The 115343-nt window shown below is 66.1% G+C and carries 88 protein-coding genes, 1 tRNA gene, 1 pseudogene and 1 riboswitch (1 of these 91 running past the window's edge); of the genes and pseudogenes, 53 read left to right on the top strand and 37 right to left on the bottom strand.

What is annotated here, in order from left to right; translation table 11 throughout:
* On the bottom strand, positions 1 to 1327 hold the 5' portion of the coding sequence (locus tag FAZ69_RS19010; protein WP_136896636.1) for a molybdopterin-dependent oxidoreductase. The gene continues 1631 nt to the left of window position 1, outside the view; only the first 1327 of its 2958 coding nucleotides appear in the window; its start codon is at positions 1325 to 1327; the stop codon falls past the left edge of the window.
* Between the two features lie 381 nt (positions 1328 to 1708).
* Here FAZ69_RS19010 and FAZ69_RS19005 point away from each other — a divergent pair, with 381 nt between their 5' ends.
* A complete protein-coding gene (locus FAZ69_RS19005; protein ID WP_136896635.1) occupies positions 1709 to 2251 on the top strand; it encodes a MarR family winged helix-turn-helix transcriptional regulator in 543 nt (180 codons plus the stop codon).
* Positions 2252 to 2357: 106 nt separating this feature from the next.
* Here FAZ69_RS19005 and FAZ69_RS19000 read toward each other — a convergent pair whose 3' ends face one another.
* The 5 genes from FAZ69_RS19000 to FAZ69_RS18980 all read right to left on the bottom strand — a co-directional run bounded on the left by FAZ69_RS19000 (position 2358) and on the right by FAZ69_RS18980 (position 8992).
* Positions 2358 to 3422 (bottom strand): porin, encoded by a 1065-nt coding sequence (locus tag FAZ69_RS19000; RefSeq protein WP_136896634.1) that lies wholly within the window; start codon positions 3420 to 3422, stop codon positions 2358 to 2360.
* Between the two features lie 111 nt (positions 3423 to 3533).
* On the bottom strand, positions 3534 to 4646 hold the full coding sequence (locus FAZ69_RS18995) for an ABC transporter permease (protein WP_240702329.1): 1113 nt from the start codon (positions 4644 to 4646) through the stop codon (positions 3534 to 3536).
* The gene (locus tag FAZ69_RS18990; protein WP_136896633.1) at positions 4562 to 7039 is read right to left on the bottom strand and encodes an ATP-binding cassette domain-containing protein; all 2478 of its coding nucleotides are present in this window, start codon (positions 7037 to 7039) and stop codon (positions 4562 to 4564) included. Before FAZ69_RS18990 ends, FAZ69_RS18995 begins: the two co-directional genes overlap by 85 nt.
* 16 nt (positions 7040 to 7055) lie before the next feature.
* Entirely contained in the window at positions 7056 to 8150 is a 1095-nt protein-coding gene (locus FAZ69_RS18985; protein ID WP_136896632.1) for a substrate-binding domain-containing protein, read from the bottom strand.
* A 302-nt stretch (positions 8151 to 8452) separates the two neighbouring features.
* Entirely contained in the window at positions 8453 to 8992 is a 540-nt protein-coding gene (locus FAZ69_RS18980; RefSeq protein ID WP_136896631.1) for a MarR family winged helix-turn-helix transcriptional regulator, read from the bottom strand.
* A gap of 165 nt (positions 8993 to 9157) precedes the next feature.
* On the opposite strand from FAZ69_RS18980, the gene FAZ69_RS18975 reads away from it, so the two are divergent.
* From FAZ69_RS18975 to FAZ69_RS18960, 4 genes are all read left to right on the top strand, one after another.
* Positions 9158 to 10105, top strand: coding sequence for a 3-keto-5-aminohexanoate cleavage protein (locus FAZ69_RS18975; RefSeq protein ID WP_136896630.1), 948 nt, complete (start codon positions 9158 to 9160; stop codon positions 10103 to 10105).
* A 119-nt stretch (positions 10106 to 10224) separates the two neighbouring features.
* Positions 10225 to 11283 (top strand): homogentisate 1,2-dioxygenase, encoded by a 1059-nt coding sequence (locus FAZ69_RS18970; RefSeq protein WP_136896629.1) that lies wholly within the window; start codon positions 10225 to 10227, stop codon positions 11281 to 11283.
* A 1-nt stretch (position 11284) separates the two neighbouring features.
* Complete coding sequence (locus tag FAZ69_RS18965; RefSeq protein ID WP_136896628.1) at positions 11285 to 11794, top strand: nuclear transport factor 2 family protein; 510 nt, start codon at positions 11285 to 11287, stop codon at positions 11792 to 11794.
* Between the two features lie 82 nt (positions 11795 to 11876).
* A complete protein-coding gene (locus FAZ69_RS18960) occupies positions 11877 to 12986 on the top strand; it encodes a Gfo/Idh/MocA family protein (RefSeq protein WP_136896627.1) in 1110 nt (369 codons plus the stop codon).
* Positions 12987 to 13019: 33 nt separating this feature from the next.
* Here the strand turns inward: FAZ69_RS18960 and FAZ69_RS18955 are convergent, their stop codons facing one another.
* Positions 13020 to 13937, bottom strand: coding sequence for a LysR substrate-binding domain-containing protein (locus FAZ69_RS18955; RefSeq protein ID WP_136896626.1), 918 nt, complete (start codon positions 13935 to 13937; stop codon positions 13020 to 13022).
* A 119-nt stretch (positions 13938 to 14056) separates the two neighbouring features.
* On the opposite strand from FAZ69_RS18955, the gene FAZ69_RS18950 reads away from it, so the two are divergent.
* From FAZ69_RS18950 to FAZ69_RS18915, 8 genes are all read left to right on the top strand, one after another.
* Positions 14057 to 14755, top strand: coding sequence for a pirin family protein (locus FAZ69_RS18950; protein ID WP_136896625.1), 699 nt, complete (start codon positions 14057 to 14059; stop codon positions 14753 to 14755).
* A gap of 48 nt (positions 14756 to 14803) precedes the next feature.
* The gene (locus FAZ69_RS18945) at positions 14804 to 15226 is read left to right on the top strand and encodes a DoxX family protein (protein ID WP_136896624.1); all 423 of its coding nucleotides are present in this window, start codon (positions 14804 to 14806) and stop codon (positions 15224 to 15226) included.
* Positions 15227 to 15347: 121 nt separating this feature from the next.
* Complete coding sequence (locus tag FAZ69_RS18940; protein ID WP_136896623.1) at positions 15348 to 16322, top strand: alpha/beta hydrolase; 975 nt, start codon at positions 15348 to 15350, stop codon at positions 16320 to 16322.
* A gap of 80 nt (positions 16323 to 16402) precedes the next feature.
* Positions 16403 to 17413: an ABC transporter ATP-binding protein gene (locus tag FAZ69_RS18935; RefSeq protein ID WP_136896622.1), complete on the top strand. Its 1011-nt coding sequence runs from the start codon at positions 16403 to 16405 to the stop codon at positions 17411 to 17413.
* The gene (locus tag FAZ69_RS18930) at positions 17410 to 18171 is read left to right on the top strand and encodes an ABC transporter permease (protein ID WP_136896621.1); all 762 of its coding nucleotides are present in this window, start codon (positions 17410 to 17412) and stop codon (positions 18169 to 18171) included. Before FAZ69_RS18935 ends, FAZ69_RS18930 begins: the two co-directional genes overlap by 4 nt.
* Before the next feature lie 140 nt (positions 18172 to 18311).
* Positions 18312 to 19910 carry a sensor histidine kinase gene (locus FAZ69_RS18925; protein ID WP_136896620.1) on the top strand — a complete coding sequence of 533 codons (1599 nt, stop codon included), beginning with the start codon at positions 18312 to 18314 and terminating at the stop codon, positions 19908 to 19910.
* Between the two features lie 178 nt (positions 19911 to 20088).
* Positions 20089 to 20547, top strand: a complete 459-nt coding sequence (locus tag FAZ69_RS18920; RefSeq protein WP_136896619.1) for a response regulator — start codon at positions 20089 to 20091, stop codon at positions 20545 to 20547.
* A complete protein-coding gene (locus tag FAZ69_RS18915) occupies positions 20544 to 22193 on the top strand; it encodes an ATP-binding response regulator (protein ID WP_136896618.1) in 1650 nt (549 codons plus the stop codon). Before FAZ69_RS18920 ends, FAZ69_RS18915 begins: the two co-directional genes overlap by 4 nt.
* A 43-nt stretch (positions 22194 to 22236) precedes the next feature.
* Here FAZ69_RS18915 and FAZ69_RS18910 read toward each other — a convergent pair whose 3' ends face one another.
* Positions 22237 to 22818: a DJ-1/PfpI family protein gene (locus FAZ69_RS18910; RefSeq protein ID WP_136896617.1), complete on the bottom strand. Its 582-nt coding sequence runs from the start codon at positions 22816 to 22818 to the stop codon at positions 22237 to 22239.
* A gap of 150 nt (positions 22819 to 22968) precedes the next feature.
* On the opposite strand from FAZ69_RS18910, the gene FAZ69_RS18905 reads away from it, so the two are divergent.
* The 4 genes from FAZ69_RS18905 (at position 22969) to FAZ69_RS18890 (ending at position 27542) form a co-directional block, all read left to right on the top strand.
* Positions 22969 to 23463, top strand: coding sequence for a BCAL1086 family glycoprotein (locus FAZ69_RS18905; RefSeq protein WP_136896616.1), 495 nt, complete (start codon positions 22969 to 22971; stop codon positions 23461 to 23463).
* 67 nt (positions 23464 to 23530) lie between these two features.
* Positions 23531 to 23992 carry an Rrf2 family transcriptional regulator gene (locus FAZ69_RS18900; RefSeq protein WP_136896615.1) on the top strand — a complete coding sequence of 154 codons (462 nt, stop codon included), beginning with the start codon at positions 23531 to 23533 and terminating at the stop codon, positions 23990 to 23992.
* Positions 23993 to 24154: 162 nt separating this feature from the next.
* Positions 24155 to 24802, top strand: coding sequence for an NAD(P)-dependent oxidoreductase (locus FAZ69_RS18895; RefSeq protein ID WP_136896614.1), 648 nt, complete (start codon positions 24155 to 24157; stop codon positions 24800 to 24802).
* A 130-nt stretch (positions 24803 to 24932) separates the two neighbouring features.
* Positions 24933 to 27542 carry a mechanosensitive ion channel family protein gene (locus FAZ69_RS18890; RefSeq protein WP_136896613.1) on the top strand — a complete coding sequence of 870 codons (2610 nt, stop codon included), beginning with the start codon at positions 24933 to 24935 and terminating at the stop codon, positions 27540 to 27542.
* 16 nt (positions 27543 to 27558) lie between these two features.
* On the opposite strand, the gene FAZ69_RS18885 is transcribed toward FAZ69_RS18890, so the two are convergent.
* The gene (locus FAZ69_RS18885; protein WP_136896612.1) at positions 27559 to 28248 is read right to left on the bottom strand and encodes a cysteine dioxygenase family protein; all 690 of its coding nucleotides are present in this window, start codon (positions 28246 to 28248) and stop codon (positions 27559 to 27561) included.
* Between the two features lie 131 nt (positions 28249 to 28379).
* On the opposite strand from FAZ69_RS18885, the gene FAZ69_RS18880 reads away from it, so the two are divergent.
* The gene (locus FAZ69_RS18880; protein WP_136896611.1) at positions 28380 to 28859 is read left to right on the top strand and encodes an Lrp/AsnC family transcriptional regulator; all 480 of its coding nucleotides are present in this window, start codon (positions 28380 to 28382) and stop codon (positions 28857 to 28859) included.
* A gap of 158 nt (positions 28860 to 29017) precedes the next feature.
* Positions 29018 to 29221 carry a hypothetical protein gene (locus FAZ69_RS18875; RefSeq protein ID WP_136896610.1) on the top strand — a complete coding sequence of 68 codons (204 nt, stop codon included), beginning with the start codon at positions 29018 to 29020 and terminating at the stop codon, positions 29219 to 29221.
* 84 nt (positions 29222 to 29305) lie between these two features.
* Here FAZ69_RS18875 and FAZ69_RS18870 read toward each other — a convergent pair whose 3' ends face one another.
* Positions 29306 to 31783 (bottom strand): FUSC family protein, encoded by a 2478-nt coding sequence (locus FAZ69_RS18870; protein WP_136896609.1) that lies wholly within the window; start codon positions 31781 to 31783, stop codon positions 29306 to 29308.
* A 226-nt stretch (positions 31784 to 32009) separates the two neighbouring features.
* On the opposite strand from FAZ69_RS18870, the gene recC reads away from it, so the two are divergent.
* From recC to arfB, 4 genes are read left to right on the top strand one after another with little or no spacing between them, the layout of a single operon-like run.
* Positions 32010 to 35462 carry an exodeoxyribonuclease V subunit gamma gene (recC, locus tag FAZ69_RS18865; protein WP_136896862.1) on the top strand — a complete coding sequence of 1151 codons (3453 nt, stop codon included), beginning with the start codon at positions 32010 to 32012 and terminating at the stop codon, positions 35460 to 35462.
* On the top strand, positions 35459 to 39253 hold the full coding sequence (gene recB, locus FAZ69_RS18860; RefSeq protein ID WP_136896608.1) for an exodeoxyribonuclease V subunit beta: 3795 nt from the start codon (positions 35459 to 35461) through the stop codon (positions 39251 to 39253). Before recC ends, recB begins: the two co-directional genes overlap by 4 nt.
* A complete protein-coding gene (locus FAZ69_RS18855; protein WP_136896607.1) occupies positions 39250 to 41442 on the top strand; it encodes an AAA family ATPase in 2193 nt (730 codons plus the stop codon). The genes recB and FAZ69_RS18855 overlap by 4 nt, the downstream gene beginning before the upstream one ends.
* Positions 41439 to 41873, top strand: a complete 435-nt coding sequence (gene arfB / locus FAZ69_RS18850; protein WP_136896606.1) for an alternative ribosome rescue aminoacyl-tRNA hydrolase ArfB — start codon at positions 41439 to 41441, stop codon at positions 41871 to 41873. The genes FAZ69_RS18855 and arfB overlap by 4 nt, the downstream gene beginning before the upstream one ends.
* Before the next feature lie 142 nt (positions 41874 to 42015).
* Here arfB and FAZ69_RS18840 read toward each other — a convergent pair whose 3' ends face one another.
* From FAZ69_RS18840 to thiC, 5 genes are all read right to left on the bottom strand, one after another.
* Positions 42016 to 43296 (bottom strand): sensor domain-containing phosphodiesterase, encoded by a 1281-nt coding sequence (locus FAZ69_RS18840; protein ID WP_136896604.1) that lies wholly within the window; start codon positions 43294 to 43296, stop codon positions 42016 to 42018.
* Between the two features lie 371 nt (positions 43297 to 43667).
* Positions 43668 to 44597 (bottom strand): DMT family transporter, encoded by a 930-nt coding sequence (locus tag FAZ69_RS18835; RefSeq protein ID WP_136896603.1) that lies wholly within the window; start codon positions 44595 to 44597, stop codon positions 43668 to 43670.
* 146 nt (positions 44598 to 44743) lie between these two features.
* The gene (locus tag FAZ69_RS18830; RefSeq protein WP_136896602.1) at positions 44744 to 46342 is read right to left on the bottom strand and encodes an L-lactate permease; all 1599 of its coding nucleotides are present in this window, start codon (positions 46340 to 46342) and stop codon (positions 44744 to 44746) included.
* 130 nt (positions 46343 to 46472) lie between these two features.
* Positions 46473 to 46934, bottom strand: coding sequence for a hypothetical protein (locus FAZ69_RS18825; protein ID WP_136896601.1), 462 nt, complete (start codon positions 46932 to 46934; stop codon positions 46473 to 46475).
* Between the two features lie 229 nt (positions 46935 to 47163).
* Positions 47164 to 49095, bottom strand: a complete 1932-nt coding sequence (gene thiC / locus FAZ69_RS18820; protein ID WP_136896600.1) for a phosphomethylpyrimidine synthase ThiC — start codon at positions 49093 to 49095, stop codon at positions 47164 to 47166.
* Between the two features lie 70 nt (positions 49096 to 49165).
* Positions 49166 to 49293, bottom strand: a riboswitch (TPP riboswitch).
* Between the two features lie 159 nt (positions 49294 to 49452).
* Here thiC and FAZ69_RS18815 point away from each other — a divergent pair.
* The 7 genes from FAZ69_RS18815 to FAZ69_RS18785 all read left to right on the top strand — a co-directional run bounded on the left by FAZ69_RS18815 (position 49453) and on the right by FAZ69_RS18785 (position 57736).
* The gene (locus FAZ69_RS18815; RefSeq protein WP_136896599.1) at positions 49453 to 49947 is read left to right on the top strand and encodes a hypothetical protein; all 495 of its coding nucleotides are present in this window, start codon (positions 49453 to 49455) and stop codon (positions 49945 to 49947) included.
* A gap of 105 nt (positions 49948 to 50052) precedes the next feature.
* Positions 50053 to 50889 (top strand): DUF1223 domain-containing protein, encoded by an 837-nt coding sequence (locus FAZ69_RS18810; protein WP_136896598.1) that lies wholly within the window; start codon positions 50053 to 50055, stop codon positions 50887 to 50889.
* Positions 50890 to 51223: 334 nt separating this feature from the next.
* Entirely contained in the window at positions 51224 to 51922 is a 699-nt protein-coding gene (locus FAZ69_RS18805) for a response regulator transcription factor (protein ID WP_136896597.1), read from the top strand.
* A gap of 56 nt (positions 51923 to 51978) precedes the next feature.
* Positions 51979 to 53358 carry a FecR family protein gene (locus FAZ69_RS18800; RefSeq protein WP_136896596.1) on the top strand — a complete coding sequence of 460 codons (1380 nt, stop codon included), beginning with the start codon at positions 51979 to 51981 and terminating at the stop codon, positions 53356 to 53358.
* A gap of 18 nt (positions 53359 to 53376) precedes the next feature.
* A complete protein-coding gene (locus FAZ69_RS18795; protein WP_136896595.1) occupies positions 53377 to 55905 on the top strand; it encodes a CHASE2 domain-containing protein in 2529 nt (842 codons plus the stop codon).
* Positions 55906 to 55909: 4 nt separating this feature from the next.
* The gene (locus FAZ69_RS18790; RefSeq protein ID WP_136896594.1) at positions 55910 to 56524 is read left to right on the top strand and encodes a DUF4136 domain-containing protein; all 615 of its coding nucleotides are present in this window, start codon (positions 55910 to 55912) and stop codon (positions 56522 to 56524) included.
* Between the two features lie 300 nt (positions 56525 to 56824).
* Positions 56825 to 57736 carry an EamA family transporter gene (locus FAZ69_RS18785; protein WP_136896593.1) on the top strand — a complete coding sequence of 304 codons (912 nt, stop codon included), beginning with the start codon at positions 56825 to 56827 and terminating at the stop codon, positions 57734 to 57736.
* A 54-nt stretch (positions 57737 to 57790) separates the two neighbouring features.
* Here the strand turns inward: FAZ69_RS18785 and FAZ69_RS18780 are convergent, their stop codons facing one another.
* The 10 genes from FAZ69_RS18780 to FAZ69_RS18735 form a co-directional block, all read right to left on the bottom strand.
* Positions 57791 to 58999, bottom strand: coding sequence for an MFS transporter (locus FAZ69_RS18780; protein WP_169708693.1), 1209 nt, complete (start codon positions 58997 to 58999; stop codon positions 57791 to 57793).
* Positions 59000 to 59188: 189 nt separating this feature from the next.
* On the bottom strand, positions 59189 to 60016 hold the full coding sequence (locus FAZ69_RS18775) for a phosphodiesterase (protein WP_136896591.1): 828 nt from the start codon (positions 60014 to 60016) through the stop codon (positions 59189 to 59191).
* A 43-nt stretch (positions 60017 to 60059) separates the two neighbouring features.
* On the bottom strand, positions 60060 to 61103 hold the full coding sequence (locus tag FAZ69_RS18770) for an ABC transporter ATP-binding protein (protein ID WP_136896590.1): 1044 nt from the start codon (positions 61101 to 61103) through the stop codon (positions 60060 to 60062).
* Between the two features lie 32 nt (positions 61104 to 61135).
* Entirely contained in the window at positions 61136 to 62038 is a 903-nt protein-coding gene (locus FAZ69_RS18765; RefSeq protein WP_136896589.1) for an ABC transporter permease, read from the bottom strand.
* Between the two features lie 10 nt (positions 62039 to 62048).
* The gene (locus FAZ69_RS18760) at positions 62049 to 62873 is read right to left on the bottom strand and encodes an ABC transporter permease (RefSeq protein WP_136896588.1); all 825 of its coding nucleotides are present in this window, start codon (positions 62871 to 62873) and stop codon (positions 62049 to 62051) included.
* Positions 62874 to 62964: 91 nt separating this feature from the next.
* The gene (locus FAZ69_RS18755; RefSeq protein WP_136896587.1) at positions 62965 to 64041 is read right to left on the bottom strand and encodes an ABC transporter substrate-binding protein; all 1077 of its coding nucleotides are present in this window, start codon (positions 64039 to 64041) and stop codon (positions 62965 to 62967) included.
* Positions 64042 to 64129: 88 nt separating this feature from the next.
* Positions 64130 to 65152, bottom strand: a complete 1023-nt coding sequence (locus FAZ69_RS18750; protein ID WP_136896586.1) for a substrate-binding domain-containing protein — start codon at positions 65150 to 65152, stop codon at positions 64130 to 64132.
* A 139-nt stretch (positions 65153 to 65291) separates the two neighbouring features.
* Positions 65292 to 65723, bottom strand: a complete 432-nt coding sequence (locus FAZ69_RS18745) for a nuclear transport factor 2 family protein (RefSeq protein ID WP_136896585.1) — start codon at positions 65721 to 65723, stop codon at positions 65292 to 65294.
* A gap of 641 nt (positions 65724 to 66364) precedes the next feature.
* Positions 66365 to 67894, bottom strand: coding sequence for a glycosyltransferase family 39 protein (locus tag FAZ69_RS18740; protein ID WP_136896584.1), 1530 nt, complete (start codon positions 67892 to 67894; stop codon positions 66365 to 66367).
* A gap of 117 nt (positions 67895 to 68011) precedes the next feature.
* Positions 68012 to 69028, bottom strand: a complete 1017-nt coding sequence (locus tag FAZ69_RS18735) for a glycosyltransferase family 2 protein (RefSeq protein ID WP_136896583.1) — start codon at positions 69026 to 69028, stop codon at positions 68012 to 68014.
* A gap of 314 nt (positions 69029 to 69342) precedes the next feature.
* Here FAZ69_RS18735 and FAZ69_RS18730 point away from each other — a divergent pair, with 314 nt between their 5' ends.
* The 6 genes from FAZ69_RS18730 to FAZ69_RS18705 all read left to right on the top strand — a co-directional run bounded on the left by FAZ69_RS18730 (position 69343) and on the right by FAZ69_RS18705 (position 73555).
* On the top strand, positions 69343 to 69669 hold the full coding sequence (locus FAZ69_RS18730) for a DUF4148 domain-containing protein (protein WP_136896582.1): 327 nt from the start codon (positions 69343 to 69345) through the stop codon (positions 69667 to 69669).
* A gap of 426 nt (positions 69670 to 70095) precedes the next feature.
* The gene (locus FAZ69_RS18725) at positions 70096 to 70425 is read left to right on the top strand and encodes a DUF4148 domain-containing protein (RefSeq protein WP_136896581.1); all 330 of its coding nucleotides are present in this window, start codon (positions 70096 to 70098) and stop codon (positions 70423 to 70425) included.
* Between the two features lie 392 nt (positions 70426 to 70817).
* Positions 70818 to 71837, top strand: a complete 1020-nt coding sequence (locus FAZ69_RS18720; protein ID WP_240702328.1) for an alpha/beta hydrolase family protein — start codon at positions 70818 to 70820, stop codon at positions 71835 to 71837.
* 87 nt (positions 71838 to 71924) lie between these two features.
* Complete coding sequence (locus FAZ69_RS18715) at positions 71925 to 72539, top strand: glutathione S-transferase family protein (RefSeq protein WP_136896580.1); 615 nt, start codon at positions 71925 to 71927, stop codon at positions 72537 to 72539.
* 96 nt (positions 72540 to 72635) lie between these two features.
* Positions 72636 to 72947: a hypothetical protein gene (locus tag FAZ69_RS18710; protein WP_439654779.1), complete on the top strand. Its 312-nt coding sequence runs from the start codon at positions 72636 to 72638 to the stop codon at positions 72945 to 72947.
* Between the two features lie 143 nt (positions 72948 to 73090).
* Entirely contained in the window at positions 73091 to 73555 is a 465-nt protein-coding gene (locus FAZ69_RS18705; RefSeq protein WP_136896859.1) for a metallophosphoesterase family protein, read from the top strand.
* 55 nt (positions 73556 to 73610) lie between these two features.
* Here FAZ69_RS18705 and proP read toward each other — a convergent pair whose 3' ends face one another.
* The 3 genes from proP to argA all read right to left on the bottom strand — a co-directional run bounded on the left by proP (position 73611) and on the right by argA (position 77404).
* Positions 73611 to 75071: a glycine betaine/L-proline transporter ProP gene (proP, locus tag FAZ69_RS18700; protein WP_136896579.1), complete on the bottom strand. Its 1461-nt coding sequence runs from the start codon at positions 75069 to 75071 to the stop codon at positions 73611 to 73613.
* Between the two features lie 616 nt (positions 75072 to 75687).
* Complete coding sequence (locus FAZ69_RS18695; protein WP_136896578.1) at positions 75688 to 75963, bottom strand: oxidative damage protection protein; 276 nt, start codon at positions 75961 to 75963, stop codon at positions 75688 to 75690.
* Between the two features lie 61 nt (positions 75964 to 76024).
* Positions 76025 to 77404: an amino-acid N-acetyltransferase gene (gene argA / locus FAZ69_RS18690; protein ID WP_136896577.1), complete on the bottom strand. Its 1380-nt coding sequence runs from the start codon at positions 77402 to 77404 to the stop codon at positions 76025 to 76027.
* Between the two features lie 22 nt (positions 77405 to 77426).
* On the opposite strand from argA, the gene hrpA reads away from it, so the two are divergent.
* From hrpA to FAZ69_RS18665, 5 genes are all read left to right on the top strand, one after another.
* Entirely contained in the window at positions 77427 to 81644 is a 4218-nt protein-coding gene (gene hrpA / locus FAZ69_RS18685; RefSeq protein WP_136896576.1) for an ATP-dependent RNA helicase HrpA, read from the top strand.
* A gap of 150 nt (positions 81645 to 81794) precedes the next feature.
* On the top strand, positions 81795 to 82817 hold the full coding sequence (locus FAZ69_RS18680) for a YVTN family beta-propeller repeat protein (RefSeq protein WP_136896575.1): 1023 nt from the start codon (positions 81795 to 81797) through the stop codon (positions 82815 to 82817).
* A gap of 60 nt (positions 82818 to 82877) precedes the next feature.
* Positions 82878 to 83861: a sterol desaturase family protein gene (locus tag FAZ69_RS18675; protein WP_136896574.1), complete on the top strand. Its 984-nt coding sequence runs from the start codon at positions 82878 to 82880 to the stop codon at positions 83859 to 83861.
* 148 nt (positions 83862 to 84009) lie between these two features.
* On the top strand, positions 84010 to 84834 hold the full coding sequence (locus FAZ69_RS18670; RefSeq protein WP_136896573.1) for an EI24 domain-containing protein: 825 nt from the start codon (positions 84010 to 84012) through the stop codon (positions 84832 to 84834).
* Positions 84835 to 84867: 33 nt separating this feature from the next.
* The gene (locus tag FAZ69_RS18665; protein WP_136896572.1) at positions 84868 to 85695 is read left to right on the top strand and encodes a competence/damage-inducible protein A; all 828 of its coding nucleotides are present in this window, start codon (positions 84868 to 84870) and stop codon (positions 85693 to 85695) included.
* 212 nt (positions 85696 to 85907) lie between these two features.
* Here the strand turns inward: FAZ69_RS18665 and FAZ69_RS18660 are convergent, their stop codons facing one another.
* Positions 85908 to 86372 (bottom strand): rhodanese-like domain-containing protein, encoded by a 465-nt coding sequence (locus tag FAZ69_RS18660; RefSeq protein WP_136896571.1) that lies wholly within the window; start codon positions 86370 to 86372, stop codon positions 85908 to 85910.
* Between the two features lie 131 nt (positions 86373 to 86503).
* Here FAZ69_RS18660 and FAZ69_RS18655 point away from each other — a divergent pair, with 131 nt between their 5' ends.
* The 4 genes from FAZ69_RS18655 to ntrC all read left to right on the top strand — a co-directional run bounded on the left by FAZ69_RS18655 (position 86504) and on the right by ntrC (position 91137).
* A complete protein-coding gene (locus tag FAZ69_RS18655) occupies positions 86504 to 86713 on the top strand; it encodes a hypothetical protein (protein ID WP_136896570.1) in 210 nt (69 codons plus the stop codon).
* 72 nt (positions 86714 to 86785) lie between these two features.
* Complete coding sequence (gene glnA / locus FAZ69_RS18650) at positions 86786 to 88201, top strand: type I glutamate--ammonia ligase (RefSeq protein ID WP_136896569.1); 1416 nt, start codon at positions 86786 to 86788, stop codon at positions 88199 to 88201.
* 216 nt (positions 88202 to 88417) lie between these two features.
* Complete coding sequence (gene glnL / locus FAZ69_RS18645) at positions 88418 to 89560, top strand: nitrogen regulation protein NR(II) (RefSeq protein WP_136896568.1); 1143 nt, start codon at positions 88418 to 88420, stop codon at positions 89558 to 89560.
* A gap of 32 nt (positions 89561 to 89592) precedes the next feature.
* Positions 89593 to 91137: a nitrogen regulation protein NR(I) gene (gene ntrC / locus FAZ69_RS18640; RefSeq protein ID WP_136896567.1), complete on the top strand. Its 1545-nt coding sequence runs from the start codon at positions 89593 to 89595 to the stop codon at positions 91135 to 91137.
* 43 nt (positions 91138 to 91180) lie between these two features.
* On the opposite strand, the gene xth is transcribed toward ntrC, so the two are convergent.
* The gene (gene xth / locus FAZ69_RS18635; protein ID WP_136896566.1) at positions 91181 to 91957 is read right to left on the bottom strand and encodes an exodeoxyribonuclease III; all 777 of its coding nucleotides are present in this window, start codon (positions 91955 to 91957) and stop codon (positions 91181 to 91183) included.
* A 366-nt stretch (positions 91958 to 92323) separates the two neighbouring features.
* Here xth and FAZ69_RS18630 point away from each other — a divergent pair, with 366 nt between their 5' ends.
* Together FAZ69_RS18630 and FAZ69_RS18625 are read left to right on the top strand one after the other, a co-directional pair.
* Complete coding sequence (locus FAZ69_RS18630; protein ID WP_136896565.1) at positions 92324 to 93976, top strand: OFA family MFS transporter; 1653 nt, start codon at positions 92324 to 92326, stop codon at positions 93974 to 93976.
* A 154-nt stretch (positions 93977 to 94130) separates the two neighbouring features.
* A tRNA-Met gene (locus FAZ69_RS18625) sits at positions 94131 to 94207 on the top strand.
* A gap of 88 nt (positions 94208 to 94295) precedes the next feature.
* On the opposite strand, the gene FAZ69_RS34000 is transcribed toward FAZ69_RS18625, so the two are convergent.
* Positions 94296 to 94892, bottom strand: coding sequence for an aspartate/glutamate racemase family protein (locus tag FAZ69_RS34000; RefSeq protein ID WP_240702326.1), 597 nt, complete (start codon positions 94890 to 94892; stop codon positions 94296 to 94298).
* Here FAZ69_RS34000 and dinB point away from each other — a divergent pair.
* Both dinB and FAZ69_RS18610 read left to right on the top strand, forming a co-directional pair.
* A complete protein-coding gene (dinB, locus tag FAZ69_RS18615; RefSeq protein ID WP_439654778.1) occupies positions 94875 to 95957 on the top strand; it encodes a DNA polymerase IV in 1083 nt (360 codons plus the stop codon). The two genes, FAZ69_RS34000 and dinB, sit on opposite strands and share 18 nt — an antisense overlap.
* Before the next feature lie 220 nt (positions 95958 to 96177).
* Positions 96178 to 97491: an amidohydrolase family protein gene (locus FAZ69_RS18610; RefSeq protein WP_136896564.1), complete on the top strand. Its 1314-nt coding sequence runs from the start codon at positions 96178 to 96180 to the stop codon at positions 97489 to 97491.
* Between the two features lie 139 nt (positions 97492 to 97630).
* Here FAZ69_RS18610 and FAZ69_RS18605 read toward each other — a convergent pair whose 3' ends face one another.
* From FAZ69_RS18605 to fixL, 4 genes are all read right to left on the bottom strand, one after another.
* The gene (locus FAZ69_RS18605; protein WP_136896563.1) at positions 97631 to 99736 is read right to left on the bottom strand and encodes a M3 family metallopeptidase; all 2106 of its coding nucleotides are present in this window, start codon (positions 99734 to 99736) and stop codon (positions 97631 to 97633) included.
* Between the two features lie 168 nt (positions 99737 to 99904).
* A complete protein-coding gene (folD, locus tag FAZ69_RS18600; protein WP_136896562.1) occupies positions 99905 to 100765 on the bottom strand; it encodes a bifunctional methylenetetrahydrofolate dehydrogenase/methenyltetrahydrofolate cyclohydrolase FolD in 861 nt (286 codons plus the stop codon).
* Between the two features lie 123 nt (positions 100766 to 100888).
* Positions 100889 to 101533 carry an oxygen response regulator transcription factor FixJ gene (gene fixJ / locus FAZ69_RS18595; RefSeq protein WP_136896561.1) on the bottom strand — a complete coding sequence of 215 codons (645 nt, stop codon included), beginning with the start codon at positions 101531 to 101533 and terminating at the stop codon, positions 100889 to 100891.
* Positions 101530 to 104043, bottom strand: a complete 2514-nt coding sequence (gene fixL, locus FAZ69_RS18590; RefSeq protein WP_136896560.1) for an oxygen sensor histidine kinase FixL — start codon at positions 104041 to 104043, stop codon at positions 101530 to 101532. Before fixL ends, fixJ begins: the two co-directional genes overlap by 4 nt.
* Positions 104044 to 104316: 273 nt before the next feature.
* Between fixL and aceE the strand changes: the two genes are divergently transcribed.
* The 3 genes from aceE to lpdA all read left to right on the top strand — a co-directional run bounded on the left by aceE (position 104317) and on the right by lpdA (position 110838).
* The gene (gene aceE / locus FAZ69_RS18585) at positions 104317 to 107022 is read left to right on the top strand and encodes a pyruvate dehydrogenase (acetyl-transferring), homodimeric type (protein WP_136896559.1); all 2706 of its coding nucleotides are present in this window, start codon (positions 104317 to 104319) and stop codon (positions 107020 to 107022) included.
* An 81-nt stretch (positions 107023 to 107103) separates the two neighbouring features.
* Positions 107104 to 108774, top strand: coding sequence for a dihydrolipoyllysine-residue acetyltransferase (aceF, locus tag FAZ69_RS18580; protein WP_136896558.1), 1671 nt, complete (start codon positions 107104 to 107106; stop codon positions 108772 to 108774).
* A 303-nt stretch (positions 108775 to 109077) separates the two neighbouring features.
* Positions 109078 to 110838 carry a dihydrolipoyl dehydrogenase gene (gene lpdA, locus FAZ69_RS18575; RefSeq protein ID WP_136896557.1) on the top strand — a complete coding sequence of 587 codons (1761 nt, stop codon included), beginning with the start codon at positions 109078 to 109080 and terminating at the stop codon, positions 110836 to 110838.
* Positions 110839 to 111144: 306 nt separating this feature from the next.
* Here the strand turns inward: lpdA and FAZ69_RS18570 are convergent, their stop codons facing one another.
* Positions 111145 to 111720: a phasin family protein gene (locus FAZ69_RS18570; RefSeq protein WP_136896556.1), complete on the bottom strand. Its 576-nt coding sequence runs from the start codon at positions 111718 to 111720 to the stop codon at positions 111145 to 111147.
* A gap of 751 nt (positions 111721 to 112471) precedes the next feature.
* Here FAZ69_RS18570 and pbpG point away from each other — a divergent pair.
* Complete coding sequence (gene pbpG / locus FAZ69_RS18565; RefSeq protein WP_136896555.1) at positions 112472 to 113653, top strand: D-alanyl-D-alanine endopeptidase; 1182 nt, start codon at positions 112472 to 112474, stop codon at positions 113651 to 113653.
* A gap of 324 nt (positions 113654 to 113977) precedes the next feature.
* Here pbpG and FAZ69_RS18560 read toward each other — a convergent pair.
* A pseudogene (locus FAZ69_RS18560) lies at positions 113978 to 114803 on the bottom strand (IS110 family RNA-guided transposase).
* Between the last annotated feature and the right edge of the window lie 540 nt (positions 114804 to 115343).

The following is a 115343-nucleotide window of genomic DNA, read 5'->3' as shown; positions in this document are numbered from 1 at the left end:
ACTCGGGCGTCTTGGGCACGCCGTCCTCTTCCCCAAGCACGTAGGCGCGCCATTCGTCGAAGCCCGTCGTCCGCGACGCCACGTACGCCTTGTCGTACGTTTCGTTCACCATCCATTCGTGCATGATGGCGATCGCAAAGGCGGAGTCGGTGCCGGGGCGGATGGGAAGCCACTTTCCGCCGAGAAACTGGGCGGATTGCGTCAGGTACGGGTCGATGTGGACGAACTCGATGCCGAGCTGCTTCGCCCACAAGCGGCGCTCCGTGCCTTCGAAGCCGGCATAGACGCCGTTGGTCGACTCGGGGTCGCTCGACCAGAACACGATCACCTCGGCGTGCTCGAGGCAATCCACGGTCGTGCCGTAAAAGCTCGGCGTGCCGAGGCGAAGACTGTTGCCGTAGTGGTGCATGGCGCCCCAGTACCAGCCTTCCCAACTGATCGGGCTCATTTCGATGCGCGTGTAGCCGATCAGGTTGCCGAAGCGCTGCATGGCGCTCAGGTAGTAGTTGATGTTCCCCCACTGATGGTGCGCACCCGTGGCCATCGCGATCGCGCCGGGGCCATGCTCCTGCTTCATGCGGCGAATCTCGCCCGCGACGATGTCGAGCGCCTCGTCCCAGCTGATCCGTTCATAGCCGGAGATCCCGCGGTTCTGGATATTGCGCTCGCCCTGCGGGTCGAAATCGACGCGCTTCATCGGGTAGAGGATGCGTTTTTCCGAATACACCAGCGACTTGAGCGAGAGTGCATGCGGACTGACCGTCCCGCGGCGGGCCGGCGAAAATCGGCGGCCGCGCGCGGTGATGGTCCAGCTCGGCCCGTCTTCGTCGACCAGGTCGATGGGCGTGGTCCGGATGATTTTGCCGTCCTTGACGAACACGAAGACGGGGCCGCCGTTGGTGAGAGTGACGTAGCGGGTCGTCCCGTCCTTCATCGGGGTGCCCTTGCGCCACGAGGCGGTCTTCATCGTATTGACGAGCTGGCCGAACCAGACGAGCGCCTGGTCGCTGCCGCCCTGTGTGATCTTGAAGTTCTTGAGCGCATCGATCAGGAATGCGTGATCGGTGGTCGGCGCGAGCATGCGGCGCGCGGTTGCCGCGTCCATGAACACGAGTTCCGCGTCCGGCGCGGCGCACGGCCCCCAGCTCCCGGACACGGTGCCGTCCTTGAAATGAAGCTGCCGCGCGAGGCTGTTGTCCCGCAGCCGCAGTTGGATGACCCATCGCCCCGAGCCGAGGTGCTGGCGCACGCTCGGAAACTTGCGCGCCGCGATACGCAGGACGGCCGGCATGAGCCACAGTATCAATACGAGAAGTTGTCTCTGCATGAGCGTTTTAATCCCTGAGCTTCCGGCCCGGCGGGTCCTGGCTGCGCCACGAGCTATTGGCGATCCTGTTCATGTTTTAGACCCTGCCTGCGTCTCCGTGTTACCGAAACGAGCCGCGCTGCATGCCTGGCTGTTCCCGCTTGCGCCTCGATGGGCCGATTTTGCGGGGCAGCACGACGAAGCGGCCGCTCGTGTTGTATGATCTTTCTCGCGACGGATCATCTGCATAACGATGATACCGAATAAGATCGATCTATATCGAATGATGTGTCGTGGTGCTGAAAAAGTCAAGGACTCCTCTGGCGAGGTGGTTTCTTGAGCGTCGATTCTTCGTGGCCCGGATCCCTGTCCGGGGCCGCTCATACAATGAGGAATGAGTGAATGCCTAAGTCGAACTCCACTGCAGCCAAGGCAACGAAGGAGGCTCGCGAGCTGCCTGGCGAGTCAGCCGAGAAGCCGATGTCCGAGCTATTCGATGACCGCGGCAGGACCGTTCCGTGGATGGCGCGAACGGTGTACAGGCTCTATGACGCCCAGGCGCAGAAAATTCTCGACAGGGAAGACCTCGCCATCGCGTACTGGTATTACCTTCGCGTTCTGGCCGAGCGCGGCGAGTTGAATCAGCTCGAATTGAGCAAGCGCGTGGGGATTGCTTCGACCACCGCGGTTCCGGCGCTCGACAACCTGGAAAAGCGCGGGCTGGTGCAACGCGTTCGAGATCCAAACGACAGACGAAAGTACTTTGTCCAGCTCAAGGACGAGGGCAAGCGTCTGGTCGACGACATGTTGCCCGAGATCACGAACATGATTTCGACCTCGCTCGACGGGATCACCCAGAGGGACATGCGTGTTTTCTGGAAGGTCATGCACCAGATCGAAAAGAACCTGGGCCAGATGTCCCAGGACGATACGGTCGTGGACTGACTGCGTCGAGCCGTACGAGACGGACACGACGCGCAGGATCGGCGGCAAGACGCATCGAAGCGCCGCAAGCGCGGCGCTTCGATGGCGTGTTCCAGCACGAGCGCGTTCAGAAGTAGTGCATGACGCCGAAATAGCCGCCTTGCTGATTGTGGCCGGGCAGCGGCGGAGAATCGCCTGTTTCGACCGGGAAGGCCGCATTGGGGCCGTTGAACATTGCCCCGATCGTCAGGTACACGAAAGTCCGCTTCGACAGGTTGTAGGTGGTGCCGAGGACGCCCAGGTTTCCGGTGCCGCCGCCATGATTGACGCTGCCGTGGAACCACGCGGCCTGGAAGGCGAGGGCAGGGGTGGCCTGATAGGAAGCGCCGACCCACTCCTGCTGGCTGCGTGTCGCCCCGTTGGGGTTGAAGGATGTGGCGACCGTCTCGGCTCCCGAGGCCAGCAGCTGATAGCCGCCATAGAGCTTGACCCCGCCCAGTTGGTAGGTTCCTCCGATCATGTATTCGCGCGACGCGGCGTAGAGGTCCGAGAACTTTCCGTTGGCGTCGCGGATTTCCTCATAGACGCCGTATGCGCTGAAGCTTGCAAGCGTATAGGCGAAGCTCGCGCTGAACTGGCGTCCCGCCTGGAAGTTTCCAGCCTGGTTGCCGAAGCCGTCCTGCACGCGGAACGAGAAGCCGGCCCACTTTGGCGAGTTATACGTGATCACGTTGGAGCGAGGGCCCCACGCGCGTCCGTATGCAAAGTTGCCGACGCCCGTCGCCTGCTCTCCGAAGGGGTCGATGTACCAGCCGGTCTCGTCGGTCAGGCTCATGGCGCGGCCGAACCAGATGCTTCCGTAGCTGTCGTGCGACAGGCCCACATAGGCGTCGCGCGTCCATATCGTATTGGGCGGAGTCTGGCCTGTTCCGGACGTAAACAGGCTTTCGAGTTTGAAGACAGCGTGCAGACCGGCGCCGAGATCTTCGTTGCCTTGCAGGCCGAACCAGCTGTATCCATACTGGTTGCTGCCGAATCGAAGATTGTGTGCCGAGTTGCCGTTCGACGTCGCGACGTTGCTGACGTAATCAATGCCGGCCGCGATGCGTCCATACAGTGTCACGCTGCTCTGGGCGTACGCGTTGCACGTGCCTAAAGCCATCGCTGCCGTGGCTAAGATCAGCTTTTTCATTTGGGATCCTTACGGAATAGAAGTCTCCAGGAACTGCTTTCATGCCTCTGACGGGCTATGTCAATCGAACTGCCAGGTCAAGCCGAACTGCTTTTGCAAACAACGTTTTCCCTACTGCTTGAATCTGCGAAAGGTCCGCAGGGCGGCCGGCAGATGGCGAATCAGCGTCGCAAGCAGAATGGCGCATGCCTGCACGAGCAGCTGGACCGAGTCGCCCGCGCCAAGCGCCAGGACGAGCTGGCCGAGTTGCGCCATGAACAACGCCGCGACGGCGCTGGCGATGACGCTGCCCTTGCCGCCGGTGAACGGCGTCCCGCCGACGACGACCGCCGCGATGGCGGGAAGCAGGTAGTCATTGCCGGACGTCTGCGACGCGCTGCCGATGAATCCGGCCAGCAGCATGCCGGCCGCCGAAAAGCACACAGCGGACGCGACATAAGCGCCGATCCTGTACCACAGCACGCGCACTCCAGCGGCTTCGGCCGCACGCGGATTCACGCCGACGGCGACGAACTTGCGCCCCACCGCGGTCTTTCGCGTGATGATCCATGCCGTCACGACGAAGGCAAAAGCAATCAGGACGTTGGCGGGCAAGCCGATCAATTGCGCATGGGAAATGGTCTGCATGACGGCCGGGACATTGGCGGGGACGCTCCCCGTCAACGAGCGGACACTGCCGATGAGAAGTGCGTTGACAGCCAGCGTTGCGACCAGCGGCGTAATGGCGAGCCGCGACACGAGCGTCCCGTTGACGATGCCGACCACGGCGCAGACGCCCAGCGTGAAAACGACCGCGACGGTCAGCGAGCCGAATGCAAATCCGGTTCTGGCCATCAGTACGCCCGCCAGCGAGACCATGCCGATTGCCGACATATCCAGTCCTCGCTGCTGGATGACGAGGGTCTGGCCCGTCGCCACGATGGCGAGGATGCCCGCGAACGGAAGCATGGCCAGAATGGAGCCCCGGGTCATGGTTCCCGGCGCGACGGCCAGGCTGACGAGGAAGAGAAGCGCCAGCCCGATCCAGATCCACCCGAATTCGCCGAGCGCGGGAAGTCTGGCGCGCTTCGGCTTCGAGGATGATGACGATGACGAGGAGGTTTCCGGTACCACGGCCGCTTGATTGCTCATGACTTTTCTCATTTCGCCACCGCCATTTCCCTGCTCTTCGAATAGAGGGCGACGGACACAAGGATCATTCCGCCCAGCAAATACGACTGCCACGAATCTCCGATGTCCAGAAACGAGGTGACGACGTTCACCTGAATGATCAGCAGCGCGCCGAGCAGCGAGCCGATGAAGGAGCCGCGTCCGCCGAACAGGCTCGCTCCGCCGATGACGACGGCGGCGATGCTCGCGAGCGTGTAGTTGATGCCGGCATTCGGGTCGCCCGAGCCGACCTGCGCCATCATCGGCACGGCGGCAACGGCCGCGAGGAGCGAACAGCCGAGATACGCCGCCAGCAAGGTCAGCTGGGTGCGAATGCCAGCCATGCGGGCGGCCTCGAGCCGCGAGCCGACGCCGCGGAACACGACGCCCATCCGTGTCTTGAACAGAGCGAACTCGAGCGCGACGGCCAGAACGGCGGCCACGATCGCAATCACCGGCACGAATCCGATCTGCGCGCCGATCGTGTCGATGAGCGCGTCCGCGATGATGCCGCCGGGAACCGGACGCAGGATCAGGGAAACCGCCTGCAAAGCCATGTAGGTGGCCAGCGTCGCGACCATGGGGTGGAGCCGGAAGGGGCAGACCAGCACCCAGTTCACCAGCCCGACCGCCACCGCAACCAGGCAAGCGATCGCCCATCCCGTCAGTTGATGGCTCAAGGCGGACCCGCCGTTCAGAAAGAACGACTGGATGACGACCATCAATCCCATCAGGGGACCCACGGACAGATCGATGCCGCCGACGAGCATCAGCGCCTGCTGCCCATAGGAGACGATGGCCAGCGTCGCCACGAGCGCCAGCATTCCGCTCACATTGCGTGCGGACAGATAGGCTTCGTTCACGTGCGCCGCGTACAGGCCGAGCGCGCAAACCGCCAGTGCGAGCATCACGAGGGGCGCCCAGTCTCCGGATGCCCACTTCCAGAAAGCCGGGATGCCTGCCATGCCCCTCGTCCGCTCGGTGGTCGCCGTGAGCACCGCGGAGGTGATGTTGTTCTCGCTGACGTCGCGCTCACGCAGTTCCTTGACGATGTGCCCGCGCGAGAAAATCAGCACGCGGTCGCACAAGCCGGCCACTTCGAGCGCATCGGACGAGACGACGATGACAGCGGTGCCGGCTGCGGCGGCCTGGCGGAGCACTTTGTAGATTTCCATCCGGGCGCCGATATCCACGCCCTGCGTCGGCTCGTCGACGAGCAGGACTTCGGGGCGGCTGGCGAGGACGCTCGCAAGCACGAGCTTTTGCTGATTGCCTCCCGAAAGAGAACGGATCGGCGTCTCGACCGAAGGTGTCTTGACCGCGAAACCCGTCACCGCCTCCCGGGCTCGCCGCGCCTCGCCGCTTTGGCTGATCCAGCCTTTGACGGAGTCGAGCGCAAGACTGCGGATCGAGAAGTTTTCGCGCACGGAGAGCTCGCCGAAGATGCCTTCCCTGTGGCGGTCGCCTGGAAGCAGGCGGATGCCTGAGGCCGCGGCCGCGCGGGAATCATGAAGGTTCGCTGGTCTGCCGTTCACGCTGACCGCGCCGCGGCTTCGAATCAGGCCGGCAAGGGCCGACATGAATTCCCGCTGCCCGTTGCCGTCTATCCCGGCCAAGCCCACGATCTCGCCCTTCCTGACCCGGACCGACACGTCGTTGAAGCCTGCGCCGCCGAGCGAGACGACCTCGAGAACCGTGCCGGCGGAGCAGTTTCCGGCCTTGGCGGGGAACTCCCGGTCGAGCGCTCCGCCGACGATGAGCTCCACGATTTGCTGCTCGCTCAGTCCTTCGGCGCCGTAGGTGCCCTGTCCTTGTCCGTCGCGAAGCACTGTGATGCGGTTGGCGATCTTCTGCACTTCGCGAATGCGGTGCGAGATATAGACGACGGCGCAACCCGATGCGGTGACACCGCGGATGCGTTCGAAAAGACGCTCGACGTCTTCCGCGAGCAGGTGTTCGGTGGGCTCGTCGAGAACCAGGACCTTCGGCTTGGCCGAGAGCGCTTTCACGATCTCGACGATGAAGCGCTGTTCCGGAGTCAGGCTGGAGACGCGCTCGTTCGCGTCGATCGCGGCGTTCCCGCTCCATTGGCGCAGCCGCTCTTGCGCCCATTCGCTCGTGCTCATCAAGGACGGGCGCTGCTCGGCCGGCACGCCGAGATAAAGATTTTCGGCGACGGTCAGCTCCGGCATGAGCGCGGGCTCCTGCCGGACGATCGCCAGCCCCAGGCGGCGCGCTTCTTCGGTATCGCCCTTGGTTTCCGAGCCATCGATGACGACGCGTCCGCTTTCGGGGACGAGCGCGCCCGACGCCACGGCCATGAGGGTGGATTTCCCGGCGCCGTTCTCGCCGACCAGACCGTGGACTTCGCCTGCGAGCACCGAGAACGTCACGTTATCGAGCGCCCGCACGCCGGGAAAGGTCTTCGTGACCCCGTCGATCTGCAGCAGGAAATGCGGTTCGTTCATGACTCTTCCCGAGCTATCAATGTTCAAACACGGCCTTCAGCTTCTGAGGCGGGAGTGCGGACGAGAGGTCGGCATCGGGCGGCGCCGCGGGGTCGCACTGCGGGTCGAGCCCCTTGGCGCTGTCCGCATAGGGGTAGGGAAGGACGGCAGGAGACTCCTTGTCGGCGGTGCCCTGGTAGGCGGCTACGCCTTGCCGTACCGCGAAGCGCACGTAAGTCGTCGTGCCGTCGAGCGTGTAGTAGGGAAACGGCGTCCCCGACTTCTTCGCCGCCAGGTAATGACAGTTCAGCTGGTTGTCGCTGGCAATGGTGGCGATGGCCGGCACCGGAAGGTGCGCCTGCTCGAATGCCTTCACCGCGGCGAGCGCGGTTTCGCCGTAGTCCGTGACGATCGCGTCGATCTTCGAGTAGTGGGCGATCAGGCCCACGGTAGCCTTTTGCGCGTCGACGGGGTTCCAGTTCGTCACGACGAACTGCTCGTTCAACAGCTTCAAGTCAGGGTACTTCTTGAGACCGCCTCTTAAGCCGTCCATGAAGTTTTGCGACCCGGCAGCGCCGGCCGATCCGCCCATGAACACGACGTTGCCCTTCTTGAGCGCGGTGCCGAGCCAGTCGGCCCACAGCACGCCGACCTGCTTGGTATCGCCGACGACGTTGACGACATAGTCGCGCCCGGGCACGCCGGCAATTTGCGCGGAGTAGGGAATGACCGATACGCCGGCTTTCATGGCGGCGCGCATGGCGGGGAGCTGCACGGCGCCGAAGTCCGGAACCATGATGAGCACGTTGACGCCTTGCGCGACCATGCTGTTGATGTCGGAGTTCGCCTTCTGCGGGTCGCCGTTGGCGTTGCTGTAGAGGACGCGCGTGAGGTTCTTGCAGCGGCTGAGCTCGTCCTTGACCTCCGCGAGGCCCGTTTTGCGCCATGTGTTGCCGCCGTATCCGTCGGCTACGCCGACGATCATCGGCTTCGTGCCGCAAAGCGGCGCGATGTCGCCTTGATGGTTCGTGATGGAATCTTCCGCTGCGTGTGCGGCGGTGCAAATCAGGCCTGCCGAAAACAGCAGGCCTACGCTTCTGAGAGCGCTCGGAACGGGTTTCCTGAAGAACATGACGATCCTCGACGTGGGTGATGGAGGCGAATTCGAAACGGCCCGGAACGTGGCGCTAACCGGCGCGCTTCATGATCCTTTTCACGATGATTCGCTATAAGATCGATTTATATCGAATGATGTGATTCGGAGTGAGTGAAGTCAAGCATTCCTAGGGAATCTCCCTAGCGAGGGCGAGCGCGAACGCGGCGAGTGAGGCCGAACACGTTTCGCGCGTGAGGGTGGGGGGCGCGGGTGCTTCGCGCATGCCCCGGGCTGAGAATCGGGGCATGACGGGGTGGCGGGGTTAGGGCAAAGGCTGCTCAGTCGACGATATCGCCATTCGCCATCGCCGTGAGGTTTTGCTCGATCCGATGCAAGACCTTCCAGAAGATGCGCAGCTCTTCCTTGTCGACCCCGTCGAACGATGCGTCGATCATCTTGACGACCTCCGGCAGCAATTGATCGACCAGGCGCCTGCCGTCGCCGGTCAGGCTCACGTAGTACTTTCGCCGATCCTTAGGATCGCGGGTTCGCTTCAGCAGGCCGCGCCTTTCCATGCTGTCCAGGGCGGGCACGGCGGTGGTCGAGGCGATCCCGATGCGCTTGCTGAGCTCCAGCTGATTCAGCTCGCCGCTCTTTGCCAGCACGCGAAGGTAGTACCAATGCGCGATCGAAATCCGCTCTTTGCCAAGCACCTTCTGCGCCTCCAGGTCGTAGAGGCGATGCAGCGTTCGGGTCATCCACGGAACGGTCCTGCTCCGGTCATCGAAGACCGGCTGCGTCTCCATCCCCCCTGAGCATCGGGCCGGCTCAAGGGGATCCCGGACCACGTCGATTGCAGTCGAGCCGGACTTGGTCATTTGCTCGTTCCTCGGTAAATGCTAGGGAATTCCCTAGTGCCCTTGACTTTGTTGATTCCAAGGCTAATCATTCGATATAAATCGATCTCTTGTGGAATAATCGTAGCACAGACGATGTGATCAGGGGCGATGGGAACGTTAACCACTACCGACGTCGAGGTTCAGATGATTGAAAAACTGCCACTCTGGGAAGCCGCCAAACGCGAAATGGAGGAGTACCAGTTCATTGCGGGGGCCGAGTTGCAGCCCAAGTGGAACGTGCCGGAGAAGATCGCAATCAACGCCGCGGTCTCCGGGCGCTTCGAAGACACGACGTCGTTCCAGGCGTACGTGGATGAAGCGACCAGGGTGATCGAAGCCGGCGCCTGCGGCGTTCACATCGACTTCTCGTTCATGACCGACGCACAGGGGCGCCGCATGGATCGCGACATCGTGCCGGTCGAAGCCTACAAGCAGGTTATCGAGCCGCTGCGCGCCCGCTTCGGCAGCGACTTCGTGCCGAATGTGAACGTGCTGCACGGCACGACGTTCGACATGTGCATGGACCCGGCGCGCGCGGGGATGTGCGAGGTGGCGCCGTGCGCGCCGGGCCATCCGGAGGCCTTTGCGGTGCCGGCCGTCGCAACGCTCGAAGAGGTCGGCGTCAAGCCCGAGCTGGCGGTCCACAGCTCCGGCGAAATCGAGCTTGCCAAGCGCAAGCTGATCGATACCGGGATTCTCAAGAAGCCGTACAACTGGATCATCCTCTACGGGCTGCCGTTCAACGTCGGGCGTACCCTGGTTTCCGGCACCTGGGTCAGTGACGCCCAGGACATGGCTCAACATATGTTCCTGATGGTGGATCAGATCCGCAAGATCGACCCGACCTCCGTGATCAGCGTGTGCGCGGCGGGCCGCGCGAGCCTCTACATGACGACACTCGCCACGATGATGGGCCTGCACATTCGCGTCGGGACCGAGGACACGCCGTGGAAGTACCCGAACAGCGACGAGCGCCTCCAGAGCAACCTCGAGATGTTCAACATGGCGAAAGACATCGCGGCGCTGCTCGGACGCAAGCCGGCAACGGCGAACGAGTACCGGGCCCTGGTGGGCAAGCCGACCCGTTCGTGATGCGCAATCCGGCGGCGCCGCTCCAGGCGCCGTTGCCTAGACTGGATGTGCGGCCGCCGAAGAAAAGCGATGGCGAGAGCCGGATGGCGGCAGCGTTCGAGAGCGAAGGAGGGTGACAAATGAGTGATAAGCCGCAGGACGCGGGGCCTCCCGTGCAGCTGTGGACTCGGGACGGGTTCCAGGGGGCGATGTCGGTCGTGACCCGGCCGACCTACGCGCCGGACTATCTTTCCGTGCAAGGCCCGCATGCACCGAGACGAGCGGTCCTCGAGCGATTGACGCCCGACGACCAGGACGACGCCGAAGCGCTCCCGACAACGGTGGCGACATCCAGGCTCGGCGTCAGGCTGCTCGTATCCGGCCGGCGCAAGCCGATGCCGTACGTGGTCCGTAACGTCGAAGCGGACGAAATCCATTTCATCCAGTCAGGCACGGTCAGGTTCGAAACAGACGTCGGCTGCCTCACCGCCGAGGAAGGCGACTTCGTTTGCATCCCGCGGGCCGTGGCGTATCGATACGCGCCGGCGAACGGCGCCATGCGCAGCGTCATCGTCGAGAGTCCTTCGGCCTTGAAGCTCTCGCCCCCCGCGCCGACGGGAATGCTCAACGTCGCGCGCGACCTGAAGCATGCCGAGATCGATCCCGGCATCGCGGCCGGCGGCCCGACGAAGCTGGTGCTGAAGACCTTCGACGACGAGAACACGGTCTTCAGGATGCCGCACGATCCGCTTGCGCTCGGCGTGCGGCTGTCGGGGGCCGCTCCAGTGTGGAAGCTGAGCCTCGCCAGCATTCAGGTTCACGCCTATCTGCCCGAGGGCGGCCCGCCCAGCCAGTTCCTGTCCTCGAGCACGGGCGACGTCCTGATGTTCAACCTGAGCGCGCGTCCCGGGGGACGGCCGCCGGTGCACATCAATGCCGATTTCGACGAGGTGGTCTGCTACGTGCGGGGCCCCGGCGTCTGGGGCGGGTGCTCGGAACCGGGGACGCTGACCTGCGTGCCGAAGGGCGTCATTCACCACGGGCCTTCGGAGAACGTCGTAGAGGGCTATCAGGCGTGGCTGCTCGAAACGCGCGCGACGCTTCGTTGGACACCCAAGGCAATCGCCGCCTCGGAGCTGATGGAAACGGGCCAATACGGACCGCATCCGAGCGCGGGCAAATCAAACCAGGAGACATGACTTGGAACCGAAACTTCAACAGCTTCTGGACGAAGCGGACATTCGCCGCGTCCATATCCGCTACTGCCGGGGCGTCGACCGGATGGACTGGGATCTGATCCGCTCGTGCTACCACCCGGACGCGATCGACCGGCACGGCGCTTATGAGGGCGGCGTGGAGGGTTTTATCGATTGGGCCGCGGGGTTGTTGCCGAGCTTCGAGTGCACGCAGCACTTCACCGGCAATCAGTACGTCAAGGTCGATGGCGACGTGGCCTATGCGGAGCATTACGCGCAGGCCATCCACCGGACGAAGCCGGCGGGCGATACGCCGGCCATGGACTGGATCGCGTTCGTCCGCTACGTCGACCGGATGGAGCGCCGCAATGGCGAATGGCGCATTGCCGACCGGATGGTGGTGCTCGATTCGCAGCGCTCCGATCCGGTGCCTGCCGATTCGGCGCCGCTCGCGAATTTCCACGTCGGACGGCGCGACAAGGACGATATGTCCTACAAGTACGGGCTCGTGTGAAGCGGGCGCCTTCGCCGATGCGGCGCCCGCGGGGCGTCGCTCGTGCGAGCGACTCAAGTGACTTAACGGTTTCGAGGAAGCAATGAAAAGACGCATTCGAGTGGGTATCGTCGGCCTGAGCACAGAGCGCGGCTGGGGCACGACAGCTCACATTCCCGCCTTGCGCGCCCTTGACGATGTGTTCGAGATCGCCGGCGTCGCCAACACGAGTCTCGCCAGCGCCCAGGCCGCCGCAGCCGCCTTCGACATTCCCCGCGCGTTCGAGAACGTGGCGGCGCTCGTCGCCTCCCCGGATATCGACGTCGTGGCCGTGGCGGTCAAGGTTGCGCACCATCGTGAAGTCGTCGCGGCGGCGTTGGAGGCGGGCAAGCGTGTCTACTGCGAATGGCCGTTGGGAAATGGCCTGGCGGAGGCGGTCGAGCTTGCCCGGCTTGCCCGCGAGCGCAAGGCGCCGGCGGTCGTGGGAACCCAGGCTATCGCTTCGCCCGAGGTCGAGTTCGTGCGCAAGCTCGTTGCCGACGGATTCGTGGGCGACGTGCTGTCGTCGACCTATCTCGGCAACGGCTTCACCTGGGGCGACGAAGTCACGCGCGGCGACGCCTACGCCATGGACTCGCGCAACGGCGCGACCATGCTGTCGATCATCGGCGGACACGCCATCGCAGCCGTGCAAAGCGTGCTTGGCCTTATCGACGAGGTGGGCGCGGTGCTGTCGCAGCGCCGGCAGACCGTGCGCATCGCCGGGACGGACGACACCATCCCGATGCAAACGCACGATCACGTGATGGTCAACGCCGTCCTGCAGTCCGGGGCGCCGTTGTCGCTGCAGCTGCGCGGCGGCTATCCGCGCGGCACGCGGCTCTTGTGGGAGATCAACGGCACGGAGGGCGACCTGCGCATCACGGCGAGGAACGACCACGTGCCCGTGATCAACATCTCGCCGTTGCGCGTCGAGGGCGGCCGGAAGGGGGAGGAGGGCTATCGCGAGCTCGAGATCCCGCAGTCGTACTACTTCGGTCTCGAGGACGCGGTCGCGGCACGGAACGTCGCCGGCATCTATCGGTGGATGGCGGACGATGTGCTTCATGGAACCGCCGCGGCCCCCGATTTCGACTATGCGGTGGCCATTCATCGGGTTGTCGACGCCATCGAGCAGTCGGATCGGACCGGCAAGCGAGTGCGCATCGGCTGACCGGCGTGCGCGGCCGCCTTGCCGGTGGCCGCGCTAGCGCTGCCGGTTCAGGTCTTCGAATCCCGTCACGAGCGCATCGAGCAAGTGGCGCACGGCCGGCACCATGCCGCGGCGCGTGGGGAAGATCGCATGCACGAGGCCCGGCGTGGAAGCCAGGCCCGGCAGCAGGTGCAGCAGCCGGCCGGCCCGGATATCGGCCTCGACGAGCTCTCTGGGCAGCATCGCCACGCCGGCGCCGGAGATCGCCGCGACCCGCAGGCTCGCCAGGTCGTCGGTCGCGAGGCGGGGCTGATGCGCCCATGGCGTCGCGCGCCCTTCGGCGTCGACCAGGTTCCATGCAAACCGCTCACTGCTGCTCGCCATGGAGAGGGTCGGCCATTCCTTCATGGATTCGATCGAGGCCGGTGCCGGATGGCGCGCCGCCAATGCGGGGCTGGCAACCAGAATATGGATCGACAAGCCCAACTGGCGGACGGCGAGGTCGGTGTTTTCCAACGGCGGACGCCTGACGCGGATGGCGAAGTCCAGGCCTTCCTCGACCACGTCCACGCGGCGGTTGGTTGCGTCCAGCAGGACCTGGACGTCGGGGTTGTCCTCCACGTAGCGCGCGATGATCGCGGAGACGCCGGACTCCAGCAAGGCCACGGGGCAGCTGATGCGGATGGTGCCCTGCGGTTTGGAGCGCGTGCGGTCCACGATGTCTTTGGCGGCCTTGGCTTCCGCCACCAGCGCCAGGCAATGCTGGTGGAACTGCCGCCCGGTTTCGGTCAACGACAGGCTCCGGCTGGTGCGATTGAGCAAGCGGACGCCCAGTTCTTCTTCCAGGGCGCGAATGCGCCGGCTGAGTTTCGACGTCTGGATGCCGAGGCCGCGCGCGGCCGCCGTGTAGCTTCCCTGCTCGACCACCTCTGCGAAGAGCCGGAGATCGTTGAGGTCGGTGATTCCGTTCATGGACAGGCTCCGTCTCCACTTATTGTTCTATTTAAAGCAACGATACGTTCCGATTCTGGATATATGCATTGGTTCGTTGCGAATATAGCATTCTTCTCAAGCAGGAAACGGAGACGGACATGCTCACACACAGGCGTTGGGAATCATTGGACAGGGCGGATCACGGCTGGCTGCGCGCGAAATACCATTTCGCGGTCAGCGCCGGCGGCAATCCCGCGCACGCCGCCCTGGGCCCCCTGATCGTCTGGAACGACGACGAGATCGCCGTCGGCGGCGGGTTCCCCATGCACGGGCACCGCGACATGGAGATCGTCACCTATGTGCGCCAGGGGCTGGTCAGGCATCGGGACACTTTGGGATCCGAAGGAACGATCCACGCGGGCGACGTTCAGGTCATGAGCGCCGGCACAGGCATACGCCACACTGAGTTCAACGGCGGCGAGGTGCCGCTCAAGCTGTATCAGATCTGGTTGCTGCCTCGTGAAGCCGGTGGCGAACCCGCATGGGGCACCAAGCCGTTTCCTCGAAGCGACCGGTCGGGACGATTCGTCATCCTGGCCAGCGGATTCGACGGCGACGAAGGTGCGCTTCCCATTCGGGCCGATGCGCGCGTGCTCGGCGCCATGGCGAAGGCAGGCGAAAGCCTTCGATACGAGCTGAGTCCGGCGCGCCGTGCCTATCTCGTCGTGGCTTCCGGACGCATCGAAGTGAATGGCGAGCCCGTTGGTCCGCTGGACGGCGTGGCGCTCACGAATGTGCGGGCGGCCGAGATAACCGCCCTTGAAGATTCCGAGCTGGTGATGGTGGACGCCGGCTGATTCCCTTTATCGCACTCCACCAATGCATTTTCATTTCAGGAGATCGTAATGGACCGTTTCAAATTTCTTCCGCTGTTGGGCCGCATCTTGATCGGTGCGCCGTTTGTCATGAGCGGGCTGGGCAAGCTCGGCGCGTACGCGGCGACGGTTGGCTATATCGCGTCGGTGGGCCTGCCCGTGCCGCCGCTCGCGTTCGCGGTCGCCGTGCTGACCGAGCTGGGCGGCGGTCTGCTGCTGCTGTCCGGCTACCGGGCTCGCACCGTGTCGCTGGCGATGGCGGTGTTCTGTATCGCCACCGCCGTGTTCTTTCACCACAACTTCGCGGATCAGAATCAGATGATCCATTTCCTGAAGAACGTGATGATGGCGGGCGGCCTGCTGCAGATCGCCTACTTCGGCGCCGGCGCGTTCAGCCTGGACGCCCGCTCCGGTCGAGCGGCCTCGCCTGTGGCGGCCCTGAGCGCAAGCTGAGAAAGAAGGCGGGTCCGTCGAGAGACGGCCGCCTGCCAGACCTGCCGGCTAGTTGAGCGCGTTGCCGTGTTCGCGCAATTTCTTGCCGCGGCACTGCTGCGGATAGGGAAAGGAAACCGAAATGTCGAAGACTGAAGCTGCATTGAGCGATTTCGTCGTCACTCATTCTCTTGACCCGGACGATGGGGCGATCGTCGCTGCCATGCGAACCATGGCGAGTTCCCGGAAAGGCGCATTGAGGGGCATCGAGGCGCGCGAGCCGTTCGACGCCATGATGGAAAGCGTGTTGCCGCGCGGCGACGTGACCTTCGAACCCGACACGGTTGGCGGTATCCCCGGGCTTTGGGTCGATCCGGCGCATCGCCGTTCCGACGCGGCGATTCTCCATCTGCACGCCGGATGGTTCGTCCTGGGAACGGCCAAGGCATTCCGTCACCTTGTCGGGCATATCGCCGCGAGGGCGGGCGTGAGCGCATTCATCCCGGACTATCGGCTGGCTCCCGAGCATCCTTTCCCTGCGGCCGCCGACGATGTGCTGGCGTGCTACCGGGGGCTCGTGGAAAGAGGGATGCGCCGCATCGCCGTCACGGGGGACTCTGCCGGAGGCAATCTCGCGTTGGGGCTCGCCTCGCGCGTCGCGGGCGGCGCCGTTTCCGCCAAGGCGGCGCTGGTCGGCGTGGCGGCGCTGTCGCCGGTTGCCGATTTGACGCTCTCGGGCAAGACGTACGAGACGCGCGCGGATGCCGATCCGTATTTCACCCGAGCGCAGGTGGTGGAACTGGTGAGTGCCTATTTGCGGAGCGCCGACCCGCAACATCCGCTGGCTTCGCCGCTCAACGGACTGCTTTCCGGGTTGCCGCCTGTTCGCATTCACGTTGGGGACGACGAAGTATTGCTCGACGATTCGCGCCGATATGTCGAGCGTGCCGTCGCCGCCGGGGTCGATGCCCGGCTCGACGTATGGATGGGGATGCCGCATGGATTCGCCGGCGGTATCGGAAGGCTGAAGGCGTCGTCGCAAGCGCTGGACGCCATCGGCATGTTTCTCGCCGAGACGCTGAATTCCGCCGCTTCAGGCGATGCCAGGCAGACGTGACGTTCTCTGCCCGGACGCTTTTTCTGTCGCGATGACAGCGGTTTCAGCAGCATTTTCCGGCTTCTGCTATCTTCGCGTCCATGCAAAATATCCTCTCCATCTCCAATCTCTCCAAGACCTACGCGTCGGGCTTCCAGGCCTTGAAACGCGTGAACCTGGAGATCCGCCGCGGCGAAATCTTCGCGCTGCTCGGCCCGAACGGGGCGGGCAAGACCACGTTGATCGGCACGGTCTGCGGGATCGTCAACGCGACCGAAGGGCGCGTGGTCGTCGCCGGCCACGACATCGTCAAGGATTACCGCGCGGCCCGCTCGATGATCGGCCTCGTGCCCCAGGAGCTCACCACGAACGCGTTCGAGTCGGTCTGGGCGACGGTGTCGTTCAGCCGCGGCCTGTTCGGCAAGCCCGCCAATCCGGCGCACATCGAGAAGGTGCTGAGGGCGCTCTCGCTGTGGGAAAAGAAGGACGCCACGATCATGATGCTTTCGGGCGGCATGAAGCGCCGCGTGCTGATCGCGAAGGCGCTCGCGCACGAACCCGAGATCCTGTTTCTCGACGAGCCGACCGCGGGCGTCGACGTCGAGCTGCGGCGCGACATGTGGGAGCTCGTGCGCACGCTCAAGGAAGACGGCGTGACGATCATTCTCACGACGCACTACATCGAAGAGGCCGAGGAGATGGCCGACCGCATCGGCGTGATCAGCAAGGGCGAGATCATCCTGGTCGAGGAAAAGGCGGAATTGCTCAAGAAGCTCGGCAAGAAGCAGCTGACGCTGCAGCTCGAGCGCGCGCTCGAGCGCGTGCCCGAGGCGCTGGCCGGTTACCGGCTGGATTTGTCGAAGGACGGCTGCGAGCTGACTTATACCTACGACGACCGCCACGGCGAGCGCGCGGGCATCCTCGGGCTTCTGAAGGATCTCGACGAGGCGCAGATCCGCTTCAAGGATCTGCAGACGAGCCAGAGCTCGCTCGAAGACATTTTCGTCGACCTCGTGCGGGAGAGGCGCGACGACTCCCACGCTCACTTGAGTTCGCCGCCCCCCGAGGGGGCGTCAGCCCCCCTTGGGGCGGCCCGTCGGGAGGCATCATGAATTTCTACGCAATCCGCGCGATCTACAACTTCGAGATGGCGCGCACGTGGCGCACGCTGATGCAGAGCATCATCTCGCCCGTGATTTCGACCTCGCTCTATTTCATCGTGTTCGGCGCGGCGATCGGCTCACGCATCGACCACATCGACGGCGTCAGCTACGGCGCCTTCATCGTGCCCGGGCTCGTGATGCTGTCGCTGCTCACGCAGAGCGTGTCGAACGCGTCGTTCGGCATCTATTTCCCGAAGTTCACGGGCACGATCTACGAGCTGCTCTCGGCGCCGGTGTCGTACCTGGAGCTCGTGCTCGCCTTTGTCGGCGCGGCGGCTACCAAGTCGATCATGCTCGGCCTGATCATCATGGCGACCGCCGCGCTGTTCGTGCCGCTGCACATCGACCACCCGCTGTGGATGCTGCTCTTCCTGCTGCTGACGGCGCTCACCTTCAGCCTGTTCGGCTTCATCATCGGCGTCTGGGCCGACGGCTTCGAAAAGCTGCAGGTCATTCCGCTCCTGATCATCACGCCGCTCACGTTCCTCGGCGGCAGCTTCTACTCGATCCACGTCCTGCCCCCGTTCTGGCAGACGGTCGCGCTCTTCAACCCGGTCGTCTATCTGATCAGCGGCTTCCGCTGGAGCTTTTACGGCATCTCCGACGTGCACGTCGGCGTGAGCCTTGCGATGACGGTCGTGTTCCTCGGCCTCTTCACGGCGATCGTCGCGTGGATCTTCAAGACGGGGTACCGGCTCAAGAACTAGCTGTTTCTTACATTCTGTTTTCATCTGACTGCGATCAGATGAGATCTCGCCGCGATCCTTTGTCATTCGCATGAAACGCCGACATAATGTTCCGTCGCCCGCGCACCGCTGGGCGGCATTCAGAACGATTTCACGCGCGAATGAGACTGACGACCAAAGGCCTGTTGCTGATCGCGATCCCCACCGTATTCGAATTGGCGCTTCTGGCCGGGCTCGTCAAGGCGCAGGGGGAGGCCGAGCAGGCCGAGGCGTGGGCCTTGCACAGCAAGGACGTGCTGCGCCAGACGAGCGCGATCCTCGAGCCGGTGCTGGTGGAGTCGGTGCGCGTGCGCGGAGCGATCATCGAAGGCGACCGCGATTATTCGACCCCGCTTTCGCTCTGGCTCGACCTCGACCGCAATATCGACCATCTGGTCGAGCTGGTCGCCGATAACCCGCTGCAGGTCGAGCGCGCCGGGCAGATCCGTCAGACCGTGCAGGAATACCGCCAGTGGTCGGACCGCGCGCAGGACCTGCTCGCCACCGGGCGCCGCGCCGACGTGCTCGCGCGCTTTCGCGACCAGGCGACGACCGACGTCGTCGATCGTTTCCGCAGCCAGGTCGCTGCGTTCCAGACCGCCGAATTGCGCGTCGACACGCAGCGCTCGGCGGACGCCGAGACGGCTCGCGCGCAGCAGCAGATGCTGACGGTGGCGGCGGTGGTCGGCTCGCTCGCGGTCACCGCCTGCGCCGTGTTCGTGTTCGCGAGCGGCGTGCGCGGCCGGCTCGCGCTCTTGTCGGACAACGCGCGGCGGCTCGCCGACAACGAGCCGCTCGGCCCGGTCTCCGCTGGCGAAGACGAAATCACGCGGCTCGACGAGATGCTGCACGAGACGAGCCGGCGCCTGCTCGAATCGGAGCGCCTGCAGGCGCGCTTCCAGAACGATCTCGCGCGGCGCGCCGACGAGCTCGCGCGCACCAACGCGACGCTCCACCAGCAGACGCAGGAAAACGAGATGTTCATCTACAGCGTGTCGCACGACCTGCGCGCGCCGCTCGTGAACCTGCAAGGCTTTTCGAAGGAGCTCACGCACGCCTGCGACGACTTGCGCCAGGCCGTCCGGGCTTCGGCGCTTTCCGCGCGGGAACGCGCGCGCGTCGAGCGGCTCATCGACGAAGACGTCGGCGAGGCGCTGCGCTTTTTGCAAAGCGCGGTGCTGCGCGCCGCGCACATCATCGATTCGCTGTTGCGGCTCTCGCGCGTGGGGCGCGTGGAGTACCGGCGCCAGGAGGTCTATGTCGGCGTGCTCGTGCAGCACGTCGTCGAGGCGATGCAGGCGTCGATCAAGAGCGCGGGCGCCGACGTTGTCGTGCAGGACCTGCCGGCGGTCTGGGGCGACCCGACCGCGCTCGAGCAGGTGTTCGCCAACCTGATCGGCAACGCGGTCAACTACCTGAACCCCGAGCGGCCGGGCCGCATCGAGATCGGCACGATGCCGGCGCCGCCCGGCGTGCACTCGCTGCGCATTTTCTACGTGAAGGACAATGGCCTCGGCATCCCGGCCAACGCCTTGCCGCGCCTGTTCAACGCGTTCCAGCGCCTGCACGGCAACGTCGCCGCGGGCGAGGGGATCGGCCTTGCGCTCGTGCGGCGCATGGTCGAGCGGCATGGCGGGCGCGTCTGGGCGGAGTCGACCGAAGGCGCCGGCACCACGTTTTACGTTTCGCTACCCGAGGCGGCCACGCCGGTCGCCGCATGAGGAATATGAATTACTACCCCCACGCTCACACTTGTTCGCTGTCGACCGGAGTTAGCGCTTTAGCGGTTACTTCGGTCCCATGCAAAGCTCCCCCCGGGGGGGCTGTTGCCTCCCTCGGGGCGGCATGGGACCCGAGTAGAGCGCTGAAGCGCCAACTCGGGTCGACACGGGAGGCAACATGACACAGCACGAGACCGCGGGCCAATCGGTCAGCATCATCCTGATCGAAGACGACGACGGCCACGCCACGCTGATCCAGCGCAACCTGCGCCGCGCGGGGTTGACCAACGGCTTCATCCGGCTCGCCGACGGCCAGGAGGCCATCGACTACTTCTTCGGCAGCGACGCGCGCTTCGAGCACGACGCCTTGAGCGCGCCCGTGATCCTGCTCGACCTGAAGATGCCGCGCATCGACGGGCTCGAAGTGCTGCGGCGCCTGAAGACCGATCCGCGCACGGCGTCGCTGCCCGTCATCATGCTGACGACCACCGACGATCCGCGCGAAATCGAGCGCTGCTACGAGCTTGGCTGCAACGTATACGTGACGAAGCCGGTCGAGAGCGAGGCGTTCATCGAGGCGGTGCGCCGCCTCGGCTTCTTCCTGCAAGTGGTCAAGCTGCCCGCGGGCGGGCGATGACCGCGCACGTTCTCTTCGTCGACGACGACGAGGGCCTGCTGCGGCTCGCGACGCGCGCGCTCACGCGCGTGGGCTACCGCGTGTCGACGGCGCCGGGCGCGAACAGCGCGCGCACGGCGCTGCTGCTGGAGCTGCCGGAAGTGATCGTGGTCGACTACACGCTCGGCACCGCCGAGACCGGCCTCGACTTCCTGCGCGCGCTGCGCGCGGCCGGCATCGTGCTGCCGGCGATCCTGTGCACCGGTTTCGCCGACGAGGCGCGCGTGATCGAAGCGCTGCGCTCGGGCGTCGCCGACATCGTGCCGAAGAGCGACGGCTATCTCGACTACCTGCCCGAGGCGATCGAGCGCGTGCTGCGCGAGACGCGCGTGCAGCGCGAGCTCGCCGAGGCGCAGCGCCTTTCCGAGCGTGAGGCGCACTTTCGCACGCTCGCCGAGGAGCGCGAGCGGCTGCTCGCCTCCGAGCGCGCGGCGCGGGCCGAAGCCGAGCGGGCCTCGCGCGTGAAGGACGAGTTCGTCGCGACGCTCTCGCACGAGCTGCGCACGCCGCTCAACGCGATCGTCGGCTGGACGCAGATCCTGATGCGCGACGCCACGGAGCCGGAGCGCGTCAAGAAAGGCCTCGAAGTGATCGAGCGCAATGCGCGCGCGCAGGCGCAGATGGTCGACGACCTGCTCGACTTGTCGCGCATCATGGCCGGCAAGCTGCGGCTCGATCTCGAGCGGCTCGACCTCCAGGACATCGTCGAGTATGTGATCCGCTCCGTCCAGCCCGCGGCCGATGCCAAGGAGATCCGCATCACGCCGGTACTCGATGCGGCGGGGCCGGTCCAGGGCGATCCGGCGCGCCTGCAGCAGGTCGTCTGGAACCTGATGAGCAACGCGATCAAGTTCACGGGCAAGCGCGGCAAGGTCGAGGTGGTGTTGCGGCGCGTCGAGGGCGAGGTGGAGCTGACGGTCAGCGATACCGGGCAGGGCATCAAGCCCGAGTTCCTCGCGCATGTGTTCGAGCGCTTTCGCCAGGAAGATACCGGCACGACGCGCCAGCACGGCGGGCTGGGGCTCGGCTTGTCGATCGCGAAGCAGCTGATCGAGATGCACGACGGCCGCATCGAGGCGGCGAGCGACGGCGAAGGCCGCGGCGCGACCTTCACGATTCGGCTGCCGGCGGCGAGCATCGAGCCCGTGCGCGTCGCGGGCGAGCGGGCGCATCCGCTCGAGACGCCGCCCGCGCTCGCCGGCCTGCACGTGCTGATCGTCGAGGACGAGCCCGATGCGCGCGAGCTCGTCGAGCGCCTGCTGCAGGAGCGCGGCGCGACGACCACGGCGCACGGCAACGCGGCCGACGCGCTCGCCGCCTACGAAGCCGCGCCGCCCGACGTGGTCGTCAGCGACATCGGGATGCCGGGCGAGGACGGCTACGAATTCATCCGCAAGCTGCGTGCGCTGGAGCTCGCGTTGAGCGAGCGGGGCGGCCCGAGCCGCACGGCGCCCGCTGCCGCGCTGACCGCGTTCGCGCGCAGCGAAGACCGGCGGCGCGCGCTGCTCGCGGGGTTCCAGACGCATATCGCGAAGCCGGTGGACCCGCTCGAATTGGTCGTGGTGGTCGCGTCGCTCGCGGGGCGCACGAAGGCGTTGAGCGGTTAGGGCCTGTTCCGTCGCGCGTGAAAACAGGCCCCGGCGGCTTACATCAAAGCTCGATGCGCGTGCCGAGCAGCGCGAGGAACTGGCGCAGCCATTCGGGATGGGCCGGCCACGCGGGCGCGGTGACGAACGGCGCGTCGGTGATGGCGGCGTCCACGGGAATGTCGGCATATTCGCCGCCCGCAAGACGCACTTCGGGCGCGCACGCGGGATAGGCCGAAATGCGCTTGCCGCGAATCACCTCGGCGGCGGCGAGCAGCTGGGCCGCATGACAGATCGCCGCGACCGGCTTCTTCTCTTCGGCGAAGTGGCGCACGATCTCGATGACCTTCGGGTTCAGCCTCAGGTATTCCGGCGCACGGCCGCCGGCGATCGCGAGCGCGTCGTATTGGCGCGCATCGACGTCGTCGAAGGCGGCGTTCAGCGTGAACTGGTGGCCGGGTTTCTCGGTGTAGGTCTGGTCGCCCTCGAAGTCGTGGATCGCGGTCTTGATCTTGTCGCCGGCCTTTTTGCCGGGACACACCGCATCCACCGTGTGGCCGACCGCCTGCAGCGCCTGGAACGGCACCATCGTTTCGTAGTCTTCGGCAAAATCGCCCGTCAGAAATAGAATCTTCTTTGCTGCCATGGCTTCCTCCGTTTGAAAAGCGGAACACATCGGACCGGTGGACAGTCTACTGCAGGGTCTTTGACAGATGCGCGACGCCGCGTCGTGGCCGCGGCGTATCATGCGCTCCATCCGGACAATCAATGCCCTCGATACGGGGGGAGTGACAATATGAATCGTTTCAACCGTTTCAACCGCGCCGCACTGGCGGCTGTTGCGCTCAGCGCGCTTGCCGCGTGCGAGAAGCACGACCAGGACCAAGCCCAGCAAGCGGCGCAACAGGCACAAAAGCAGGCTTCGGAGCTTGGCGACGCGGCCGTGCAAGCGGCCCAGAAGGCCGCCAAGACCGTCGACCAGGCGGCGAGCTTCGTCAACCAGCAGGTCGATGCGGCGCGGCAGACCGCGCAGCAGCATGTGGATGCGGCCGCGTCGGCGCCGTCGATCCGGCTCGACGCGAGCGGCGTGTCCGCGGCGGCGCAAGCGCACCTCCAGGGTGCGGCGAGCGCGGCCAACGCAATGCTCGGCCAGGCGGCGTCGGCCACGGGCTACAGCCTCGAGGCGGCGGGTCACAAGCTGCAAAGCTGGGCGAGCCAGAACGCGGAAACGAGCGGTGCGGCGGCGGGCCCCGCGACGACACGCAACGGCGCCAAGCCGGGCAATAATTGACGCGCCGCTTGCCAGACCGGATAAATGTAATTACCATGGTTACACATTGTCGTCGGGCGGATTTGCGGTGAATACGAGCAGCCGGTTTGCATTTGCAGTCCACGTTCTCGCGCTGCTGTCGCTGCAAGAAGGCGTGCCGCTGTCGTCCGAGATCATCGCGGGCAGCGTCAATACGAATCCCGCGTTGATACGCCGCTTGTTGTCGATGCTCGCCGAGGCCGGCTTGACCACCTCGCAATTGGGCGCGGGCGGCGGCGCGCTGCTCGCGCGCGAGCCGGAAGACATCACGCTCTTCGATGTCTATCGCGCCGTCGACGAAGCGCAGCTGTTCGCGCTTCATCGGGAGCAGCCGAATCCGGACTGCATGGTCGGCAGGCAGATTCAGGGCGTGCTGGTCGGTATCGTCGGCGACGCGCAGCAGGCAATGGAAGCGTCGCTGGCGGCGCGCACGCTGGCGGACGTCACAGCTGATGTCGTGCGCGCCGAGCGTGCGCAGGAGCGCAAGCGGCGGCGCGGCGAGACGGGGTGAGAGAGGAAGCCGCACGGAATGGCAGTCATGATGGACGCGGCGTGTGTCGCGGTATTGGGCGCGCGTTGTGTCGCAGGTTTGGGAAGAGGCATGAGCCTCTGTTTTTTTCGCAAAATATGTAACTAGTACAGTTACGTTAATTTGAGAGTCAGGAGAGAAACAATGCAAAAGTCCTTGAAAATCGCCCTGTTTGGGGCCACCGGCATGATCGGCTCGCGTGTCGCCGCTGAGGCGGCTGCTCGCGGACACCAAGTCACCGCGCTGTCGCGCGACCCGTCGCGCGGCGCGCAAGGCGTCGCCAACGTGACATCGGCCAAGGCCGATTTGTTCGACGCGGCGAGCATTGCCGCCGCACTGGAAGGGCAAGACGTGGTGGCGAGCGCCTACGGTCCGGCGCAAGGCGATCCGCAGAAGGTCGTCGAAGCGTCGAAGGCGCTGGTCGCCGGCGTGCGTGCGGCGGGCCTCAAGCGCCTCGTCGTGGTGGGCGGCGCGGGTTCGCTCGAAGTGGCGCCGGGCAAGCAGCTCGTCGATGCGGAAGGCTTTCCGGAAATCTACAAGCCGGTCGCGCTCGCGCACCGCGACGCATTCAACTTCTATCGCACCGTGAACGATCTCGACTGGACGTTCTTCGCGCCGGCCGCGGTGATCGCGCCGGGCGAGAAGAAGGGCCAGTTCCGCACGGGTGCGAACTCGCTGATCGCCGACGCGAGCGGCAACAGCACGATTTCTGTCGATGATTACGCGGTCGCGTTCGTCGACGAGCTCGAGCAGGGCCGTTTCGTGCGCCAGATCGCGACCGTCGCGTATTAATAGGGCGCAAGCCGAGCGCCTCGTCCCGCAAGGCTAGGCGAGGCGCGCGGGGCATCCGGCTAACATTCGGTTACGGCTTCGGCGCGGCAGCGCGGCTACACTGCGCTGTCCCATAACGCGACCGGATGCCATGAAAGCTAGCCGTGAACGGCGTATCGCCGGCGGCGGGGCGTATCGCGCCGCGCTGCCGGTGGTTCGTACCGCAACCCTCTTCATCGCGTGGGTCCTGCCCTCGTTTTTCCGCCGATTCTTTTCAGCGCTTCCGGCGCTGGTTTCCTCCACTCGCGGTGGTGTCTTCGCTCGCGCGACGCACCATGCCGCGCGATGCGCATGGCTTGTTGCCGTCCTCGCCGCCGCGCTGGCTGCGCCGCTCGCCCAAGCCATCACGGTGGCCGCGGGTCCGCCGTCGCTGCAGAGCTTCATCAACGCCGTCGCGAATCCCGCATCGGCGCCGTCTTCTGCTTCCTCGGCCGCTGGGGCGTCCGCGGCCGAGGCGGCGTCGGCCCCGTCGCCTGCGAGCCAGGCCGAGATCGCGCGCTCGCTCGACAACGTCATCGTCACGCTCGACAACGACCGCCAGCGCACCGCGCTCGTCGCGCAACTCAAGAAGCTGCGCGACGCCACGCGCAATCTCTCGCCCGCCGCCGCTTCGGGCGCCCAGGCCGCGCAGCAGACCCCCGGGCTCCTCGGGGCGATCGCCTCGGGCATCACCTCGATCGAAGCGCAGGTGCGCCATGGCGATACGCCACTGCGCTACTGGGCGAGCCGCCTGAGCGCGGCGGGCCTCGACCTGTACGCGATCGCGACCGGGCAGGGCGCGAATTCGCCGGGCCATGTGCTCCTGGACCTGTGCGCGATGCTGGTTGCCTGGGGCGCGTGCGCGAGCGCGCTCGTCTATTTGCAGCGAAGGCTGCATGCGCGCTACCGGATCGATGCGGGGCTGCAGCCGAATCCGTCGACGAGCGAGCTCATGATCTTCGCGCTGCGCCGCGTGAGCCCGTGGGTGATCGCGTTCGTCGTCGTGCTGTCGCTCTCGCATTCGCTTGCCGATTCGCTCGGCCGCACGCTCGCGATGGTGATCGCCTATGCGATCGTCGCCGGCGCGGTGTTCTCGGCGATCTGCCTGATCATGTTCTCGCTGTTCGGCTCCGGGCACCGGCGTGTCGCCGTGCGCGTGCTGCTCCAGCATGCGCGGCGTCTCTTGTTCGCGATGGGCATTTGCGGCGCGCTCGGCGATGCCGCCGTGAACTACCAGGTTGCGAGCCAGCTCGGCAACAACCTCGCGTCGCTGATCTCGACGGCCGCGAATATGGCGGCCGCCGTGCTGACCGGCTATTTCGCGCTCGCGTTCCGCCGCCCGGTCGCGCATCTGATCCGCAACCGCGGCTACGAGAAGCGCGTGCGCCGCAAGGCGGCCACCGAGGCGTTCGACGTGCTCGCGTCGCTCTGGCAACTGCCGATGCTGCTGCTCGTGGGGGCGTCGGTGGTCGCGACGCTCGCCGGCCTCGACAGCTCCGAGAACGTGCTGCAGATCTCGGTTGTCACGGCGCTCATGCTCGTGCTCGCGTTTTTCCTCTGCGCGGTCGTGATGCGCATGACGCGCGCAGCCGAAGCGCCTGCCCGCCGGCGGCGTTCGGCCTATGTGACGCGTCTGCTGCGCTTCGTCGGCACGTTGATCACGCTTTTCATCTGGCTCGCGTTCCTCGAGTTCGCCTCGCGGCTGTGGGGATTTTCGCTTGCCGAGATGGTGGAGGAGAGCGTGACGGCGCGTGGCATCGCGCATGCGGTGACAGCAATCCTGATGACTGTCTTCATCGCCTGGCTCGTCTGGATCGCGATCGACACGGCGATTCTCGAGGCGCTCAATCCGAGCGGCCCGCGCAGCAAGTCGCGCGCGCCGGGCACGCGCACGCGCACGATGCTGCCGCTCGTGCGCAACGCGGTGCTCGTGACGATCTTGACGGTCGCGGCGATCGTCACCGCCGCCAACCTCGGCATCAACGTGACGCCGCTTCTCGCGGGCGCGGGCGTGATCGGGCTCGCGGTGGGCTTCGGCGCGCAGTCGCTCGTGTCCGACCTGATCACCGGGCTTTTCATCATCATCGAGGACACGATCTCGGTCGGCGACTGGATCGATATCGACGGCGGCCATGCGGGCACGGTCGAGCACCTGACGATCCGCACCGTGCGCCTGCGCGACGGGCAGGGCGCGATCCACGCGATTCCGTTTTCGCAGATCAAGATCGTGAAGAACCTGTCGCGCGACTTTGCCTATGCGGTGTTCGAGGTGCGCGTGCCGTTTTCGGCCGATGTCGAGCACGTGACGCGCCTGATTCGCGAAGCCGGCTCGGAGCTGATGGCGGACTTCCGCTATCGGCGTGAGATGCTGGGGCCCGTCGAAGTGTGGGGGCTCGACCGCTTCGAGCAGAACTGGATGATCGTGAAAGGGCAGATCAAGACGCGGCCGCTGCAGCAATGGAGCGTCGCGCGGGCGTTCAACCTGCGCGTGAAGCGCAAGCTGGATCAGGCCGGAATCGATATTCCCGTACCGCAGATGCAGGTCTACAAGGCCGAGCGGGAGGCGCCGGGCGAGTATGCGGCGGCGCGTGAGAAGAAGGACAAGGGGGCGCGGGCGGCGCGCGACGCGGCACATGAACCGCGCCCCGCGCCGCCGGCGACCGGGCAGACTGCGCCGGTCATGCCTCAGATTCCGACGACGGAGACGTCCGGCAAGGTGTGAGGCATTCCGGCCCCGGTCAGAGCATCGCGCCGGCTTCGACGCGCACGAGGTCGTTGACGTGCGTTGTGATCTGCGGGCCCGCCACGCCGTACAGATGGAGCGATACGGCAGGCGCGGTGCTGGTGTTGCAAAGCCTGTGGATCCCCGTCGTCCCGGCGCGCGTGTACGACGCCGCGCCGGCCTCGCGCGGATGCGTGCGCGATTCGGTGGCGCAGCCGGCCGCTTCGTTCCAGTCGTAGACCGTTTCCGTCAGCGCGCCGTCGATCACGGCGTAGCCGCACCAGGTGTGATGGGCGTGCACGGGGCTCGCTTGTCCCGGCTGCCAGACGAGCGCGGCGATCGCATAGCGGCCGCGTGGATCGGCGGCCAGCAGGTGCCGGCGGTAGCAGTCGGGCGAGCCTTCGCGTTGCGCCGGAGCGAGCAGCGTTTCGTCGGCGACGGCTTGCGCGAGCGCCGCGCGCACCCGGCGCGCGAACTCGGCGCTATGCGACGGCTCGCCGGCGTGCGCGGCCGAGAGGAACGCGGCGTCGAGCGCCTCGCAGAGGCGCGCGAGCGCGGAGTTTGCCGGCGCGGAGAGCGCGCCTTCAACAGACTCGCCAGCCGGGCAAGACGCCGCGAACACGACAGGCGCGCCCGGCATGGCGGCATGGCTGTCCGCACCGGGCGTGCGACGGACGGCTGCGCTGAATTCGGCATCGTGGTTCATGGGACCTCCGTCGAAAATTCGTGTTGTTCGTGCCCATATTTATACCGGTTTGCACGTAGAAAGAGTTTTCATATAATTTCCCGCATAAGCTGAAAAGTAGAAAAAATTTCTAGGGAGTCGGGAAAGTGGGAATGGACCTGATCGATCGGAAGCTGCTTGAACTGCTTCAGGAAGACGCGACGATGCCGGTCGCGGAGCTGGCGCAGCGGGTCAACCTGTCTCAGACGCCATGCTGGAAGCGCGTGCAGCGGCTCAAGGAAGCGGGCGTGATCCGGGCGCAGGTGGCGCTGTGCGATCCGCGCAAGCTCGGGGTCGGCACGACGGTGTTCGTGGCCGTGCGCACCAACCAGCACACCGAGGAATGGGCGCAGCGCTTCACGCAGGCCGTGCAGGACATTCCGGAGGTGGTCGAGGTGTACCGGATGAGCGGGGAGACGGACTACCTGTTGCGCGTCGTGGTTACGGATATCGACGACTACGACCGCGTCTACAAGCAGCTGATTCGTTCGGTACCGCTGTTCGACGTGAGCTCGAGCTTCGCGATGGAGCAGATCAAGTACTCGACGGCGCTGCCGGTGCGGGCGCCGGCGGGGGATCACGGGGGGCGTTGAGCACCCGGTCGGGGCCGCGCCGGAAACGGCTGTGACGGCTTGAGCGCGTGAAGCCGGCGACCCCCGCGCGGCCTGCATCTCGCCGCAAGCTGTTAGCAAGCTGCATACGCGTAGAATGCCGGCTTCGTTACGTCGATAGCCCAGGCCCATCCCGCACCATGAACGATCCGCGCAGCAACAAGAATCCCACCGTTCGCATCGGCATTTTCATCGTGGTCGTCGTGCTGCTCGTGATTGCAACGCTGCTCTACAACGCCATTTCCGAAAAACGCGAATACGACCGCGCGAACGCGCCGGCAAGCGTTGCGCCAGCGGCCGCGAGCGTGGCGACGGCTGCGTCCGCGGCGAGCGCCTCACAGTAACCTGACCGCCAGCCGCCAAGGCTTGAGCCTTGTCTTGGGGGCAAGAGCGGGTGGGTTCCACCCGTCCGGGCTCTGCCCCCTCGACTATCCCGCCGGCAATGCTTCCTGCGGCAGCCGGATCACCCCCGCATCCTTGCGGATGAAACCCGACGCCGCGAGCATCTGCTTGCACTGATGCGCGAGCAGTTTCACTTCCTGCGCGAGCTCGGGCGACCCCGCCTCCGACTTCTCGACCTCCACCGCCATCAAATCCAGCTCGCGCGTGAGCTGCTTCGTGATCTCGGCCTGATCGGCGGGCGGCGGCTCGCCTGCGAGCGCTTGCGTCAGGTTTTCGCGGACCACGGACAACGCGCGCTGCAATGCCTGCAGACCGGCGCCTTCGTGTTGCGCGGTATTGCGCAAGAGCGGCGCCGCGGCGGTGATTTGCGAGGCGAGCACGTGGCTTTGCACGAGCAGGTCGTTGAGCTCGGCGACGAAATGCTGGTGCGCCTTCGGCTCGAGCATCATCCGCTGGAATGCCTGTCCGAGGTTGGCGAACGCGACGTGCATGTGCTTGCGCGCGAGCCGGTAGCGGAAGTCGCGCTCGTGCGCGGCGGCGGCCGGAGCGGCCGGCGGGGCTTTGAGCGCGGCGGCCGGTGACGCGGACGCATGCGAGGCGGGGACGGTGGAGCGCACGGGCACGTCCGTTGCTGTGGCGACGCCGGATGCACGCGCGCCGCCACTCGACAATGCGAGAGCACCCGCCTCGGATTCGAGCGCGTGAAGCTCGGCATCGGGTCCGGCCGCCGCGGGTTCCCCGGCGCCGCTCGTCTTCGCCATCCCCGACGGCATCGCGGCGGTTGCCGGCTTGCCCGCGCTCCACCAGCTCGCTTCGAGATATTGCCGGGTGGCCGAAACCATGTCCTTGACGAGCTTGCCCATCAGCCGGTATTCCCAATACGGGAACAGCCGGCTCGCGGCGATCGCGATCATGCAGCCGACGAAGGTGTCGATCGCGCGCTCGCCGATGATCCGCATGCTGCCCGGCGCGAGCAGATGGAACAGCAGCAGCACGTACGACGACGTGAACACGACACTCGCCGCATAGTTGAAGAGCAGCAGGCTGTAGCTCATCACCATCGACGCGAACATGATGACGAGCAGGATCGGCGGGTCTTTCACGAGCAGCATCAGCGCGATGCTCGCCGCGCAGCCGATCGCGGTGCCGACGATACGCTGCGCGTTGCGCTGCTTGGTCAGCGAGTAGCCGGGCTTCAGGATGATGATGCTCGTCATCACGATCCAGTAGGCGTTGGTGAGCGGCAGGAGGCGTCCGAGCCAGAAGCCGACGGCGACCGCGATCGTCACGCGCAGCGCGTGCCTGAAGCTCGGCGAGGCCATCGTCAGGTTCGAGAAGATCTGCCGGAACGGCACGCGGCGGCTCGAGATGAAGCGCGTGAGTGTCTGGTCGATGCGCATCTCGGTATGTGTCGGGGCCTCCTCGCTCGCGAGACTCTTCCTGATCTTGTCGATGAGACGCGTGGCGCTCCAGATGCGCCGGAACGTGGCCGACACCGCCGCGTATGCCTCCGGGTTCTTCTTCGGAAAATCGTGCTTGCGCATCAGCTCGAGCTCGAACTCGATCGCGCGCAGCTCGGCCTTCACGCTGATGCGCGAATGCGGCGGCCGGTTCTGCAGCACCGCGAGGCCGATCTCCTCGAGATCGCGCGCGGCTTTGCGGATCAGGTCGCGATAGAAGATCATCAGGTCCGAGCCGCCGAAGGTGTTGCGCACGAGCGGGTAGTCGGTGTGTGCGCCGACGAACAGGTCGTGCAGGTCGACGGAATTGATGAACAGGTTGAAGAGCACCGTGCGGCGCGGGTCGAGCTTGCCGCTCCTCAGCTTCGGCAGGTTGCGCAGCACGATGTCGCGCGCGGCGTCCTGCATCTCGACCACCGCGATCTGCTTCGCGACGAGGTTGCGATAGCACTCGTCGAGATCGCAGTCGAGGTCGTAGAAATCGGCGCGCGCGAGCAGGTAGTTCGCGCAGGCGAAGACACCCTCGGCCAGCGCCTGCTTTTCGATCCGGTAGGCCTGCCAGCGCGAGACCAGCGTCGCCCAATAGGTGTACCAGAGGCCGCCCGCGAGAATCCACAGCGCGTTGACGAGCGCCTCCATCGGCGTGAATTTATCTTCGAGCGTCACGACCATCATGAACAGCGTGGCGAAGCTGATCTGCGGCCAGCGGTTGCCGTACACGACGATCAGCGACAGCACGAAGGTGAGCGGCACGATGGCGGCCCAGAGCGCGAGCACGTTGAACGTGGCGAGGCCCGTGGCAAGCGCCGACAGGAAGCCGATCACGCTGCACGCGAGCATTTCGTTGTGCTTGTACTTGAGCGGGCCGGGCATGTCGACGACGCAGGCGCCGAGCGCGCCGGTCGCGATCGTGAAGCCGAGGTCCTGGTTCTTGAAGACGATCAGGCACAGGACGGCCGGCAGCGAGACGCCGACCGCGATGCGCAGCCCGCCGAAGAAGTACTGGCTATAGAGAAACTTTTTGATTTCGACGGAATAGCGCATCGCTTGAAAAGCAGGCAACGAAACCGGTAGTGCGAAGGAAAGGCCAAGGGACGCTTGGGGCCATATCCAGGATTGGCGTCGAGTCTAACGTATTTTGGCTGCGTGAAGACTCGGCCGGACGGCCGAGTTCTTGGCGCGAACGGCCTTTGCTATGCTTGCGCTTTCGATCGCCGTGCGCGGCTTGGCGCTGCCGTTTTTCGTGCGCCGCACGCTTTCCCAAAGGTCCATGCTCCAGCTTTTCTACTCGAACCGTTACGAGACTCTGGCTGACGCGCTGCTCGACGACTTGTCGGCGGCGCCGTCCGATCCCTGGGTCGCGCAGCAGATCATCGTGCCGAGCGCGGCGGTGCGGCGGCATCTCGAGCTCGATATCGCCGCGCGCCACGGTGTGTGCGCAAACGTGAATTTCAGCTATCTGGCGCAGTGGCTGTGGGCGCAGATCGGCGGCGTGATTCCGGTGCCCGAGGCGTCGCCGCTCGCGCCGGACAGGCTCGTGTGGCGCTGCTATCGCCTGCTCGGTCTCGATGCCGAAGAAGCCGGGTGGAACGCGTCGCCGCGCCTCGCGTCGTACCTCGCTGCCGCCGATGCGCCGATGCGCTACGAGCTCGCGCGGCGCGTGGCGGCCGTGCTCGATCACTACCTGACGTACCGGCCGGAATGGCTCGCGCACTGGCAGCAGGGCGGCTCGATCTTCGCGGCGGGCGGCGATGCCGCCGCGAGCATCGAGAGCCGCGGCCCCGCCTTGCGTGGCGCGAGCGGCACGGCGCGCGAGGACGAGCGATGGCAGGCGGCGTTGTGGCGCGCGCTGCTCGCCGAGCTGGGCGGCGGGACGGATGCGAAATCGCTGGCCGTGGCCACGCCGCCTGCGTACCGCTTTCTTGCCGAGGCGCGCTCGCTCGATCTCGATGCCGTGATGCGCGCGCGCTGGCCGGAGTCGGTCCACGTGTTCGCGCTGCCGACCATGCCGCCGCTTCACATCGCGTTGCTGCGCGAGCTGTCGCGCTGGATCGACGTGCGCGTCTATGCGATGAACCCGTGCCGCCAGTTCTGGTTCGACATCGTGAGCGTCGGCCGCCTCGAAGCGCTCGATGCGGCCGGCCAGCTCGACTATCAGGAAGTCGGTCATCCGCTGCTCGCGGAGTGGGGCCGGCAGACGCAGGCGCAACTGCACATGCTGCATGAGCTGACCGAGAGCGCGGCGTCGGCGGAAGCCACGCGCTTTGCCGAGAACCCCGCGCCGACGTGGCTCGCGAAGATGCAGAATGCGATCCTGGATTTGGAGACGGAGACCGCTGACGATGACGCAGGCGTCGAGCGCGGCATCGAAGTCCATGTCTGCCACAGCTTGTCGCGCCAGCTCGAAGTGCTGCACGACCGTCTGCTCGGCTGGTTCAACGAGTTCGACGATCTCGTGCCGTCCGACGTGCTCGTTGCGTGTCCCGATCTTGCCGCGGCCGGGCCGCTGATCGATGCGGTGTTCGGCACGACATCCGCGGGCGAAGGCTCGCCTGACGCGGCCCGGCGGATGGACGCCCCCGGTATCGACCGCCGCGGTATCGACCGCCGCCGCATTCCCTATCGGATCACGGGTCTGCCGCCGTCGCAGGCGAATCCCGTGGCGCGCGTGCTGCTCGATTGGCTCTCGCTTGGCGAGCGCAGCGTGAGCGCGCCCGAGCTCGTCGAATGGCTGCGCGTCGACGCGGTGGCGGCGCGCTATGGAATCGACGCGGCGGCGCTCGAGACCGCGCAGGAATGGCTTGCCGCCGCGGGCGCGCGACGCGGCCTCGCACCCGAAGCACCTGTCGACGAGGCGGTGCCCGTCGCGCGCCACACGTTCTCCGACGCGCTCACACGGCTCTTTCTCGGCTACGCGATGCCCGAGGGCGGCGAGCCTGTCGACGCATGGCTGCCGGTCGAAGGCGCGAGCGGGTCGGAGGGCGAGCTGCTTGGGCGGCTCGCGCGCTTTGTCGACGATCTCGACGGCTTTGCGGGCCGCACGTCGGGGTCGCTCGCGCCGCAAGCGTGGGGTGAGCTGCTGCTCGACGCGCTCGCGCGTTTTTTCGACCCGGGCATTCCGTTCACCGACGCGCTCGCCGACGTGCGCGACGCCATCAACGCGCTCGTCGGCGTGATGCGCGAAGGGGCGCAGGATGCCGAGCTGCCGGCCGCGGTCGTGCGCGCGGCGCTGACCGAAGCGCTCGACGACCCGGCGCGCGGCGGCGTGCCGTGGGGCGGCGTGACGTTCTCGTCGCTCACGAGCCTGCGCGGCCTGCCGTATCGCGTGGTCTGCCTGATCGGCATGGACGACGGCGTGTTGCCGTCGCTCGCGCGCGCCGACGAGTTCGACCTGATGGCCGAGTTCGGCAAGCTCGGCGACCGGCAGCGGCGCGACGACGAGCGCAACCTGTTTCTCGACCTGCTGCTCGCCGCGCGCGAGCGCCTCTTCATCGCCTACACCGGACGCAGCATTCGCGACAACGCGGCGCTGCCGCCCGCCGCGCTCGTCGATGAGTTGCTCGACCATCTCGCCACGGTGTCGGCGGGGCCGGAAGCATCGCCTGCCGAAGTCGAAGAAGCGCGCCGCGCCTTTATCGTCGAGCATCCGCTGCAGCCGTTCGCAGCCGAGTATTTCGACAGCCGGAGCGGGCTCTTCACCTACGACGCGGAGCGCGCCGTGCTGGCCGAGCGGATGGCTAGCCGCGAGAGGACCCGCCTCGCGCCGTTCTTCGCCGAGCCGCTGCCGCTCGAGGCTGCCGATTCCATCGCTTTCGACGAGTTCGAGCGTTTCTGGCGGCATCCCGCGCGTGCGCTCCTGCGCGACCGGCTGGGCATCGTGCTGGCCGATACGCAGGGCGAGCTGATCGACATGGAGCCGTTCGAGCTCGACTATGCCGGGCGCGATGCGCTGGCCGGCCGCTTGCTGCCGCCGCTGCTCGAAGCGGACGGCGACACCGTCGCCGCACGCGTGCAGCGCGTGGCCGAAGCGAGCCCGGAATTGCCCGGCGGTGCGACGGGGGCCGTCTGGCGCAGCCGCGAGCTGGGCGCGTTGAGGCGGCTCGCGGATAACGTGCGCAGTGAGCTCGCGGCGGGCGTCGAGCGTTTGCCGTTCGTGCTCGACGTGAAACCGCGCTGGCCCGAAACCGAGGGTGTCGCGATTTTCGGCAGGCACGACGCCGCCCTGCGCGAGGCCGTCGAAGCGGCGCCTGCGCCGCTCGCGCTGCACGGCACGCTGAACCTCCTCACCGAAACCGGACAAGTGATCTTCCGCTACGCAAGCCCGGCCGCGCGCGACTACCTTTCGGCGTGGCTGGCGCACCTCGTCTATTGCGCGGTTCGGCCGGACGGGCCGCGCCGCACCGTCTGGCACGGCAGCAAGGAAAGCTTCGAGCTGACGCCGGTCGCGGCGCCCGTCGAAGAACTTGCGCCGCTCGTCGCGCTGTTCCAGACGGGCCGTTCACTGCCGCTCGCGTTCTTTCCGAAGAGCGCGTGGGCCAAGGTCAGCAAGGGCGATTCGGATGCGTTCAGCGCCTGGATCAACGACCGCGTGCGCGGCGAATCGGACGATCCCGCTTTGCGCATCGCGTGGCGCGGCGCGAACCTGTCGCTCGACGAGCCGTTCGGCACGCTCGCCCGCCTCGTCTTCGAGCCGCTCGTCCGGCATCTGAGGAGCGGCTCATGAGCGCAGCGCATTTCACGCCGGCCGCATCGCCCGTGCGGGAGCTCGATGTGTTCGCCTGCGAGCTCGACGGCGTGAATCAGATCGAGGCGTCGGCGGGCACGGGCAAGACCTGGAACATCTGTGCGCTCTACGTGCGCCTGTTGCTCGAGAAGAATTTCAACGCCGACCAGATCCTCGTCGTCACGTTTACGAAGGCGGCGACGGCCGAGCTGCATGAGCGCATTCGCGGCCGGCTCGCGGAGCTGGAGCGCGCGATCGAGACCGGCGAGCACGGCGGCGATCCGTTCGTCTTGCGCCTCTTCGAGACGACGCTCGCAGCCGATGGCGGCATCGAGCGCGAGGCGGCGAAGAAGCGCGTGCGGCGCGCGCTGCGCACCTTCGACCAGGCGGCGATTCACACGATCCACGCGTTCTGTCAGCGTGCGCTGCAGGAAGCGCCGTTCGCCGCCGCGATGCCGTTCGCGTTCGAGATGGAGGCCGACGATGCGCCGCTGCGCTTCGAACTGGCCGCGGATTTCTGGCGCGAACGCGTCGAGCCCGTGGCGGCGGCGCATCCTGCGTTCGCGTCGTGGCTCGTCGCCAGGCGCGCGGGCCCGGCATCGCTCGACGAACAGCTGGCGCGCCGCTTGAAGAAGCCGCTTGCGCAATTGCGCTGGGGCGGGGCGGATGCCGATGCGGCGCTGTCGGCGGCGTCGAGCGCGCAAGCGCGCTTCGACACGGCAAGCGCGCTCTGGCAAGCGGAGCGCGACGCCATCGTGAAGCTTCTGGACGCCGTCCAAGCCGGGCTCAGCAGGACCTCGCACAAGCCGGAAGCGGTGAGTGCGGCAATCGAAGCCTGGTCCGCCTATTTCGAAGAAGGCGATTGCCATGCGGCGCCCCCGCGCGCCGCGCTGAAGCTGACGGCGACAGCGCTCAAGAAGGCGACGAAGGTCAAGTTCACGCCTCCTGAGCACGAATTTTTCACGCTCGCCGACGAACTGACGGCGGCGCTCGACGCCGCCGAAGCCGCGCACCGCGCACGCTGGCTCGGCCTCATCGCGGCGTGGCTCGACGAGGCGCCACGATCGCTCGCCGCGATGAAGCGTACACGGCGCGTCGTTTCGTTCGACGATCTGCTCTCGAACCTATATGGCGCGCTTGCCGCGCATCCGTGGCTCGCCGACGCGCTGCGCAAGCGCTATCCAGCCGCCCTCATCGACGAATTCCAGGACACCGATCCGCTGCAGTTTGCGATCTTCGAGCGGATCTTCGCGCAGGGGCCGAGTACGCCGGGGCCGCTGTTCCTGGTCGGCGATCCGAAGCAGGCGATCTACAGCTTCCGCGCCGCCGACCTGCATACCTATCTGGCGGCACGCGCGTCGGCCTCGGCGCGCTATACGCTGGCGGTCAACCAGCGCTCGACGCCGCCGGTCGTCGAGGCGTGCAACCGGATCTTCGGCGCCAACCCGCACGCCTTCGTGCTCGATGGGCTCGACTATCAGCTGGTGCGCCCGGGCTCGCGCGAGCGGCCACCGCTCGTCGATGCGGCGCAAGGAGCGGCAGGTGCGGGCGACTTCCGCGTTTGGCTGCTGCCCCAAGGCGACGCCGTGCTGCAAAAGCGCGAAGCCCAACGGCAGGCGGCGGAGGCTTGCGCGGCCGAGATCGTGAGGCTGCTGCGCGGGGCGCGCTCAGGTGAAGTGACGATCGGCGGCGCGCCGCTGCCGCCCGCCCGGATCGCCGTCCTCGTGCAGACCCACAAGCAGGGCAGCCTCGTGAAGCGCGTGCTGGCGGCGTGGGGCGTCGGCAGCGTCGAGCTGGCGCAGGCATCGGTGTTCGCGACGCTCGACGCCGAGCAGCTCGAGCGCGTGCTGGCCGCAATCGATACGCCCGGCGACCTGCGGCGCGTGCGCGCCGCGTTGGCAACGGACTGGTTCGGGCTCGATGCCGCGGCGCTCTGGCGTCTCGAACAGGCGGCCGATGCCTCCGGCGCCGCACAGTCTTTCGAGTCTTCGGCGACGGCGGATGCTGCCGAAGACGCCATGGGCTGGGTCGAGCGCTTCTCGCGCTACCGCGCGCTGTGGCACGAGCGCGGTTTTGCGCTCATGTGGCGCACGCTGATGCGCGAGCTGCGCGTGGGCGAGCGGCTGGTCGCGCTCGCCGACGGCGAGCGGCGCCTGACCGACGTCAATCACCTGGCCGAGCTCGTGCAGGCGCGCGCGGCCACCCAGCCCGGCATTGCGCCGACGCTGCGCTGGCTTGCCGCGCAGCGCGAAGCGGGCGGCGGCGAGGACGCGCAGTTGCGGCTCGAGTCGGATCGCAACCTCGTGCAGATCGTGACCGTCCATAAATCGAAGGGGCTCGAGTATGCGGTCGTGTTCTGCCCGTTTCTCAATGACGGCGCGTTGCGCGAGCCGCCTGCGTCCGGCTTGCCCGATGCGCGCGAATACCACGACGAGGCCGGCCTCGCCGTGCTGCACTATGGCTGCGACGGCGCAGAGGCCGAGCGCGCCGAACGCGATGCCGCGCGCGAGCAGGCGGCCGAGCGCGCGCGGCTCGTCTACGTGGCGCTCACGCGGGCCGTGTATCGCTGCTATCTGGTGGCAGGCGCCTATCTGTCGTCGCGCTCGACGAAGGAGTCGCGCCGCAGCGTGCTGAACTGGCTCGTCGCGGGCGGCGATCGCACGTTCGACGACTGGCTCGCCGACCCGCCCGACGAGGGCGCGCTCGCCGAGCGTTGGCTTGCGCTGCGCGGCGGCCCGATCACGCTGGCGCCGTTGCCCATGCCGGTGCAGCGCGAGCCGCTGCAAAGCGAACGCGCCGACGGCCGGCATCTGTCCGCGCGCGCGAGCCGGCGAGCGTTGCATGATGCGTGGCGGATCGCGAGCTTCAGTTCGCTGATTGCCGCTGGCGCGCGTCACGAGGCGGGCGGCGCCGGGCCCGATGAGGCGCGTCCCGATCACGACGAGCTGGCCGAGGCGGCGGCGCTGGCGCGTTCGGCCGATGCCGTGCTCGAAGGCGGGGAGCCAGGACCAGCGCAAGTTGCGTTGCCGGCCTTCGGCACGCGCGATCTTCCAGCCGGCGACATCCTCGCTTTCCCGCGCGGCGCGGCAGCGGGCGAGTGCCTGCACCGGCTGTTCGAATTGGCCGACTTCTCCGATCCCGCGAGCTGGCCGCAGGCGATCGAGCGCGCGTTGCGCGAGCGTCCGGCGCCGGCTGCACAGGACGAAGCTCGGCGGCTGCCGGCGATGATGGCGCAGCTCATGGCCGATGTCGTCGCAACCGAGCTCGTGCCCGGCATGACGCTCGCCGCGCTGAACCCCGAGCGCCGGCTCAACGAGCTGGCGTTCCTGTTTGCCGCGCCGGCGCTCGATTTCGCGGCGCTGCGGCGCCTGCTCGCCGCCAACGGCTATCCGGACACCGCGCTCGAAGCGGGTGCGCTTTCCGGTTTCGTCAAGGGATTCATCGACATGATCGTCGAACACGACGGCCGCTATTGGATCGTCGACTGGAAGTCGAACCATCTCGGCACCGCGCCCGAGCAGTACGGCGCGGCGGCGCTCGACGCCGCGATGGCCGAGCACGCGTACCACCTGCAGGCGCTCATCTACACGGTCGCGCTGCATCGCTACCTGAAGACGCGCAAGGCGAACTACGACTACGACGCGCACATCGGCGGCTACCTGTACCTGTTCGTGCGCGGCGTGCGGCCCGCATGGCGCGACGGCGCAGGGCCGGCGGGCGTGCATGCGCGCACGCCGGCCCGTGCGCTCGTCGAAGCGCTCGATGCGGTGATGGGCGGGGGGAGGGTATGAGCAACCTCGACGCTCCCATCGACTTCGGCACGACTCTCGCGGAGGGCTTCGCGCGCCGCATCGGCGCGCTGTCGCGCCGGCTCGGGGCTGACACCGCCAGCGTGCGCTGGGCGCAGCGCGCCGCGTTCGCGGCAAGCCGCGCGACGAGCGCAGGGCACGTCTGCGTGCCGCTCGCGAGACTCGCGCGCCGCTACGGCGATACGCCCGCCAATGCGCGGGCGGCGCTGCTGGCGAGCGGGGTCGTATCGAGCGGCGAGGAGGACGCGGCGGCGCTGCGTCCGCTCGTGATCGACCAGTCCGGGCGCTTGTATCTCGCACGCTACTTCGATTACGAGCGGCGCCTGGCGGCGTCTCTCGTCGAGCACGTGGAGGCGCGCGAGCCGCGGGCTCGTCCGTCAGCCGCCGCGCAGGGAACCGGGGAGGGCGGCGCCGTTGCCGCCGACGCGCTGCGCTCGCGCGTGGCGCGCTACTTCGGCCCGCCGCAGGACGACGGGATCGACTGGCAGCGCGTCGCCGCCGTGGCCGCGCTGTCGGGGCGTCTCACGATCGTGAGCGGCGGCCCGGGCACCGGCAAGACGACGACGGTCGTCGGCGTGCTCGCCTGTCTCATCGACGAAAACCCCGCGCTGCGCATCGCGCTCGCCGCGCCCACGGGCAAGGCCGCGCAGCGCATGCAGGAGGCTTTGCTCGCGCAGTCCGGCAAGCTGCCCGAAGCGATCGCGATGCGCTTGCCGCAGACTTCGCACACGCTGCACCGGCTGCTCGGCTCGGGGCCGCGAGGGCGCTTCCGGCATCACCGCGGCAATCCGCTGCCGTACGACGTGGTGGTGGTCGACGAGGCGTCGATGATCGACGTCGCGATGGCAGTGCACCTCGTCGACGCGCTCGCCCCCGAAACACGTCTCGTGATGCTCGGCGACAAGGATCAGCTTGCGGCCGTCGAAGCCGGGGCAGTGTTCGCGGAGCTGAGCGCTCGGCCCGCGTTCAGCGCGGCCGGCGCCGCGCGCATCGCGCAGGCATTGGGGATCGACGAAGCACGCTTCGCCGAGGCCCTGGCGAACGACGGCGAGGCGGCGCTCGAGCCACACGCGGCGGACGATTCGACGGCGGCGGCCGATGAGGCTGCCGCCGTCGAATTGTCCGCGCCGCCGGTGCTGGACGACGAGGCGTACTTCGCCATCCTGGACGATAGCGGAGCGCTCATCTGGATCGACGAGCCGGGCGCGTTGCCCGGCGGTGGCGGCATGCGGGATCGAGCGGGCGGGCAGGCCGCCTGTGCTTCGGATGTCGAATCGTCGAGTGGCTCGCCGCTGCCCTCCACGGCCTCCACACCGCTGACCGACTGCGTCATCTGGCTCGAACGCAATTATCGCTTCGGGCTCGATTCGCCGATCGGCAGATTGTCCCTGGCGATCCGGCGCGGCGATGGCGATGCGGCCCTCGGCGCGCTGACGCTCGACCCCGAGGCTCCCTGCGCCGCGGCGCTTTACGAAGACGCGGGCGCGGCGCTCGCCGAGCCCACCGTGGCGCGTCTCGCCCAAGGTTTCGCGCCGTACGCGCAGGCGCTCGCCGATGCCTTGGCGCAACCCGCCCCCGACCCCGCGCCGCTCTTCGACGCGCTGAACTGCTTCCGCGTGCTGTGCGCAACGCGCGCGGGCTCGCGCGGCGTCGATCGGTTGAACGCGTTGCTGGCCGCGCACGTGCGGCGTGCGGCGAAGGTGACGCTCGGCGTGGGCGCCAGCTGGTTCGCCGGCCGCCCGGTAATGGTGACGCGCAACGACTACGCGCTGGGGCTCTTCAACGGCGACATCGGCGTCGCGCTGCCCGCGGCGGGAGCCGGCTCCGAAGGCGCGTTGCGCGTCTATTTCCGCGCCACGGACGGCAGCCTGCGCGCCGTATCGCCCGCCGCGCTGCCGCCGCACGATACGGCATTCGCGCTGACAGTCCACAAGTCGCAGGGCTCCGAGTTCGATCACGCGGTGCTGGTGCTGCCGGGGGCGGCGAGCCGCGTGCTCTCGCGCGAGCTGGTCTACACGGCGGTGACCCGCGCGCGCCGCGCGGTGCAGGTGATCGGCTCGCGCGCGGTGCTCGCCCAGGCGATCGCCACGCCGACGCAGCGCGACTCCGGCCTCGCCGCGCGGATGGCCGCCCCGCGCATCGCCGCAACGCTGCGGGAGCGGCAGTCATGACGATCTGCGGGGCGGCCATCCGCGGGGCGGCCATCCGCTATAGCCTCCTGCCCGGCGAGATCGAGTTGACCGCGGTTCGCGCACAAGGCGCGGGCGGGCAAAACGTCAACAAGGTGTCGAGCGCGATCCACCTGCGCTTCGACATTCGCGCGTCGTCGTTGCCCGATGTCTTGAAGATGCGGCTGCTCGCGCTCTCCGATCACCGGATCACGCGCGACGGCGTCATCGTCATCAAGGCGCAGGAGCACAGGACCCAGGAGATGAACCGCGCGGCCGCGCTGGCGCGGCTCGACGAGCTGATCCGCAGCGTGAGCGTGACGCACCGCGCGCGCATCGCGACCAAGCCGACGCGTGCGTCGATGGGGCGGCGCCTCGATGCGAAAACGCGTCGCGGCGCGATCAAGGCAGGGCGCGGCCGCGTGACCGAGTGAGTCTTGAGTGCCCCCAGACCTGTCGCTGCGCGCCAGGCTCCCCGAGGGGGGCAATCCCACAAGGGGACTTCCTTCGGGGCGGAAAACTTGGGGCGGCCCGGCGTTTTCTTGAGAGCGGTGTCGAATGAAAGCGCCGTGCGCGTCAGTTCCCGGCCGCATGAACGGGGGTATGCGCTTCCATCATGAAATCGACGCAGAACACGTCGAGCGCGCCGTTCAGCGTGATGGCCACGGCGGCCGTATAGCAATCCTTGCCGTCCGACGGCGAGAAGTGCGGGCCCATCACCGCGACGCGTCCCGGCGATGCAAGCGCGCGCTTGAAATAGCCGCGCCGTGACCAGTTGCTGTGAATGTCGGGATAGAGCGGCGCGAGGCGTTCGGGCCGCGACGCGCCGGCCGCGGCGATCGACGGCCGCTGCTGCTCGCCGTGCGCGTCGATGACGAACACGCGCCGCGCTTCGGGCACGCGAAACGCGAATTCGGCCGCCTGCGCGAGGTCGCCCGAGGCCTCGTAGACGCGCGCCCCGGCCATCACCGCTTCTTCGAAGCCCGCGCACGCGGGCGGTCTGCCGCCGCGATGCGCTTTGGCGCGCGCGTTGAAGCGCTGCCACATCGATTCGATCAGCGCCGGCGCGGCGGCGTTGGCCGCGTCGATCGACGCCTGCGGGCGGCCGAGCCAATAGCCCTGGACGAAATCGATGTCGGCGCTCATCAGCGTCATCAGCTCGCCCTCGGTCTCGACGCCCTCGGCCAGCACCATCGCGCCCGCGCGGTGCAGCATCGTGACGAGGTGCGTGACGAACTGATGGTCGCTCCCCGCGCTTGCGATGCGCGTGACGAGCGAGCGGTCGAGCTTCACGATGTCGGGCCGGAATTGCCAGACGCGATCGAAGTTCGAGAAGCCGGTGCCGAAGTCGTCGATGGCGATCAGGAAGTCGCGCTCACGCAGCGAGGCGATGGCGTGCGCGAGGAGCGCTTCGTCGTTGGCGGGCTGCTCGAGCACTTCGATCACGATGCGGCTGTGGGGCAAGCCGAAGTGTGCGCACAGCTCGTCGACGAAGGTGCGCTGTGGCCAGCCGATCTGGAAGAGGCGGGGCTGCGCGTTGACGAACAGCCAATCGGTCTTGGCGTCCTGCTCGGCGAAATTGGCGAAGTGCACGCAGCGCGTGAGCCGCTCGAGCGTGAGGGCGGCGCCGAGCGAATGCGCCTCGCCGAACAATTCCTCAGGCGTGATGGCGCGGCCGTCGGCTGCCGTCGCGCGCAAGAGCGCTTCGTAGCCGACGATGCGCTTGTGCGCGATCGACAGCACCGGCTGGAACGCCGTACGCAGCGTGACCGATTCGTGCGTCGCATACCATCCCGCCGCATCGCGTGCGAGCCTCGGCAGGAGGCCTGCGAGCGTCAGATCGCGTTTCGTGGTCATGGCGAGACCACGCAAACGAATAGATCGTACGAGACCACGCGAACCAGGAGGCGAGGCATGCCGGACTCCGCTGAAGCACTCGAATCGAGTGTAACAAAGCGAGCAAAACGATGTATCTCAGTGCGCGCCGGGCCGCCCCGAGCGCACTGAGAAGCCCCCTTGGGGGGCAGCTCACGTGTCGATCCGGAGTTAGCGCTTTAGCGCTTACTCCGGTCCCATGCAAAGCCAGTGAGCGTTGGGGGCGTTGATTCCAGGGTAAGTCCAGACTCGAGCGTCTATCTGTGCGATCGGGTACGGTGGCCGGGGATTGGCGGATGAGGGAAGGGTATTTCATGGCGCCGCATCGCATGCGCGGCGCCGGTCAAAAGCAATCAGGATGCTTTTCCTGTCTCCCGCCGCCACGGGATGCCCTTGATGAAGCCGGTGGCGAGCGCCGTGCCGAGGAGCACGATCGCGCAGCCTTCGAGCATCGCCGGGCTCACGCGCTCGGCGAGAAACAGCGCGCCCCAGAGAATCCCGAAGATCGGGATCACGAAGGTGACCGTCATCGCGCGGGCCGGGCCCGCCACATTGAGCAGATGGAAGTAGATGAAGTACGCGATGCCCGTGCAGGCCACGCCGAGCGCCAGCACGGCGCCCCACGCATGCAGCGAGACCGGCGCCGCGGGCCACGTGACGAGCGCGAACGGCACGAGCACGATCGTCGATCCGGTCATGCTGCCTGCGGCGAGCGTGAGCGCATCGACACCGCTCAGATGACGCTTCGTGTAGTTCGCAGCGATGCCGTAGCAGAGCGTCGCGCAGAGCGCGGCGGCAGCGGCCAGCGCGGTGGCCCACGGCGTCGCGGCGCCGCTGCCGTGCGGGGAGGCGATCTGGTCCCACACGAGCGTCAGCACGCCGGCGAAGCCGAGCGCGAGGCCGAGCGAGCGCGCCGCGTTCAAGCGGTCCTTGAGCCACACGTAGGCGACGAGCGCGCCCCAGAGCGGCGTCGTCGCATTGATGACCGACGTCACGCCCGCCGAGAGCGTCAGCTCGGCGAACGCGAACAGGCAAAACGGCGCGCCCGAATTGAGCACGCCGAGGATCACGAGCGGCCCCGCCCGTTGGCGCAGCATGCTCAACGCCTCGCGCGGCGGCTTGCGCGCGAACAGCAGGCCGAGCAGGAACAGTGCGCCGATCGCGACGCGCAGCGCCATCAACGGCGCCACGCCGAACTCGGTCACACCGACGCGGATGAATAAAAACGATGCGCCCCACAATGCGGCGAGCACCATCAGTTGGACTATGTTTTGGAGTTTCATCGAAGACGCGCTGCGAAGCGCTCGGGACAGGATGCGCACGCATCTTATCACCGGCTTCGCGCCGATATTTCACTGTGCGATGAAACAGCAAGAAACGGCAAATTCCGTTGGACAGGGGCGCAGACCGGTCCGATCGCGCGCGGAACTCAGTGCGGAATCATCCCCGTCAAGACGTTCTGCTGGAGCCACACGAGAACGCCGAGCACGATCGTGAGGAAGATCGAATGCTTGAACGTCTTCGCGAACACGACGCCTTCCTTGCCCTTGAGCTCGGTGGTCGCGACGCCGGTCGAGATGTTCTGCGGCGAGATCATCTTGCCCATCACGCCGCCCGACGAGTTGGTCGCCGCCATCAGCACCGGGTCCAGGTTCAACTGATGCGCGGCCACGACCTGCAGGTTGCCGAAGAGCGCGTTGCCCGAGGTGTCGCTGCCCGACAGGAACACGGCCACCCAGCCGAGGAATGCCGATACCAGCGGAAAGAGCGCGCCGACCGACGCCACGCCGAGGCCGAGCGTGTAGTTCAGGCCCGAGTAGTTCATCAGGTACGCGAGGCCGACGATGGTCGCGACGGTGAGAATGGCGATGCGCGTCTGCACCCAGGTATCGACGATTGCGCAGAAGAACTCGCGTACGGGGAGCCTGACGAGGAGCGCCGTGATGATCGACGCGACGAGGATCGCGGTGCCGGTCCCGAGCGGCTGGAAGTCCCAGACGGCGCCATAGGGCGTGTGATAGAGGGTGATGTAGACGGCCTTGTCGAGCCCCGGCCACGGCAGCTTGATATCGCCGATCAGGAAGACCTTCGCGATGGTCCAGACGATCACGACCGCCGACACCACGAGCCACGGAATCCATCCCTGCCAGCCACCGACCTCGCCGCGCGCCTCGCCGGCGCGATCGACGCTGACGGCGAACTGCGCATCCGCAGCGGGCTTCCAGACGCGCAGGAAGCCGATCGTGAGGATCAGCGAGACGAGCGACGAGAGCACGTCGGTCAGGCTGTAGTTGATGTAGTTCGAGGTGACGAACTGCGTGAGCGCGAAGCTCGCGCCCGAGACGAGCAGCACGGGCCAGATCCGCAGCATGTTGCGCAGGCCCGCGTAGACGGCGATCACGTAGAACGGCAGCAGGAGCGCAAAGAACGGCAATTGCCGGCCGACCATCTTGCCGAGCGCATCGACGGGCAGGTGCGTGACTGCGCCGAGCACCGTGATCGGCACGCCGAGTGCGCCAAATGCGACCGGCGCGGTATTGAAGATCAGCGTGAAGGTTAGGGCTTCGAGCGTCGGAAAGCCGAGCAGGATCAGGAGCGAGCTCGTGATCGCAATCGGCGTGCCGAACCCGGAGATGCCTTCGAGCAGCGCACCGAACGAGAAGCCGATGACGACGAGCACGACGCGCCGGTCGTTGGGCAGGTTGTCGATCATCCACATGCGGAACGCTGCGAAGCGGCCGGAGCGCTGCGCGATGTTGTAGAGCACGATCGCATTGAAGACGATCCACATCACGGGCCAGACGGCGAACACGGCGCCCGCGAAGACCGAGTCGAGCGCGAGGCCGAGCGGAAACTGCCAGAGCGCGACTGCGATGACGAGCCCGAGCACGAGGCCCGCGAGCGAGGCCTGCCATGCCGGCCGACGGGCCCAGCCGAGCAGGACGAGTACGAGTGCGATGGGAAGGACTGCGACGATGAACGACGGCAATAGCGCATTGCCGATGGGGGTAAGCAGTTGATGGAACATCTCGGCTCCTTCGTTGTTGTTCGATGCCGGGCGCGTGCTTGCGCTTCCAAGCATAGGAGCCGGGGCGGTTCAGTCAAGGCGGGTAAGTACGGCCTTAAAGAACAGAACACGCCCGCGCGGGGATGCCGGGCTAGCGATGCCCGTGCCAACCGCCGCCGCCGTGCCAGTAGCCGCCATGCCATCCGCCCCAGCAGCAGCCGCGCCCGCCCCACCAGCCTCCGAATCCGATCGAGACGGACGGACCCCACCAGTACGGGTAGCCGTAGTAAGCCGGGTAGGCGGGATAGTAGGCCGGGTAGGCCGGATAGTAGGCGGGATAGGCGTAGTAGCCGGGCACGTCGGCGACCGCGTATTGCGTTATGGCGGGCGCCGTGCTGTAGGTGGCGGGCGGAGGAGGCGGCTGGTTCGGTGGCGGAATGGACGCGGCGCCCGGCTGGGCGACGACCGGGACGGCTTGCTGCGTCGCCGCAGCCGGCACTGTCGTGTGGTAGCCGTAATAGCCGCCGTACGGGTCATAGCCGTAGGGTCCGTAGTAGCAGCCGGCCAATGACACTGCGCCGGCGAGCGCTGTTGCTGCAAGCTTGGTATTCATGAAATGCGCTTCCTGGAATCGATACGGCCTGGGCGCGGCACACCGTGCGATCACTGTACGCCAATGCGGAAGGGGCGGCGCGGCCGTTCGTTTTACGGATTGTTTCGGCGCAGGGTGTCCGCACGACAGGGAATCGCGCAACGCCGCGCGGCGAGACCACTACAAGCAAGCGCGCAGCAAAAAGCCCGCCGAAGCGGGCTTTTTGCCGGTCATGCGTCATGCGGAACGCTTACTGCTTCTGATAAATCTCCGCACCGCTCTTCACGAACTCGACGGCCTTCACTTCCATTCCCTTCTTGAGCGCCGCCTCATCCGACACGCCCTGCGCCGCCGCGAACTCGCGCACGTCCTGCGTGATCTTCATCGAGCAGAAGTGCGGACCGCACATCGAGCAGAAGTGCGCGACCTTCGCCGAATCCTTCGGCAGCGTTTCGTCGTGGAATTCGCGCGCCTTGTCCGGATCGAGGCCGAGGTTGAACTGGTCTTCCCAGCGGAACTCGAAGCGCGCCTTGGAGAGCGCGTTGTCGCGCACCTGCGCGCCCGGATGGCCTTTCGCCAGGTCCGCCGCGTGGGCCGCGAGCTTGTAGGTGATGATGCCTTCCTTCACGTCGTCCTTGTTCGGCAGGCCCAAGTGCTCCTTCGGTGTCACGTAGCAGAGCATCGCGGTGCCGAACCAGCCGATCATCGCCGCGCCGATGCCCGAGGTGATGTGGTCGTAGCCGGGGGCGATGTCGGTCGTGAGCGGCCCGAGCGTGTAGAAGGGCGCCTCGTCGCACCAGTCGAGCTGCAGGTCCATGTTCTCCTTGATGAGCTGCATCGGCACGTGGCCCGGACCTTCGATCATCACCTGCACGTCGTGCTTCCAGGCGATCTGCGTGAGCTCGCCGAGCGTCTTCAATTCGCCGAGCTGCGCATCGTCGTTGGCGTCGTAGATCGAGCCGGGACGCAGGCCGTCGCCGAGCGAGAAGCTCACGTCGTAGGCCTTCATGATTTCGCAGATCTCTTCGAAGTGCTCGTAGATGAAGCTTTCCTTGTGATGCGCGAGGCACCACTTCGCCATGATCGAGCCGCCGCGCGAGACGATGCCCGTCATGCGGTTGGCCGTGAGCGGCACGTAGCGCAGGAGCACGCCCGCGTGGATCGTGAAGTAGTCGACGCCTTGCTCGGCCTGCTCGATCAGCGTGTCGCGGAAGATTTCCCAGGTGAGGTCCTCGGCCTTGCCGTTGACCTTTTCGAGCGCCTGGTAGATCGGCACCGTGCCGATCGGCACCGGGCTGTTGCGGATGATCCATTCACGGGTTTCGTGGATGTGCTTGCCCGTCGAGAGATCCATCACCGTGTCGCCGCCCCAGCGGATCGCCCACGTCATCTTGTCGACTTCCTCGCCGATCGACGAGGTCACCGCCGAGTTGCCGATATTCGCGTTGATCTTCACGAGGAAGTTGCGGCCGATGATCATCGGCTCGCTTTCCGGGTGGTTGATGTTGGCGGGAATGATCGCCCGGCCGCGCGCCACTTCTTCTCGAACGAACTCGGGCGTGATCTCTTCGAGCGCGTTCGCGCCGAAGGCCGCGGCGCCGAACGCCTGGCCCGGGTGCTGGCGGCCCATCATCGCGGCGAGCTTCGCGCCGTTCGGGCCGCTCGCCTTCAGGCTCTCGAGGTACTCGGCGCGGCGCTGGTTCTCGCGGATCGCGATGAACTCCATCTCCGGCGTGATGATGCCGCGGCGCGCGTAATGCATCTGCGTCACGTTGGCGCCCGCTTTGGCGCGGCGCGGCGCGCGGTGCAGGCCGGGAAAGCGCAGTTGCGCGGTGGCGGGGTCGGCCGCGCGCTCGCGTCCGTATTGGCTCGACAGGCCCGGCAGCGTCTCGGTGTCGCTGCGCTCTTCGATCCAGCCCTGACGCAATGCGGGAAGACCCCGGCGTACATCTATCTCGATTTTAGGATCAGAATACGGGCCGGAAGTGTCATAGACGTAGATGGGGGGATTCTTTTCCCCGCCGAAGGCGGTCGGCGTATCGGCCTGGGAGATTTCGCGCATCGGCACGCGAATGTCGGGACGCGACCCGTTTACGTAGACCTTTCGCGAATTCGGCAGCGGCTCGACGGCTGCGGCGTCGACGTGTGCGTCGGCGGAAATGAATTTGGGGTTGGCGTTCATGCATATCTCCTGATGTGGGGTGCTAAGCAGGAGACGAGAGGAAGGCAGGGCGATTATGCGCGGTGAATTGCGGTGAAGCCCGTACGCTTCCCTGCGCTGGCATTATCCAGATCAGGTTCAAAGGGTATTTCTCACCCGCGCGACGCCATTGCTATGAACTTTTAGCTCTAGCGCAACACAGGACCCCCGCGTTAGCAGCGCACACGATACACCGGGTTGACGCCGGTTTGCAACCGGCGGACACGGCAAGCCGCGAGGCACCGATGCTTGACATCGTCCTAATTTCGAGATGACGGCGACAAAGAGGCAGTGAAGAGACCAATCAGCCGCGCAGCGGCAGTAAACCGGGAGTTCAAGATGAGCGCGCAGAACCTGTATCCCCTGACCATGCTTGGCGCCGCATTGGGGGCGGCGGCCGTTTTGACGATGCCGGCGACGTCGGCGGCGGGGCCGATGACGGGGCAGGGCGGCATCATCACGTTCGTCGGCCGCATCGTCGGGCCGAGCTTCGAGGTCAGCGCCGCGCCCATCGAACCGGTGACCGCGGCAGGCGGACCCTCGATCGCCGGCACGAGCCGCGGTCTCAAAGTCACGTTCGCGGCGCAGGCCGCCGGCGTGCCGCCCGCGGAGGTGTCGTTCATGGCCAACGATGCGGCGCGCTCGACGATCGGACCCGGCGCGAAGGACGACGTCGTGACGCGCTTCGTCGATCCGAAGGGACGCGCGTTCCCGTGGCAGCCGGGCGGGTATTACCACTTGCCGCCGAGCGGCGGGGTGCTGTCGCTGACGGCGCCGCGCGCCGACGAGAAGGGAGAGGCCAAGCCGATTACGCTGATCATGAGCTACGAATGAGCGGAGGCGGCTGTGTGGCCGCCCCCGTTTAAAAAAGCGCCGCGGCTGTCATCTCTTGCGCCTGTGCCCGACTAACGTACATCGCGCACGTGAGGGAGCTGCATCATGCATACCAGGACGAAGTGGATGAAGGGGCTCAGGGCGGCGCTGGCGGTTGCCCTGGCGGGACCGCTCGGTTTGGGGAGCGGCGCCGCGTCGGGCGGCGAGGCGTGCAGCGCGCACAGTCCGGCGCATCGCGTGGCGCTCGTCGAGCTCTACAGCAGCGAGGGATGCAGCAGTTGTCCGCCGGCCGACCGGTGGCTCAGCGGGCTGCGCGACAAGGGCATGGGTGCGGGCATGGTGCCGCTCGCGCTGCATGTCGACTACTGGAACAGCCTCGGCTGGACCGACCGCTTTTCGCAGCACCGCTTCACGGAGCGCCAAAAGAGCCTCGCCGCCTACGCTGGCGGCCATCTGATCTACACGCCGGAAGTGTTCGTCGCGGGCCGGGAACTGCGCGACTGGGGGGCGTCCGACAGCTTCGAGGCGCGTCTTCGCGAGTTGGCGGCCCAGCCCGCGCAAGCCGACGTAGCGATTACGCTCGCGCCGGCCGCCTCGCCATCGGCGGGCGCGCTCGGCGTCGATGCGCAATTCGCCGCCCGGCCCGGTGCGCCGCGCATGCTGAACGCCTACATTGCGGTCTATGAGAACGCGCTCAGCTCCGATGTCGACGCGGGAGAGAACCGTGGCGTGACGCTGCATCACGATCGCGTCGTGCGCGAATGGCTGGGGCCGGTGCCGCTTGCCGGCGGCCGGGTGCGGATTCGCCGCGACGTCGTGCTGACGGCGGATGCGGGCGCCGCCCGTGCGTCCGCGCCTGGCCGCTTCGGCGTGGCGGCGTTCGTCGAGGACGCGGCAACCGGCGAGGTGCTGCAAGCTGCCGATCTGCCGGCTTGCCGCTGACGGTGGCGCGGGCGCCAGCCCGGCACTTCTCACTTACCTTTCCTTTTCGATCTGACAATCTTTAAAAGATTCTGTTTTACGCGCTTCTTATACTGTGCGGTACGTCAATTTGCGCGCGTCGATGCCGTTAATGCATTGAAAAGCCGGCAAATTGCGGCGCGAGCCGATCAAAAAGCCGTCATTCGTTTTCGCTTACCCTTGAAAAAGGTGATTGCCACTGCGGCCGAAGGGCCGAAATCCGCATCATTTTTGAGATGATCCGGCGGCGAGCCGGAGAAGAGACGGGCGTGCAGACCGAAGAACGACGAAAAATGAAATTGTGGTGTGGGGTGCTATGAGAATCGCGGTACTGGATGATGATCCGGCGCAGACGGAATTCGTTTGTCAGACGCTGTCGGCGGCGGGGCATGTCTGTCATGCGTTCGCGGAAGGGCGCGCGCTGGTGCGGCAGCTGCGCCGCCAGACGTTCGATTTGCTCGTGCTCGACTGGAACGTGCCCGACATGTCCGGCGAGGAGGTGCTGAACTGGGTCCGGCAGAGCGTCTCCGAGCAGTTGCCGGTGCTCTTCATGACGAGCCGCAGCCGCGAGACCGACATCAGCTCGATGCTCAACACCGGCGCCGACGACTACGTCGTCAAGCCCGTGCCGGCGTCCGTGCTGCTCGCGCGCGTGGGCGCGCTCTTGCGGCGCGCGTACCAGCTCAGTCCGGCCGCCACGAAGGAAGTCTTCGGCGACTACGAGTTCGACCTGGGCGCGAAGAACGTGCTGGTGAAGGGCGCCGCAGTGAGTCTCACGCAAAAGGAATTCGAGCTCGCGCTGCTGCTGTTCCAGCATTTGAGCAGGCCGCTCTCTCGTGCGCACATCCTCGACGTGATCTGGAAGCAGGCCGCCGACATCCCCTCGCGCACCATGGACACCCATGTGTCGATGCTGCGCGCGAAGCTCGGGCTGCGTCCCGAGAACGGCTACCGGCTGATGCCGATCTACGGCTACGGCTACCGTCTCGAGCGCCTCGAGCAGGGGGGCGCGTGAGGCATGCGAGCCCGGCGGCGCAGGCGCCGCGGCGGCCCGCACGATACCGGCGCAGGGTGGCAATCGCTGCCGTGGCGGCGTCGCTGGCGGTGCTCCAGGCGCGGCCGGCTGAGGCGCGCCAGCCGCATGTGCCCACCGCGAGCGCTGCCGCCGCGCCCTATGTGACCCGGCCCGGCGATACGCTCATCGGCATCGCCGGACGCTATTTGCGCGACCCCGGTGACTGGCGGGCGCTGGCCCGCGGCAACCGCGTGTCCGAGCCACGCCACTTGCCTGCCGGCATGACGTTGCGGCTGCCGGTCGCGCTGCTCAGACGCGACCCGCTGACGGCGAGCGTCGTCGCCATGAGCGGGCCTGTCGAGCGGGCGTTCCGCGGTGGCCGTTACGTGCCGGCGACGGTCGGCGCGACGCTCGCCGAGGGCGACTGCGTGCGCACCGGCGACAACGGCTTCGTCACGCTCGAACTCGCGGACGGCTCGCACTTGTCGCTGCCGTCGAACACCGAGCTCGATCTCACTACGTTGCGGCAGACGGCGCTGGTCGGCACGACCGTGCGCCAGTTCGCGCTGAAGCGCGGCGAGGTCGACAGCCAGGTGACGCACGCGACGCACAAGGACGATCGCTTCCAGATCCGCTCGCCGTCGGTGGTGGCCGGCGTGCGCGGCACGCGTTTTCGCGTCGGCTACGACGACGCGCAGCAGGCGACGGCGGTCGAGGTGCTCGACGGCGCGGTGGGCGTCGCTGCCGCGGCTGCCAATGGCATTGGCAATGGCGGGCCGCAGCGCGACGCCTATGCGGCCGGGCAGCTCGTCGGCGCGCGTTACGGCAGCGTCACGCGGGCGAGTGGCGGCGTCGGCGGCCCGGTCGCGCTGCTCGGCGCGCCGGCCTTGCGCAATCCCGCCAAGGTCCAGGACGACAGCCAAGTCGCGTTCGACCTCGACCCGCTGGCGGGCGCCGGGCGCTATCGCGTGGAGATCGCGCGCGATGCGGGTGTGCTCGACGTCGTGCGCGACGCGCACGTCGACGCTCCGCACGCGTCGTTTGCCGATCTGCCGGATGGGACGTATTTCGTGCGTCTCTCCGCGATCGATACGAACGGGCTCCAGGGGCTGCCGCAGACCTATGCGTTCGAGCGGCGCTTGACGGGGCTCTCGGCCTCGGCGGCCCGGCGCCCCGGCAGCCACGATTACGAGTTCCGCTGGCTCGTGAGCCGCGCGGGCGAGCCGGGCGCCGCGACGCGTTTCCGCTTCGTGCTGGCGGCGGCACCGGACTTGCAGCATCCGCTCGTCGATCGCGTCGATCTCGACGCCGGGCATATCGTGGTCTCCGATCTGCCGGCGGGCGTCTACTATTGGACGGTCGTCGCCGAGCGGTTCGAGAACGGGAGGTTCTACGAAAAGGCCGGCGCTGTGCAGTCCTTTACTCTGGCTTACTAGGCTCGGCATCTTGCTCACGTGACCTTCGATCTGGGTACCCGCGCGCGGCGCGCCATCGGCTTGAGGAGGCCGGTCGGGCGCCGCTTCATCGTCGAGTGGCTGGCGATCTGCGGCCTCGGGGTCGCGGTGGCCGTGCTCGGCTCGGCGGGGCGGCTGAGCGCGAGCCTCGATCGCATCGTCTACGACCATTTCCTGCTGTGGCGGCCACTGCCGGTCACGCCTGACATCGCGATCGTGGAGATCGACAACGCGAGCCTCGCGCGTCTCGGACGCTGGCCTTGGCCGCGCAGCGTGCATGCGCAACTGCTCGACGCGCTCGCGAAAGCGCGGCCGGCGGCCGTCGTCTACGACATCCTGTTCACCGAGCCCGAGGCGAGCGACGCCACGCTGGCGAAGGCGATCGGCGCGGCGCCCACCTATTTGCCGCTGCTCCTCTCCCCGGAGGCGGGCGACGGCAGCCGCAGCGCGACGCTGCCGGTGCCGGCGCTCGCGAGCGCTGCCGCCGCGCTCGGGCATATCAATCTCGAAGTGGACCCCGACGGCATCGTGCGCAGCGTCGCGCTCGTCGAGGGCGACGCCGCCGCGCGCTGGCCGCAGCTTGTCGTGCCGGTTTATCGGGCGCTCGAAGCGGGGGCGTTGAAGGCGCGATTGCACGCGCAGCGGCCGGGCTCGGCGGGCGTGCGCGGCGCGGTGGCGGCCGCGAGCGATGCCGCGCATGCCACATCCGGTGCAACAGCGGACCCAGCACCGGCGGTCGCCGGCGAGCAGCGCTTCCTGATCCCGTTCAGCCGCCGCTCCGCCGACTACGCGAGCGTGTCGGCGGCAAGCCTGCTCGCGGGGGACGTGCCCGCCGACGCGCTGCGCGGCAAGATCGTCTTCATCGGCGCGACGGCGTCGGGCCTGTACGACCGCTTCGCGACGCCCGTTTCGGGCGAGCTCGGTCCGCTGCCGGGCGTGCTGATCCACGCGAACGTGCTCGACGCGCTCATCGCCGGCCGCGAGATCGAGCCGGCCGGCGCGTGGTGGGGCTGCGCGGCCGCGCTCGTGCCGCTCGCGGCGCTGCTCGCGGGGCTGCTGTTCCTGTCGCCGTGGCGCTCGCTGTTGCTCACGGGCGGCCTGTGCGCGGGCGTGACCGCGGCCAGCGCCGCGCTTTTGTACGGCGCGCGTGTCTGGATGTCGCCGGTGCCGGCGGTGGCGGGCCTCGTCGCCGTGTATCCGCTCTGGAACTGGCGGCGGCTCGAGATGACGATGTCCTATCTGCGCCGCGAGCTGCAGCGCCTCGCCGACGAGCCGTATCTGCTGCCCGAGGCGGCTGCCGACGACGGAGATGAAGCGCGCGCTGCAGGCGACCCGCCTCGCCGGAGCGGCGGCGAATTCGGCGGCGACGTCCTCGAACGCCAGATCGCGCTGATGGCGCAGGCCTCGCAGCGCGTGCAGGACATGAAGCGCTTCGTCTGGGACAGCCTGAACAGCGTGCCGGAGCCGATTCTCGTGACGGACCGGCAAGGCGTCGTGCTGATCGCCAATCACGCGGCGCGCGCGCATTGCGCGGGCTTGGGCGCGCCGGCGCCGGAAGGCCGGCCGATGCAGGAGGCGCTCGCGGGCCTCGCTTTCGTGAAGACCATCGACGACGACGCGGACGCCGAAGCCTTCGCCCGCGCGCACTGGCCGGCGCTGCTGGATCCGACGCAGCCGCAGCACGCGCACCTGCTCGAGCGCGGCATCGAGGTGCGCGACGTCCACGAGCGCGACCACTTGCTGCGCTGCGCGCCGTGCACGAACGCGCAGAGCGAGGCGACCGGCTGGATCGCCGGTCTCGTCGACGTGACGGCGCTGCATGCCGCCGAGCGCCATCGCGAGGAGGCGCTGCGCCTGCTGTCGCACGACATGCGCTCGCCGCACGCGTCGATCCTCGCGCTCGTCGAGACCGAGCGGGGCCGCGTCGAGTCGGAGCGCACCCGCGAGCTGCTGGCGCGCATCGAGCGCTACGCCGAGCGCGCGCTCACGCTCGCCGACGATTTCGTGCAGCTCGCGCGAGCCGAGTCGCAGGCCTATGTGCTCGAGCCCGTCAGCATGATCGAGCTCGCCATCGACGCGAGCGACGAAATCTGGCCGCAGACGCACGCGAAGCGCATCCAGCTCGACACGCAAATCGGCGACGAGCCGCATTGGATCTGCGTCGACCGTTCGCTGATGACGCGCGCGCTCGTCAACGTGCTGACGAACGCGGTGAAGTACAGTCCGCCGGATACGCGGATCGTCTGCACAGTCGAAGCGGCGGCGCACGGCGCGCTCGTGCGCTGCACGATCCGCGACCAGGGCTACGGCATTCCCGAAGCGGAGCAGCGTCATTTGTTCGAGCGCTTCCGGCGCTTCCAGAGTCCCGGACAGCCGAGCGTGAACGGCACGGGGCTCGGCATGGCGTTCGTGAAAACGGTCGTCACGCGCCACGGCGGGCACGTCGAGGTCGACAGCGCGCCGGGCCGGGGCACAGTGTTGACGATGACGCTGCCCGCGTTCGAAGACGCACAACCATCGGAGCGATGACAACGTGAAACGTCTCTTGATCTGCGCCGCGCTGGGGGCGGCGGTTTTGCCGGGCTGCGCCGATGTGGGGACCGAGGTGCGGGCGTCGAACCTGCCGGCGGCCTTCGGCGGGGAGCGCAGCTATGAGCTCGTGCGCGCGCCTTCGCAGAGCGATAGCCCGTTGCAGCGGCAATACGAAGCGCTCGTGCGCGATGAATTGGCGCTGCATGGATTCGCGAGCGATGGCGGTGCGCGCTATCTCGTCTCGCTCGCCTTCGACACGCGCAGCGCCGCCGTGCGCGTCGCCAGCGGCGACTGCGCCCACGCCGCAGGCGGCGCGGACGCCGCTTGCGGCGGGCCTGAGACCGCAGCGCCTGCATGGATGTGGCCCGGCGAGCATCCGTTCGTCCACACGCTGACGCTGCGTTTTTTCGAGCGCTCGAGCGGCCGCGAGGTCTATCGCGTCTTTGCGGCAAGCCGCGGCCACGATGCCGATCCGGCCCGCGCGAGCGCTTATCTGGTCAAAAGCGTCTTCGCGCAATTCCCGTTCGCGGACCACGAGGCATGGCGCGTGAAGCTGCATCCGGCAGAGCAGGGCGCGGCGCCCGGCATCGTGTCGGTCAAGCCGCTCGAGCGTTGAGCATCGACTGTCGACTGTCGCTCGCAAACATCACTTACATTTCTTTCGGCTGGACTCGCCGTTCGTTTGCGATTCCTTATTGCATAATGCTGCGGATGCGCGACGGGCCCCCTGAATCGGCCCGTTATCTCTTTATCGGCCGCCAATTGCAGTGGCCGCCAATGCGGTCTTTTTGCTCCATCCGTTCGACATGCCGTCCTGTCTTGCCCGGTTTGCCGCGTCCGCGACGCGGCGCACGCGTCTTAGCTGTCTGGTGACTCTCGCGTGCGCTGAACCCCTGCCGGGCGAGGCGCGTCGAGCATGACTCCGCGCTTTTCCCTTCCGTTCCGCCTGCGTTTGCCGCAATCTCGCAACGGCCAGATTGCGCTCGCGCTCGCCGTCGTCTATCTCGTCTGGGGCTCCACGTATCTCGCGGTCCACGTCGCGCTCGAGTCGTTTCCGCCGCTTTTGCTGTCGGGGATGCGCAACCTGTTCGCGGGCATCGGCCTCTTCGTGCTCGCGATGCGCCGCAGGCCGGCGATGCCGACGCTCCGCGAAGTGCGCAACGCGGGGATCGTCGGCACGATGCTCGTCGGGCTGTCGAGCGGCCTGCTCGCGCTCGGGATGCGCAGCGTCGGCACCGGCACCGCGGCGGTCATGGTCGCGACCGTGCCGCTGTTCGCGACGGTGATCGCGGCCGTCGCCGGGCGGCCGATCGCGAAGGGCGAATGGGTGGCGGTCGGTCTGGGGCTCTTCGGCATCGTCGTGCTGAACCACGGCGATGCGTCGCCGGGCTCGACGCTCGGCAGCATTGTGATTCTCGGCGGCGCGCTGTTCTGGGCGGGCGGCGCGCATCTGGCCGGGCGGCTCAAGCTGCCCTCGGACCTGTTCCTGTCGACGGCGCTGCAGATCGGCCTCGGCGGCGCGATCTCGGCGACCGTCGCCTGGTTCACGGGCGAGCGCATGCTCGCGATCGGCTTCTGGCCGATCGTCTCTTTTTTCTATTTGATGCTGGTCGGCACGATGGCTGCCTATATCGCGTACGGATTCCTGATCCGGCACACGAGCCCGATCATCGCGAGCAGCTGCATGTACGTGAACCCGGTCGTCGCGGTCGCGCTCGGCGCGCTGATCCTCGGCGAGCCTGTCACGCGCTGGACCGTGATCGCGACCGTCGTGATTCTCGCGAGCGTCGCGCTGTCGTTCTGGTTCGACCGGCGCAAGGCGGGGTGACCGATGCGCTGTGGCGGCGCCATGATGGCGCCGCGCGCGAGGACGGCGCGGCTTCTACGCGTCTTGCCGCACGGCAACCGGCTCGCGCCGCGACTGGACCCACGCGGCCAGCGCGGCAAACAGGAAGCCGGCGAGGCACACGCCGGTCCAGCCGAAATTGCGCCACGCGACGGCGCCCACGGCCGAGCCGGTCGCGCCGCCGATGAAGTAGCAGACCATGAACACCGTATTCACGCGGCTGCGCGCTTCGGGCTTGAGCGCGTAGATGCGCGACTGGTTCGAGATCTGCGCCGCCTGCACGCCGATATCGAGCACGATCACGCCGGCGATCAGTCCCGCGATGCTCGCCCCCGACAACCCGAAGATCACGAACGCGACCGCCACGAGCCCGATCGACAGCGAGATGATCGCGCGCGGTCCGCGCTTGTCGGCGAAGCGCCCGGCGAGCGGCGCGGCCAGCGCGCCCGCCGCGCCGACGATGCCGAACAGGCCCGCCGCCTGCGGCCCCATATGAAACGGCGCTTCCGCCAGCAGCAAGGTCAGCACCGACCAGAAGAGGCTGAACGCCGCGAAGATCGCCGCCCCGGTGAGCGACGCGGCGCGCAGGCCGTGCAATTCCACGACGAGATGCCACATCGAGCCGAGCAGCTTGCCGTAGGGCAGCGTCGAGGTCGGCTTGCTGCTGGGCAGCCGCATCACGATGACCACAGCGAGCACGATGAGCGCCGCCACCGACGTGCCGAACACCGCGCGCCAGCCGAAATACTCGGCGACGAAGCCCGCCGCCGTCCGCGCGAGCAGGATGCCGAGCAAGAGGCCGCTCATCACCGTGCCGACCGCGTGTCCGCGCTGCGACGCCGGCGCGAGCTCCGCGGAGAACGGCACGGCCTGCTGCGCGATGGTCGAGAGCACGCCGATCGCGAGGCTCGCGGCGGCCAGCACGGCAAGCGAGGGCGCCGCGGCGGCGGCGATCAGCGCGAGCGAGAGCCCCGCGATCTGCAGCAGGATGATGAGCCGCCGGTCGAAGCGGTCGCCGAGCGGTGCGAGAAAGAACATCCCGGCCGCGTAGCCGAGCTGCGTCGAGGCCGGGACCGCGCCGATCCACGGCGCGCTCGCGGGGAACGACGCGCGGAAGGCGTCGAGCAGCGGCTGGTTGTAATAGATGTTGGCGACGGAGACGCCCGCGATTGTCGCGAGCAACAGCAGCATGCCGCGCGAATAGTGGATCGAGGCGTCGGAATGGGCGGAATCGGCAGCGGACATGGGCAAGGCCTTAAAGCAATGAGGGCGCCGCGCTAGCACGACAATAATCGTGCGGCAACGGCGCCAAGCGAGCGATCATACCGGAGAGCGTTCAAGTCTGCCGGGAGCCGCCCGGTGCCGCGCCGCAGCTTTCCGCCGCTTTTCCCCGCCTTTTCCCGCCTTTTCCCGCCTCGCGCGACGCGAAGGCCGTCAGTCGATCAGCTCTCCCGAGGGTTCGTAGAACGGATACGGCCCATCGCTTTCTTCGACGTAGGCATGGTGCGTGACGAGCCCCGTCGCCGGGTCGTAGCGGTGCAGCGCGAACGCGGGCGGCTCCATGCGGAACGCGGACGGCGCGTCGTCGCGCAGATCGAGCGCCACCTGATGCGCCGGCGCGGGGATCGCCGCGGCGATCGTTCCCGCGAAGCGCGTGAACATCGGCCGGTGGACGTGCCCGCACAGCACGCGCTCGACATTCGGATAGCGGCTCACGATCTCGGCGAGCTTGTCGGCAGCAGCGGGCGCGAGGCGGATCTGGTCCATATGGCCGATGCCGGAGACGAACGGCGGATGATGGAGCGCGACGATCACGGGCTTGCCGCGCGCGGCGTCGAGCGCGTCGGCGAGCCAGGCGAGCCGCGCATCGCAGAGCTCGCCGCCGCTTTGGCGCGGCACCTGCGAATCGAGCGCGATCACGCGCAACGGGCCGATGTCGACCGCGTACTGGATGAACTCGCCGCCCTCGCTGAGTTCCGCGCGCTCGGCGAAGACTTCGCGCAGTGCGGCGCGATCGTCGTGGTTGCCGATCAGCAGGTAGTACGGCATCTGCAGGGGATCGAGCAGCGACTTCAGGTGACGGTACTCGTCGGCGTTGCCGCGGTCGACGAGGTCGCCCGTGACGAGCACCGCGTCGGGACGCGGCTCGAGCGCATTGAGCCGCGCGACGCAGCGCGCGAGATGGGCGGCCGTGTCGACGCGCTGATAGGCGAGTGCGCCGGGCCGCTTGATGTGCAGGTCGCTGATGTGGGCAAGCAGCATGGGGATCTCTCAGTATCGATTGTCGTGTGTTGGATGAAGCGCGCTACGACAGGGCAATCAAGCCTTCGGGTGCGATCGAAATGCCCACCGCCGTGCCGCGCGCGAGCTCGACGCGGCCGGCGACGTCGACGAAGAGCGCATCGGGCGCCGCGCCGCCGATCGTGAGCCGCGTGCGCTCGCCGAGAAACGATACCGCGTCGACCATGCCGCGCAATTGCGCGCTCGCGGGATCGGCGAGATGGGCGTCCTCGGGGCGGAAGAACAGCTCGGGCGCCTGCGTGAGCGCGGCGCGTTGCGGCAATGCGATGCTGCCGCCCGTCGTTTCGAATGCGCCGTCGCGCCAGTGGCCTGCCAAGCGGTTGATCGTGCCGACGAACTGCGCGACGGTCCGGTTCGCGGGACGGAAGTAGATCTCGCGCGGCGTGCCGATCTGCTCGATGCGGCCCGCGCTCATCACGACGATGCGATCGCCCAGCTCCATCGCCTCGGCCTGGTCGTGCGTCACGTAGATCGTCGTCACGCCGAGGCTGCGCAACAGCGCGTTCATCTCGCTGCGCAAGGTGTCGCGCAGGCGCGCGTCGAGCGCGGTGAGCGGCTCGTCGAGCAGCAGCACGCGCGGCTGCATCGCGAGCGCGCGCGCGAGCGCCACGCGCTGGCGCTGGCCGCCGGAGAGCTGGTCGATCGGCTTGTCGGCGTGCGCTTCGAGCCGCATCATCGCGAGCAGCTCGTCGACGCGCTGGCGCGCTACGGCCGCATCGGTCCTGGCGATCTTGAGACCGTAGCCGACGTTGCCGCGCACGGTCAGGTTCGGAAACAGCGCATAGCTCTGGAACACCATGCCGACCTGGCGGCGCTCGATCGGCAGGCGCGTGACGTCGTCGTCGCCGAAACGCACCTGGCCGCTCGCGTCGGGTGTTTCGAGGCCGGCGATGATGCGCAGCGTCGTCGTCTTGCCGCAGCCCGAGGGGCCGAGCAGCACCAGCGTTTCGCCGGCGCCGATCGAGAGGTCGAGCGGTTCGAGCACGCGCGTGCCGCGAAAGGTCTTGGCGCACTGCGTGAGCGTGATGGGAACGGGGGCGAGTTTCATCGTGGTCGGGTCGTTCGGGTTCGATCGGCGGATCAGGACGCGCGCGGCGGCTTGCGCTTTTTCGCGCCCGCGCGGCGCTGGCCCGTCGCGTCGACGCCGAGCCATTGCATCGCGACGAGCAGCGGCATCGTCATCAGGAAAAAGAGGATCGTGTAGGCGCTGCCGATCTCGATGCGCAGCGACGCATAGGTATCCGCGAGGCCGACCGGCAGCGTCTTGGTATCGGGCGTGTGCAGCATCCAGGTGAGGTTGAACTCGCCGATCGAGAGCGTGAGCACGGCGAGCGCGCCCGCGACGATGCCGGGCCGCACGTTCGGCAGCACGATCGTCACGAAGCGCTGCCGGAAGGTGGCGCCGAGGCTCGCCGCGCCTTCTTCGAGCGTGCGCAGGTCCGCACTCGACGCGACGGCTGCCACCGCGCGCACCATGAACGGCAGCGTGAACAAGACGTGGCCGACGACGATGAACATCGCGCTCGTGCGAAACGCCGTGAAGCCGCCATAGAGAACGAGCAGCGCGAGCGCCGAGGCGAGGCCCGGCAGCGCGATCGGCAGCACGAGCAATTCTTCGACGATGCGCGAAGCGCGCGTCTTGCTGCGCGCGAGCGCGTACCCGGCGGGCACGCCGATGACGAGCGTGATCGCGAGCGTGGCGACGGCGATTTCGAGCGACAGGAACACGGAGCCGTGATACTGCGTCCAGACTTCGCCGAGCCAGCGCAGCGTGAGGCCGCTCGAGACGCCGCGGAAGTAGTTCACGGTGAGGCCCGCGAGGATCGACATCACGACGGGCACGATCAGGAACGCGCAGATCAGCAGCGTGACGGCCCATTGGCCGGCGGCGAGAAAGCTGCGCGCCGACAGGTGTTCCTTTACGCGCTGCAGCGCGCGGCGCGCGGTGGAGGCTTCGGCTTGGGTTTCCAGGATGGTGCTCATGCGCATCTCCTTACGCGGTAGCCGCAACGGCCGATCCCGTCACGCTGCGCGCCAGCGCCAGCACGAGCCACGTCACGACGCCGAGCACGATCGACAAGCCCGCCGCTGTCGCCATGTTCGCGTTGAGCGTGAACTCGGTGTAGATCGTCATCGGCAGCACGTCGATGTCGGTGGCGAGCGTGAAGGCCGTGCCGAACGCGCCCATCGCGGTCGCGAAGCAGACGGCGCCCGCCGCGATGAGGCCGGGCGAGAGCGCCGGCAGCACGATGTCGCGCATGATCTGCCACGGCGAGGCGCCGAGCGAGCGCGCGGCTTCTTCGAGCGAGCGGTCGAGCTTGGTCGCGGACGCCATCACGGTCACGATTACGCGCGGAATCGAAAAGTACAGATAGCCGAAGAAGAGGCCCGTCATCGAATAGGCGAACACCCACTTGTCGCCCGTGAGCCTCAACGACAGCGCGCCGATCAGCCCTTGCCGGCCCGCCAGCATGATGACCATGAAGCCGACGACGACGCCCGGAAACGCGAGCGGAAACGTGAGCAGCGCGAGCAGCGTGCGCTTGCCGAAGAATTCGCGGCGCGCGAGCAGGAGGCCTGAGATGACGGAGAGCGCGAGCGTCGCGAGCGTCACCGCCGCCGACAGCACGACCGTCGCGCCGAGACTGCGCATGTAGCGCGCGTTGGCGAGGAGGGCGAGATAGGTGTCGAACGCATGGCCGTCGGCGCTGACCTGGGCCAGTATGCCCATCGGCAAGAGCCAGAACGCGGCGAACACGGCGAGCGCCGGCGTGATCAGCGCGATGCGCCAGCGCAGCGGGAAGGTGATGTCGTGCATGGGAATGGGTGCTTCAAGGTGCGGGGGAAGGGCGCTCGTCGCCAGGCTATGTCTTTCCGCCAGCGAAAGCGCCCCTCGCCGCAATCAGCAATCAATGCATGATCTGCAGATACTGCTCGCCGAACGCCTGCTGCTTCTCGGCCATCTTGGCGAAGTCGACCGGTTTGGCGCGCGCATAGTCGCTCGCCGGCAGGAATTTCGCGGCGGCGTCCGCGCTCATCTGGTTCGCGCGCACCGGCCGCAGGTACGCATTCGCCCACAGCTTCTGCCCCTCGTCCGAAAGCACGAAGTCGAGCACCTTCTTGGCCGAAGCTTCGTGCGGCGCACCCTTCACGAGGCTCATCACGTAGGGCACCGAGATCGTGCCTTCCGTCGGAATCACGAACTCGACGTTCGCGTGATCCTTGTACTTCGCGCGGTACGCATCGAAATCGTAGTCCAGCAGGATCGGAATTTCACCGGACAGCACGCGCGCATAGGCCGTCTGCTTCGGCACGATCGGCGCGTTCGCCTTCAACTGGCGGAACCAGTTCAGGCCCGGCTCGAAGTTGTCCATCGAGCCGCCGAGCGCGAGGTTGACCGCGACCGCGCCCGCGTAGCCGACGAACGCGCTCGACGGATCGAGGTAGCCGATCATCCCTTTGTACTCGGGCTTGAGCAGGTCGGCCCAGGAGCGCGGCACGGGCTTGCCTTCGAGCGCGTCCTTGTTGACGAAGAAGCCGAGCGTGCCCGAGTGGATCGCGAACCAGTAGCCTTGCGGGTCCTTCATGTTCGCGGGGATGTCGTTCCAGTGCGCGGGCTTGTAGGGCTGGATCACGCCTTTGTCCTTCGCCTGGAACGCCGACGACACGCCGAGGTACACCACGTCCGCCACCGGGCTCTTCTGCTCGGCCATGAGCTGCGCGATCGCCTGGCCCGAGTTCTTGTTGTCGAACGGCACGCGGACGCCGGTCTTCTGCTGGATTGCCTGGATCTGGCTCGCCCAGTCGGCCCATTCGGGCGGGCAGTTGTAGCAGATCGCGGTTTCGTCGGCGTAGGCGGCTTGCGGGGCGGCGACGAACGCGACGCCGCCGACGGACAGGACGGCGGCCGAGGCGAGCGCGGCCGCGCCGGCCTTGGCGAGCAACCGGCGCAGCGGCGCGCCGAGGGAATGGGAACGACGTGTCACAGCGGGTCTCCTTGCGGGGAACGGGTTGGGGCTTGCCGGTGCTGCTCTGTTGCTTGTGTTTTGCTTGCGTCGACTGGAGCCGGAGCGCTTACCGCTGGCCGACGATGTCCGAGATCGCGCCGACCGTCTCGCCCACGCGCAGCGTGTGCGGCAGCGTGAGCGAGAGGGACGAGCCGTCGTCGACACCTTCGATGCGGTTCATGAGGCGCTGCCACGCCGCGCAGCCGATCTCGCGGTTCGGCGTGCACAGGCTCGCAAGCGGCGGCGACAGCAGCTCGCCGACCGCGAGGCCGTCGAAACCGAGGATCGACATGTGCTCCGGCACCGAATACGACGCGCGGCGCAGGCCGCGCATGACCACCATCGCGAGCAGGTCGTTGCTGCAGAAGAGGGCGGTGGGGCGCGTCGCGCCCTTCGTCAGGTGCGCGAGCACGGAAGGCGCGAGCTCGTCGGCGTTGAAATCGACTTCGAGCGCGGGGGCGGGCGTGAGGCCCGCCTGCTGCATCGCCTGCGAGTAGCCGACATAGCGCAGCCGCGCGCGGTCCGACTCGGCGAGCGTGCCGGCCAGCATCAGGATGTGCCGGTGGCCGTGCGCGATCAGCATGCGCACGCCCTCGTACGCGGCGAGGCGGTTGTCGACCGACACCGCCGGGCGGCGCACCGTATCGTTGTGCATCAGCACGTAGCGCAGGCCCGCATGGTCGAGCTCGTCGAGGAGCGGGTGCGTATCGGCGTCGGCGACCGTCAGGATGAGGCCTTCCACGCGCTGCGCGCGCAACGTCTCGATCGCATGGCGCTCGCGGTCGGCATCGTATTGCGTTGTCATCAGCATCAGCCGGTAGCCTTGCGCCGACGCGAGCTCGTCGATGCCTTGCAGGCATTCGGCGAACACCGGGTTGGCGAGCGTCGGCAGCACGATGCCGATCAGCCGCGTGCGGTCGCTGCGCAGCTGGCGGCCGAGGGGGTTGGGGCTGAATTGGAGCGCGTCGATGGCCTCGCGGATTTTTTCGAGAGTGACGCGGTTCACGGAATGGGGCGCGTTGATCGCGCGCGAAACGGTGGCGATCGAAAAGCCAGCGTAGGCGGCGACGTCCTTGATCGTGGTTTTCATCCTGGAGAGAGTGCTTGTGTAAACGTTTTCGTAGGGGATTATCCGGACATAATATGTCTCTCACATGACGGTTTTGCGCATGGGTGGCGCATCGGCGCCAAGGCCTGGCGAGCCGGCCTTGGCGCCGATGCGGCGGGGCTCAGCGGGCGGCCTGACCGAGCGAGGCGACGAGCGACTTGAAGCCGACCCATCCCCAATACACGCGGTGATGGACGATCAGCCCGCCGGCAAGCTCCATCACTTCGACGAGATCGACCTGGTCGCCCTCGGGCGTCTGCCGCGGGTACTCCCAGGTCAATTGCCTGCCGTTGGAGAAAAAGACGCCGGTTCGATACCAGCGCCCCAGGCTGTTCGGCAGCTTGCGCAGCCCGGCGGCGAAGAATTCGCGGATTGCCGGCTTGCCGCTGAGCGTGCCGTTGCCGCGCTCGGGCAGGGTCACGACGATCAGCGGCGTTTCGAGCACGGCGTCTTCCGCATAGAGCGCCATCAGCCCCTCGAGGTCGCGATCGACGACCGTTCGATGCCATTGCTCGTAGACGTGGAGGATTTCGGAATCGGTGCTGGTTTTCATGGGAGTTTTCCGCCGGATGGAGTCGGAAAACCAGCGTAGCAGCGGCGCTGGCCGGATGTTTCGACGCGGATCGAAGCATCAATGGCTGCCGGCCTCGATGCGCGGGTGCGCGCCAGTTGGTGGGCTGGCGGCGCGATGGTAGAATCCGGTCCGCCCTGCCCGGGTGATGAAATTGGTAAACATAGCGGACTTAAAGCATTGAGTGCCCGCGCCGGAAACGGCCGGTGCAGAACCCTTCAAATTCGGCGAAACCCCTGGCCCGACGCGCTCGCGAAAAACGCCGAGCGCCGGCCGCCGAGGCAACGCCGAGCCAAGCCCGATACCGGTCGCCGCGACCGCTTCTGGAAGGTGTAGAGACTAGACGGGGGGCGCCTACCGCTCGCCGCATCGATCGATGCGGGACGCCATGGCGAAGGCATAGTCCAGCGCACGAACGGCGATGCATCATGCAGCGCCGGCTTCGAAAGATTCAGTGTGACGAAAATCCGCCGCTTAACGGCTTGCCGGTTCGAGTCCGGTCCCGGGCACCATCCAGCCTCACTTTCGTTTCGACCTTGACGGTTATTGCCGATCGTTCTTGTCCAGCTCGGCAAGCACGTCAGAAAACCCGCAACGGCATCGCCCCGTGCGGGTTTTTTCTTTCAACCCTGCTGCGGCATCATCAAGAACAGCTGATAGCCACGCGCCGGCAACACCATGCCCCACGCCTTCTTGGCGACATCGATGGAGATCGGCTGCACATGGCTGAACGATGCCGCCTTCCTCACACATGCCGCATCGCTATTTGGGCAGACGAGCACCGCTCCCTGCCGGGCGAGGTCTTCTGCCTTCAGCCACGGCGTCGTTTCCGGCTCCGCTATATCCCAGAAGCGGGTCTGGCCGTCGCTGTAAAAGCCGACCGACTGCGCCTCGTGAACCGAGCCCGCAGCGATCGGCAGCGCTTGCCCCGTGCGCTCGCGCCACAGCGCATGCACGGCCGCGGCCAGTTCGGCGCGCGGCTCGGCCGCATCGTCGGTATTGCGCGTTGCCCCGGCATAGCCGACGGCCGCCGACGCAGCCAGCGCCAGCGCCCAATAGATGCAGAGCATGCGCGCCGCGCGTCCCGGTTCGAGCCGGACCGCCGCACGATCCAGCACGGCCACCCACAGCGGCACGAGCGCGAACCACTGAGCCATGCCCCACACGGAAGCCATCTGCGTCTTGCTGCCCACGGCGATGACGCCGACGACCATGAGCGGCCCGATCGCGAGGCACCACAGGTCCCGATGCAGCGAGGGCCGGACGTGGCTCAGCAGTATCAGCTTGGCGGCGTGCAGCCTGTCACGCGCGACCAGTCCGACGACGAACCCGAAGCTGAGCAGCATGTAGCCCGCTTGCGCGAGCGTATAGACGCCGAAGCGCAGCGCCGCCGCGGGGAGCGTCCCGCCCGTGCGCCGCTCGGCGTAGCCGAAGGTCGGAAAGTGATGCAGTACGAGCCAGCGCAGGTGCGGAAACAGCACCACGGCGCCCGCGGCCGCGACCAGCAGCGAGTCGACGCTGAGAAGCCGCGCGCGCCACTGCGGCCGCGCGAGCGCGGCGCCCAGGAGCGCCACGAGCAGCACGATCGAAAAATACTTGCCGAGAATTGCAAGCGCGGCGAGCGCGCCCAGGGCCAGGGCGGCCGAGCGCTTGCCGGTCTGCATGTAGCGCACGAAAAAGTATGCGGTCCAGGGCCAGACGGAGAGCAGGACGGAGTTGGCGTTGAACTTGATTGCGAGGTTCGAGTAGAGCGGCGAAACGGCCATCGCGAGCCCTGCCGCGATTGCCAGCCGACGCGGCAGGAACCGACCGGCGAGCGCTACGATGCCAAGCAGCCCCGCCAGCGCATTGACCGCTGATAGTCCAAAGTAGGCGAAATCGGTGTGCGGGAAGACTTCGAACCACGCCGCCGTGATCCACGCGAAGAGCGGCGGATGCTTCGCATAGCCCGCCTGCCACTCGGCGCCCCACACGTAGTTTTCAATCATGTCGCCCTGCACGTCCAGATTGCCGCGCGAGAGCCACGCGGCAAACGTCCAGACGAGCGCGTGGATCGGCAGGAGCAAGGCGAGCGGCGCGGCAAGCGAGGGCTCATCGGCTCGGGCCGTGGACGGTTCGGAGCCGGGGTAGTACGACGAGACGGGATCTGACATGAGGACGACGAAAGGGCTAAGAAGAGGGCCGCGTGCGGCTCCGGATTCAGGGAACGACATTCGGAGCGCGAGACGCCGCGCCCGCGCAGGTGCGAGAGCGCGTGACCGGGCCGCCCGTCACGTAGCGCTTTGCGCGTAGATCTTGCGCACGATATAGATCGGCCGGCGCTTGCTCTCGATATAGATGCGGCCCAGGTACTCCCCGATCACGCCGATGCCGATGAGCTGGATGCCGCCGAGGAAGAGCACGGCGGTGATGATCGACGCGTAACCGGGGACGTCGACGCCGCGCACGATGGTCCGCAGGAACAGGTAGGCGGCATAGCAGATGGCGAAGGCCGCGGTTGCGCCGCCGATGTAGGTCCAGACGCGCAGGGGCAGCGTGCCGAAGCTCGTAAGCCCTTCCAGCGCGAAGTTCCAGAGCTTCCAGGCGGAGAACTTGGTCTTGCCGCCGGCGCGCGGACGGCGCACGTACTCGATCTGCGCGGTCCTGAAGCCGACCCATGCGAAGAGCCCCTTCATGAAGCGCCGGTTCTCGGGCAATTGCTTCAGGGCGTCGACGGCTTGCCGCGACATCAGGCGGAAATCGCCCGCGTTCTCGGGAATCCGGACTTCGCTGATGACGTTGTGCACACGGTAGAAGAGGCGAGCCGTCATGCGTTTCATGAACGAGTCCGTGTTGCGTTCGGCCCGTTTCGCGAGGACCACGTCGAATCCTTCGCGCCATTTGGCGATCAGGAGCGGAATCGCTTCGGGGGGATCCTGGAGGTCGGCGTCGAAAGGGATGACGGCGTGGCCCGCCGCCTCGTCGAGCCCCGCGGTCATTGCGGCTTCCTTCCCGAAATTGCGGGACAGGTCGACGATCTTGACGCGCGGATCGACGGCGCGAGCTGCGAGCAGCAGCTCGAGGGTCGAATCGGTGCTGCCGTCGTTGACACAGACGATTTCGTAATCAGCATCGGCGATGCCGCGCAGCACGGCGGGCACCTCGCGGAAGAACGCCTCGACCACGGCCGACTCGTTGTAGAAGGGCACGACGAGCGAAATCAGGTCCTTCGCGGACCCGTCGAGCACCGATACGGACTCTCCCGCAGCGATGGAGAGCTCGAGCGCTTCCGTCTGTGCGTGCTTCATTATTACGAAATATCTCAAAAATTCAGGGGATATTACCAGAGGCGTAATGTTTCGTTGCGAAATGTCGATGCGAGTTGACGCGATTTTTGGTCTCGTTAACGGTGTGTGGCAAGCGTTTCTTGAGTGCGCATGACGCATCGCTTGCATCGCATGCGACCGGTGCTCTCCAATCATTGTCCGGAAACAAGGAACAGTGAATTCGAAATCTAGGTATTCACCCTAGCTTTGCTCGGCCCTAGACTGCCTTCAACCGCTGCAGACAACCGAACGCGTTTGCGGCGCCCCGTAAAGCACAATCATTGGAGGTAGTCGTCATGAAATCGCTCGTCAAGGCTGTCGCAGTTGCTCTCGTTCTTGCCGCTCCCGTTGCTTCGTTCGCTCAATCGAACCAGCCGGTGACGCGCGCGCAAGTCCGCGCCGAACTCGTTCAGCTCGAGAAGGCCGGTTATGCCGTAAGCGGCGACTACGCCACCTATCCGAATCAGATCCAGGCCGCCGAAGCGCGCGTCGCCGCGCAAAGCGGCGTTGCGCAAGCGGATGCGACCGGCTTCGGTCCGGAAGCCGGCGGCGTGTCGCAGTCGGGACAGCGGACCGACAAGGTCGTGAGCAGCTACTCGGCTCCGATCTATCAACATCCGTAATCGGCGTGCGCGCCGGCACGAGCGCTCACACGCGCATTCGAAATCGAATGCGAAACAGGCCGGGCCCGCCAACGACGGGCAGCCTGCATCGAGTTTCGCGCTGAATCTCCGTCGCTTGCCCTGGCGACTTCGCCCAGTCTTCGTGGACTGGGCTTTTTTGTTTTCAGGGCCTGAAGATAGCCTGAAAACGCGTCTGGATATCGTATGCAGGACGAAGCGTCTGCGCTGCTGCACGCAGATCTTTTGACTGAGCGTCGCGCGTTATGAAGGTGATTTGTCATTGTGACGCAGCCGACAACAATGTTTTCCTGAATTAGGTATTAACCCTTAAGAGTTCGGCGACTAGACTGTTCTCATCGGCTCCGGACACACGCAAATCAACCCGTTCGAGAGTCCTTAAAAGACAACTTTTGGAGGTAGTTCATCATGAAATCGCTCGTTAAAGCCGTTGCCATCGCCGCCGTTCTCGCTACCCCGCTTGCTGCGTTTGCCCAGTCGAATCAACCCGTGACGCGTGCACAAGTGCGCCAGGAACTGATTCAGCTCGAACAGGCCGGCTACAACCCGGCCACGGCGAACGACTATGACTATCCGGCGAACATCCAGGCCGCCGAGGCGCGCGTGACCGCGCAGAAGGACGGCACGGCTCAAGCGGCCGCCACCGGCTACGGCCCGGCTGTCGGCGCTTCGTCGAAATCGGGAAGCCCGGTCGCGGCTCCCGGCACGCAGCCGATCTACTTCGGCAACGGCCAGTAATTCGGCAGTATTCCGCGTCGGCCGGGACTCATTCCCGGCCGCGCTGAAAGCGGTCTGGGCGAGCCATGCACGACAGCGTCCAGTCGCGACTGAACAAGAGGCTCGCCCACAGACGTATCGATCGTCCCGGGCGGGGCGGGCCCGACAAGATTGGAGCGTTACCTCCGTCGCCGGCGATCCGGCGGCTTCGCCCGGCCATTCCGACCGGGCGCTTTTTCCCGTTCCAGCTTTTCAACTCCCCGTCATCGCTTTAGTTATTGGCTGCCGAAGAAATTGGCTCCGGCATTGGTGTGCCGTTGTCGATTGGTATCGGGACGCCGTGAACAGCACGTTCGATCAAATGAACCGGCAGCGGGTCTTCTAGCATCGGTGCGACCCATGACGGAGACCTTATGAAAACCATCCAACGCGTTCATCGGCCGGCTCGCGTCTGCGCGGCCATTCTGGTACTTGCATTCGGCATGTTCATGAGCGCTCGTGCGCAGGCAGAAGCGACGGTCGGCTTTCAGCGGTTGACTTACGACGTTCCCGGCGGCGGGCAAGTCGAGGCCGGCATCTGGTACCCGAGCGAAGGCGTCGAGAAGCCGGAGCCGATCAGCCTGAACGTGCAGGATGTCGTGCCTGACGGCGCGATCGAGGGGAGCGGATTGCCGCTTATCGTCATCTCGCACGGAACCGGCGGATCGTACGCGGGGCACTACGACACCGCAATCGCGCTGGCCAAGGCGGGCTTCGTCGCCGCCGCGCTGACGCATCCGGGCGACAATTTCCGCGACGACAGCCGCGCGCTATTCATCTACGAGCGGCCGCGGCAGGTGAGCCAGCTGCTCGACTTCGTGCTCGAGCGCTGGACCGGGCGGGCGAGCTTGTCGAAAGAGCGCATCGGTGCGTTCGGCTTCTCTTCCGGTGGTTTCACCGTGCTCGCGCTCGTCGGCGGGCGCTATGACCTTGCGATGAGCCCGGCGCACTGCAAGGCATACCCCGGCGAGTGGCCTTGCCAGCACATCGCCAATCGCCCGGTGCCGGCGGGCATGACCGTGCCGCCGCTCAACGGGGACGATGCCGACGCGCGTATCAAGGCCGCGGTCATCGCCGCGCCTGCGCTCGGTTATGCGTTCGGCAAGGCGGGTCTCGCCGGCGTGCACGAGCCGATCCAGCTCTGGCGCGCCGCCGATGATCGCATCCTGCCGCAGCCGTTCTACGCGCAGGCGGTCTACGACGCGCTGCCGAGCGCGCCGCAGTACATCGTGGTGCCTCACGCGGGCCATGACGACTTTCTCGCGCCGTGTTCCGCCGAGCTGGCGCGCCGCGTGCCGGAGATCTGCGCGTCCGAGCCCGGCTTCGATCGCACTGCGTTTCACCGGCAATTCAACGCTGCGATCGTCGAATTCTTCGAAGCGAATCTCCGGTAACGCGCGAATGGCGTCGCTGCCCCTTTCCACGAAGCCGCCGCGGCTGCTACAGTCAACCTCCCTTCACTTCAAGCAACGAGGCTCGGAATGAAACTGGTTGGCATGCTGGATTCACCGTTTGTGCGTCGCGTCGCCATTTCGATGGCGGTGCTGGGAATTCCGTTCGAACATCGAAGTCTGTCGGTGTTTCGCACGTTCGACGAGTTCGCGAAGCTGAATCCGATCGTGAAAGCGCCGACGCTCATCGAAGACGACGGCACCATGCTGATCGACTCGACGCTGATCCTCGACCATCTCGACCACAAGGCGCCGCCCGATTCGCGGCTCATGCCCCAACGCGGTGCCGACCGCACGCGGGCGCTGCAGTTGATCGGCTACGCGCTCGCGGCTGCGGAGAAGACGGTGCAGATTGTCTACGAGCGTGAGCTGCGGCCGCAGGAGAAGCAGCACGCACCGTGGCTCGAGCGGGTGCAATCGCAATTGAGCGCGGCCTACGACCTGCTCGAGAAGCAGCTTGATCGAGCCGATGGCTGGCTCGTCGGCAGCCGGATCATGCAGCCCGACATCACCGTGGCGGTCGCGTGGCGCTTCACGCAATACATCGTGCCCGGGATGATCGATCCCGCTCGCCATCCGGCGCTCGCCGCGTTTTCGGCGCGGGCCGAGGCGCTGCCCGAGTTCATCGGCGCGCCGCTCGAATAAGCGGGCGCCTTGTCCGCTCTGCTGTAAAGCGCACCGGCTCGCACGGGGCCGGTGCGCCCCCATCCTCCCGCCGCGATTGTTCGCCGGCGCCGACAAGTGACTTTCACTTTCGCGCATTTATCCGCGCGAGCCCCGTCCCTAGAATGGAACCCATCGATACATGGCAAGCGGCGGCGCGATGAGCGCCCGGCGGGAAGGGCAAAAATGAGGGAATTGATCGAAAGACAGCTGTACAACCCATCGGTGGTGTTGCCGATGGTGGCGTTGATGGAAGTGCTGGTCTCGACGGATTTCAGCCTCGGCAGAGCGGGCCTCGTTGTCGCGACGAGAGGCGCTCAGGCTGCGCTGAATCGTTCGCGCGAATTCATTTGCGCGTATCAACACGGCGCGCACGCCGCGGTGCATTGATACAAGCGAATCGGGCGCGATGGATATCCGCGCGCTTGATTCTCCTTCGTACGTTCCTCGCATTCTCCAACGCATTCATTCGAGGCTTCGCCGGCCGGCGGGCGGGTAAGATGGCGGGACCGTCATATCGCCAGGCCAACGCGATGAGCGTCTCCCGCATCGGGCTCATTTCCGACACCCACAACCTCGTGCGTCCCGAAGCGCTGCAATGGCTCGCGGGATGCGACGCCATCATTCATGCAGGCGACATCTGCGCGCCGCAGGTTCTTGATGCGCTCGCGCAGATCGCGCCTGTCACCGCCGTGCGCGGCAACAACGATATCGGCGAGTGGGCCGCGCAACTGCCGGTTTCGACGACGCTCGACGTGCAGCGCGTGAAGATTCACGTCGTGCACGACATCGCCGATTTGCGCGCGGACGCGCTTGCCGGCATCGATGTGGTTGTCACCGGACATTCGCACAAGCCGCACGTCGAGACGCGCGGCGGCGTGCTGTTCGTCAATCCCGGCAGCGCCGGGCCGCGCCGCTTCAAGCTGCCGGTGTCGGCGGGAATGCTGGCGATCGAAGGGGCGCGTGCCGAGGCGCTGCTGCACACGCTCGTCGTCTGAGCATCGCGCGCAGCGCGCCCCATTTCATTGACGGCCGGCGCGGTCCTCGCGGTCCTTATACGCGCACCGTCGCCACGGATGCGTACGCGCTATCGTCCAGGTCTTCCGTTTCACGCGCCTGGCGCGCGAGCGCATGCGCCTCCGCACGTGTGGCGACCGCGGGCGGCGAGCCCTCGAGCGGCTTTTTGGCCGTCTCGGCAAGCGCAACCACCGACACGATCCCGATCACCGATGCCCCCATCAGGTAGTACGCGGGCATCATCAGGTTGCCCGTCGTCTCCACGAGCCAGGCCGTCACGAGCGGTGTCGTGCCCCCGAACAGCGACACCGAGACGTTGAAGCCGATCGCGAGCGCGCCGTAGCGGATCGGCGTCGGAAAGAGCGCGGGCAGTGCCGACGGCATCACGCCGGTGAAGCACGACAACAGCGCCCCGAGGATCATGAGGCCGCAGAACACCGGCAGCATCTGGCCGGTCTGGATCAGGAGCAGGGCGGGCATCGACAGCAGCAAGAGCCCGACGCAGCCTGCGAGCATCACCGGCTTGCGTCCGATCGCATCGGACAGTCGTCCGGCCGCGAGCGTCAGCGGCATCATCAGCACCATCACGATCAGCACGAGAAAGAGGCCGTGCGTCTCGTTGAAGTGCAGTGTCGCCGACAGGTAGCTCGGCAGATACGAGAGCGCCATGTAGTCGGTGACGTTGAAGATCAGCACGAGCCCGACGCACAGGAGGAGCGGCTTGAATTGCGTCGCGAGCATCCGTGCGAACGAAAGCTCCGGCGCGGCGCGGTCGAGCGCCTCGCGCGCCTCGGCTTCGCGCTTGAACGCGGGTGTTTCCTCGAGCTTCATGCGGATGTATAGGCCGACGAGGCCGAGCGGTCCGGCGATCATGAACGGCACGCGCCAGCCCCACGAGAGGAGCGCGTCCTCGGACAGCGTGGCGGTCAGGACGGCGACCGTGCCCGCGCCAAGGATGTAGCCCGCGAGCGTGCCGAACTCGAGGAAGCTGCCCATGAGGCCGCGGCGCTTGTCGGTCGAGTATTCGGCGATGAAGGTCGCGGCGCCGCCGTACTCGCCGCCGGTCGAGAAGCCCTGCACGAGGCGCGCGAGCAACAGCAGCACGGGCGCGAAGATGCCGATCGTGCCGTAGCTCGGGATCAGGCCGATCGCGAAGGTGCCGGCGGCCATCATGATCATCGTCATCGCGAGCACGCGCTGGCGGCCGATGCGGTCGCCGAGCGGGCCGAACACCATGCCTCCGATCGGCCGCACGAGAAACGCGGCAGCGAACGTGCCGAAGGTGGCGATCAATTGCGCGGACGGGCTGCTCGATGGGAAAAACACTTTGCCGAGCGTGACGGCGATGTAGCTGTAGACGCCGAAGTCGAACCATTCCATGGCGTTGCCGAGCGCCATCGCGCCGACGGCGCGTTTGAGGAGGTTCTTGTCGACGACGATGACGTCGTCGGAAACGTCGTGCCGGTTTCGTGCGGGGCCGTTATGGGTAGCGGTCAAGGTCGAAGGCTCCTGTGACTGCGGCCGAATCGGGATGCGAATCGTGTCCCGATTCGGCCACGGTTGCCGAAAAAGCGCACGTTCGCGGGTTCGAGCCGGCGGCGGACAAATCGAAGAAAAAGAAACGCCCGTGCCTCGCGGGGGAAAGCGCGAAAGTGCACTCGAGAGAGATGCTGCAGGTACGGCGCCTGCCCGCTTGGAAGGGCAGATCGAACTGGCGCTGGCGGAGGATTTCCGCGCTGGCCGGCACACGCCGGGTCAAGGCTTGGAACGAAAAAGGCCGGATGCGTGATGCGCTAAGCGACGTGGCTCAAAAGCGCTGCGACCGACAAGCCTTTCTGTGTCAAAAGTAATTCAATCTCGCGGCGCCGGAAAACGGATCTGTACGAAATTGAACGCGAATGAAGGTGAATTGCTGTTGGAACGAGGCAGATAGTATCACGATGTAAGCGTTCGCTGCAAACTTGAGGCGGGCGGCGGGCCTGTGTGAATCGCTCGATCGCTGGTCTGGCGGGGGATGGGAGGGGATGGGAGGAGATGGCGGCGAGGAAGGAAGATGACGTGAAGTCCGTCAAAGCCGGCTCGCGCATCGCGCGCGAACCGGTCATGCAAACGCTCAGCTTTGCGCGGGCGGCACGTAGCCCGAAGCATGGTCGGCGCCTTCGCCGAAGAAGTACTTCTCGGTCTGCTTCATCAGGTACTGGCGCGCGCGCGGATCCGCCATGTTCAGGCGGTTTTCGTTGATGAGCATCGTCTGATGCTTGAGCCACCCCTGCCACGCTTCCTTCGAAACGTTTTCATAGAGGCGCTTGCCGAGCTCGCCGGGCAGCGGCGGGAAATCGAGGCCCTCGGCTTCCTTGCCGAGCTTCGCGCATTGGACCATACGAGTCATCGTGTTTTTCTCCTGGAGTCGATGTGGGGGCAGCGTAGCGTCTTGCTCTCGCGCTTGCCGCTCAAAGCTGCTTCATCAGCACGAGCGATTTGCGCTGCCAGTTATAGAGGCGGCGGCGGTCTTCAGGCAGGTCGTCGACCGTCACCTTCACGAAGCCGCGCTTCAAGAACCAGTGCTCGGTGCGCGTCGTCAGCACGAAGATGCGCGTCAGGCCGCGCGCCCGCGCGCGCTGCTCAATGCGCTTCAGGAGCCGTTCGCCGTCGCCCGAGCCTTGCGCTTCGGGCGCCACCGTCAGGCACGCCATCTCGCCGATGCGCTCCTGCGGATACGGATAGAGCGCCGCGCAGCCAAACAGCACGCCGTCGTGCTCGATCACCGAGAAGTGGTCGATGTCGCGTTCGATCTGGTGACGTCCGCGCCGCACGAGCGTGCCGTCTGTTTCGAGCGGCTCGATCAGTTGCAGGATGCCGCCGACGTCGTCCGGCGTCGCCTCGCGCAGGCTCTCGAGGTTCTCGTACGAGATCATCGTGCCGACGCCGTCGTGCAGGAACAGCTCGAGCAGCAGGCTGCCGTCGAGCGAATAGGGAATGATGTGCGCCCGCGCCACGCCGCCGCGGCACCCGCGCACCGCGTGCTTCAGATAGAAGCCGGCGTCGCCCTTCAGCTCGCCGCTTTCGTTGAGCTTGTAGGCCTCGTCGAGCGACATTTCGCCGATCAGCTCGCCGTTCTCGTCGATCAGGCCTTCGGTCTCGGTGAGGAAGATGATCTTGTCGGCGCGCAGCGCGATCGCGGTGGCCGACGCCACGTCTTCCATCGTGAGGCTGAACGCCTCGCCCGTCGGCGAGAAGCCGAGCGGCGAGAGCAGCACGATCTTGCGGCTCGCGAGCGAATGGCGGATCGAATCGGCGTCGACCTTGCGCACGACGCCCGTGTGCTGGAAATCGACGCCGTCGAGAATGCCCACCGGGCGCGCGGTCACGAAGTTGCCCGACACGACGCTGATGTGCGCGTGCGCCATCTGCGTGTTCGGCAAGCCCTGGCTGATCGCGGCTTCGATGTCGAGACGCACTTCGCCGGCGGCTTCCTTCGCGGATTCGAGCGCCTGCGCGTTGGTGATGCGCATGCCGTGCGAAAACTCCGACTGCACGCCGTGCAGGCTCATCTGCTCTTCGACCTGCGGGCGCGAGCCGTGCACGAGCACGATCTGGATGCCCATCGCCTGCAGCAGCGCGACGTCGGCGACGAGCGCGTTGAGCAAGCCATCATGGACCACTTCGCCGCCGAAGCCGACCACGAAGGTCTTGTTGCGGAACGCGTGAATATAGGGGGCGACCGAACGCATCCAGTCGACGAATTGCGCGCGCTCGGCGACGGTTTCCTGGTCCTGGGGCGGGCTCGGAACGGTCTCGGCGGCGGGGATGAGGTCGGTTTGAGAATTCATGCCGGGATTATAATGCGCCCCCATGTCGAATGTACCCAAAAAGCCTGCCGCGCCCAACACGGATGCAACACGTGAAGCGGCGTTGCGCAAGGAGCCGCGAAGCGGCCGTCAAGATGTGCCGCAGGGCGCGCGCGAGAAGCGCCAACAGCACGAGCAGGGCGCGCAGCCTGAGCAGCGCGAAAGGTCTGGATCGCGGCAGCACCCGAAGCCGTCGCGCGACCCGGTCGGGCGCGGCCCGATCGAAAAACAAAGAGACGCTCGCCCGCCGCGGCGCGTCGAGCCGAATCCGGTTCCGCCGATCGAATTTCCCGAAGCGCTGCCGGTGTCGGGCCGGCGCGAAGAGATCGCGCGCGCGATTGCTTCGCATCAGGTCGTCATCGTCTGCGGTGAGACGGGCTCGGGCAAGACCACCCAGCTGCCGAAGATCTGTCTTGCGCTCGGGCGCGGGCTCGGCGCGGGCGGCGCCGGTCTCATCGGCCACACGCAGCCGCGCCGGATCGCGGCGTCGGCGACCGGCCGGCGGATCGCCGAAGAGCTCGGCACGCCGTTCGGCGAAGTGGTCGGCTACAAGGTGCGCTTCACCGACAATCTCGCGCCGGGCGCCTCCGTCAAGCTGATGACGGACGGCATCCTGCTCGCCGAAACGCAGACCGATCCATTGTTGCGCGCGTATGACACGCTGATCATCGACGAAGCGCACGAGCGCAGCCTCAACATCGATTTCCTGCTCGGCTACTTGAAGGAGATCCTGCCGCGTCGTCCCGAGCTGAAGCTGATCGTGACGTCGGCGACGATCGACGCCGAGCGCTTCGCGCGCCATTTCGGCACCGGGGAGAAGCCTGCGCCCGTGATCGAGGTGAGCGGGCGCCTTTATCCGGTCGAGGTGCGCTACCGGCCGATCGAGGAGGATAGCCCGGCGGTGAAGGCGGCCGTTGGCACGGCGTCGAGTCGCGAGCGCTCGAAGAGCGCGCGCGAAGCGGACCGCGACCTGATGGATGCGATCGTCGACGCCGTCGACGAGCTGTGCCGAGAAGGCTCCGGCGACGTGCTCGTGTTCCTGCCCGGCGAGCGCGAGATCCGCGACGCCGCCGAGGCGCTCCGCAAACACCATCCGCCGCACACCGAGATTCTGCCGCTCTTCGCGCGCCTGTCGGCGGCGGAGCAGGAGCGCGTGTTCAAGGCGTCGAACGCGCGGCGCATCGTGCTCGCGACCAACGTCGCCGAGACCTCGCTGACGGTGCCGGGCATCCGCTATGTCGTCGATACGGGGCTCGCGCGCGTCAAGCGCTACTCGTACCGCAACAAGGTCGAGCAGCTGCAGGTCGAGCCGATCTCGCAGGCGGCGGCGAACCAGCGGGCAGGGCGCTGCGGGCGGGTGGCCGACGGCGTCTGCATCCGTCTTTACGACGAGAGCGATTTCCAGTTGCGTTCGCGCTTCACCGATCCCGAGATCCTGCGCTCGTCGCTCGCCTCGGTGATCCTGCGGATGAAGTCGCTGCACCTGAGCTCGATCGAGACCTTTCCGTTCATCGAGCCGCCGCCCGGCCGCGCGATCGCCGACGGCTACCAGCTGCTGAACGAGCTCGGCGCCGTCGACGACGACAACGCGCTCACGCCGCTCGGCCGCGAGCTCGCGCGCCTGCCGCTCGATCCGCGCGTCGGCCGGATGATTCTCGCCGCGCGCGACCAGGGCTCGCTCGCCGAAGTGCTGATCATCGCGAGCGCGCTGTCGGTGCAGGACCCGCGCGACCGCCCGATCGAGGCGCAGGAGCAGGCCGACCAGGCGCACAGGCGCTTCGCCGACGACCGCTCCGAGTTCCTGCAGTGGCTGAAGATCTGGAAGTGGTTCGAGGAAGCCGTTGCGCACAAGAAGTCGAACCGGCAGCTCACTGACGCATGCCGCGCGAATTTCCTCTCGCATCTGAGGTTGCGCGAATGGCGCGACGTCCATTCGCAGCTGTTGACGGTGGTGCGCGAGCACGGCTGGCGTTTGAGCGAAACCGAAGCGACGTTCGAGCAGATCCACTTGGCTTTGCTGACCGGCCTGCTCGGCAACCTCGGCCTGAAAGCCGACGACGAGCCGCACTACCTCGGCGCGCGCGGCATCAAGTTTTTCCTGTGGCCGGGCTCGTCGCTCGTGAAGAAGGCGGGGCGCTGGGTGATGGCGTCCGAGCTCGTCGAGACGAGCCGCCTGTATGCGCGCTGTCTCGCGAAGATCGAGCCGGAGTGGATCGAGAAAGTCGGCGCGCATCTGCTGAAGAAGTCGCTCTCCGAACCGCATTGGGAAAAGCGCGCGGCGCAGGTGACCGCGTTCGAGCGCGCCGCGCTCTATGGGCTGCCCGTCTATCACAGGCGGCGCGTGGCGTTCGGCAATGAAGACCCGCGGCGCGCGCGCGAGCTTTTCATTCGCGGCGCGCTCGTCGAAGGCGAGTTCGATACGAAGCTCGCGTTCTTCGCGCACAACCGCAAGCTGCTCGCCGACATCGAGCAGCTCGAGCACAAGTCGCGCCGCCAGGACGTGCTCGTCGACGACGAGCTGATCTTCGCGTTCTACGACCAGGCGCTGCCGCAAGGCATCTACACGGGGATGTCGTTCGAGCGCTGGTATCGCGACGAGGTGAAAAAAAGCGGGCAGCCGGAGGACAAGCTGCGCCTTCTGTACTTGTCGCGCGACGACCTGATGCGCCACGAGGCGGCCGGCGTCACGACCGACCTGTTCCCGAAGCGCATGACGATGGCAGGCGTCGAAATGGGGCTCACGTACCACTTCGAGCCGGGCTCGCCGCGCGATGGCGTGACGCTCGCGGTGCCGCTCTTCGCGCTGAACCAGGTCGATGCACGCCGCGCCGAATGGGTCGTGCCGGGCATGCTGAAGGAGAAGGCGCAGCTGCTCTTGAAGTCGCTGCCGCAGAAGCTGCGGCGGCACTGCGTGCCGCTGCCCGAGTACGCAGCCGGTTTCGTCGAGCGTGCGGGGGGCGAGCGTTTCGGCGCGGGCGGCCTGGTCGAGGGGCTGATCATCGACGTGCGCGAGATGACACAAGTCGCGATGAAGCAATCCGACTTCAAGCTCGAGACGCTGCCCGCGCACTTGTTCATGAACTTCAAGGTCATCGACGAGCACGGCCGCCAGCTCGCAATGGGGCGCAATCTCGCGCAACTGCGCGCCGAGCTTGGCGGCGAGGCGCAGCGGCACTTCCAGAAGCTGGCTGCGGGTGCGGCGCTGGGCGCTGGCGGGGCGGCGTCCCAGAGCGTCCGCAGCGCGGAAGACGGACCGCGAGGGGCGCGGAACGAGGCGCTGCGCGGCAAAGCCGCCGCGCAGGGCGCTGCCGTTCCTGGGGCGCCGGCCACGCAGAGCGCGCCAGGCGCCGCGCCGGAATCGGCCACTGCGCTCTATGACAACCTGACGACCTGGAACTTCGGCAAGCTCCCGGAGCTGCTCGAAATCCGCCGCGGCGGCCAGACGCTGTTCGGCTATCCTGCGCTCGTCGATCGCGCGACGCACTGCGACGTCGAAGTGTTCGACTCGCCGGAAGAGGCGGCGCGCATCCACCGCGCGGGGCTGCGGCGGCTGTTCGCGCTGCAGCTGCGCGAGCCGATCAAGTACCTGGAGAAGAATCTGCCGGGCCTGCGCGAGATGGCGATGCAATACATGCCGCTCGGCACCCAGGAGGAGCTGCGCGACCAGCTGATCGACACGGCGCTCGACCGCGCCTGCCTGCAAGACCCGCTCCCCGCCGACGACGTGAGCTTCCACGCGCGCCGCGACGAGGGCAAGAGCCGCCTCAACCTGCTCGCGCAGGAGATCGCTCGGCTCGTCGGGCAGATCCTCGCCGACTACGCGGCGGCGGGAAAAAAGCTCGTCCAGGCGAAGCCGTTCGCCGCCGCGCACACGGACCTGCAGAACCAGCTGAACGCGCTTATCGGCAAACGCTTCGTGATCGACACCCCGTACGTGCAGCTCGCGCATTTTCCGCGCTATCTGAAGGGCATCGCGCTGCGCGTCGACAAGCTCAAGGCCGACCCGGCACGCGATGCGCGCCAGTTCGCCGAGCTGCAGCCGCTCGTGCAGCACTACCAGCGCGCTTTGTCGCAGCGCGGCGGCGTCGCGGACCCGCGCCTCGCGGAGTTCCGCTGGCTGCTCGAAGAGCTGCGGATCTCGCTGTTCGCGCAGGAGCTGCGCACGCCGATGCCGGTGTCGGTGAAGCGGCTCCACAAGGTGTGGGAATCGATGCAGCGCTAAAGTGCGGCAAAGTGCGCGCCCGGCAGCCGTCCAAATCGGCCAAGACCGCGTCAAACGGACGTTTCCGGCAGGACTTTTGGTCGGCGAAAGTCAACCGGAAAACCGCCTGAACGTTCTAGAATGGCGGCTGCCATTTTTTAGTAGGTTCCCATGCGCAAATTCCTCCTCGCCGGCTCGAACGGCATCGCCGGCGCATTCGCCGCCGGCGTGGCGCTCGCGGCGGCAGCGGGCGTGTTCTCCACCGCTGCCCGCGCCAACAACGTCATCGTGCTCAACTCCGGCGAAGCGACGCTTTCGCTGATCGACCAGACGACCCACAAAGTGGTCTCCACGGTGCCCACCGGCAAGGAACCGCATCACCTGATGGCGACGCCGGATAATTCCTCGTTGATCGTCGCCAACTCCGTCTCGAACAACCTGATGTTCGTCGACCCGAAAACGGGCAAGACGCAACGCTGGCTCGAGAACATCGAAGATCCGTACCAGCTCGGCTTCTCGCCCGACCGCAAATGGCTCGTGACGACAGGCCTGCGCCTCGACCGTCTCGACATCTACCATTACGACGGCCACGATCCGGTGCTCGCCAAGCGCTTGCCGCTCGAAGTGATGCCGAGCCACATGGCGTTCACGAACGACAGCAAGATCGTGTTCGTGACGCTGCAGGTCTCGGGCGAGCTCGCCGCCGTCGATCTGCCGACGCAGACCGTCCTGTGGAAGATGAAGGTCGGCAAGGTGCCGGCCGGCCTCTGGATGACGCCCGGCGAGAAGTACCTGCTCGTCGGCATGACGGGCGCCGATTACGTCGCCGTGGTCGACTGGCGCAACCAGAAGATCGTGAAGACGATCCATACCGGCAACGGCGCGCACAACTTCCGCTCGCTCGACGACGGCCGCCACGTCGCGGTCAGCAACCGTGTCGCGAGCACGATCAGCATCATCGACGAGGAGTCGCTCACGAACGTCGGCGACATCACGGGTCTCTTGCCCGGCCCCGACGACATGGAACTCACGGCGGACAAAAAGTATCTATGGGTGACGTTCCGCTTCGCGAAGAAGGTCGGCATCATCGATCTGGCGTCGCGCAAGCTGATCGAAACCATTCCGGTCGGCCGCTCGCCGCACGGGATCTACTTCTTCGATCGCGCGCCCGTCACGGCTGCGAACGGTGCGTAACGGCGCATTACAGTGCGATAAGGCGCGCATCGTCAACGGCCCCCGGCTCAAAGGCACCCCATGTTCCATCTGATCGTCTCGTCTCTCGACAGCTTCGTCTCGGCCTTGCAGACGTTGCTTTATATCGACGTCGTCCAGCCGCTGCTCTTCAAGTTCGACTGGATGGACTACGACGAGGACACCTACGACCGGCTGTACTGGGTGATCGTCGGTGCGCTCACGATCGTGGCGATGTACGCCGTGCTGCGTCCGCTCGAAGCGCTGCGCCCCATCGAGAAGTGGGAGAACAGGAAGGCGGTGCGTGTCGACGTGCTCTACACGTTCATTGCCAAGCTCGGTGTCTTCAACCTGTTCTTCTTCTTCGCGTTCCAGCCGTTCTTCGACAACCTCCAGGTCTGGCTGCGCTTCAAGAACATCTCGAACATCGATCTCGACAACCTGTGGCCGGGCGTCACGTCGCAGCCGATCGTCGCGTTCCTGATCTATCTCGCCGTGCTCGATTTCGCCGGCTACTGGTATCACCGCTGGCAGCATCGCATCGGCATCTGGTGGGAGCTGCACGCCGTCCATCACAGCCAGCGGCAGATGTCGCTCTGGTGCGACGACCGCAACCACCTGCTCGACGACGTGATCCAGGCCTGCTTCTTCGCCGCCATCGCGCTTGCGATCGGCGTGCCGCCGGCGCAGTTCGTCGTGCTGTCGGCGGTCACGAACTTCGCGCAAAGCATCCAGCACGTCAACGCGAAGCTGAACTACGGGTGGCTGCTCGAGCGGCTGATCGTCAGCCCGACGTTCCATCGCCGCCATCACGCGGTCGGCTACGGGCACGAAGGCACCGCCTACGGCTGCAACTTCGGCGTGCTGTTCCCGTGGTGGGACATGCTGTTCAAGACGGCGTCCTGGAATCGCACGCTCGAGCCGACCGGCATTCGTCAGCAGTTCGAAGGCGAGTCGTATGGCGAGGGCTTCTTCTCCCAGCACTGGCTCGCGTTCGTGCGCATCGCGCGGCGGCTGTCGCCGAAGCGCCGGGCGGCGGGGATTTGATTTCCAGCCAAGCTTCCCATCCGGCGGACTTTGGTTCGCCTTTCCCTGCCTTCCTCCGATGAGCCACTCTTCGCGGCGCCGCCAAGAGTGGTTTATGCTGTCCGCCGGGCTCTCCTCCTCCTAATTCACTCCATCCGTACTGGTTCGCATGAATGATTTGCTGCGCTCGTTTGGCCGGGCGCTCGCGAGCGCGCTGCATCCGCGCATGCTGTTGCTGACGCTTGCGCCGTTCGCCGTGGCTGCCGCCGCCTGGGGCGTGTTTTTCTGGTTTTCCTGGCAGACGCTCGTCGACTGGACTCACGGCTGGCTCGACGGCTGGCCGCTGACCAACTCGCTCTACCGGGTCTTCGACTGGGTCGGCTTCTCGGCGCTGCATTCCGTGATCGCGCCGTTCCTCGTGATCGCGGCTGCGATTCCGCTGATCGTCGTCACGGTCCTGCTGCTGATCGCGATGCTCGCGATGCCGGCGGTGATCCGCTATCTGTCCGCGCGGCAGTTCGCGGGCCTCGAGCTGCGGCGCGGCGGCAACTGGTTCGGCAGTCTCGCGCACGCGCTCGTGACGACGATCGTGTGTCTCGTCGTGCTCGTCGTGACCCTGCCGCTGTGGCTGATTCCGCCGTTCTTCGCGCTGATCCCGCCGCTCCTCTGGGGCTGGCTCACCTACCGCGTGATGACCTACGACGCGCTCGCGCTCCACGCAAGCCGCGACGAGCGGCGCGAGCTCATGCGCCGGCACCGCTTGCCGCTCCTGATGATCGGGATCGCGAGCGGGCTGCTCAGCTCGCTGCCGACGCTCTTGTGGGCGTCGTCGGTATGGCTCATCGTGCTGTTCCCGGTCGTGACCGCGGCGACGATCTGGATCTACGCGTTCATTCTGGTGTTTTCGGCGTTATGGTTCGGCTACTACTGCCTGCGCGCGCTGCAGCGGCTGCGCGCCGAGCAGGCGGACGCGCGCGGCGAGCGGCTGGCTTGAGCGCGGCGGCTTCTTATCCTTGGCGAGGCGGTTATGGCATTCGGCGTCATCATCATCGGCGATGAAATCCTGTCGGGCAGGCGCACCGACAAGCATCTGCCGAAAGTCATCGAGCTTCTCGCGGCGCGCGGGCTGCCGCTCGCCTGGGCCGAATACGTCGGCGACGAGCCCGAGCGCATCACGGCGACGCTGCGCCGCTCGTTCGCGTCGGGCGACGTCGTGTTCTCGACGGGCGGCATCGGCGCGACGCCCGACGACCACACGCGCCAATGCGCTGCCGCCGCGCTCGATGTGCCGCTCGAGCTGCATCCGGAAGCGGCCGAACTGATCCGCCAGCGGATTCGCGACATGCATCCGGCCGGATCGCCGCATCCTGCCGACCTGAATGCGCCCGAGAACCTGCATCGCCTGAACATGGGGGTCTTTCCGCGCGGCGCCTCGATCATCCCGAACGGCTACAACAAGATTCCCGGCTTCTCGGTCGGCGACCATCACTTTGTGCCGGGCTTCCCGGTGATGGCCTGGCCGATGATCGAGTGGGTGCTGGATACGAAGTACGCGCGCTTGCATCACAGCACGCCGCACGCGGAGCGCTCGCTATTCGTGTTCGAACTGATGGAGTCGACGCTCACGCCGCTGATGGAGAAGATCGAAGCGGATTTTCCGGGCGTGCGGGTGTTCAGCCTGCCGAGCGTCGGCGATGCGGAGAAGGGCGGGGTGTTCGCGCGCCGTCATATCGATCTCGGCGTGAAAGGCGAACCCGAGGCGGTCGCTGCGGCGTTCGTGAAGCTCCGAGAAGGCGTGCACCTGCTCGGCGGCGATATCGTCGAGGCCGATGCGCAGCAGGGCAAGCCGGCCTGAGGCGGCGCAGCGCGGCGCCTTGAGCGGCGCGATTCGCGCGCTGTTTACGTACCGTTCTCGCGCCGCTTGTCTGCCAGCGGCATCATCTTCCTGTCATATCCAGCGCCGACGATGCCCTGTCGATGGCGCTGCCTGCGGGCGGCAACGGCGGCCGCACCTCGTCTCGTCCGAGTGACCGGCTGACTTGGCCCCGGTGCTGCAAGCTCAAGCGCTCAAGCGCCGATCCACGGCAACCCGCGAAAGCACCATCCTTCGACCGTCTTTCGATGCCCCTGTCCGTCCTTGCCGCCTTCAAATCCTTCGAGCAGGTCGTAGGCCTGCGCATAGCCTGCCTGGGCCGCCGCGACTGCGGCGAGCTTGGAGCGTGCGGCACTGCGGCACAGGAACAGCACGGGCGTGTCCAGGGGGGCGACCTGACTGAGCTGAGCGAGGAATTCGGGGTTCGGCACGCCGCCGGGATAGCGGGTCCATTCGATGTGCGCATATTGACCGTCGCCGACGACGGGCCGCCCCACCCAATCGAGCTCGGCGCGCGTGCGCACGTCGATGAGCTTCACGCGCGGATCGAGTTGCAGGAGCTCGAAGGCCTCGGCCGGCGAGACGGCGCCCGCGTACGGCAATTGATGTTCGGCGCGGCGCTTGCCGGCCTGGGCGTAGAGTTGTTCGAGCGTGCTCATGACTGCGTGTCTCCGAAAGACCAAAGGATCATTCTAGCGCGTCGCGCTTGACAGGAAGCTGCGGCGGCTTGGCCTCATGCGGAGCGTCTCGAATGCTTGGAATTGGTGCAAAATCCGTATGGTGCACCGAAATGGAAATCGAGATGGCTCGCAATCCAGAGTTTGCACCGTTTCTGTGCCGAAACGGCCAATGCCCCGGCATCGAGCAGGCCCGACGATCCAACTCAGGGCGTGCACGTTTCTCGGGGACGCATGATGCACAAGGATTTACGCTGATGAAGCATTTACTTGGCACAGAAGTTGCTTTAAGGGTCGGCGATCGTTTTGATCGCCTGCTATAGCGTCGATGCAGTCGATCAGCTAGATTGGGCGACGGCGGAAACCGCCGACTTCATTAATCAGGAGAAAAGGATATGAGTAAATCCGTGGCCGACGTCATGCAACTCGTGAAGGACGAGGACGTCAAGTTTGTCGACTTCCGCTTCACCGATACGCGCGGCAAGGAACAACACGTCTCGGTGCCGCTGTCGGCGTTCGACGAAGACAAGTTCGAGAGCGGCCATGCGTTTGACGGTTCTTCGATTGCGGGCTGGAAGGGCATCGAGGCTTCGGACATGCTGCTCGTTCCGGACCCGAACACGGCCTTCATCGACCCGTTCTACGAAGAATCGACGCTCGTGATGACCTGCGACGTGATCGAGCCGGCCGACGGCAAGGGCTACGAGCGCGATCCGCGTTCGCTCGCCAAGCGCGCCGAAGCGTACCTGAAGAGCACGGGCCTGGGCGACACCGCCTACTTCGGTCCGGAACCCGAATTCTTCATCTTCGACTCGGTCCAGTGGAACACGGACATGTCGGGCTGCTTCGTGAAGATCGGCTCGGAAGAAGCGCCGTGGTCGGCAGGCAAGGAATTCGAAGGCGGCAACACGGGCCACCGTCCGGGCACGAAGGGCGGCTACTTCCCGGTCGCGCCGGTCGATTCGTTCCAGGACATCCGCTCGGAAATGTGTCTGCTGCTCGAGCAGATCGGCATTCCGGTCGAAGTGCACCACCACGAAGTGGCGGGCCAGGGCCAGAACGAAATCGGCACCAAGTTCTCGACGCTCGTGCAGCGCGCCGACTGGACGCAGCAGTTGAAGTACATCGTTCATAACGTCGCGCATACCTACGGCAAGACGGCGACGTTCATGCCGAAGCCCGTGGTCGGCGACAACGGTTCGGGCATGCACGTTCACCAGTCGATCTGGAAGGACGGCCAGAACCTGTTCGCGGGCAACGGCTACGCCGGCCTGTCGGAATTCGCGCTGTTCTACATCGGCGGCATCATCAAGCACGCTCGCGCGCTGAACGCCATCACGAACCCGACGACGAACTCGTACAAGCGCCTCGTGCCGCACTTCGAAGCGCCGGTCAAGCTCGCCTACTCGGCACGCAACCGCTCGGCCTCGATCCGTATCCCGCACGTGAGCAACCCGAAGGGCCGCCGCATCGAAACGCGCTTCCCGGACCCGATGGCGAACCCGTACTTCGCGTTCTCGGCGCTGATGATGGCCGGTCTCGACGGCGTGCAGAACAAGATCCACCCGGGCGAAGCCGCCGACAAGAACCTGTACGACCTGCCGCCGGAAGAGGATGCAAAGATCCCGACCGTGTGTGCCGGCCTCGACCAGGCTCTCGACGCGCTCGACAAGGACCGCGAGTTCCTGACGCGCGGTGGCGTGTTCACCGACGGAATGCTCGACGCCTACCTCGAACTGAAGGAAGGCGAGCTGCAGCGCTTCCGCATGACCACGCACCCGATCGAGTTCGAGATGTACTACTCGCTGTAAGCAGGTATATGCGCTTCGCTCGGCTATCCGGCGAAGCGCATTCGTTGCTTGCGATCGGTACCAAGGGACGGCAGTGCCGTCCCTTTTTTGTCGACCCGAGTTGGCGCTTCAGCACTTGCTCCGGCCCCATGCAGAGCATTGCTCGGGTCCTATGCAAGGCCGTTCGCGGGCGATTGGGCTTTTCCCTGTTCCACCCCACCTCGTCGTGATTGCAAGATGGTCCTCAAGAACTTGATCAAGGCGAAGAAAGGGCACGCCGAAGCGCTGTCCGACGATGTGCAGCTCGTCAATTCCGGGCTGCTGCCGGGCCTCGAAGCGTTGCCGACCGTGGTGCTCGTGCTCGACAAGCGCACCTTGCGCGTCGCGTTCGCGAACCCGTCGGCCGAGTCGATGCTCGACTTGTCGCGCCGACAGCTCGCCCAGATGCTGTGGTCCGACATCTTCGCGAATGCGGAGGAGTTGGTCGCCACCATCGCGGCGATCGCCGAACACCGTTTCCATGCGACGCATCTCGACGCGGTGCTCGAGCGCGCAGGGCGCGAGCCGCTGCACGTGCACGTGATCGTCGGCTATCTCGAAGGTGCGCAGGACTATGTGCTGCTCGAGCTCTTCGAGAACGAGCGTCACATGCGCAGCGACCGCGAAGAGCGCATTCACGACCTCACCGCGGTCAACAAGCAACTGATCCGCAATCTCGCGCACGAGATCAAGAACCCGCTCGGCGGAATCCGCGGCGCGGCGCAACTGCTCGAGTTCGAGCTCGACTCGCGCGAGCGGCACGACTTGCGCGAGTACACGCAGGTCATCATCAAGGAGTCGGACCGGCTTCAGACGCTCGTCGACCGGCTGCTGGAGCCGCATCGCCATCCGCATGTCGTCGGCGATGTGAACATCCACGAAGTGTGCGAGCGCGTGCGCGCCGTGATCCTCGCCGAGTTTCCGCGCGGCCTGACGATCGAGCGCGACTACGACGTGAGCCTGCCGGACTTTCGCGGCGACAAGGAGCAGCTGATCCAGGCGCTCCTGAACATCGTGCGCAACGCGGCGCAGGCCTTGCGCGAACGCATCTCCGAAGGCGACGCGCGCATCGAGCTGCGCACGCGCATTGCGCGCAAGGTCACCATCGCGAAACGGCTTTGTAAGCTGGCATTGGACTTGCATGTCATCGACAACGGACCGGGCATTCCCGAAGAGATCCGCGACCGCATCTTCTATCCGCTCGTATCGGGGCGTGAGGACGGCAGCGGTCTCGGTCTCACGCTCGCTCAGACCTTCGTCCAGCAGCACGACGGTCTGATCGAAGTGGACAGCCGCCCGGGGCACACCGAGTTTCAGATTTTGCTTCCGCTCGATAACTGATCACCCGCACACCACGCTTTCTGACCGACCATATGAAGCCGATCTGGATAGTAGACGACGACCAATCGATCCGCTGGGTGCTCGAAAAGGCCCTCGCCCGCGAGAGTTTCGCGACGAGGAGCTTCGCCAACGTGCGCGACGCGCTCGCCGCGCTGGAGCACGAAAGCCCGCAAGTGCTCGTATCCGACATCCGGATGCCGGGCGGCTCGGGCCTCGAATTGCTGCAGACCGTGCGCGAGCGGCTCCCAGGGCTGCCCGTCATCATCATGACGGCGTTCTCCGATCTCGACAGCGCCGTCGCCGCGTTTCAGGGCGGCGCGTTCGAATATCTCGCCAAGCCGTTCGACGTCGACAAGGCCGTCGAACTGATCCGCCGTGCCGTCGACGAGAGCCTGCGCGGCGCGCATGCCGTCGACGAGCGTGTGGCGGAAGCGCCCGAGATGCTCGGCCAGGCGCCCGCGATGCAGGACATGTTCCGCGCGATCGGGCGACTATCGCATTCGGCGGCGACCGTGCTGATCACGGGCGAGTCGGGCACCGGCAAGGAGCTCGTCGCGCGCGCGCTGCACCGGCATAGCCCGCGCGCGAACGGGCCGTTCATCGCGCTCAACACCGCGGCGATTCCGAAAGACCTGCTGGAGTCCGAACTATTCGGCCACGAGCGCGGCGCGTTCACGGGCGCGCAGGCGATGCGGCAGGGCCGTTTCGAGCAGGCGGAAAACGGCACGCTGTTTCTCGACGAAATCGGCGACATGCCGTTCGACCTGCAAACGCGCTTGCTGCGCGTGCTGTCGGATGGGCAGTTCTATCGCGTCGGCGGGCACAATCCGCTGCGCGCGAACGTGCGGGTGATCGCCGCGACTCACCAGAATCTCGAATCGCGCGTGCGGCAAGGGCTTTTCCGCGAGGACTTGTATCACCGCCTCAATGTGATCCGTCTGCGCCTGCCGCCGCTGCGCGAGCGCAGCGAGGACATCCCGCTGCTCACGCGTCACTTCCTGCAAAAGAGCGCGCGCGATCTCGGCGTCGAGCCGAAGCGCGTGTCGGATGAAGCGCTCGCATACTTGGCGTCGCTGCCGTTTCCGGGCAACGTCCGCCAGCTCGAGAATCTCGCGAACTGGCTGATCGTGATGGCGCCCGCGCAGACGGTCGAGATCAAGGACTTGCCGCCCGATCTCGTGCCCGCTCATGCGGGCGCGCAGGAGATCGTGGCGGGCGTCGCTGCGGGAGCCGCCACCGGCATCGCAGCTGTGGCTCCGTTGGCGACGAGCGGGGGCGCGGGTGGCTCCGGCACGAACGGCGTGATGCCCTCGGCGGCTGCGCCGGCCGGGCTCGGCAGTCCGGCTGGCATGGCGCCGATGAGCGCTTGGGAAAGCGGTTTGCGCACCGAGGTTGCACGCTTGCTGCGCGAGAACTTCGCCGATGTGATGGACGAGCTCGCGCGGCGCTTCGAGGCCGCCGTGATTCGCGAGGCGCTCGACTTCACGCGCGGCCGCAAAGTCGAAGCCGCCGAGCGGCTCGGCATCGGCCGCAATACGATCACGCGCAAGATTCAGGAGCTGCATCTCGAGCCGTGATGCGATGTGGACGGCGCGCTCCATGCGAGCGCGCCGTCCCTCGTCAGTCGATCTGCGCAATCACCGGCGTGTGATCCGACGGCTGATCCCACTTGCGCGGCGTCTTGTCGACCTCGCACGCGGTGCAGCTTTTCGCCAGCGCGGGCGACAGGAGAATGTGGTCGATCCGCAGTCCGGCGTTGCGGCGAAACGCCATCATCCGGTAGTCCCACCACGTGAAGATCTTTTCGGGCTGCTCGAACTTCCGGAACGAGTCGACGAAGCCCAGCTCGATCAGGCGCGCGAACGCCGCGCGTTCCTCGGGCGATACCAGGTTTTGTCCTTCCCACGCTTTCGGGTCGTGCACGTCGCGGTCTTCCGGCGCGATGTTGTAGTCGCCGAGCAGGGCCAGCTTCGGATACTGCGTCATCTCGCTCGCGAGCCAGTCGTGCATCGCATCGAGCCAGCGCAGCTTGTAGGCGAACTTGTCGGTGCCGGGCGCCTGGCCGTTCGGGAAGTACGCCGAGACGATCCGCACCCCTTCGACAGTCACCGCGATCACACGCTGCTGCGGGTCCTCGAAGCCGGGGATGTTGCGCACGACGCTCGTCTCCTCGACGGCAAGACCGTCACGCACGAGAATGCCGACGCCGTTATAGGTCTTCTGCCCGGCAAACCAGCTTCGATAACCCTTCGCTTCCAGTTCGGCGCGCGGGAATTTCTCGTCGGGCAGTTTCAATTCCTGCAGGCACAGCACGTCGGCGTGGCTCGACTCGAGCCAATCGATCACATGCTGCTGGCGCACCTTCAGGGAATTCACGTTCCACGTCGCTATTTTCATTGCTTGCTCGACCTATTGATCCGGGGATTGCGTGGCGGCGGTGGTTCGCGCCGCGGCGGGAGAACGCCGCCAATGGTACCCCCGTATGCGAGGGGCCTGGTTCCGGTCTGGCGAAATCCGCCAGCGGGCATGTGGCTTGCGCACGGCAATATGCAGTGGCGATACCTATTGAAATCGACTAAAGCAAAAGCTAGCGTTGCCAGACTGACTGGTATGCTAATCTCCATATGAAGTTGAATTTCATATATCCGCTTCGAGCAGAGAGCGGTATTGGCGGATTTGGCGGCCACCCTGGCAACAACACTAGAGAGCTGCACGAGCGGCCCGAAGAACACTTCCACACAACGGATCGATTGCGGAGAATTTATGGACCATACCCAACTAGGCCGGGGCGCGGCGCCCGCGGGCGTGCCGGGCGGCGTGCTCTCGCGGGAACGCACGGTTGCCGGCGCGCATTACAACCGGTGGCTCGCGCCGCCGGCCGCGCTGGCCATTCACCTGTGCATCGGCATGTCGTACGGCTTCTCGGTGTTCTGGCTGCCGATGACCAAGCTGGTTCCGAATGCCGATGCCGCGGCCTGCTCGGCGCAGGGCTTCAGCGCCGAGCTGTTTTCGGCGAGCTGCAATTGGTCCGTGCTCGCCGTCACGCACATCTTCGAAATCTTCATCGCGATGCTCGGCATTTCGGCCGCCATCTGGGGGCGCTGGCTCGAGCATGCGGGGCCGCGCAAGGCGGGCTTCGTCGCCGCATGCTGCTGGGGCGGCGGCCTGATCCTGATGGGCTTTGGGGTGTCGATTCATCAGCTCTGGCTGATGTATGTAGCCGCGTTCGTCGGCGGCATAGGGCAGGGGATCGGCTACATCACACCGGTCTCCACGCTGATCAAATGGTTTCCCGACCGGCGCGGCATGGCGACCGGCTTCGCGATCATGGGATACGGCGGCGGCGCGATGGTCGGCGCGCCGCTCGCGGTGTGGCTGATGGGGCATTTCGGACACGACGGCATCGCCGGCGTGAGCCAGACGCTCGTCGCGATGGGCGTGATCTACTTCATCGCCATGACAGCCGGCGCATTCGGTTTTCGCGTGGCGCCGAGCGGCTGGTATCCGCGCGGCTGGACGCCGCCCGCCAACGACAGCGCGAAGGGCATGATCACGCGGCAGAACGTCCATTTGAACAAGGCGTGGAGAACCCCGCAGTTCTGGCTGATCTGGGGCGTGCTGTGCCTGAACGTGACGGCAGGCATTGCCGTGATCGCGATGGCGAGCCCGATGCTGCAAGAAGTGTTCGGGCCGAAGCTGCTCGGGCTCGAGGCGGGCACCGCGATGAGCGCTGCACAAAAGGCCGCACTGGTGGCGTCGGCGGCGGGGCTCGTCGGGCTCATCAGCCTGTTCAACTCGCTTGGACGGATCTTCTGGGCGTCGCTCTCCGACAAGATCGGCCGCAAGACGATGTACTTCACGATCTTCGTGCTTGGCATCGCGCTCTACGGCTTGCTGCCGACGTGGGGGCATTTGTTGCAGCCGGCCCTGTTCGTGGCTTCGATCTGCATCATCATGAGCATGTACGGCGGCGGTTTCTCGACCGTGCCCGCGTATCTCGCCGACATCTTCGGTCCGCAAATGGTGGGGGCCATTCATGGGCGGCTGATCACTGCGTGGTCGGTGGCCGGCGTGGTCGGGCCTACGCTGATCGCCGGCATTCGGCAGTTCCAGATCGATCACGGCGTCGCGCACAACCTCATCTACGACGTTACGCTCTACATCATGGCTGTGTTGCTGGCCGTTGGTTTCCTGTGCAACTTGTTCGTCAAGCCGGTCGACAAGAAGTACTGGATGACTGAGGAGGAGCTCGCACACGAACGCGCATTGCTGCATGAGGACCGCACGAGCGGCAACGCGGAGACGGCGGCGCGCGGCAAGTTCGGCGTTGGCAGCGTGCTGGCCTGGCTCGCGGTCGGCATTCCCTTCGCCACGGGCTTGTATATCGCCATTCAAAAGGCCGTGGCGTTGTTCTGACGATTGGTAGTGGCGTGCAAAGAGCGAAGCGATCGATGCGGCATGCGATCGCTTCGTTCGATGCTCGTGTGAAGGGGATCGAAGGGGCGATGAAAATTATCGAAGCTTTTGTTTGACGTGACGCAGGCAAGTCCGTACAATTCGCTTCCTCTGACGCGGGGTGGAGCAGTCTGGCAGCTCGTCGGGCTCATAACCCGAAGGTCGTAGGTTCAAATCCTACCCCCGCAACCAAGCCTTCAGCACAAAGCCCGCCTTGAGCGGGCTTTGTGCTTTCTGGGCGGTGGCCTTCTTCGGTCTCGTTACCGCAGATGGTTCTTGCTCAATCGTGCGCAGCCCATTCGACCGCCGCCTGCGCATGCAGCGATGTGGTATCGAACACCGGCAGCGATGCCTCCTCCGGCTTGATGAGAAGGGTGATTTCCGTGCAGCCGGGAATCACGGCTTGAGCGCCGCGCGCGGCGAGATCGTCGATCATGCGCTGGTAGGTTGCACGGGACTCCTCTCTGACGATGCCGTGGCACAGCTCGTCGTAGATGATGCGATGCACGTCGTCGCGGCCCGCTTCGTCCGGCACCAGCGTGTCGAGGAGGTACTGCTCCCGTAGCCGGCCCGTGTAGAACGTCTGCTCCATGGTATAGCGCGTGCCGAGCAGGCCGACGCGCTCCACGCCTGCGTCGCGCAACGCGCGCCCGGTAGGATCGGCGATAGCATAAGGGGCGCGGCAGTGTTTGCCGCGATACACATGGCGGTCGTTTCGCCGGTGCGGACGCGCTTGCGCGCACGGGCCGCCCGGCTTGAAATCACCACTGTATTTTTGTACAGTGGTGCCACTTTGAACCCGCTCGATCCGCACTCCATCCCGTCCGCGCTGCCGCCTTCCGGCGCGAAGGACGCGTTCGTGCGCAAGATCATCCATTGCGATTGCGACTGCTTCTACGCGTCGGTGGAGATGCGCGACGATCCGTCGTTGCGCGGCCGGCCGCTCGCGGTCGGCGGGCGGCCCGAGGCGCGCGGCGTCATCGCGACCTGCAACTACGAGGCGCGGCGCTACGGCGTGCATTCGGCGATGTCGTCGGCGCTCGCGATGCGCAAGTGTCCCGAGCTGCTGATCCTGCGGCCTGCGATGGAAAAGTATCGGATCGCCTCGCGGCAGATCATGGCGATCTATCGCGACTACACGCCCGATGTCGAGCCGCTGTCACTCGACGAGGCCTATCTCGACGTGACCGGTTCCGAGCGCTGCAAGGGCAGCGCGACGCTGATGGCCTCGGAGATTCGCGAGCGGGTGCGCGAGACGGTTGGCGTGACCGTGTCGGCGGGCATCGCGCCGAACAAGTTCGTCGCCAAGATCGCTTCCGACTGGAACAAGCCCGATGGGCTCTTCGTCGTGCGTCCGCATGAAGTCGACGCTTTCGTTGCGGCGCTGCCGGTGCGCAAGATCCACGGCGTCGGCAAGGTGACGGCGGCGAAGCTCGAAAAACTCGGCATCACGACGTGTCTCGAGCTGCGCGCATGGGCGCTCGTCGATTTGCATCGTCACTTCGGCGCGTTCGGTCAGCGGCTCCACGAGCTCGCGCGCGGCATCGACCATCGCGCGGTGCAGGCCGACCAGGAGCGCAAGTCGGTGAGCGTCGAGACGACCTATGTGACGGACTTGAAGACGTTCGACGAATGCGCGGCGGAAATCCGGCGCCTGACCGAAGAGCTCGACGAGCGGATCGTCCGCGCGGGCGTCGCGTCGGCCGTGCGCAAGCTGTACGTGAAGATCCGCTTTGCGGATTTCCAGCGCACGACGGTCGAATGCGTCGGCGACGCGACTCACGTGCCGACCTTGCTCGCGCTGCTCGAAAAGGGCTTGGCGCGGCGCAATCAGCCGGTGCGGCTGCTGGGCGTCGGCGTGCGTATCGAAGAGGACGATCCCGCGCGGCATGGGCAGTTCGAGTTGTTCGAGGATGGACCACAGCCGATTTCGGATCGATAGAATCGAACCCGAACCCGAACCCGAACCCGAACCCGAACCCGAACCCGAACCCGAACCCGAACCCGAACCCGAACCCGAACCCGAACCCGAACCCGAACTCACGAGCGACAGCTTTGCATGGGACCGAAGTAAGGCTCTGCATGGGGCCGGAGTAAGTGCTGAAGCACCAACTCCGACCGACACGCTAAAGCGCTAACTCCGGTCGACAAAGGAGCCTTTGATGGACCTGATCATTCGCCGCGCCGTACTCACGACACATCAATCGCATCGCGACGAGCCGGTCGATATCGGCATCGACGGCGAGCGCATCGTCGCGGTCGAGCCGCGCCTTGCGGCCGCCGCGCGCGAGGAAATCGACGCGGCCGGCCTGCTGGTCGCGCCGCCGTTCGTCGATGCCCACTTCCACATGGACGCGACGCTGTCCTACGGATTGCCGCGCGTGAACGCGTCGGGCACGCTGCTCGAAGGCATCGCGCTCTGGGGCGAGCTCAAGCCGCATCTCACGCAGGAAGCGCTCGTCGAACGCGCGCTGCAGTACTGCGACTGGGCCGTTGCGCGCGGGCTGCTCGCGATCCGCTCGCATGTCGATGTCTGCGATGCGCGCCTGCTTGCCGTCGAGGCGCTCCTCGAGGTGAAGCGGCGCGTGGCGCCCTATCTTGACCTGCAACTGGTCGCGTTCCCGCAAGACGGCCTGCTGCGCAGCGCGGGCGCGCGCCCCGGAGGAAGTCCCCTTGGGGGATTCGATAACCTGAAGCGCGCGATCGACATGGGTGTCGACGTCGTCGGCGGCATCCCGCACTTCGAGAGGACGATGGCGGATGGCGCGGAGTCCGTGCGGATCTTGTGCGAATTCGCGGCGGAGAAGGGCCTTTACGTCGACATGCATTGCGACGAGTCAGACGATCCCATGTCGCGCCACATCGAAACGCTCGTCGCGCAAACGCACCGGCTCGGGATGCAGGGACGCGTCGCCGGCTCGCACCTCACGTCGATGCATTCGATGGACAACTACTACGTGAGCAAGCTGCTGCCGCTGATGCGTGAGGCGGGCGTCGCGGCGATTGCGAATCCGCTCATCAACATCACGCTGCAGGGCCGCTCGGATACCTATCCGAAGCGGCGCGGCATGACGCGTGTGCCGGAGATGCTGGCGGCGGGCATCAACGTCGCCTTCGGGCACGATTGCGTGATGGACCCGTGGTACAGCCTCGGCTCGGGCGACATGCTCGAGGTCGCGCATATGGGGCTGCACGTCGCGCAGATGACGGGCGTCGACGCGATGCGCGCGTCGTTCGACGCCGTGACGGTCAACGCCGCGAAGATCCTCGGTCTCGAAGGGTATGGGATTGCGCCTGGCTGCCATGCCGACTGCGTGGTGCTCGATGCGCGCGATCCGATCGAGGCGATCCGCTTGCGCGCGGCGCGTCTGGCAGTGGTGAGGCGCGGCAAGGTGATCGCGCGTTCGCCCGCGGCGCGCGCTTCGCTGTCGCTCGAAGGCCGGCCCGCGGAGGTCGACTTCAAGCTGTATCGCTGAGCGGCGGGCCGCGACGCGAATCGGTGGAAATCAGCAAAAAGAAAACCGGCGACTGCACGTGGCGTGCGGTCGCCGGTTCATTCTCGCTTCGAAAAAATGCGCGGCGCGCAACCCGTCAACGTGAACAGGCCGCGCGCGTTCAGTGCGCCGTCGTGGCCGACATCCCGCTGTGACGCAGCAGCGCATCGATCTGCGGCTCGCGTCCGCGGAACGCCTTGAACGATTCCATCGCGGGCCGGCTGCCGCCCACTTCGAGAATCTCGTGGCGGTAGCGCGTGCCGGTCGCCGCATCGAGCACGCTTCCGTTTGCCGCCTTGGCGGCTTCTTCGAACGCGGCGTACGCGTCGGCGGACAGCACTTCCGCCCACTTGTAGCTGTAATAGCCCGCCGCATAGCCGCCCGCGAAGATATGGCTGAACGTGTTCGGCCAGCGCGAGAACGACGCCTGCGGAATGACGTGGAAGCGCGCGTTGATCTCGCGCGCGAGATCGTTCGCGCTCTTCTGCGCGGCCGGATCGAAATCGACGTGCAGGATCATGTCGAACATCGAGAACACGATCTGCCGTAGCGTGCCGAGGCCGCTCTGGAAGTTCTTCGCGGCAAGCATCTTGTCGAAGAGCGCGCGCGGCAGCGTCGCGCCGGTCTCGACATGCGAGGACATGTCGGTCAGCACGTCCCACTCCCAGCAAAAGTTCTCCATGAACTGCGACGGCAATTCGACTGCATCCCATTCGACGCCGTTGATGCCCGAAACGCCGAGTTCATCGACGCGCGTGAGCATGTGATGCAGGCCGTGGCCGAACTCGTGGAAGAGCGTGATGACTTCGTCGTGCGTGAAGCAGGCGGGCTTGCCGCCGACGGGCGCGGAGAAGTTGCAGGTCAGGTAGGCGACCGGCGTCTGCACGCCGCCCTGGGTGCGCTTGTGGCGCGAGCGGGCGTCGTCCATCCACGCGCCGCCGCGCTTGCCTTCGCGCGCGTACAGGTCGAGATAGAACTGCGCGACGAGGGAGCCGTCCTTGTTCTCGACACGGAAGAAGCGCACGTCGGGATGCCACGTGGCAGCTTCGTCGCGGCGGATGCCGACGCCGAAGAGCGTCTCCGTGACCTTGAACAGGCCCTTGAGCACGGCGTCTTCGGGGAAGTATTGCTTGACCTCGTTCTCGGAGAACGAATAGCGCTTCTGGCGCAGGCGCTCGCCGGCGAACGCGACATCCCACGGCTGCATCTCGGCCATGCCGAACTCCGCGGCCGCGAACTCGCGCAGCTCCTTCCAGTCCTGCTCACCGTACGGGCGCGCGCGCGTGGCAAGGTCTTCGAGGAATGCGACGACCTGCGCCGGCGATTCGGCCATCTTCGGCGCGAGCGAGACTTCGCCGAAGTTCCGGTAGCCGAGCATCTGCGCTTCTTCGCGGCGCAGCTTCAACTGCTCGGCGAGATTCGCGGTGTTGTCCCAGTCGGCATTGCCGTTGCCGTAGAGCGCGCCCAGCTCCGAGGCGCGCGTCACGTAAGCGCGGTACATCGCCTCGCGCATCGCGCGATTCTCTGCGTACTGCATCACCGGGAAGTAGGACGGGAAGTGCAGCGTGAATTTCCAGCCTGCCTTGCCGTCGCGCTGCGCAGCCTCGCGCGCGGCTTCGACGACGTCGTCGGGCAGGCCGGCGAGCTCGGCTTCGGTGGTTGCGATGTAGGCGTAGGCGTTGGTCGCGTCGAGCACGTGATCGGAGAACGCCTTGGAGAGGGCGGCCTGCTGCTCCTGCAATTCGGCGAAGCGCGGCTTCTGGTCTTCCGGCAGCTCGGCGCCCGAGAGGCGGAAATCGCGCAGCGCGTTTTCGAGGATCTTCTTGCGCTCGGCGGTGAGCGTCGCGAACTCGGCGCTCGCGGCGATCGCCTTGTATTTCTCGTAGAGCGCGAGATTCTGCCCGACGCTCGACCAGAACTCGGTCACGCGCTGCAGGTTCTCGCCGTACGCGGCGCGCAGCTCGGGCGTATCGGCGACCGCGTTCAGGTGGCCCGTGATGCCCCACGCGCGCGACAGCGGCTCGGTCGCCTGCTCGACCGGCTCGACGATATCGGCCCAGCTCGCGGGCGTATCCGGCGCGCTCGCGCGGTCGACCGCAGCCTGCGCGGCGGCGAGCAGCACATCGAGCGCGGGCGTCACATGCGCGGGCCGGATCTCGCCGAAGCGCGGCAGGTCGGAGAAATCGAGGAGGGGATTGTCTTGCTGCGGGAGGGTGTTGGATGACATGGAGCTTCCTGTCTGGCTGGATGACGAGGGCGCCGCGCGCCCGACATCGTCATTATTGGGGCAGGGCGGGCCAATTCCAATCGATACTTTCTACCGCGCCGATTATCGGGCCGTATGACACGGCCCGATAAGCCGGCCGAACGGCATAGGCCCGGCTCCCGCGAGCGCTTACGCGGAGAGGCCCGCCGCGCGCTCCGCCGCCTCGATCGTGTTCACGAGCAGCATCGTGATCGTCATCGGACCGACGCCGCCCGGCACCGGCGTAATGAAGCCCGAGACTTCCTTCACGCCCGCGAAGTCGACATCGCCGCAGAGCTTGCCGGCTTCGTCGCGATTCATGCCGACGTCGATCACGGCCGCGCCCGGCTTCACCATCTCGGCGGTGACGATATTGCGCAGGCCCGTCGCGGCGACGACCACATCGGCGTTGCGCGTGTGCGCGGCGATGTCGCGCGTCTTGCTGTGGCAGATCGTGACCGTTGCGCCCGCTTCGAGCAGCAGGAGCGCCATCGGCTTGCCGACGATGTTCGAGCGGCCGATCACGACGGCGTTCGCACCCTTCAGGTCGATGCCGTACGCCTCGAACATCTTCATCACGCCGTACGGCGTGCAGGGGCGAAAGAGTGGCTTGCCGGTCAAGAGCGCGCCCGCGTTGGCGACGTGAAAACCGTCGACGTCCTTTTCCGGCGCGATCGCCTCGATCACCTCGTGGCTGTCGATGTGTTTCGGCAGCGGCAGCTGCACGAGGATGCCGTGGATCTTCGGATCGCGGTTCAGCTCGTCGATGCGCGCCAGCAGGTCGGCTTCGGAAAGCGTCGCCGGATAGCGGTCGTAGGACGAGAAGATGCCGTTGTCCTCGCACGCCTTCACCTTGTTGCGCACATAGACTTCGCTGGCCGGATTGTCGCCGACCAGCACGACGGCGAGGCCCGGTTGATGGCCGCGCGCGGCAAGCGCGGCGGCGCGCGTCGCGACTTCGGCGCGGAGGGTCTTGGAGAGGGCGTTGCCGTCGATCAGTTGGGCTGTCATGGTGGTGTAGCGAATAGAAAAAACAGAAATGCGATGCGGAGGCGGAAATGCAATTGCGCCCGGAAAGGGAGCGGCAGTCCCCCCGGGCGCGAGCGCAACGTGCAATCGGTCTTGCTGCGGGTCTTACTGCGCTTGCTGCGGCTTGTTCGACAGCGCGAGCCGCAACAGGTCGGCGACCGTGTTGACGTTGAGCTTTTCCATGATGTTCGCGCGATGCGCCTCGACGGTCTTGATGCTGATGCCGAGATCGTCCGCGATCTGCTTGTTCAGGCGCCCCGCGATGATCCGCTCGAGCACCTGATGCTCGCGCGCAGTCAGCTTGCCCAGGCGCTCGGCGGCGGCGCGCTGCTGCGCGACGCTGCTGCTCTCGCTGCGGGCCTTGTCGAGCATCCGCTCGACAAGCTTGCGCAATTCGGCCTCGTCGAACGGTTTTTCGATAAAGTCCATCGCGCCTTTTTTCATCGTCGACACGGCCATCGGCACGTCGCCGTGGCCCGTCACGAAGATGATCGGCAGCGTCGCGTTTTCCGCGATCAGGCGCTCCTGCAACTCGAGGCCGCTCATGCCGGACATCCGCACGTCGAGGATCAGGCAGGCGATCTGGGCGGCTTGCTGCGCGGGCTGGTAGGCGTCGAGGAACTGTTCGGCGCTCGAAAAGCACTGCACCCGATAGCCGTTTGCCTCCAAGAGCCAGCGCAGCGAATCGCGCACGGCCTCGTCATCGTCGACGACAAAGACAGTTTCTTGAGTGGTGACTGGGCTATTCATAGCTCTCCCGTAACGGTTTGTGTTCTCGGCGCCTCGGACCCGCCGTTGCTCAGGTCGCGAGGCTCGCCAATGGGAAGACTGCAGTGGAACGTGGCGCCCGTGATGTGGCCGTCAGCCTCGACGTTGTTGACCACCCACAGACGGCCGCGGTGCGACTCGATGATGGAACGGCAGATGTTCAGCCCCATGCCCATGCCGTCGGACTTGGTGCTGTAGAACGGCTCGAAGAGGCGCTCGGTGGCGGCTTCGTCGACGCCTGGGCCCTGGTCGACGACGCTGATGCAGACGAAGCCGGCATCGATCCGCACCACGACGCGGATCACCGGATCGACCGCGTTCGGGCGCGCCTCGTGCATCGCCTCGGCGGCATTCTTGAGCAGGTTGACGAGCACCTGTTCGATCAGTACCGGGTCGACGTAGATGACGGGCAGGCGCGAGCGCATCTCGGTAATGATGCGGATCTTACGTTTGCGAGCTTCGATCTCGGCGAGGCCGACCGCATCGGCGACGATGTCGGCGACGCGCGCGGCCTGGCGCTTGGGCTCGCTGCGCTTCACGAACTCGCGGATGCGCTTGATGATCATGCCCGCGCGCACGGCCTGCTGCGCGGTCTTTTCGAGCACGGGCAGCAGGTTGTCGGAGTTCGAGCGGCCCGACTTCACGAGCGCGACCGTGCCCGAGCAATAGTTGTTGATCGCGGCGAGCGGCTGGTTCAGCTCGTGCGCGAGCGACGACGCCATCTCGCCCATCGTCATCAGGCGGCTCGTGAATTGGAGCTTCTCTTCCTGCTGGCGCGCGAGCTCCTGCGCCTGCTTGCGCGAGGTGATGTCGGTCGCGATCTGCATCTGCGCGAGGTGGCCGTCGACCCATTGGATGTACTGTCGGCGCACTTCGAACCACTTCTGGATGCCGTGGATGTAGACCTCGCGCGCGTCGGCGGTGCTCTCGGTGAGCGCGGCGGCGGGCAGGCCCGCGTAGGCATCGACCATGTCGATCGAATCGGACGACGCCTGCGCCGTGTCGAAGCTGCCGCCCGCGAGTTCGAGGTGCCCGTCGGGTCGGATGCCGAACAAGTGGCGGTAGTAGCGGTTCGCGAACAGCAGCTCGGCTTCGTCGGCGGCGAGCACTGAAACAGCCGCGTCGAGGCTTTCGAGCACGGTCGTGAAGCGCTCGTGCGCGGCGGCGAGCTCTTCGCGCGCGCGCTTCGGCTCGGTGATGTCGGTCATCGACGACATCCAGCCGGTCTGGCGGCCGGAGCTGTCGATGAGCGGCGAGACGTAGAGACGTGCGTGAAAGAGCGAACCGTCCTTGCGCCGCACGCGCAGCTCGAACCCCGACGACGGTGCCTTGCCGCGCAGCGTCATGTCGAGCTGGCGCTGCATCTCCGGATACGAATCGCGCGGCCAGTAAGGGAAGGGCGCGGTCTTGCCGACGAGATCGCTCTCGTCCCAGCCCGTCATGCGGCAGAACGCCGGGTTCACGTGAGTGATGCGGCCGTGCATGTCGAGCACGCGCATGCCGATCAGCACGGAGTTCTCCATCGCGCGCCGGAAGAACGCCTCGGCGTAGAGCGCCTGCTGCGCTTCGAAGCGCTGACGTGTGTGCTTCCAGAGGCTCCACAGGCTCCACAGCACGAAGCACGACAGCCCGGCGACGAGCCAGACGAGCGTGTTGTTCGTGAAGTTGGTGATCTGCGGGAACGAGTAGACGCGCACCGTCACTCCGTGGCCGGGCGGGTCGAGCGGCAGGTCGTAGTAGACGTCGCGCGGCAGGCGCGGGCGCGTCGAGGTGGTGGCGAGCTCGCGGTTGTTGGCGTCTGTGATCGAGATCTTGTACTTCGCCGATAGCTCGGGCGGGATGTCGTGCTTCAGGATCCCTTCGATCGAGAACACCGCGGCGACCGTGCCGAGAAACTCGCGGTCGCGGTAGACCGGCGTCTGCAGCGTCAGATAGCCGTTGCCGAGATCGTCGTAGATGAGCGGCGAGTAGACCTGGCGGCGCGTGCTCCTCGCTTCGTTGAAGGCCGCCTTGACGGCTTCCTCCATCTGCGCGTCGTTGGGGCGCGCGAGGCGCTGTCCGAGCATCGGCAGCGGATTGTTCGGCCAGCGCGCCACGTCCTCGTTGGTGTACCAGTTCAGGTAGAGGATCTCCGGATGGCCCTGCATGATGTCGGTCGTCGACACCAGGAACGAATGGGGATCGGCGTGGCCCGCGGCGAGGTCGCGCGAGAGCGCCTGGAGCTGCTCCTGTGCGCCCGTCATCGACAGGCGGATCTGCTGCTGGGCCCAGGCGACGTTGCGGTATAAGGTGTCTTCCTGCTGCTGCTGCTCGCGCCGGTTGAGGCTCCAGAGAATCAGGCTCATGACGACCAGGAACACCAGGATCGACAGGAGCGGCGTGAGCAAATAGGAGTTCGACCACCATGGTCCGTGGTGCCAGCGGGACGGCGAGGCGTCCGCCCGGGAGCGGGACGGCCGCGCCGAGCGAGAGAAAAGCCGTTCGGTCAACATGGCTCGCATTGTAGCGCAGCGTGTCATGCGCAAATGGCGTAAAAGGACGGCGAACCGGGGCTAATCTCGATAATTTGGCCCGCATAACCGCGATTTTGGCGCTCATTCGATGTGCAGCGCAGCAATATTTCGTATTATGGGAATCGATCTCGTAATTTGAAAATTTTGTTGCGCTGGCGGTGTTCGGCTCATTACAATCGCGCAAAAGCTGCCGCGGCCGGTCCCGGCCCGCGTCGTGTGTTCGAAGTGAATTCTCTAAATCAGGAGACGAGAATGTCCGCTGTACCCGACGAAGTGATGAAATATGTCGCCGCCGACAAAGACGACGATCCCCAGGAGACGGGCGAGTGGCTTGAAGCCCTCGATGGCGTGATTTCTGCTGTCGGGCCCGACCGCGCGCACTACCTGATCGAGAAGCAAATCGAATTCGCCCGCGTGCACGGCGAACACCTCCCGTTCTCGGCCAACACCCCCTACATCAATACGATCCCGGTCGCGAGCCAGGCCCGCATCCCCGGCGACCAGGACATCGAACACCGCATCCGCTCCTACACGCGCTGGAACGCCATCGCGATGGTGGTGCGCGCGGGCAAGCATACGAACGTCGGCGGCCACATCTCGTCGTTCGCGTCGGCGGCCACGCTCTACGACGTCGGCTTCAATCACTTCTGGCACGCGCCGTCCGAGGACAAGAACGGGCACGGCGGCGACCTCGTGTTCGTGCAGGGCCACTCGTCGCCGGGCGTCTACTCGCGCGCGTTCCTGCTCGGCCGCCTGACCGAGAAGCAGCTCGACAACTTCCGCCAGGAAGTGGGCGGCGAGGGCATTTCGTCGTATCCGCACCCGTGGCTGATGCCGGACTTCTGGCAGTTCCCGACCGTGTCGATGGGTCTCGGCCCGATCATGGCGATCTATCAGGCGCGCTTCATGAAGTACCTGCAGGCGCGCGGCATCGCGAAGACGGAAGGCCGCAAGGTCTGGGCGTTCCTCGGCGACGGCGAAACGGACGAGCCGGAATCGCTCGGCGCGATCGGCATGGCCGGCCGCGAGCGCCTGGAAAACCTCGTGTTCGTCATCAACTGCAACCTGCAGCGCCTCGACGGCCCGGTGCGCGGCAACGGCAAGATCATCCAGGAGCTCGAAAGCGAGTTCCGTGGCGCCGGCTGGAACGTGATCAAGGTGATCTGGGGCAGCCGCTGGGATGCGCTCTTCGCCCGCGACAAATCGGGCGTGCTGATGCGCCGGATGATGGAAGTCGTCGACGGCGAATACCAGACCTACAAGTCGGAGTCGGGCGCGTACGTGCGCGAGCACTTCTTCAACTCGCCGGAGCTGAAGGCGCTCGTCGCCGACTGGTCCGACGACGACATCTGGGACCTGAACCGCGGCGGCCATGATCCGCACAAGATCTACGCGGCGTTCAAGGCGGCGACCGAGGCCAAGGGCCAGCCGACCGTGATCCTCGCGAAGACGATCAAGGGCTACGGCATGGGCGAATCCGGCCAGGCGATGAACATCACTCACCAGCAGAAGAAGCTGCCGGTCGAGCAGTTGAAGAAATTCCGCGACCAGTTCCGCTTGCCGATCTCCGACGAAGCCATCGTCGACGTGCCGTACGTCAAGTTCGAGGAAGGCTCGAAGGAACTCGAATACATGCGCGCCCGCCGCCAGGAGCTGGGCGGCTATCTGCCGGCGCGCCGCGAGAAGGCGGAATCGCTGCCGGTGCCGGGCCTGGATGCGTTCGAGCCGCTCTTGAAGGGCACGGGCGAAGGCCGCGAGATCTCGACGACGATGGCGTTCGTGCGGATCCTCAACATCCTCCTGAAGGACAAGGCGCTCGGCAAGCGCGTCGTGCCGATCGTGCCGGACGAGTCGCGTACGTTCGGCATGGAAGGCCTCTTCCGTCAGATCGGCATCTGGAATCAGGACGGCCAGAAGTACGTGCCGGAAGATTCCGACCAGCTGATGTTCTACAGAGAATCGGAAACCGGCCAGATTCTGCAGGAAGGGATCAATGAAGCCGGCGGCATGTGCGATTGGATCGCAGCCGCGACGTCGTATTCGACGCACGGCGAGATCATGATTCCGTTCTACATCTTCTACTCGATGTTCGGCTTCCAGCGCATCGGCGACCTGGCGTGGGCCGCGGGCGACATGCGCTCGCGCGGCTTCCTGCTGGGCGGCACCGCGGGCCGCACGACGCTCAACGGCGAAGGCCTGCAGCACGAAGACGGCCACTCGCTGCTGTGGGCGGCATCGGTGCCGAACTGCGTGAGCTACGACCCGACGTTCGGCTACGAACTTGCTGTGATCATGCAAGACGGCCTGCGCCGCATGGTGCAGGAGCAGGAGGACGTGTATTACTACGTCACGGTGATGAACGAGAACTACGAGCACCCGGCGATCCCGCAGGGCGAGCACGTGGCGGCCGACATCATCAAGGGCATGTACTCGTTCAAGAAGGCCGACGCCGACGCCAAGGCGCCGCGCGTGCAGCTGATGGGCGCGGGCACGATCTTCAACGAAGTGATCGCCGCCGCCGACCTGCTGAAGAACGACTGGGGCGTCGCCGCCGATCTCTGGAGCGTGCCGAGCTTCACCGAGCTCGCGCGCGAAGGCCAGGCGGTCGATCGCTGGAACCTGCTGCATCCGGCCGAGCCGCGCAAGCAATCGCACGTCGAGAAGCTGCTGAAGGATGCGAAGGGCCCCGTGATCGCGTCGACCGACTACGTGCGCGCGCTCGCGGACCAGATCCGCGCCCACGTGCCGCAACGCTTCGTCGTGCTCGGCACCGACGGCTTCGGCCGCTCGGATACGCGTGAGCGGCTGCGTCACTTCTTCGAGGTCGACCGTTACTGGGTCACGGTCGCTGCACTGAACGCGCTCGCGGACGAAGGCACGATCGATCGCAAGATCGTCGCCGACGCGATTGCGAAGTACAACCTCGATCCCGCCAAACCCAACCCGATGACCGTCTAAGGCATCGTCCGCGTGATGCCGGCATGCGCGCTTTCCTTCGATGAAGCGGAGGCGCGCGTGCGGCCCAGGAGACACTAACAAATGAGTCAAGCGATCGAAGTCAAAGTACCCGACATCGGCGATTACAAGGACATCCCTGTTATCGAGGTGCTGGTGAAGGCGGGTGATACCGTCGAAAAAGAGCAGTCCCTCGTCACGCTGGAATCCGACAAGGCGACGATGGACGTGCCGAGCCCGGCCGCCGGCACGGTCAAGGAAGTCAAGGTGAAGCAGGGCGATCCGGTGTCGGAAGGCACGCTGATCATCCTGCTGGAAGGCGGCGCCGCGGTGGAAGCTGCGAAGCCTGCTGCTGCGCAAGCCAATGGCGCGGCGGCTGCGCCGAGCGCACCGGCGCCGGCTTCCGCTCCCGCGCCGGCCGCTGCGGCGAGCGGTGGCGGCGTGCAGGAAGTGAAGGTTCCGGATATCGGCGACTACAAGGATGTGCCCGTCATCGAGATCGCGGTGAAGGTCGGCGATCGCGTCGAGAAGGAGCAGTCGCTCGTCACGCTCGAATCCGACAAGGCCACGATGGACGTGCCGAGCCCGGCCTCGGGTGTCGTCAAAGAGATCAAGGTGAAGGTGGGCGATGCGGTGTCCGAAGGCACCGTGATCGTGCTGCTCGCAGCCGAAGGCGCGAGCGCTGCCGCAGCGCCGGCTCCGGCTCCGGCCAAGCACGTCGAGCATCCGATGGACGAGCCGCAGCCGGCCGCCGCGCCGCAGCGCGCAGCCGCACCGGCGTCCGCGCTGGCGCAGGCGCCGGTCATCCCGCCGGGCGTCGGCGGCGAGCGCAAGCCGAGCCATGCGTCGCCGTCCGTGCGCAAGTTCGCGCGCGAGCTGGGCGTCGATGTTTCGCTGGTGCAAGGCACGGGTCCGAAGGGCCGCATCACGCAAGAGGACGTCACCGCGTTCGTGAAGGGCGTGATGACGGGCCAGCGCGCGCCGGCTGCCGCGGCAGCGGCTCCAGCTGCGGGCGGCGGCGAGCTGAACCTGCTGCCGTGGCCGAAGGTCGACTTCACGAAGTTCGGTCCCGTCGAGCCGAAGCCGCTTTCGCGCATCAAGAAGATTTCCGGCGCGAACCTGCATCGCAACTGGGTGATGATCCCGCACGTCACGAACAACGACGAAGCGGACATCACCGAGCTCGAAGCGCTGCGCGTGCAGCTCAACAAGGAAAACGAGAAGGCGGGCGTGAAGATCACGATGCTCGCGTTCGTCATCAAGGCTGTGGTGTCGGCGCTCAAGAAGTTCCCGACCTTCAACGCGAGCCTCGACGGCGACAACCTCGTCTTCAAGCAGTACTACCACGTCGGCTTTGCGGCCGATACGCCGAATGGTCTCGTTGTGCCCGTGATCCGCGATGCGGACAAGAAGGGCTTGATCGAGATCGCCAAGGAAATGACCGAGCTTTCCAAGCTCGCGCGCGACGGCAAGCTCAAGCCGGATCAGATGCAAGGCGGCTGCTTCTCGATTTCGTCGCTCGGCGGCATTGGCGGCACGCATTTCACGCCGATCATCAATGCGCCGGAGGTGGCGATTCTCGGGTTGTCGCGTAGCGCGATGAAGCCGGTGTGGGATGGGAAGCAGTTCGTGCCCAAGCTCACGTTGCCGATGTCGCTGTCGTATGACCATCGCGTTATCGACGGGGCTGAAGCTGCGCGCTTCAATGCGTATCTGGGCGGGCTGCTTGCCGATTTCCGGCGAGTGATTCTTTGATATTAGTGCCGTCGCGGGGGCGTGGGTTTCTTGGGTTTCGGTGATCCACGTCCGTCGTGGAACCTGATTTCACGTCGGTCCGCAAGCTTTGCCCCTGTGCGGGGCAGCACCTACTTTTCTTTGCCCACCAAGTGGACTTCCTTCGGGGCGTCTTCCAAAGAAAAGTAGGCAAAAGCAAGGCGCGTCCTTCGGCGGACGGCAAAGGGGGTTCTGCCTTTGTCGTCGCCAGCTTTGTGGTCCTGGGTTCCATGGTTTTTGCGCGGCGCTTCTAGTCAACGCGGTCAATAAGAGAAGGGGACGTTAATGAGTCTCGTCGAAGTGAAGGTGCCGGACATCGGCGATTTCAAGGATGTCGATGTCATCGAAGTCAACATCAAGCCCGGTGACGTCATCGAGAAGGAGCAGTCGCTCCTCACCCTCGAGTCGGACAAGGCGTCGATGGAAGTGCCGAGCGATACCGCCGGCACCGTCAAGGAAGTCAAGATCAAAGTCGGCGACAAGGTCTCTCAGGGCACCGTCGTCGCCATCGTCGAAGCCGGCGCAGCCGCTGCGCCCGCGAAGCCCGCTGCCGCGCCCGCCGCAGCAGCGCCTGCGCCGGCGGCTCCCGAGCCGGCCGCGCCAGCGCCTCAAGCCGGCAGCTTCGGCGGCTCGGCCGATATCGAATGCGACGTGCTCGTGCTCGGCGCAGGCCCCGGCGGCTACGCGGCTGCGTTCCGCTCCGCCGATCTCGGTATGAAGACGGTGCTCGTCGAGCGCTATTCGACGCTCGGCGGCGTCTGCTTGAACGTCGGTTGCATTCCGTCGAAGGCGTTGCTGCATACAGCACTCCTCATGGATGAGGTCAAGGGTTTGGCTGCACACGGCATCACGTTCGGCGAGCCGAAGGTCGATCTCGATAAGCTGCGCGCCTTCAAGGCCGGCGTCGTCAAGAAGCTGACCGGCGGTCTCGCCGGCATGGCGAAGGCGCGCAAGGTCGAGGTGGTGACGGGCGTGGGCTCGTTCCTCGATCCGCATCACATGGAAGTGCAGGGCGAGGGCGGCAAGAAGGTCGTCAAGTTCAAGCAGGCGATCATTGCGGCCGGCTCGCAAGCGGTGAAGCTGCCGTTCATTCCCGAAGATCCGCGTGTCGTCGATTCGACGGGCGCGCTCGAACTGCGCCAGATTCCGCAGCGCATGCTCGTGATCGGCGGCGGCATCATCGGCCTCGAAATGGCGACGGTCTATGCGACGCTCGGCGCGCAGATCGACGTCGTCGAAATGCTCGACGGCCTGATGCTGGGCGCGGACCGCGATCTCGTGAAGGTGTGGCAGAAGTACAGCGGCAAGCACTTCGCCAACATCATGCTCAAGACCAAGACCACCGCGGCCGAGGCGAAGCCGGACGGCATCTACGTGTCGTTCGAGGGCGAGAAGGCGCCGGCCGAGCCGCAGCGCTACGACCTCGTGCTGGTGGCCGTGGGCCGCAGCCCGAACGGCAAGAAGATCGGCGCCGAGAAGGCAGGCGTGGCCGTGACCGACCGCGGCTTCATCGAAGTCGACAAGCAGATGCGCACGAACGTGCCGCATATCTTCGCGATCGGCGATATCGTCGGTCAGCCGATGCTCGCGCACAAGGCCGTGCATGAAGCGCACGTCGCCGCGGAAGCCGCGCATGGCGAGAAGGCGTACTTCGATGCGATGCAGATTCCGTCGGTGGCCTACACCGATCCGGAAGTCGCCTGGGCCGGCAAGACCGAGGAGCAGTGCAAGGCCGAAGGCATCAAGTACGGCAAGGCGGTGTTCCCGTGGGCGGCGTCGGGCCGCGCGATCGCCAATGGTCGCGATGAGGGCTTCACGAAGCTGATCTTCGACGAGGAGACGCATCGCGTGATCGGCGGCGGCATTGTCGGCCTGAATGCGGGCGACCTGATCAGCGAAGTGTGCCTCGCGATCGAGATGGGTGCGGACGCAACCGATATCGGCAAGACGATTCACCCGCACCCGACGCTCGGCGAATCGATCGGGATGGCGGCGGAGTTGTACGAAGGCGTCTGCATCGACTTGCCGCCGCAGAGAAAGAAGTAAGCCACGGCATCCGCAGCTGGCTGGATAGCGGAACGAAAACGGCGCGCCCAGGGATGGGCGCGCCGTTTCGTTTTCGGCACGGGCGATCCGAGTGCAATTGCGATCGCAATGCGATGAACAGAAACCGCCAGGCGAAAAAAATCCCGGCTCACAGGCCGGGATAACGATACGCTGCTTGCCGTATCGGGGCTCTGGGCGACCCCGCCGCGCTATCGGCGCTGGCTGAACCGCACTGTTGCTTACGATACTGGGCAGGAACGCTTGCGGCGCGTGCCGCAGGCGTTCACTTGCAACTCGTTGGCAGATTTAAGCAGCCGGCTTCTTCGCAGCGCGCGAAGCTTGCGAAGCGGCTTGCTGAGCAGCCTTCGTCGCAGCCGTGGCGGCGGCGTTGAAGTTGCTTTCGGCGATTTCGACGGCTTGCTTCGTTGCCTTGTGAACCGTTTCGTACGTGGTGTTGGCGGCGGTGATGGCCGACTTCATCACGGCGACAGCGGTTTCCGAACCGGCCGGTGCGTTCTTCGCGACGTTCTCGACGAGCGCCTGGACCTTGCGGTTCTGCTCTTCGTATTGCGCTTCGGCAACGCGTGCGAACTCGGCTTGCGTGGCCGAGGCGATTTCATACAGGTGACGGCCATACGCCAGGACCTTTTCAGCCACCGGTTGCGACAGGCTGGCTTGCAGCGCGAGCAGTTCTTGCGCGTCTTTCACCGACAGCGCGCGTTGTGCATTTTCCTGGCTTTCCGCGAGCGTCGATTTCACGACTTGCAGGTTCAGTTCAACCAGCTTCTCAACGCCTTCGAACGCCTTGTTCGTGAGGCCGAAGAGGGCTTCGAGGTTGGCTTTCTGTGCCGCGGCAAATTGCTCAGGGGTCAGCAGAGTCATGTTTACGCTCCTGGAATTCGATCCGTCTAGCGCGGACCGATGGGTTAACAGCCAAACAAAAGGGGGGGAACCACTGGCGGCGCCGATGCATTGTGCGTCGCAACAATGGTTCCCATTTTAGGATGGCATGCACAAATGTCAAGCATATTTTGTGCGACGCACAATGCCGAGAAATTATCGAGAAAACAATACGTTATCCCTATGCGGAATGGGTTGTTTCACGCGTTTGACATCGATGCTGCCCTGCGATGGAGCAGCTTTGGCGGATGAAGATCCGATTGTGGCGGGCGAATTTGGGGCGTAAACCGAAGATTGACATTGAACGTTAAGAAAACATCCCGGTCGAAAGCGCGCGTCCTAGGAATCGCAACAGGCGCTTGATCTTTGGCACGGGATGCCGTTCGGCGGACTTCGCAATCCAGCAGTTCGTTGTACCATCGGCGCGATCCGTGTTTTCCCCCGCTCAAGTTCGTGTTGGCATTGCCGATATGCTGATTAGTCATATCGGTGAGGCGCAGCCGATGTCGGTTACGTACCGAAACAGGTCAGGATAGGCCTGCGCCGGTACCGGCAGGTGCTGGTGCACCCGGGCGATGGATTTTTTCGATTGCTTATGCGGTACTTATTGGTTTTTTACAATCGGTTCTAATAAGTCGGTTTAAGGACACTCGATAAGTGCTTAATATTGCTTATTTTTTGTAGCTTTACTACACTGGCGAGAAAACTCTCGCCTGCTTTATTCAGAACACCAATGAAAACCGAAATGTTTTCGTCGATCAAAGTGATGCAAGGCGTGGCGCTCAGCACCGCGATGTCGGTCGCCACGTCGATGCTCATGGCCGCGGCGCTCGCCGCGCCGGTCAATGCCCTGGCCGCATCCGCCGAGTCTGCGGACGCCGCGACGGCCGCGCCGTCGAAACCGGCCAAGTTGCACAAGAAGAAGGTCTCCGCGGAAACCACGCGAAAATCGTCGAAAGTCGCGAAAACGGCGTCGGCTCAGGACGATCAGACGCCAGCCCGAGTCGAATCGAAACGCAAGCGCGTGTCGTACATGATCAACGCGCACGGTCACCGCACGGCGGTGCACAAAGTGGCGTTTGCGCCGCGTCCGCCGTCGGCAGGGCAAGTGTTCGGCCTGCACGACACGCCTGACGCCCTCGCGTTGCGCTCCAGCGTTGCCTACGTGGTTGACCAGAACACGGGTGAATCCCTGTTCGACAAGAACTCCCAAGCCGTCGTGCCGATCGCGTCGATCACGAAGTTGATGACCGCGATGGTTGTGCTGGATTCGAAGCTGCCGCTGACCGATCAGGTCGAAGTCACGGACGAAGACCGCGACTATGAGAAGAATACTGGCTCGCGTCTGTCGGTCGGCTCGGCGCTTTCGCGCGAGGATATGCTGCATATCGCCTTGATGGCGTCGGAAAACCGCGCTGCCGCGGCGTTGTCGCGCTATTACCCGGGGGGGCGTCCGGCCTTCCTGCAAGCGATGAACGCAAAGGCCAAGCAGCTCGGCATGAACGACACGCACTTCGAGAACCCGACCGGCTTGACGAGCCAGAACGTGTCGAGCGCACGTGATCTCGTGAAGATGGTCAACGCGGCGTATCAATATCCGCTGATCCGCAAGTTCTCGACCGACGAGAGCTATGACGTCTTCACCGGCAAGCGCACGCTTGCCTACCGAAGCACGAATGCGCTGGTGCGCAATCCGACTTGGGATATCGGTCTGCAAAAGACCGGCTTCATTAACGAAGCGGGGGAGTGTCTCGTGATGCAGGCCACGATCGATAACCGGCCGGTCGTCATGGTGCTGCTCGATTCGTCAGGCAAGTACTCGCGGTTTGCTGACGCGACGCGCGTGCGGAAGTGGCTCGATAACGGTGGTGCCGACCGTATCACCAGCGCGGATGCTGGTGGCAGCGGCACCTGATTCGAGCGCGTCTCCAATGAACAAAGCCCCGCATTTGCGGGGCTTTGTTTTGTGCGCCCAGCATGGGCGCACTTATATGGACGCCTCCCGGTTTGCCAGGTGACATTCGTGTGCTGCGGACAGGATCAGGCTGCAGACTTATATCCGGCCTACGGTGCGGACAGAGGTCCGCTGGCCCTGATGGAATTCGCTGGGGAAGGCCTCATCTCCTGAGAGTCCTCGAAGGACCGGCGCCCATCCAGGCTTGCTTCCCCACGGTCGGACCTGTTTTGCCATCACACGTACATCAACCTGCGCAACCTATCGGCGATCCATCTCCTTGAGTCAGTTGAACCTCTGCGCGGCTCGTGCCACATAGCCGGAGTCGTACACGCGATAGTGGGCAAGCAGTGCCCAAATCGTGCGCGCGATTTTGTTGGCCAGTGCCACCACCGCTACGTTGAACGGTCGTCGCGCCAGCAGTCGTTGCAGGGTTTCGCTCAAATGTCGGCTGCACGTGAGAACGGAGCGCGCGCCGTGAATCAGCAAGGTGCGCATATAAACATCGCCGTGCTTGCTGATGCCTAGCAGCTTCACCCGCCCGCCCGTGCCGCTCTGTCGCGGCACCAGGCCGAGGTATGCGGCAAACTCCCGTGCCGAGCGGAACATGCGGACATCGCCGATTGTGGCCACGGCCGCCGTCGCGCTAAGCAGGCCGACGCCGGGAATGCCCATGAGGCGCTTAGCGGCTTCATTCTCTCGTTGCCAAGCTCGTGCGCACCTTGACCAGCTGCTCACGCACACGGTGAAGCGTCAGCACGCTTTGCTGCGCCTCGCTCTTGAGCGCGACGAACCGCATTTCGGGGCGTTGCGCAGCTTCCCAGATCGCTTGTGCATCGGCAGCGTCGGTCTTATTGCGCTTCACGAAAGGTCTGACGAAGTGGGCCGCGATTAGCCGAACTTCGTGTCCCAGGTTCGCCAGCTCTCGAGCCCAGTAGTGCGCACTGCCGCAGGCTTCCATGGCGATAACCGCCGGAACACGATTGGCGAAGAACGCCACTAGTTGATCCCGCTTCACCTGTCGCCGACCGACCTCACCCGTTTCCATATCAACCCAATGAATCTGGAACACTCGCTTTGCCAAGTCCACGCCGAATGTCATAGTCTTCATTTCGAGCCCTCCTTACCCTTGGTGGTCATGTTGACGCCACCACTTTGGCACTCTGATGCCGTCGGGTACAGCGAGGGCTCCGCTTTTCCTACGGCCTCTCTGGCCCGACTCGGGAGGGAGGCGTCCATACCATCTCCTGCGGGTGCAAGTCCCGCCATAAGCGGGTCATGGCGAATGAAGCGAAGCGCAACTGCATGAGGGCGACCGGGTGTGGGGAGGAAGCGTGGAGCGTAAATCGCGAGCCGATGGACAAGAACCGTATAGAAGGCGCTGCCGAGCAGGGCGAGCGGGCAACGAACCACGAAGCTCTCGTGACCAGGGCGAAGCGGCGTAAATGCGGCGGCTGTGCGATGAAGGAGTGCGTTCTTACCTGGGGAGATCTCGCCTCGTGCCTGAAAGGGCGACGGCGCTGAGCCGGAGCGAGAAGTCAGCAGAGGCCGTAGTAGCAGCCGGTTGGTGGCGAAGGGCCGAACGAGTAGGAGGGCCGAAGGCCGTGTCGCTTGGACGTGCAGTGCATCAGAAGGCCGCGCAGGCGGCGCG

The sequence above is a fragment of the Trinickia terrae genome (assembly GCF_005144415.1).
GTDB lineage: Bacteria > Pseudomonadota > Gammaproteobacteria > Burkholderiales > Burkholderiaceae > Trinickia_A > Trinickia_A terrae.
The sequence above is the reverse complement of the archived record's forward strand: the minus strand, read 5'-3'. Positions and strand labels throughout refer to the sequence as shown.

Coding starts and splice junctions, on each gene's coding strand:
- FAZ69_RS19005 (WP_136896635.1), top strand. CDS start 1,709: ATGCCTAAGTCGAACTCCACTGCAGCCAAGGCAACGAAGGAGGCTCGC.
- FAZ69_RS19000 (WP_136896634.1), bottom strand. CDS start 3,422: ATGAAAAAGCTGATCTTAGCCACGGCAGCGATGGCTTTAGGCACGTGC.
- FAZ69_RS18990 (WP_136896633.1), bottom strand. CDS start 7,039: ATGAACGAACCGCATTTCCTGCTGCAGATCGACGGGGTCACGAAGACC.
- FAZ69_RS18985 (WP_136896632.1), bottom strand. CDS start 8,150: ATGTTCTTCAGGAAACCCGTTCCGAGCGCTCTCAGAAGCGTAGGCCTG.
- FAZ69_RS18980 (WP_136896631.1), bottom strand. CDS start 8,992: ATGACCAAGTCCGGCTCGACTGCAATCGACGTGGTCCGGGATCCCCTT.
- FAZ69_RS18975 (WP_136896630.1), top strand. CDS start 9,158: ATGATTGAAAAACTGCCACTCTGGGAAGCCGCCAAACGCGAAATGGAG.
- FAZ69_RS18970 (WP_136896629.1), top strand. CDS start 10,225: ATGAGTGATAAGCCGCAGGACGCGGGGCCTCCCGTGCAGCTGTGGACT.
- FAZ69_RS18960 (WP_136896627.1), top strand. CDS start 11,877: ATGAAAAGACGCATTCGAGTGGGTATCGTCGGCCTGAGCACAGAGCGC.
- FAZ69_RS18955 (WP_136896626.1), bottom strand. CDS start 13,937: ATGAACGGAATCACCGACCTCAACGATCTCCGGCTCTTCGCAGAGGTG.
- FAZ69_RS18950 (WP_136896625.1), top strand. CDS start 14,057: ATGCTCACACACAGGCGTTGGGAATCATTGGACAGGGCGGATCACGGC.
- FAZ69_RS18945 (WP_136896624.1), top strand. CDS start 14,804: ATGGACCGTTTCAAATTTCTTCCGCTGTTGGGCCGCATCTTGATCGGT.
- FAZ69_RS18940 (WP_136896623.1), top strand. CDS start 15,348: ATGTCGAAGACTGAAGCTGCATTGAGCGATTTCGTCGTCACTCATTCT.
- FAZ69_RS18935 (WP_136896622.1), top strand. CDS start 16,403: ATGCAAAATATCCTCTCCATCTCCAATCTCTCCAAGACCTACGCGTCG.
- FAZ69_RS18930 (WP_136896621.1), top strand. CDS start 17,410: ATGAATTTCTACGCAATCCGCGCGATCTACAACTTCGAGATGGCGCGC.
- FAZ69_RS18925 (WP_136896620.1), top strand. CDS start 18,312: ATGAGACTGACGACCAAAGGCCTGTTGCTGATCGCGATCCCCACCGTA.
- FAZ69_RS18920 (WP_136896619.1), top strand. CDS start 20,089: ATGACACAGCACGAGACCGCGGGCCAATCGGTCAGCATCATCCTGATC.
- FAZ69_RS18915 (WP_136896618.1), top strand. CDS start 20,544: ATGACCGCGCACGTTCTCTTCGTCGACGACGACGAGGGCCTGCTGCGG.
- FAZ69_RS18910 (WP_136896617.1), bottom strand. CDS start 22,818: ATGGCAGCAAAGAAGATTCTATTTCTGACGGGCGATTTTGCCGAAGAC.
- FAZ69_RS18905 (WP_136896616.1), top strand. CDS start 22,969: ATGAATCGTTTCAACCGTTTCAACCGCGCCGCACTGGCGGCTGTTGCG.
- FAZ69_RS18895 (WP_136896614.1), top strand. CDS start 24,155: ATGCAAAAGTCCTTGAAAATCGCCCTGTTTGGGGCCACCGGCATGATC.
- FAZ69_RS18890 (WP_136896613.1), top strand. CDS start 24,933: ATGAAAGCTAGCCGTGAACGGCGTATCGCCGGCGGCGGGGCGTATCGC.
- FAZ69_RS18885 (WP_136896612.1), bottom strand. CDS start 28,248: ATGAACCACGATGCCGAATTCAGCGCAGCCGTCCGTCGCACGCCCGGT.
- FAZ69_RS18880 (WP_136896611.1), top strand. CDS start 28,380: ATGGACCTGATCGATCGGAAGCTGCTTGAACTGCTTCAGGAAGACGCG.
- FAZ69_RS18875 (WP_136896610.1), top strand. CDS start 29,018: ATGAACGATCCGCGCAGCAACAAGAATCCCACCGTTCGCATCGGCATT.
- FAZ69_RS18870 (WP_136896609.1), bottom strand. CDS start 31,783: ATGCGCTATTCCGTCGAAATCAAAAAGTTTCTCTATAGCCAGTACTTC.
- recC (WP_136896862.1), top strand. CDS start 32,010: ATGCTCCAGCTTTTCTACTCGAACCGTTACGAGACTCTGGCTGACGCG.
- recB (WP_136896608.1), top strand. CDS start 35,459: ATGAGCGCAGCGCATTTCACGCCGGCCGCATCGCCCGTGCGGGAGCTC.
- FAZ69_RS18855 (WP_136896607.1), top strand. CDS start 39,250: ATGAGCAACCTCGACGCTCCCATCGACTTCGGCACGACTCTCGCGGAG.
- arfB (WP_136896606.1), top strand. CDS start 41,439: ATGACGATCTGCGGGGCGGCCATCCGCGGGGCGGCCATCCGCTATAGC.
- FAZ69_RS18840 (WP_136896604.1), bottom strand. CDS start 43,296: ATGACCACGAAACGCGATCTGACGCTCGCAGGCCTCCTGCCGAGGCTC.
- FAZ69_RS18835 (WP_136896603.1), bottom strand. CDS start 44,597: ATGAAACTCCAAAACATAGTCCAACTGATGGTGCTCGCCGCATTGTGG.
- FAZ69_RS18830 (WP_136896602.1), bottom strand. CDS start 46,342: ATGTTCCATCAACTGCTTACCCCCATCGGCAATGCGCTATTGCCGTCG.
- FAZ69_RS18825 (WP_136896601.1), bottom strand. CDS start 46,934: ATGAATACCAAGCTTGCAGCAACAGCGCTCGCCGGCGCAGTGTCATTG.
- thiC (WP_136896600.1), bottom strand. CDS start 49,095: ATGAACGCCAACCCCAAATTCATTTCCGCCGACGCACACGTCGACGCC.
- FAZ69_RS18815 (WP_136896599.1), top strand. CDS start 49,453: ATGAGCGCGCAGAACCTGTATCCCCTGACCATGCTTGGCGCCGCATTG.
- FAZ69_RS18810 (WP_136896598.1), top strand. CDS start 50,053: ATGCATACCAGGACGAAGTGGATGAAGGGGCTCAGGGCGGCGCTGGCG.
- FAZ69_RS18805 (WP_136896597.1), top strand. CDS start 51,224: ATGAGAATCGCGGTACTGGATGATGATCCGGCGCAGACGGAATTCGTT.
- FAZ69_RS18785 (WP_136896593.1), top strand. CDS start 56,825: ATGACTCCGCGCTTTTCCCTTCCGTTCCGCCTGCGTTTGCCGCAATCT.
- FAZ69_RS18780 (WP_169708693.1), bottom strand. CDS start 58,999: ATGTCCGCTGCCGATTCCGCCCATTCCGACGCCTCGATCCACTATTCG.
- FAZ69_RS18775 (WP_136896591.1), bottom strand. CDS start 60,016: ATGCTGCTTGCCCACATCAGCGACCTGCACATCAAGCGGCCCGGCGCA.
- FAZ69_RS18770 (WP_136896590.1), bottom strand. CDS start 61,103: ATGAAACTCGCCCCCGTTCCCATCACGCTCACGCAGTGCGCCAAGACC.
- FAZ69_RS18765 (WP_136896589.1), bottom strand. CDS start 62,038: ATGAGCACCATCCTGGAAACCCAAGCCGAAGCCTCCACCGCGCGCCGC.
- FAZ69_RS18760 (WP_136896588.1), bottom strand. CDS start 62,873: ATGCACGACATCACCTTCCCGCTGCGCTGGCGCATCGCGCTGATCACG.
- FAZ69_RS18750 (WP_136896586.1), bottom strand. CDS start 65,152: ATGAAAACCACGATCAAGGACGTCGCCGCCTACGCTGGCTTTTCGATC.
- FAZ69_RS18745 (WP_136896585.1), bottom strand. CDS start 65,723: ATGAAAACCAGCACCGATTCCGAAATCCTCCACGTCTACGAGCAATGG.
- FAZ69_RS18740 (WP_136896584.1), bottom strand. CDS start 67,894: ATGTCAGATCCCGTCTCGTCGTACTACCCCGGCTCCGAACCGTCCACG.
- FAZ69_RS18735 (WP_136896583.1), bottom strand. CDS start 69,028: ATGAAGCACGCACAGACGGAAGCGCTCGAGCTCTCCATCGCTGCGGGA.
- FAZ69_RS18730 (WP_136896582.1), top strand. CDS start 69,343: ATGAAATCGCTCGTCAAGGCTGTCGCAGTTGCTCTCGTTCTTGCCGCT.
- FAZ69_RS18725 (WP_136896581.1), top strand. CDS start 70,096: ATGAAATCGCTCGTTAAAGCCGTTGCCATCGCCGCCGTTCTCGCTACC.
- FAZ69_RS18720 (WP_240702328.1), top strand. CDS start 70,818: ATGAAAACCATCCAACGCGTTCATCGGCCGGCTCGCGTCTGCGCGGCC.
- FAZ69_RS18715 (WP_136896580.1), top strand. CDS start 71,925: ATGAAACTGGTTGGCATGCTGGATTCACCGTTTGTGCGTCGCGTCGCC.
- FAZ69_RS18705 (WP_136896859.1), top strand. CDS start 73,091: ATGAGCGTCTCCCGCATCGGGCTCATTTCCGACACCCACAACCTCGTG.
- FAZ69_RS18695 (WP_136896578.1), bottom strand. CDS start 75,963: ATGACTCGTATGGTCCAATGCGCGAAGCTCGGCAAGGAAGCCGAGGGC.
- argA (WP_136896577.1), bottom strand. CDS start 77,404: ATGAATTCTCAAACCGACCTCATCCCCGCCGCCGAGACCGTTCCGAGC.
- hrpA (WP_136896576.1), top strand. CDS start 77,427: ATGTCGAATGTACCCAAAAAGCCTGCCGCGCCCAACACGGATGCAACA.
- FAZ69_RS18680 (WP_136896575.1), top strand. CDS start 81,795: ATGCGCAAATTCCTCCTCGCCGGCTCGAACGGCATCGCCGGCGCATTC.
- FAZ69_RS18675 (WP_136896574.1), top strand. CDS start 82,878: ATGTTCCATCTGATCGTCTCGTCTCTCGACAGCTTCGTCTCGGCCTTG.
- FAZ69_RS18670 (WP_136896573.1), top strand. CDS start 84,010: ATGAATGATTTGCTGCGCTCGTTTGGCCGGGCGCTCGCGAGCGCGCTG.
- FAZ69_RS18665 (WP_136896572.1), top strand. CDS start 84,868: ATGGCATTCGGCGTCATCATCATCGGCGATGAAATCCTGTCGGGCAGG.
- FAZ69_RS18660 (WP_136896571.1), bottom strand. CDS start 86,372: ATGAGCACGCTCGAACAACTCTACGCCCAGGCCGGCAAGCGCCGCGCC.
- FAZ69_RS18655 (WP_136896570.1), top strand. CDS start 86,504: ATGGAAATCGAGATGGCTCGCAATCCAGAGTTTGCACCGTTTCTGTGC.
- glnA (WP_136896569.1), top strand. CDS start 86,786: ATGAGTAAATCCGTGGCCGACGTCATGCAACTCGTGAAGGACGAGGAC.
- glnL (WP_136896568.1), top strand. CDS start 88,418: ATGGTCCTCAAGAACTTGATCAAGGCGAAGAAAGGGCACGCCGAAGCG.
- ntrC (WP_136896567.1), top strand. CDS start 89,593: ATGAAGCCGATCTGGATAGTAGACGACGACCAATCGATCCGCTGGGTG.
- xth (WP_136896566.1), bottom strand. CDS start 91,957: ATGAAAATAGCGACGTGGAACGTGAATTCCCTGAAGGTGCGCCAGCAG.
- FAZ69_RS18630 (WP_136896565.1), top strand. CDS start 92,324: ATGGACCATACCCAACTAGGCCGGGGCGCGGCGCCCGCGGGCGTGCCG.
- FAZ69_RS34000 (WP_240702326.1), bottom strand. CDS start 94,892: ATGGATGATCTTGCGCACGAACGCGTCCTTCGCGCCGGAAGGCGGCAG.
- FAZ69_RS18610 (WP_136896564.1), top strand. CDS start 96,178: ATGGACCTGATCATTCGCCGCGCCGTACTCACGACACATCAATCGCAT.
- FAZ69_RS18605 (WP_136896563.1), bottom strand. CDS start 99,736: ATGTCATCCAACACCCTCCCGCAGCAAGACAATCCCCTCCTCGATTTC.
- folD (WP_136896562.1), bottom strand. CDS start 100,765: ATGACAGCCCAACTGATCGACGGCAACGCCCTCTCCAAGACCCTCCGC.
- fixJ (WP_136896561.1), bottom strand. CDS start 101,533: ATGAATAGCCCAGTCACCACTCAAGAAACTGTCTTTGTCGTCGACGAT.
- fixL (WP_136896560.1), bottom strand. CDS start 104,043: ATGTTGACCGAACGGCTTTTCTCTCGCTCGGCGCGGCCGTCCCGCTCC.
- aceE (WP_136896559.1), top strand. CDS start 104,317: ATGTCCGCTGTACCCGACGAAGTGATGAAATATGTCGCCGCCGACAAA.
- aceF (WP_136896558.1), top strand. CDS start 107,104: ATGAGTCAAGCGATCGAAGTCAAAGTACCCGACATCGGCGATTACAAG.
- lpdA (WP_136896557.1), top strand. CDS start 109,078: ATGAGTCTCGTCGAAGTGAAGGTGCCGGACATCGGCGATTTCAAGGAT.
- FAZ69_RS18570 (WP_136896556.1), bottom strand. CDS start 111,720: ATGACTCTGCTGACCCCTGAGCAATTTGCCGCGGCACAGAAAGCCAAC.
- pbpG (WP_136896555.1), top strand. CDS start 112,472: ATGAAAACCGAAATGTTTTCGTCGATCAAAGTGATGCAAGGCGTGGCG.